113 protein-coding genes and 1 pseudogene (1 of these 114 running past the window's edge) are annotated in these 114,014 nt (G+C 63.3%); 64 read left to right on the top strand and 50 right to left on the bottom strand.

Translation table 11 applies throughout. The annotated features are described in order from the left end of the window. The 6 genes from ACODSO_RS06555 to ACODSO_RS06530 all read left to right on the top strand — a co-directional run. Positions 1–1,089, top strand: partial view of a flavin monoamine oxidase family protein gene (locus ACODSO_RS06555; protein WP_489035937.1) — the 3' portion only. It extends 315 nt beyond the left edge of the window; only the last 1,089 of its 1,404 coding nucleotides appear in the window; its start codon lies off the left edge, out of view; its stop codon occupies positions 1,087–1,089. A 595-nt stretch (positions 1,090–1,684) separates the two neighbouring features. Next, a complete protein-coding gene (locus tag ACODSO_RS06550) occupies positions 1,685–2,569 on the top strand; it encodes an NAD(P)-dependent oxidoreductase (RefSeq protein WP_489035935.1) in 885 nt (294 codons plus the stop codon). A gap of 4 nt (positions 2,570–2,573) precedes the next feature. Continuing rightward, the gene (locus tag ACODSO_RS06545; protein WP_489035933.1) at positions 2,574–3,620 is read left to right on the top strand and encodes a ketoacyl-ACP synthase III family protein; all 1,047 of its coding nucleotides are present in this window, start codon (positions 2,574–2,576) and stop codon (positions 3,618–3,620) included. After that, positions 3,617–3,886, top strand: coding sequence for a phosphopantetheine-binding protein (locus ACODSO_RS06540; protein ID WP_489035931.1), 270 nt, complete (start codon positions 3,617–3,619; stop codon positions 3,884–3,886). Before ACODSO_RS06545 ends, ACODSO_RS06540 begins: the two co-directional genes overlap by 4 nt. After that, the gene (locus ACODSO_RS06535) at positions 3,883–5,397 is read left to right on the top strand and encodes an MFS transporter (RefSeq protein WP_489035929.1); all 1,515 of its coding nucleotides are present in this window, start codon (positions 3,883–3,885) and stop codon (positions 5,395–5,397) included. The genes ACODSO_RS06540 and ACODSO_RS06535 overlap by 4 nt, the downstream gene beginning before the upstream one ends. Next, a complete protein-coding gene (locus tag ACODSO_RS06530) occupies positions 5,390–6,463 on the top strand; it encodes an HAD-IIIC family phosphatase (protein ID WP_489035928.1) in 1,074 nt (357 codons plus the stop codon). Before ACODSO_RS06535 ends, ACODSO_RS06530 begins: the two co-directional genes overlap by 8 nt. Before the next feature lie 120 nt (positions 6,464–6,583). Here the strand turns inward: ACODSO_RS06530 and ACODSO_RS06525 are convergent, their stop codons facing one another. Then, positions 6,584–7,018 carry a hypothetical protein gene (locus tag ACODSO_RS06525; protein ID WP_489035926.1) on the bottom strand — a complete coding sequence of 145 codons (435 nt, stop codon included), beginning with the start codon at positions 7,016–7,018 and terminating at the stop codon, positions 6,584–6,586. Between the two features lie 293 nt (positions 7,019–7,311). Here ACODSO_RS06525 and istA point away from each other — a divergent pair, with 293 nt between their 5' ends. Both istA and istB read left to right on the top strand, forming a co-directional pair. Beyond that, entirely contained in the window at positions 7,312–8,646 is a 1,335-nt protein-coding gene (istA, locus tag ACODSO_RS06520; protein WP_008720775.1) for an IS21 family transposase, read from the top strand. A gap of 46 nt (positions 8,647–8,692) precedes the next feature. Beyond that, the gene (istB, locus tag ACODSO_RS06515; RefSeq protein WP_032385531.1) at positions 8,693–9,466 is read left to right on the top strand and encodes an IS21-like element helper ATPase IstB; all 774 of its coding nucleotides are present in this window, start codon (positions 8,693–8,695) and stop codon (positions 9,464–9,466) included. Here the strand turns inward: istB and ACODSO_RS06510 are convergent. Continuing rightward, positions 9,461–9,739: a DUF2637 domain-containing protein gene (locus ACODSO_RS06510; RefSeq protein WP_489035924.1), complete on the bottom strand. Its 279-nt coding sequence runs from the start codon at positions 9,737–9,739 to the stop codon at positions 9,461–9,463. The genes istB and ACODSO_RS06510 overlap by 6 nt on opposite strands. A gap of 946 nt (positions 9,740–10,685) precedes the next feature. After that, positions 10,686–11,606 (bottom strand): ParA family protein, encoded by a 921-nt coding sequence (locus ACODSO_RS06505; RefSeq protein WP_489035923.1) that lies wholly within the window; start codon positions 11,604–11,606, stop codon positions 10,686–10,688. A 1,796-nt stretch (positions 11,607–13,402) separates the two neighbouring features. Between ACODSO_RS06505 and ACODSO_RS06500 the strand changes: the two genes are divergently transcribed. The 3 genes from ACODSO_RS06500 to ACODSO_RS06490 all read left to right on the top strand — a co-directional run bounded on the left by ACODSO_RS06500 (position 13,403) and on the right by ACODSO_RS06490 (position 18,527). Next, entirely contained in the window at positions 13,403–14,575 is a 1,173-nt protein-coding gene (locus ACODSO_RS06500) for a tyrosine-type recombinase/integrase (RefSeq protein WP_489035921.1), read from the top strand. Between the two features lie 395 nt (positions 14,576–14,970). Further along, positions 14,971–17,709: a TrlF family AAA-like ATPase gene (locus ACODSO_RS06495; RefSeq protein WP_489035919.1), complete on the top strand. Its 2,739-nt coding sequence runs from the start codon at positions 14,971–14,973 to the stop codon at positions 17,707–17,709. A gap of 125 nt (positions 17,710–17,834) precedes the next feature. Then, complete coding sequence (locus tag ACODSO_RS06490) at positions 17,835–18,527, top strand: hypothetical protein (RefSeq protein ID WP_489035918.1); 693 nt, start codon at positions 17,835–17,837, stop codon at positions 18,525–18,527. Between the two features lie 370 nt (positions 18,528–18,897). On the opposite strand, the gene ACODSO_RS06485 is transcribed toward ACODSO_RS06490, so the two are convergent. From ACODSO_RS06485 to ACODSO_RS06475, 3 genes are all read right to left on the bottom strand, one after another. Continuing rightward, positions 18,898–20,169 carry a 5-methylcytosine restriction system specificity protein McrC gene (locus tag ACODSO_RS06485; RefSeq protein WP_489035917.1) on the bottom strand — a complete coding sequence of 424 codons (1,272 nt, stop codon included), beginning with the start codon at positions 20,167–20,169 and terminating at the stop codon, positions 18,898–18,900. Further along, positions 20,166–21,980 (bottom strand): AAA family ATPase, encoded by a 1,815-nt coding sequence (locus tag ACODSO_RS06480; protein ID WP_489035916.1) that lies wholly within the window; start codon positions 21,978–21,980, stop codon positions 20,166–20,168. The genes ACODSO_RS06485 and ACODSO_RS06480 overlap by 4 nt, the downstream gene beginning before the upstream one ends. A gap of 63 nt (positions 21,981–22,043) precedes the next feature. Further along, entirely contained in the window at positions 22,044–24,170 is a 2,127-nt protein-coding gene (locus ACODSO_RS06475) for an AAA family ATPase (protein WP_489035914.1), read from the bottom strand. On the opposite strand from ACODSO_RS06475, the gene ACODSO_RS06470 reads away from it, so the two are divergent. From ACODSO_RS06470 to ACODSO_RS06460, 3 genes are all read left to right on the top strand, one after another. Further along, a complete protein-coding gene (locus ACODSO_RS06470) occupies positions 24,164–24,772 on the top strand; it encodes a CHAD domain-containing protein (RefSeq protein ID WP_489035912.1) in 609 nt (202 codons plus the stop codon). The two genes, ACODSO_RS06475 and ACODSO_RS06470, sit on opposite strands and share 7 nt — an antisense overlap. Before the next feature lie 338 nt (positions 24,773–25,110). After that, positions 25,111–25,338, top strand: coding sequence for a three-helix bundle dimerization domain-containing protein (locus ACODSO_RS06465; protein ID WP_489035910.1), 228 nt, complete (start codon positions 25,111–25,113; stop codon positions 25,336–25,338). 27 nt (positions 25,339–25,365) lie between these two features. Next, on the top strand, positions 25,366–25,581 hold the full coding sequence (locus tag ACODSO_RS06460; RefSeq protein ID WP_489035909.1) for a hypothetical protein: 216 nt from the start codon (positions 25,366–25,368) through the stop codon (positions 25,579–25,581). Positions 25,582–25,736: 155 nt separating this feature from the next. Here ACODSO_RS06460 and ACODSO_RS06455 read toward each other — a convergent pair whose 3' ends face one another. Beyond that, positions 25,737–26,147 carry a helix-turn-helix transcriptional regulator gene (locus ACODSO_RS06455; RefSeq protein ID WP_489035908.1) on the bottom strand — a complete coding sequence of 137 codons (411 nt, stop codon included), beginning with the start codon at positions 26,145–26,147 and terminating at the stop codon, positions 25,737–25,739. Positions 26,148–26,520: 373 nt separating this feature from the next. Here ACODSO_RS06455 and ACODSO_RS06450 point away from each other — a divergent pair, with 373 nt between their 5' ends. Continuing rightward, positions 26,521–27,783 carry a hypothetical protein gene (locus tag ACODSO_RS06450; RefSeq protein ID WP_489035906.1) on the top strand — a complete coding sequence of 421 codons (1,263 nt, stop codon included), beginning with the start codon at positions 26,521–26,523 and terminating at the stop codon, positions 27,781–27,783. 102 nt (positions 27,784–27,885) lie between these two features. Here the strand turns inward: ACODSO_RS06450 and ACODSO_RS06445 are convergent, their stop codons facing one another. Together ACODSO_RS06445 and ACODSO_RS06440 are read right to left on the bottom strand one after the other, a co-directional pair. Beyond that, complete coding sequence (locus tag ACODSO_RS06445) at positions 27,886–28,071, bottom strand: hypothetical protein (RefSeq protein ID WP_489035904.1); 186 nt, start codon at positions 28,069–28,071, stop codon at positions 27,886–27,888. A 412-nt stretch (positions 28,072–28,483) separates the two neighbouring features. Further along, positions 28,484–28,735: a hypothetical protein gene (locus ACODSO_RS06440; RefSeq protein ID WP_489035903.1), complete on the bottom strand. Its 252-nt coding sequence runs from the start codon at positions 28,733–28,735 to the stop codon at positions 28,484–28,486. A gap of 273 nt (positions 28,736–29,008) precedes the next feature. On the opposite strand from ACODSO_RS06440, the gene ACODSO_RS06435 reads away from it, so the two are divergent. Both ACODSO_RS06435 and ACODSO_RS06430 read left to right on the top strand, forming a co-directional pair. After that, on the top strand, positions 29,009–29,458 hold the full coding sequence (locus ACODSO_RS06435) for a hypothetical protein (protein ID WP_489035901.1): 450 nt from the start codon (positions 29,009–29,011) through the stop codon (positions 29,456–29,458). Further along, on the top strand, positions 29,448–30,332 hold the full coding sequence (locus ACODSO_RS06430; RefSeq protein ID WP_489035899.1) for a zeta toxin family protein: 885 nt from the start codon (positions 29,448–29,450) through the stop codon (positions 30,330–30,332). Before ACODSO_RS06435 ends, ACODSO_RS06430 begins: the two co-directional genes overlap by 11 nt. Positions 30,333–30,413: 81 nt before the next feature. Here the strand turns inward: ACODSO_RS06430 and ACODSO_RS06425 are convergent, their stop codons facing one another. Further along, positions 30,414–31,229 carry a DNA/RNA non-specific endonuclease gene (locus ACODSO_RS06425; RefSeq protein WP_489035897.1) on the bottom strand — a complete coding sequence of 272 codons (816 nt, stop codon included), beginning with the start codon at positions 31,227–31,229 and terminating at the stop codon, positions 30,414–30,416. Between the two features lie 126 nt (positions 31,230–31,355). Here ACODSO_RS06425 and ACODSO_RS06420 point away from each other — a divergent pair, with 126 nt between their 5' ends. Then, positions 31,356–31,562: a hypothetical protein gene (locus ACODSO_RS06420; RefSeq protein ID WP_008720325.1), complete on the top strand. Its 207-nt coding sequence runs from the start codon at positions 31,356–31,358 to the stop codon at positions 31,560–31,562. Between the two features lie 197 nt (positions 31,563–31,759). After that, complete coding sequence (locus ACODSO_RS06415) at positions 31,760–32,749, top strand: hypothetical protein (protein WP_489035895.1); 990 nt, start codon at positions 31,760–31,762, stop codon at positions 32,747–32,749. 712 nt (positions 32,750–33,461) lie between these two features. On the opposite strand, the gene ACODSO_RS06410 is transcribed toward ACODSO_RS06415, so the two are convergent. The 7 genes from ACODSO_RS06410 to ACODSO_RS06380 form a co-directional block, all read right to left on the bottom strand. Beyond that, positions 33,462–33,749: a hypothetical protein gene (locus ACODSO_RS06410; RefSeq protein WP_489035893.1), complete on the bottom strand. Its 288-nt coding sequence runs from the start codon at positions 33,747–33,749 to the stop codon at positions 33,462–33,464. A gap of 22 nt (positions 33,750–33,771) precedes the next feature. After that, positions 33,772–36,978, bottom strand: a complete 3,207-nt coding sequence (locus ACODSO_RS06405; RefSeq protein ID WP_489035891.1) for a type I restriction endonuclease subunit R — start codon at positions 36,976–36,978, stop codon at positions 33,772–33,774. A 3-nt stretch (positions 36,979–36,981) separates the two neighbouring features. Next, complete coding sequence (locus ACODSO_RS06400; protein ID WP_489035890.1) at positions 36,982–38,253, bottom strand: restriction endonuclease subunit S; 1,272 nt, start codon at positions 38,251–38,253, stop codon at positions 36,982–36,984. A gap of 34 nt (positions 38,254–38,287) precedes the next feature. Next, positions 38,288–40,258: a type I restriction-modification system subunit M gene (locus tag ACODSO_RS06395; RefSeq protein WP_489035888.1), complete on the bottom strand. Its 1,971-nt coding sequence runs from the start codon at positions 40,256–40,258 to the stop codon at positions 38,288–38,290. A gap of 53 nt (positions 40,259–40,311) precedes the next feature. Continuing rightward, positions 40,312–42,387, bottom strand: a complete 2,076-nt coding sequence (locus tag ACODSO_RS06390; protein ID WP_489035886.1) for an N-6 DNA methylase — start codon at positions 42,385–42,387, stop codon at positions 40,312–40,314. Further along, complete coding sequence (locus ACODSO_RS06385) at positions 42,384–42,821, bottom strand: hypothetical protein (protein WP_489035885.1); 438 nt, start codon at positions 42,819–42,821, stop codon at positions 42,384–42,386. Before ACODSO_RS06385 ends, ACODSO_RS06390 begins: the two co-directional genes overlap by 4 nt. A 470-nt stretch (positions 42,822–43,291) precedes the next feature. Then, entirely contained in the window at positions 43,292–44,239 is a 948-nt protein-coding gene (locus tag ACODSO_RS06380; RefSeq protein WP_489035883.1) for a GIY-YIG nuclease family protein, read from the bottom strand. 184 nt (positions 44,240–44,423) lie between these two features. Here ACODSO_RS06380 and ACODSO_RS06375 point away from each other — a divergent pair, with 184 nt between their 5' ends. Next, positions 44,424–44,558, top strand: a complete 135-nt coding sequence (locus ACODSO_RS06375; protein WP_489035882.1) for a hypothetical protein — start codon at positions 44,424–44,426, stop codon at positions 44,556–44,558. Between the two features lie 183 nt (positions 44,559–44,741). Here the strand turns inward: ACODSO_RS06375 and ACODSO_RS06370 are convergent, their stop codons facing one another. The 3 genes from ACODSO_RS06370 to ACODSO_RS06360 form a co-directional block, all read right to left on the bottom strand. After that, complete coding sequence (locus tag ACODSO_RS06370) at positions 44,742–45,098, bottom strand: type II toxin-antitoxin system RelE family toxin (RefSeq protein WP_489035880.1); 357 nt, start codon at positions 45,096–45,098, stop codon at positions 44,742–44,744. Positions 45,099–45,127: 29 nt separating this feature from the next. After that, positions 45,128–45,433, bottom strand: coding sequence for a type II toxin-antitoxin system prevent-host-death family antitoxin (locus ACODSO_RS06365; protein ID WP_489035878.1), 306 nt, complete (start codon positions 45,431–45,433; stop codon positions 45,128–45,130). Between the two features lie 541 nt (positions 45,434–45,974). Then, positions 45,975–46,724, bottom strand: a complete 750-nt coding sequence (locus tag ACODSO_RS06360; RefSeq protein ID WP_489035877.1) for a DUF4839 domain-containing protein — start codon at positions 46,722–46,724, stop codon at positions 45,975–45,977. 325 nt (positions 46,725–47,049) lie between these two features. Between ACODSO_RS06360 and ACODSO_RS06355 the strand changes: the two genes are divergently transcribed. The 6 genes from ACODSO_RS06355 (at position 47,050) to ACODSO_RS06330 (ending at position 56,406) form a co-directional block, all read left to right on the top strand. Then, complete coding sequence (locus tag ACODSO_RS06355) at positions 47,050–47,661, top strand: NYN domain-containing protein (protein WP_489035875.1); 612 nt, start codon at positions 47,050–47,052, stop codon at positions 47,659–47,661. Further along, positions 47,658–48,821, top strand: coding sequence for a DUF4407 domain-containing protein (locus ACODSO_RS06350; protein ID WP_489035874.1), 1,164 nt, complete (start codon positions 47,658–47,660; stop codon positions 48,819–48,821). Before ACODSO_RS06355 ends, ACODSO_RS06350 begins: the two co-directional genes overlap by 4 nt. A gap of 79 nt (positions 48,822–48,900) precedes the next feature. Continuing rightward, positions 48,901–51,315, top strand: a complete 2,415-nt coding sequence (locus ACODSO_RS06345) for a DUF4407 domain-containing protein (protein WP_489035872.1) — start codon at positions 48,901–48,903, stop codon at positions 51,313–51,315. 602 nt (positions 51,316–51,917) lie between these two features. Continuing rightward, positions 51,918–52,742, top strand: a complete 825-nt coding sequence (locus ACODSO_RS06340) for a PP2C family protein-serine/threonine phosphatase (RefSeq protein WP_489035870.1) — start codon at positions 51,918–51,920, stop codon at positions 52,740–52,742. Between the two features lie 74 nt (positions 52,743–52,816). Then, entirely contained in the window at positions 52,817–53,665 is an 849-nt protein-coding gene (locus tag ACODSO_RS06335) for an FHA domain-containing protein (protein WP_489035868.1), read from the top strand. Next, the gene (locus ACODSO_RS06330; RefSeq protein ID WP_489035866.1) at positions 53,662–56,406 is read left to right on the top strand and encodes an FtsW/RodA/SpoVE family cell cycle protein; all 2,745 of its coding nucleotides are present in this window, start codon (positions 53,662–53,664) and stop codon (positions 56,404–56,406) included. Before ACODSO_RS06335 ends, ACODSO_RS06330 begins: the two co-directional genes overlap by 4 nt. 1,884 nt (positions 56,407–58,290) lie before the next feature. Here the strand turns inward: ACODSO_RS06330 and ACODSO_RS06325 are convergent. The 4 genes from ACODSO_RS06325 to ACODSO_RS06310 all read right to left on the bottom strand — a co-directional run bounded on the left by ACODSO_RS06325 (position 58,291) and on the right by ACODSO_RS06310 (position 60,274). Beyond that, the gene (locus tag ACODSO_RS06325) at positions 58,291–58,554 is read right to left on the bottom strand and encodes a hypothetical protein (RefSeq protein WP_489035864.1); all 264 of its coding nucleotides are present in this window, start codon (positions 58,552–58,554) and stop codon (positions 58,291–58,293) included. Between the two features lie 12 nt (positions 58,555–58,566). Continuing rightward, positions 58,567–58,719, bottom strand: coding sequence for a hypothetical protein (locus ACODSO_RS06320; RefSeq protein WP_489035862.1), 153 nt, complete (start codon positions 58,717–58,719; stop codon positions 58,567–58,569). A gap of 1,045 nt (positions 58,720–59,764) precedes the next feature. Beyond that, complete coding sequence (locus ACODSO_RS06315) at positions 59,765–59,938, bottom strand: hypothetical protein (protein ID WP_489035861.1); 174 nt, start codon at positions 59,936–59,938, stop codon at positions 59,765–59,767. A 6-nt stretch (positions 59,939–59,944) separates the two neighbouring features. Further along, positions 59,945–60,274 (bottom strand): hypothetical protein, encoded by a 330-nt coding sequence (locus tag ACODSO_RS06310; RefSeq protein ID WP_489035859.1) that lies wholly within the window; start codon positions 60,272–60,274, stop codon positions 59,945–59,947. Between the two features lie 218 nt (positions 60,275–60,492). Here ACODSO_RS06310 and ACODSO_RS06305 point away from each other — a divergent pair, with 218 nt between their 5' ends. From ACODSO_RS06305 to ACODSO_RS06285, 5 genes and pseudogenes are all read left to right on the top strand, one after another. After that, a complete protein-coding gene (locus ACODSO_RS06305; RefSeq protein WP_489035858.1) occupies positions 60,493–60,939 on the top strand; it encodes an Hsp20/alpha crystallin family protein in 447 nt (148 codons plus the stop codon). Between the two features lie 111 nt (positions 60,940–61,050). Beyond that, a complete protein-coding gene (locus tag ACODSO_RS06300; RefSeq protein WP_489035856.1) occupies positions 61,051–61,257 on the top strand; it encodes a hypothetical protein in 207 nt (68 codons plus the stop codon). 223 nt (positions 61,258–61,480) lie between these two features. Beyond that, on the top strand, positions 61,481–61,783 hold the full coding sequence (locus ACODSO_RS06295; RefSeq protein ID WP_489035855.1) for a DUF3263 domain-containing protein: 303 nt from the start codon (positions 61,481–61,483) through the stop codon (positions 61,781–61,783). Between the two features lie 248 nt (positions 61,784–62,031). Further along, positions 62,032–62,835: an ANTAR domain-containing response regulator gene (locus tag ACODSO_RS06290; protein ID WP_489035853.1), complete on the top strand. Its 804-nt coding sequence runs from the start codon at positions 62,032–62,034 to the stop codon at positions 62,833–62,835. A 161-nt stretch (positions 62,836–62,996) separates the two neighbouring features. Next, positions 62,997–63,370 (top strand): annotated as a pseudogene (locus ACODSO_RS06285) (histone-like nucleoid-structuring protein Lsr2). A gap of 428 nt (positions 63,371–63,798) precedes the next feature. Here ACODSO_RS06285 and ACODSO_RS06280 read toward each other — a convergent pair. The 3 genes from ACODSO_RS06280 to ACODSO_RS06270 all read right to left on the bottom strand — a co-directional run bounded on the left by ACODSO_RS06280 (position 63,799) and on the right by ACODSO_RS06270 (position 67,328). Then, positions 63,799–64,158, bottom strand: a complete 360-nt coding sequence (locus ACODSO_RS06280; protein WP_489035851.1) for a hypothetical protein — start codon at positions 64,156–64,158, stop codon at positions 63,799–63,801. An 894-nt stretch (positions 64,159–65,052) separates the two neighbouring features. Then, positions 65,053–66,942, bottom strand: a complete 1,890-nt coding sequence (locus ACODSO_RS06275; protein ID WP_489035850.1) for a hypothetical protein — start codon at positions 66,940–66,942, stop codon at positions 65,053–65,055. Between the two features lie 173 nt (positions 66,943–67,115). Continuing rightward, a complete protein-coding gene (locus tag ACODSO_RS06270) occupies positions 67,116–67,328 on the bottom strand; it encodes a hypothetical protein (RefSeq protein WP_094723248.1) in 213 nt (70 codons plus the stop codon). A gap of 208 nt (positions 67,329–67,536) precedes the next feature. On the opposite strand from ACODSO_RS06270, the gene ACODSO_RS06265 reads away from it, so the two are divergent. Beyond that, positions 67,537–68,472, top strand: a complete 936-nt coding sequence (locus tag ACODSO_RS06265; RefSeq protein WP_489035848.1) for an SDR family NAD(P)-dependent oxidoreductase — start codon at positions 67,537–67,539, stop codon at positions 68,470–68,472. A gap of 51 nt (positions 68,473–68,523) precedes the next feature. Then, complete coding sequence (locus ACODSO_RS06260) at positions 68,524–69,537, top strand: GAF domain-containing protein (RefSeq protein ID WP_489035846.1); 1,014 nt, start codon at positions 68,524–68,526, stop codon at positions 69,535–69,537. Positions 69,538–69,716: 179 nt separating this feature from the next. On the opposite strand, the gene ACODSO_RS06255 is transcribed toward ACODSO_RS06260, so the two are convergent. Next, entirely contained in the window at positions 69,717–70,160 is a 444-nt protein-coding gene (locus ACODSO_RS06255; RefSeq protein WP_489035844.1) for a helix-turn-helix domain-containing protein, read from the bottom strand. 1,140 nt (positions 70,161–71,300) lie between these two features. On the opposite strand from ACODSO_RS06255, the gene ACODSO_RS06250 reads away from it, so the two are divergent. The 24 genes from ACODSO_RS06250 (at position 71,301) to ACODSO_RS06135 (ending at position 94,563) form a co-directional block, all read left to right on the top strand. Further along, positions 71,301–72,581: a hypothetical protein gene (locus tag ACODSO_RS06250; protein ID WP_489035843.1), complete on the top strand. Its 1,281-nt coding sequence runs from the start codon at positions 71,301–71,303 to the stop codon at positions 72,579–72,581. Between the two features lie 112 nt (positions 72,582–72,693). Further along, positions 72,694–73,515: a DUF8176 domain-containing protein gene (locus tag ACODSO_RS06245; protein ID WP_489035841.1), complete on the top strand. Its 822-nt coding sequence runs from the start codon at positions 72,694–72,696 to the stop codon at positions 73,513–73,515. Then, positions 73,512–74,393, top strand: a complete 882-nt coding sequence (locus ACODSO_RS06240; protein WP_489035839.1) for a hypothetical protein — start codon at positions 73,512–73,514, stop codon at positions 74,391–74,393. The genes ACODSO_RS06245 and ACODSO_RS06240 overlap by 4 nt, the downstream gene beginning before the upstream one ends. Continuing rightward, positions 74,390–74,605 (top strand): hypothetical protein, encoded by a 216-nt coding sequence (locus ACODSO_RS06235; protein ID WP_489035837.1) that lies wholly within the window; start codon positions 74,390–74,392, stop codon positions 74,603–74,605. The genes ACODSO_RS06240 and ACODSO_RS06235 overlap by 4 nt, the downstream gene beginning before the upstream one ends. Beyond that, complete coding sequence (locus ACODSO_RS06230; protein ID WP_489035836.1) at positions 74,602–76,329, top strand: cutinase family protein; 1,728 nt, start codon at positions 74,602–74,604, stop codon at positions 76,327–76,329. The genes ACODSO_RS06235 and ACODSO_RS06230 overlap by 4 nt, the downstream gene beginning before the upstream one ends. A gap of 89 nt (positions 76,330–76,418) precedes the next feature. Further along, the gene (locus ACODSO_RS06225; protein ID WP_489035834.1) at positions 76,419–77,642 is read left to right on the top strand and encodes a C40 family peptidase; all 1,224 of its coding nucleotides are present in this window, start codon (positions 76,419–76,421) and stop codon (positions 77,640–77,642) included. Next, a complete protein-coding gene (locus ACODSO_RS06220; protein ID WP_489035832.1) occupies positions 77,639–78,220 on the top strand; it encodes a hypothetical protein in 582 nt (193 codons plus the stop codon). The genes ACODSO_RS06225 and ACODSO_RS06220 overlap by 4 nt, the downstream gene beginning before the upstream one ends. After that, positions 78,217–78,852 carry a hypothetical protein gene (locus tag ACODSO_RS06215; RefSeq protein ID WP_489035830.1) on the top strand — a complete coding sequence of 212 codons (636 nt, stop codon included), beginning with the start codon at positions 78,217–78,219 and terminating at the stop codon, positions 78,850–78,852. The genes ACODSO_RS06220 and ACODSO_RS06215 overlap by 4 nt, the downstream gene beginning before the upstream one ends. Before the next feature lie 77 nt (positions 78,853–78,929). Beyond that, positions 78,930–79,253, top strand: coding sequence for a hypothetical protein (locus ACODSO_RS06210; protein WP_489035829.1), 324 nt, complete (start codon positions 78,930–78,932; stop codon positions 79,251–79,253). A gap of 51 nt (positions 79,254–79,304) precedes the next feature. Beyond that, positions 79,305–79,598: a hypothetical protein gene (locus ACODSO_RS06205; RefSeq protein ID WP_489035827.1), complete on the top strand. Its 294-nt coding sequence runs from the start codon at positions 79,305–79,307 to the stop codon at positions 79,596–79,598. A 65-nt stretch (positions 79,599–79,663) separates the two neighbouring features. Next, positions 79,664–80,377, top strand: a complete 714-nt coding sequence (locus ACODSO_RS06200) for a DUF8175 domain-containg protein (RefSeq protein WP_489035825.1) — start codon at positions 79,664–79,666, stop codon at positions 80,375–80,377. Positions 80,378–80,438: 61 nt separating this feature from the next. Next, positions 80,439–81,299, top strand: coding sequence for a DUF8175 domain-containg protein (locus tag ACODSO_RS06195; RefSeq protein WP_489035824.1), 861 nt, complete (start codon positions 80,439–80,441; stop codon positions 81,297–81,299). After that, complete coding sequence (locus ACODSO_RS06190; RefSeq protein WP_489035822.1) at positions 81,224–82,804, top strand: hypothetical protein; 1,581 nt, start codon at positions 81,224–81,226, stop codon at positions 82,802–82,804. Before ACODSO_RS06195 ends, ACODSO_RS06190 begins: the two co-directional genes overlap by 76 nt. Before the next feature lie 61 nt (positions 82,805–82,865). Next, positions 82,866–84,359, top strand: a complete 1,494-nt coding sequence (locus ACODSO_RS06185; protein ID WP_489035820.1) for an SCO6880 family protein — start codon at positions 82,866–82,868, stop codon at positions 84,357–84,359. Positions 84,360–84,397: 38 nt separating this feature from the next. Further along, on the top strand, positions 84,398–84,643 hold the full coding sequence (locus ACODSO_RS06180; protein ID WP_489035818.1) for a hypothetical protein: 246 nt from the start codon (positions 84,398–84,400) through the stop codon (positions 84,641–84,643). Then, positions 84,643–86,370, top strand: coding sequence for a hypothetical protein (locus tag ACODSO_RS06175; RefSeq protein WP_489035816.1), 1,728 nt, complete (start codon positions 84,643–84,645; stop codon positions 86,368–86,370). The genes ACODSO_RS06180 and ACODSO_RS06175 overlap by 1 nt, the downstream gene beginning before the upstream one ends. Continuing rightward, positions 86,367–86,675 (top strand): hypothetical protein, encoded by a 309-nt coding sequence (locus tag ACODSO_RS06170; RefSeq protein WP_489035815.1) that lies wholly within the window; start codon positions 86,367–86,369, stop codon positions 86,673–86,675. Before ACODSO_RS06175 ends, ACODSO_RS06170 begins: the two co-directional genes overlap by 4 nt. Before the next feature lie 79 nt (positions 86,676–86,754). After that, positions 86,755–86,907: a hypothetical protein gene (locus ACODSO_RS06165; protein WP_489035813.1), complete on the top strand. Its 153-nt coding sequence runs from the start codon at positions 86,755–86,757 to the stop codon at positions 86,905–86,907. Then, positions 86,904–87,218, top strand: a complete 315-nt coding sequence (locus ACODSO_RS06160; protein WP_489035811.1) for a transposase — start codon at positions 86,904–86,906, stop codon at positions 87,216–87,218. Before ACODSO_RS06165 ends, ACODSO_RS06160 begins: the two co-directional genes overlap by 4 nt. Continuing rightward, positions 87,215–89,224 (top strand): type IV secretory system conjugative DNA transfer family protein, encoded by a 2,010-nt coding sequence (locus ACODSO_RS06155; protein ID WP_489035809.1) that lies wholly within the window; start codon positions 87,215–87,217, stop codon positions 89,222–89,224. The genes ACODSO_RS06160 and ACODSO_RS06155 overlap by 4 nt, the downstream gene beginning before the upstream one ends. Continuing rightward, the gene (locus ACODSO_RS06150; RefSeq protein WP_489035808.1) at positions 89,221–90,000 is read left to right on the top strand and encodes a DUF4913 domain-containing protein; all 780 of its coding nucleotides are present in this window, start codon (positions 89,221–89,223) and stop codon (positions 89,998–90,000) included. The genes ACODSO_RS06155 and ACODSO_RS06150 overlap by 4 nt, the downstream gene beginning before the upstream one ends. 3 nt (positions 90,001–90,003) lie before the next feature. Continuing rightward, the gene (locus tag ACODSO_RS06145; RefSeq protein WP_489035806.1) at positions 90,004–91,428 is read left to right on the top strand and encodes a hypothetical protein; all 1,425 of its coding nucleotides are present in this window, start codon (positions 90,004–90,006) and stop codon (positions 91,426–91,428) included. A 75-nt stretch (positions 91,429–91,503) separates the two neighbouring features. After that, positions 91,504–92,436 (top strand): hypothetical protein, encoded by a 933-nt coding sequence (locus ACODSO_RS06140; RefSeq protein ID WP_489035804.1) that lies wholly within the window; start codon positions 91,504–91,506, stop codon positions 92,434–92,436. A 132-nt stretch (positions 92,437–92,568) separates the two neighbouring features. Then, a complete protein-coding gene (locus ACODSO_RS06135) occupies positions 92,569–94,563 on the top strand; it encodes an SIR2 family protein (RefSeq protein WP_489035802.1) in 1,995 nt (664 codons plus the stop codon). Positions 94,564–94,707: 144 nt separating this feature from the next. Here ACODSO_RS06135 and ACODSO_RS06130 read toward each other — a convergent pair whose 3' ends face one another. The 4 genes from ACODSO_RS06130 to ACODSO_RS06115 all read right to left on the bottom strand — a co-directional run bounded on the left by ACODSO_RS06130 (position 94,708) and on the right by ACODSO_RS06115 (position 98,849). Then, positions 94,708–96,066, bottom strand: coding sequence for a hypothetical protein (locus ACODSO_RS06130; RefSeq protein ID WP_489035801.1), 1,359 nt, complete (start codon positions 96,064–96,066; stop codon positions 94,708–94,710). A 59-nt stretch (positions 96,067–96,125) separates the two neighbouring features. Continuing rightward, entirely contained in the window at positions 96,126–96,611 is a 486-nt protein-coding gene (locus ACODSO_RS06125) for a hypothetical protein (protein ID WP_489035800.1), read from the bottom strand. Positions 96,612–96,684: 73 nt separating this feature from the next. Next, complete coding sequence (locus tag ACODSO_RS06120; RefSeq protein ID WP_489035799.1) at positions 96,685–98,442, bottom strand: relaxase/mobilization nuclease domain-containing protein; 1,758 nt, start codon at positions 98,440–98,442, stop codon at positions 96,685–96,687. A gap of 26 nt (positions 98,443–98,468) precedes the next feature. After that, positions 98,469–98,849 carry a plasmid mobilization protein gene (locus ACODSO_RS06115; RefSeq protein ID WP_489035798.1) on the bottom strand — a complete coding sequence of 127 codons (381 nt, stop codon included), beginning with the start codon at positions 98,847–98,849 and terminating at the stop codon, positions 98,469–98,471. Between the two features lie 414 nt (positions 98,850–99,263). Here ACODSO_RS06115 and ACODSO_RS06110 point away from each other — a divergent pair, with 414 nt between their 5' ends. The 4 genes from ACODSO_RS06110 (at position 99,264) to ACODSO_RS06095 (ending at position 102,253) form a co-directional block, all read left to right on the top strand. Further along, complete coding sequence (locus ACODSO_RS06110) at positions 99,264–100,367, top strand: DUF2510 domain-containing protein (protein ID WP_489035796.1); 1,104 nt, start codon at positions 99,264–99,266, stop codon at positions 100,365–100,367. A gap of 226 nt (positions 100,368–100,593) precedes the next feature. Further along, positions 100,594–101,052, top strand: coding sequence for a hypothetical protein (locus tag ACODSO_RS06105; RefSeq protein ID WP_489035794.1), 459 nt, complete (start codon positions 100,594–100,596; stop codon positions 101,050–101,052). 5 nt (positions 101,053–101,057) lie between these two features. After that, positions 101,058–101,882, top strand: coding sequence for a hypothetical protein (locus tag ACODSO_RS06100; protein ID WP_489035793.1), 825 nt, complete (start codon positions 101,058–101,060; stop codon positions 101,880–101,882). Beyond that, positions 101,879–102,253, top strand: coding sequence for a hypothetical protein (locus ACODSO_RS06095; RefSeq protein ID WP_489035792.1), 375 nt, complete (start codon positions 101,879–101,881; stop codon positions 102,251–102,253). Before ACODSO_RS06100 ends, ACODSO_RS06095 begins: the two co-directional genes overlap by 4 nt. A gap of 446 nt (positions 102,254–102,699) precedes the next feature. Here ACODSO_RS06095 and ACODSO_RS06090 read toward each other — a convergent pair whose 3' ends face one another. From ACODSO_RS06090 to nrdH, 5 genes are read right to left on the bottom strand one after another with little or no spacing between them, the layout of a single operon-like run. Further along, complete coding sequence (locus ACODSO_RS06090; protein WP_489035790.1) at positions 102,700–102,951, bottom strand: hypothetical protein; 252 nt, start codon at positions 102,949–102,951, stop codon at positions 102,700–102,702. Positions 102,952–102,992: 41 nt separating this feature from the next. After that, positions 102,993–103,793 (bottom strand): hypothetical protein, encoded by an 801-nt coding sequence (locus tag ACODSO_RS06085; RefSeq protein WP_489035789.1) that lies wholly within the window; start codon positions 103,791–103,793, stop codon positions 102,993–102,995. Positions 103,794–103,807: 14 nt separating this feature from the next. Beyond that, positions 103,808–104,425, bottom strand: coding sequence for a DnaB-like helicase N-terminal domain-containing protein (locus tag ACODSO_RS06080; protein ID WP_489035788.1), 618 nt, complete (start codon positions 104,423–104,425; stop codon positions 103,808–103,810). 34 nt (positions 104,426–104,459) lie between these two features. Beyond that, positions 104,460–104,615, bottom strand: a complete 156-nt coding sequence (locus ACODSO_RS06075) for a hypothetical protein (RefSeq protein WP_489035786.1) — start codon at positions 104,613–104,615, stop codon at positions 104,460–104,462. Positions 104,616–104,645: 30 nt separating this feature from the next. Beyond that, positions 104,646–104,876 (bottom strand): glutaredoxin-like protein NrdH, encoded by a 231-nt coding sequence (gene nrdH / locus ACODSO_RS06070; protein WP_489035785.1) that lies wholly within the window; start codon positions 104,874–104,876, stop codon positions 104,646–104,648. A 497-nt stretch (positions 104,877–105,373) separates the two neighbouring features. Here nrdH and ACODSO_RS06065 point away from each other — a divergent pair, with 497 nt between their 5' ends. After that, on the top strand, positions 105,374–105,547 hold the full coding sequence (locus ACODSO_RS06065; RefSeq protein ID WP_489035783.1) for a hypothetical protein: 174 nt from the start codon (positions 105,374–105,376) through the stop codon (positions 105,545–105,547). A gap of 185 nt (positions 105,548–105,732) precedes the next feature. Here ACODSO_RS06065 and ACODSO_RS06060 read toward each other — a convergent pair whose 3' ends face one another. The 6 genes from ACODSO_RS06060 to ACODSO_RS06035 all read right to left on the bottom strand — a co-directional run bounded on the left by ACODSO_RS06060 (position 105,733) and on the right by ACODSO_RS06035 (position 109,480). Then, positions 105,733–106,755 carry a DUF4192 domain-containing protein gene (locus tag ACODSO_RS06060; protein WP_489035781.1) on the bottom strand — a complete coding sequence of 341 codons (1,023 nt, stop codon included), beginning with the start codon at positions 106,753–106,755 and terminating at the stop codon, positions 105,733–105,735. A 55-nt stretch (positions 106,756–106,810) separates the two neighbouring features. Beyond that, positions 106,811–106,951: a hypothetical protein gene (locus tag ACODSO_RS06055; RefSeq protein ID WP_489035780.1), complete on the bottom strand. Its 141-nt coding sequence runs from the start codon at positions 106,949–106,951 to the stop codon at positions 106,811–106,813. A gap of 478 nt (positions 106,952–107,429) precedes the next feature. Then, positions 107,430–107,618, bottom strand: a complete 189-nt coding sequence (locus ACODSO_RS06050) for a hypothetical protein (protein ID WP_489035779.1) — start codon at positions 107,616–107,618, stop codon at positions 107,430–107,432. Between the two features lie 33 nt (positions 107,619–107,651). After that, positions 107,652–108,023 carry a hypothetical protein gene (locus ACODSO_RS06045; protein ID WP_489035777.1) on the bottom strand — a complete coding sequence of 124 codons (372 nt, stop codon included), beginning with the start codon at positions 108,021–108,023 and terminating at the stop codon, positions 107,652–107,654. Beyond that, positions 108,023–108,424 carry a hypothetical protein gene (locus ACODSO_RS06040; RefSeq protein ID WP_489035775.1) on the bottom strand — a complete coding sequence of 134 codons (402 nt, stop codon included), beginning with the start codon at positions 108,422–108,424 and terminating at the stop codon, positions 108,023–108,025. Before ACODSO_RS06040 ends, ACODSO_RS06045 begins: the two co-directional genes overlap by 1 nt. A gap of 99 nt (positions 108,425–108,523) precedes the next feature. Next, a complete protein-coding gene (locus ACODSO_RS06035; protein ID WP_489035774.1) occupies positions 108,524–109,480 on the bottom strand; it encodes a hypothetical protein in 957 nt (318 codons plus the stop codon). A gap of 115 nt (positions 109,481–109,595) precedes the next feature. Here ACODSO_RS06035 and ACODSO_RS06030 point away from each other — a divergent pair, with 115 nt between their 5' ends. Further along, on the top strand, positions 109,596–109,799 hold the full coding sequence (locus ACODSO_RS06030; RefSeq protein ID WP_489035772.1) for a plasmid mobilization protein: 204 nt from the start codon (positions 109,596–109,598) through the stop codon (positions 109,797–109,799). 125 nt (positions 109,800–109,924) lie between these two features. Beyond that, positions 109,925–110,194 (top strand): DUF732 domain-containing protein, encoded by a 270-nt coding sequence (locus ACODSO_RS06025; RefSeq protein WP_489035771.1) that lies wholly within the window; start codon positions 109,925–109,927, stop codon positions 110,192–110,194. Positions 110,195–110,201: 7 nt separating this feature from the next. Here the strand turns inward: ACODSO_RS06025 and ACODSO_RS06020 are convergent, their stop codons facing one another. The 7 genes from ACODSO_RS06020 to ACODSO_RS05990 form a co-directional block, all read right to left on the bottom strand. Next, a complete protein-coding gene (locus ACODSO_RS06020; RefSeq protein WP_489035770.1) occupies positions 110,202–110,465 on the bottom strand; it encodes a hypothetical protein in 264 nt (87 codons plus the stop codon). A gap of 60 nt (positions 110,466–110,525) precedes the next feature. Continuing rightward, positions 110,526–110,885: a hypothetical protein gene (locus ACODSO_RS06015; protein WP_489035769.1), complete on the bottom strand. Its 360-nt coding sequence runs from the start codon at positions 110,883–110,885 to the stop codon at positions 110,526–110,528. Next, a complete protein-coding gene (locus ACODSO_RS06010; protein WP_489035767.1) occupies positions 110,882–111,781 on the bottom strand; it encodes a hypothetical protein in 900 nt (299 codons plus the stop codon). The genes ACODSO_RS06015 and ACODSO_RS06010 overlap by 4 nt, the downstream gene beginning before the upstream one ends. 41 nt (positions 111,782–111,822) lie before the next feature. Further along, positions 111,823–112,053 (bottom strand): hypothetical protein, encoded by a 231-nt coding sequence (locus ACODSO_RS06005; RefSeq protein ID WP_489035766.1) that lies wholly within the window; start codon positions 112,051–112,053, stop codon positions 111,823–111,825. Positions 112,054–112,364: 311 nt separating this feature from the next. Next, on the bottom strand, positions 112,365–112,574 hold the full coding sequence (locus ACODSO_RS06000) for a hypothetical protein (protein WP_489035764.1): 210 nt from the start codon (positions 112,572–112,574) through the stop codon (positions 112,365–112,367). A 333-nt stretch (positions 112,575–112,907) separates the two neighbouring features. Then, a complete protein-coding gene (locus ACODSO_RS05995) occupies positions 112,908–113,150 on the bottom strand; it encodes a hypothetical protein (protein ID WP_489035763.1) in 243 nt (80 codons plus the stop codon). A gap of 296 nt (positions 113,151–113,446) precedes the next feature. Continuing rightward, complete coding sequence (locus ACODSO_RS05990) at positions 113,447–113,662, bottom strand: hypothetical protein (RefSeq protein WP_489035762.1); 216 nt, start codon at positions 113,660–113,662, stop codon at positions 113,447–113,449. Between the last annotated feature and the right edge of the window lie 352 nt (positions 113,663–114,014).

The following is a 114,014-nucleotide window of genomic DNA, read 5'->3' as shown; positions in this document are numbered from 1 at the left end:
GAACTAAACCGCTACGGCATCGGGCTTAATCCAATACCCGACGCTCTTCCTGAACGGGCGTTCTACCCATCGAATTCGGGCGCACAACCGGTGGACTTTATCGAGGCAAGTGGACATATGGGTGCGCTCTACTCGAACGTGTTCGCAGACACGAGGAAGTGGTTCCCGAACCCGTACGACCCGCTTGCAGGCGGCACCAGCGTTTTAGCCGCAGATAAGCTATCGCTAGGCCAGAAAGTTCTACAAGTCGCAAATAATCCGAAGGATCGGCTGTGGCTGGAGAGCTCGTTCTACGGGTACTGCGGTGAGAGCATATTCCGACGCGGGTTGACCAGCATGGGGCAATGGTGGGCACTTGGCGGACACACTATTGCCGGATGGGACCAGCAAACCTCCTTGACACCAGTTGGTGGAATGACCTCTCTTCTCGATAAGATATTCCAAGAATCGTCCTCCGAATTGATACTCAACAACCCGGTGAGCGCGGTCACGAAGCGGGACGGATACGTCGAAATCGTGGGACAAAAAGTCACGATCAGAGCAAAACGGGTTGTCATCGCCACTCCCGCCAACATCTGGAAATCGATCCGGTTTGCTCCAGCGCTCCCCCCGGCATTCTCTCTGGCATCGAACTACGGCCTTGGCATCCCCAGCTTGTCCAAAGTGTTTTTCAGGACACCCGGCGATCAAGGACGAGTCTTCGCGCAAGGTTCGGCTTCGGATCCCCTGGGACTGGTTCTACCTCTGACCACGTTCGAGAACGGCGATATCCTGTCGGTTGGTTTCGCCACGGATCCCCAGTACCCGACGTACGGTCTGGCCCGCTCCCAGGAGGCCTTGAACAGAATTGCGCCGGGCGTAAAACTCCTCGACCAGGCCGTAGGCGCATGGGCCGCTGACCCTTTCTCGCAGGGGGCGTGGGGCATGCGCGGCCCGAACATGATCGGACTCGTCGCACGGGAGTTGCAGACTTCGTTCGGACCTATCACTTTCGCGACTGGCGACATCGCGCCGGGTTGGAACGGTGCATATATTGACGGAGCCATCGAATCTGGGTTCGCAGCAGCACGCAAAGTGGTCAACGGTTGACTGTTAGCTTAGGCCAGTTTTTCAGGGAAGATCTCCACGCCAAGGAGCGTGACCTCGCCCCCTGAAGGCCGCGGCACAATGGACCTCTGGCCTCCGAACTCCCGCTGATGTGTACGACAGACATTTCAGCGGCGATGAGGAGTCGACTCACGCGGCGCGTACAGGATATCGACTGCTCTGTACGAGTGTCTTATCGAGGAAACGTGCAGGCCCGGCGACTCGTCTGAACGGACGGTCAACGTACCTCACCCCGTATCCGAGTGCCCGGTCGGAAATCACTGAAGATGTCCCTGCATGCATGCTCGAGTCGAGTATCTATCTCATTAGAATGAGTTGAATTTTGCATGGCGGGACCGACCAGGAAACTATTCATTACCCGCAGATGAGAAAATTGCAGACCATTTCCCTCCACTATGCCGTAGGCCCACGAACTGGCGTTTTGCAAACCCGTCATACTTCACACCGAGGTACACCGCATCCGACGATTGGTATTCAGCATCCTATCGTCCCCGACATGGACACTTACCTATAAGTGCGTTTCTGATGGAAAAGTACGTACTTGCCTGCTCGGCCGATACCAGAAAGTATTAAATCCATGAGCATCCAAAATGTATCAGTAATCGGTTCAGGTCCAATGGGTAGCGCGATCGCACGCAAGCTCAGTGCGACCGGTATCAAGGTCGGTGTTTGGAATCGCACCGAAACCAAGTCCAAGCAGCTTCAGTCCGACGATCCGAATATCGACGTCCATCCAACGGTGTCCGAGGCCATCAAGGCGTCCCAGCTCACAATTATTTCGCTGGTAGACAACACGGCCGCACTCGAAGCTATCAAGAGTGCCCACGAGGCACTCGATGGCAAAATCATCGTCAATCTGAGCTCGGATGCACCCCCCGCAGCGAAATTGACCAGCGAATTCGCACGCAGCAAGGGGGCGCGCTACATCGGCGGCGCGATGCTGACGCCGTCCGTCATCGTCGGCACGCCTGACTCTGCATCTATCGTCGCCGGCCCGGCCGACGTCGTCGGCGACGTAAAAGACGTGCTCTCGATTGTCGCACCGAACTTCACTCACCTCGGTGAGGACATCGGAGCGGCGGCGGCGATCGACACCGCGTTGCTGGATGCTTTTTGGACCGCGTTCGCCGGCATCTGCCATGCTGCCTCGCTCGCGAAGGCGAACGGTGTTCAAGCGTCGCAGATTGGCGACCAGCTCAACGCCATTGTTGGACTCGTTGCCACTATGGGCAACGATGTCGCCCGCGATGCCGACAATCTCGAGTTCCCGGCAACAATCTCGACTGCGTCCTCGGCACGCACTACTTTTGCTCACATCGCCGAAGCATCCAAGGCCAGTGGAGTCGACCCGTCGCTCCCACTGGCGCTCCTGTCGTCGATGGAGCGGGTAGTCGCAGCTGGTGGCGGGGAGGACTCACCGAGCCGAATCATCGCAGACCTCCTCCGCGTCAAACAGGGTTAATCGCATGTCAGTCCACCCGGGTCGGATACCACTGTTCATCGCCGCAACCGCTACTGAACTCGGAACTCCGACCCTGGTCAGCGACGCTGTCGAAGCGGGCCGTTACGATCCAGATGCCGCCGCAGACGATGAGATGATCTCGATCTGCGAAGCGCATCCTGACGTGCAAGCCCTCGATATGGCAGTACGCTGCGCGACTGAAGTCACCGAGCATGCAGGGCTGAGAGAGGCTGATTTGGCCGTGCTCCTGCATGCTTCGGTGGCGTACCAAGGGCTCGATCTCGCGAGCCCTGCGTCTTTCATCCAAAGACGGGTTGTACCGAACTCCCGCGGAACGGCCATAAATATCTCTCAGGCTTCCAATGGCGCGATGGCCGCGATCGACATAGCGGCAAATTTCTTGAGGAACTCGGAGAACGAAGACGCGTGGGCGCTCGTGACAACGAGTGACACATTCCGAGGCCCGGAATACGACCGCTTCGCCACTGACGCAGGGATCATCTTAGCGGACGGCGCAACAGCGATTATCATCTGCCGGACCAGAACTAACCTGGAGCTCAAGTCGATCGTTGTACAAAGCGATCCGTCACACGAAGCATTCTGGACAGGGAATCGGCCCTTGGCCTACTACCCCGGCCACAGCGCTTGGCCGATAAACATAACTGAGCGAAAAAACGACTACTTGCAGCAAGGAAATGACCTCTTTGCCGTTATACGAGACGTGGACGCTGCAGGGCAGACAGTTGTCGAACAGTCACTGAGTAAAGCTGCTCTCCGCACTGAAGATATCCGATGGTTCTTGTACCCAAATGTTGGTGCGACACTCTTCGATTGGGAGGCCATGGCCTCCGACGGGATTCTTAAAGAAAAGACCACATGGGAGTGGGGAAGGCGGGTCGGACATCTGGGTGCCGGAGACCAGATTGCCAGCATCGATTACCTCCTGCGGGCCGGGAAACTTCGATCGGGCGACAGAGTGATCGTTTCTGGAACAGGCGGCGGTTGGAGCTTCAGTGCAGGAGTAATAGAATACACCGAGGTCCCCCTATGAACGTCAGCAATTTACGCGACAGAATAGCTACATACATTAACTCAAAGTCCAAGCGCGGAGAAATTAGTTCCTACGATCAGGATATATTCTCGGCTGGATTAGTTAATTCCATGTTCGCTCTACAGTTGATTCGATTTCTTGAAACTGAATTTGGCGTGGAGGTACGGAATGACCAGCTAATTCTCAAGAACTTGAAGTCTGTCGACGCACTCGCGGAACTGGTGAAGGGACTCCTCTTGGAGAAAGGGACAGACACACTCAAATGACCACTCTCAAGTCCAACCTGGCCCTTATTGTACTAACCCTTGCGACGCTGGCCACGGCGATGGATGTGACGATTGTTTTTCAAGCAATCCCCTCGATCGTCAGAACGCTCGATGCGACTCCGAGCGAGGCGCTTTGGGTTTCAGACGTTTACGGCTACGTGCTCGCTGGCTTGCTGGTTACCGCGGGTGTCGCCGGCGACAGATTTGGTCATCGCAGAATGCTAATCATAGGTGGTTGTGCATTTACGGTGATGTCCGTGGCGGCCGCGATGGCCCCGAGCCCACTCTGGTTGATAATTTTTCGGGCCGGGATGGGTGCCGCCGGAGCGGCTTTGATGCCGTGTTCCTTCGCCCTTGTGTTCAGAATGTTCGAGGGAGCCAGAAGGTCACGATCCATCGGAGTTCTTGTCAGCGCCTTCACTTTTGGTACCGCCCTGGGCCCTGTCGTTGCGGGCCTGATACTGGAGAATTATTATTGGGGCGTCGTCTTTCTTCCAGCAGCAATCGCATGCCTGATACTTGTCGCCGCGGCCCCGTTCACACTTCCGGCTGCAGAGAATCTGGGCGATAACGCCGCCTCCTCCCCTATCGACTTAACAAGCTCCCTTTTTCTGCTGATCGGTTTCGTGGCGGGAGCCTGGACAATCAAGGGCATCGCCATCGAGGGCACGATAGTCCACATTGCAGTTGGCGCAAGCGTCACGGTGTTGTTCTTCGCGATCTTCACACGTAGGCAATCGCGCAGCGAAACGCCATTTCTCGACATAAAGTTGTTCTCAAATCCAAAATTCTCAGCCACATTGCTATTGCTAGCAGCCCTGCTGGCTGCTGACGGTGGGGTATATTTTCTTATCGCCCAGAACTTCCAAGAGTCTTTTCGACTGACCCCTCTCACCAGTGGCTTACTGCTAATAATTCCCGCTCTAATTCTTTGCTTTTCTGCCGCTTTGATACCAACACTTTTTCGACGATTCGGATCGGTTGCGATCGCCACGGGGTCAATCATCATTGCAATTTTTGGTCTAGCTTTCCTTGCCTTTTCCGGCGCAAACACCTTACTAGTATGCATCCTGGGACTGTCTATCTTCTATTTGGCTCTCGGACCAGTGATGACCCTTGGCAACGAAATGGTGATTTCAGCCGCACCGCCCGACCAGCGTGGTGCGGCCTCGGGCGTGTGCGAGACTGTCATGCAGTTATCATTGTCAATCGGTGTTACCCTGTTCGGATCTTTAGGGCTCGTGATCTACCGGAATAGTATTTCAAACAGCGATACGGCCGATGGATTGACCGACGGTATCAAATCGTCACCATCTGGCTCCTCGGATCAATTGGCCTCCGATCATTCCGCCGCCGGCACCGTGTTCGACGCCTCATCTTTATCCTTGGCCGTAACCTCCGCCGTTGCCGCAGCTTTGATTCTGACGTCCTTTGTTGTGGCAGCCTATCTATGGAATAGGACAAATTCCTCAAGTAGAACAGAATCGTTGATAGGAGAAGCCAATGGTTGATATCGCGAAGTGCGTAGTTTGGGACTTAGACGGCACACTCTGGGACGGCGTTCTCCTGGAAGATGGCTTCGAAAATATTACACCAAATTTGGAGATTATAGAACTAATTCGTGATCTAGACAAAAAAGGCGTAATAAATTCGATTGCTAGCAAAAATGAACCCGAGACTGCCATAGTCGCGTTGACACGCCTGAATATTAGCCACTTGTTCGTCGCACCACAGATCGGATGGGGGGCGAAATCAAAGTCAATCGAGAGAGTTATTTCGCGACTTAATATCGGCGCAAATTCGGTGACGTTTGTTGATGACCAACCTTACGAGCTTGCTGAGGTCGCTGATTCACTTCCTGACGTCGAGTGCGTGTCAGTGGATGACATATTACTTCACGCGGATTCACCCCGATTCCGTCCCCGGTTCATAACTGAAGAATCGGCCCAGCGGCGGAGCATGTACCAGAGCCAGCTTGAACGCGATCAGGCTGAGGAGTCCTTCGAGGGGCCCAGTGAGTCATTTCTTGCCTCCCTAGATATGCAACTTCAAGTGCGCCGGGCAACTGAAGATGACCTGCGCCGCGCCGAAGAACTTACGATCAGAACCAATCAACTGAACTCCACTGGAGTCACATACAGTCATGAACAGCTTGCTGAAATGCTCGAGGATGATCGATTTCTCGTTCTGATCAGCAGTTTGACAGATCGATTCGGCCCATACGGAACAATCGGCCTAACCCTGATAGAAAAGCTCGCAGACCGCTGGGAGCTCCACCAGCATCTGATGTCGTGCCGTGTGATGTCTCGCGGCGTAGGTGGGATTCTGCTCGGCGAAATAGTGCGGAGTGCTGTGGGCAACGACGCCTATGTTGCGGCCAAGTTCGTAGACACAGGCCGAAACAGAATGATGCGTGTCCTGTACGGGATGGCGGGCTTCGTGCCCGGGCAGGATGAGAACCTTCTCGGTCCCGGAACCCTAGTTCATAAGGGTGCTGATCTCGCGGCACCCGTCGAGTTCATGCGTCTTGACATTGCAGACCTGGAACGATGGGCGTCAATCCCCGCCCAGTCGTGAGGACCCGTCCAGGGCGATCGCCTTGCGACCCGTTCTAGCTGAGTCCGTGCTCTTCATGCGGGACCGGCGGCGGCCGTGGATTCGCTGAGCCGGGTGTGGCGCCCAGTCGTTCGTACCGGGCTAGGCAAGCACAGAGAGACTCGGCCTCTTCGCGAGCGAAGCGGCCTGGCCAATCGCGTCTTTGGGCCTTCCTGTTCCACAGAGCTGGGCTATCTTCTTTTGCAGATCAAACCATTGCGCGAGGTGGTTGGACACTACCGACGGGTCCACACCACGCTCTTTAGCGACATCGGCGTATGCCCACGTCGGGTTCTCAAGATAGACAAGGACGGTCGTCCATACGGCCGGTGCAAGTTCGCTGGTTTCTTCCATGAAGGAACCAGCCGGGGAAATACCGGCTGCGTCGACGTCGCGGTGCCCATGTGCGACATCGGCTTGCGCTTCGAAATCCCTTTGCTTGCGTGGCGCACGCAGTATGACAGCGAGCACTTCCGTCATCGCAAGGAGGAAAAGCGGGGCTACGGTGGCGATTCCGGCAGCAACGATCGCAGGCACCGAGTTCTGCGTCAGAGTTGCATGATAGCCGTTTCCGAGAATGGAGGCGCCGGCTGCGACTATGAGGACAGCGAAGACGAACCTCCGCCCACGGATTGTTCTGGCGTCGGTGTGATGGGATAGCTATCGGTGTACACCCTCACGTGATGGTCCCCGTACAACCTCATATGTAGGTGCTCGGCGAGTCCTGTCGTAACTCGCCCACGACAAGGGCCACCCTTCGAATCGTCTACCGCCAAAGTTGACGAACCCGAAGGGTGGCCCTTGCCATGATCCTAGATGGAGAGTCTTGGATGAACATCCGACGTTTCAAAGCCCTGCACGAGGCCGGCGCGACCTATGCCGACATCGCCCGCGAATGCGGCTGCGATTGGCGCACTGTCCGCCGATACCTCGCCGACGATGCACCCACGCATCCACCGCAGGGAACCTCGAGAGCAGGAACACAACCCCGAGCGATCACCGACGACATCGCCGCACTGATCGAAGAGATGCTCCGCGCCGACATCACCATCGCAGCCTCGGTCATCCACGAACGCCTCACCAACGAAAAGTCCGTGACCGTGAACTACCAACGAGTCAAAATCTATTGCAGCACAGCCAGACCCATCATCCGAGACGAACTCGGCGCAGAAGAATCCGGGCTCGGCAATCTACACCGCCGATTCGAAACCATCCCCGGCGCCCAAGCACAAGTCGACTGGGGCGATGAAGGCGATCTCTTCGGCACCGGACGCAAGGTCTACTCCTTCCACATGGTCCTCTCGTTCTCCCGTGACCCATTCTGCTGCTACACCCACTCGATGGACGCCGCCGCGTTCTGGGGCAGCCACATCCGAGCCTTCGCGCACTTCGGTGGCGTCCCGGGTTCGATCGTCTACGACCGCACCAAAACCATTGTCCGCAAACATGTCCGTCCCGGACATGCTGTCCCGTTGCATCCAGCAGCCGTCGCATTCTCCGGGCACTACGGCTTCGACATCGACGTCCTCGCCGCGTACCGGCCCACCGGCAAAGGCCGTGTAGAACGGCAAGTGAAGATCGTTCGGGATCACGTCCTGGCCGGTCGCACGTTCACCGATCTCGCTAGCACCGACCGCACCTTCATGGACTGGGTTCCGATCCGCCGGACTCAGGTGCACCGTACTCACCGTGAGGTCATCGGGACCCGCGCCGTCGTCGATCACGCGGCGCTACGTCCTGCCCCGGCCGAGCCGTATCTTGTCGCCGAAGCCCACCTACGGCGCATCGGAAACGACGCGCTGATCTCGTTCGAGGCATCGCTCTACTCCGTACCCGCCGACCGCGTCCGGGCAGGTCAACGAGTACAGGTACGCGCCGGTGCCGACAACATCGCCATCGCCACCCTCGACAGTGCCGGCGGTACCGTCCTGGCCGTCCACGCTCGCTCGCAGGTCCGCGGCGCCTGGGTCGTCGACCAGGCGCACTGGGCGTCACTGCCCGACGGTCACACCCGTGCCACCACCGACGGACGCGTCGATACAAACCCCGCGGAGGGCACACCGTCACCTTCGGTCGACGCAGGCGACCCGTTGACCGCCAAAGTCATCTCACTCGTCGGACACGTCCACGTCGAACATCGACCACTGTCCGCCTACGCCGTCTGACCGTGAACCACTATCCCACAGCATCTTCCACGACAGGACACCGTTCATGAGTTCACTGACCACCCAACGGATCATCGACAACGCCCTCCGGCTCGGCCTCGGTCACACCGCCGAATCGGTCACCGAATCCGCCGCCCGCGCAGATTCCGCGCAGATGGGATACCTCGACTTCGTCGACCACCTCCTCGCCGAAGAAGTCGCAGTCCGAGAATCCCGGCGGTTCCGCAACGCCCTCAAACTCTCCGGGCTTCCCCATCACAAAACCCTCGACGACTTCGACTACACCTTCCAACCCGGACTCGAACCGCGCCGCATCCGAGACCTTGCCACCCTCGAATTCCTCACCGGCGCAGGGAACATCGCGATACTTGGACCACCGGGAGTAGGGAAAACGCATATCGCGATCGGGCTGGCGGTCGCTGCCTGCCAAGCCGGAAAGTCGATCTACTTCACCACCCTCGACGACCTCGTTCGAAAGCTCAAAGCCGCCGACGCAGCAAACCGGCTCCCCCGGCAACTCGCGAACCTCATGCGCCCATCTCTGCTGGTCATAGACGAGGTCGGATACCTCGCCCTCGACCGCGACGAAGCCAACATGTTCTTCCAGCTGATCAGCCGCAGATACGAGAAGGGCTCCACGATCATCACAAGCAACAAGCATTTCACCGAATGGGGAACCGTCCTCGGCGACGACGTCCTCGCCACCGCGATCCTCGACCGACTCCTTCATCACTGCGACGTCCTGGCCATCAACGGCCCCAGCTACCGGCTCAAAGACCGGCAAGGGCTTGTCACACCAGTGGAGGCACCGGCATCATGAACCTGCCGGACACCGACACGTCAGGTCGTACACAGACCGACACGTGAGGTCGTCCACCGATAATAGCGCGAGCCCGATTACAGTGGTCGCGATTATTGCGCCATCGAGTACAACAGGCAGAACCCAGGCTCGGCCCGCATCGGTTCCAGCCATCACCGCCAGTTCCCTGAGCGCAGCGAAGGACAACCAGAAGGATGATCCGGCGATTCCAACAGTCAGGGCAATGCCAACAATCAAGGCAGCCGTGAAGGTCCTCGAATCAAGGTCTCGCATGGCAGGGGAATGATCGATTTGAGTGTTGCTGCGCGGGTTCATCGGCTCCCGTATGGTTTTTAAGTCACGCGTGGGGGTCAATAATCTGCCCGATCTTGGTCGGCGGGTTCAGCAGGGGCCGGGCCGTACCGCCGTCGCCTCGTACCGAGGCCAGCAAAGTACGCCGACAGATTTGATCTCTTTGATGGGGTACGGACTTGGAGCATTTAGTCAACGCGTAGGTACAGACGTAGCGCTTGCTCGACGAGAGCGCTTCTGCTCCCTGCTCCCCAATCACTGGCCAGCTGGTCGAGTACCGCCGCGTCAGCGTTGATGACGCCGGCGAGTGGTACGCGTGCGCGCGGTGCGTTGTGACGGCGGCGCGTTGGTCGTCCAGCCTCGGCCCTCTTGAAAAGTCCTCCGCCTGAACTACTAGCTGTAGAACTAGCCCAGTGGGTCTGAAGCTCAGCCGCGTGACGTTCGACGGCGTCGAGCACAACGTGTCCGTAAGAGCGGGCAGTCGTTGGATCCACGCTGCGCTCCTCAAGAGTGAGTGAGCGAAGGGCGCTGTAAATTTCTTCCGGCAGCGCAACTTCTGGTGGCGCAACTCGATTGGTAACTGTCGACGCATCTCGTCGAGCGGACTTCCGACGCGCATCCGCTCGGCGAGTTGGACTCTGCTTATCGTCGGCCTCAATTGGTGCCGTCTCGATCTGTCCCGCTCGCTGCAGCGCGGGTTCGTCATCCGTCACGATAGCTTGAGACTGTGGCGGTGTTTCAGAGCCGGACTGCGAGCTTCTGGGCTGATCCTGGACGACGTCAGCTGCCTCCGGCACTGTGAGTTCTGCAGAGTCCTCGCCTGCCGAGCCTGCCGCAGCAGCATCGCGGACCAAATTCAGAGGTGGCAGGACGTCGTCTAGATCATTCAGTGCGTTCGGATCGAAGGCTGCGCGCCGTTTTCTGGCGCTCATGCGACACCCCCCTTAGTTCGGCTGCGCTCCGCGCTGGACACGCGGCTCAGGATCTCTCGGGTCAAAGCTTGGTAGTCAGACGCCAAGCCCGAGGGATCCCTGGACCACAACCGTTCCGCCGCTTTACCTTTGACGCGGAGGCGCTGTAGACGGTTCTTTTGATCAGATTCGGCCACCTCAACTAGCTCTAGCGGCGTGAGGTGACGTGTTCGCAGATCGACCGCGGCGGCCCGGTCGGATCGAATGAATGTCTCGAACGGGTCCGCCCCGCTGCCCTCCAGAAGGTCGTGAACCTGGTCGAAGACTTCACGATTTCGAGCCGTCGCACGGGGGTTTGCGTCAAACAGCACCACCCCCAGCAGCTGTATCTGCGACCCAGCATTACGGGCTCGTAGATACCTAGCCGCGAGCAGCTCAACCCCAGAAAGGCTGGCGTCGTCATCCTTCGTAGGGACGAGTAGATAACGAGCCGTGCCAAGCAGAGCTTCAAGCAGAGGTGCGTCGCCTGGGCCGGAGTCGATGAGCACCAAGTCGTAGCTCTCGGCTTCACATAAGTCGTTTAGCGTCTGAGTTAGGTTTCCCCGCAGGTCAATTCCGGTTTGCTGAGCCGTTGCAGCAACCGACGCAACGACTGCAAGCGCCGGCCCGCCTGGTATCACGTCCAAGTTTGGGCGAGCATTGCGGATTGGCGTAAGCGGCTGAGCGAACTGCAAGGCCATGCTCAGGCCGCGACCTTTGTCGCCATCCACGCCAAGGTCGGAAGAAGTCACATTGGCTTGCTGGTCGGCGTCAACCACGAGCACACGACGTCCGGCGGCTGCAACCATGCCCGCCACGGCCGAGACAATCGAACTCTTGCCGACGCCACCTTTTTGGTTAGCGACCAACACTGATCGCGCAGTTCCCGTTGTCGTCACCCATACAACGTACTGGAACCAGGCCGCAGATAGCGCCCCCGACACGCCCGTTGCGCGGACAAGTCGATCGGCTCGTGGACATGCTTAGCCTCAAGCCCAACGAGCGGCTGTAGTTCTAGCCTTGTAACAGTCCTGTTAGTACGGCATAAGAACGGCGGTTACGACAGCTCTATAGATGGCGTTACATATGTCAACCGTAATGTACATACGGTAGCCCTTTTGCAAGGTAATAGCATCAGCGTTCATAAAAGCGCCGCGTATAGCTATATGATAAGCCATCTGGCTGCCTTGGCATACCGCCATGTCTAAGCTCATTGACGCAACCGCTTAACGGTACACACACCAGTCCGCACGCATGGCCGTATAAACGGGCTTGACTACGATCTGCTGAACGGTCAGTTAGCGGTACATATTTAAGTCCACTGACACCGCGTGCTAGCCGCACCTCACTCATGCCTTAATTGCGGACGGACATACTGCCATATGTATGGTCTTACGTATGGGCTTACGTAAGGCCATAATTGAGGTCACAGGCATACCCACTGGTCAGCACGATATGAGGACCAAATAGACGCCTTAGAAAACGAGCCTACCAAGACGGTAGCGGCACCACACTCATACCGGCCCGAATCGACACGACAGCGAACATCTCAAGCCTCTAGCATGTGGTAGTCCCGTCAACGCCATCACAGCGAACCCGTGATCTGCGAGCAGCAAATCGGAGTCTGACGACCTTTGGCTGGAGTTCAGCGCCCTAGCACCGGTACGACACGAGGCACCAAACGTGCCGCGATTAGGAGTCACCGCCTATGGTGACGAAAAGGAAGAGGCAATGCACGACGATCCACCGATAGCCACCCGGACAGCGTGGTCATGGGAACCAATCGATTCAATAGTCGATCGGGCTCCGGATATCGACCGATAGGGGCCCCGTAACGTCGGCAGCAGCCCCCGTAGCCGCTAACAAGCGCCCTTCCACACAAACAGTCCTCAGCCAACACGCCTAGATGGCGCACCAGAAAATGCACTGAACGGCTCCTACGTACGCATCTCCAGCGGGGGAGCGCCTCCGACCATCCGCCATCTGCAGTAAGCCGACGCGCAATTCTATTGACATGAACCGGGCCACTCGTATGACATTTCATATGCCCATACGTATGGGCCTACGTATGGGCATACGTCCATGTAGCGGCGGCACACACCGTAGCTATCCGATCAAAGATCAACGGATGCGGACCGCCCTAGGCGCAATCGCCCTGTCACGCTCATCAGGACACATTTCGTCACGTGACTTTCCTTGCAGGTATAACAGACTACCCAGCTCGTTGCAGATGGGAACCATCCAGACAGAAAACTCCCGCATCGGCGGCAGCCTCGACGAGGCCACATAGCAACGACTGGAGCCTGGTCGAACAGGATCCAGACCACGGGCCGTTGCACAGCCCTCCGTGCTCGTTCCAGTAATGAACGGCTACCGCGGTACGGGCCACGCGAACGTCCGGAGATCGCCCACTACGACCCTGCTGACGTGCCTGGGTGTGCAAATAGAGGTTCAATCGTAGGCTTCTCACCAGGGGATTTACTACCAGAGCGAATTGAAGGATCCCCTCTGGGAGGTCATTCCGTCCGGTCTCACCTGCGCTAAACGGACGGCGATCCCAGTGATCGCACAGTCACCCAGTTTTTTTGCGATTTCGCCCTTGTAAATTGCATTTTCCGCACCAGCTACCCCGAAACGCCAGTTCAGCACAGTTTTACTCCGCAAAACTGTCGGTGACCTGCGCTAAGCTGCCCATATGGACTTCCGACCAGGCCGATCGCCCGCGATGAGCCCTCTTCAGGGCGCTTTGGGGCTGGTGCCCACGGCCGTGGAGCCCGAGATCCCGCCCGCCGTCGCCAAGCGAATCGCGAAAGCAGTCGAGTCGTCCCGGTCCGAAGGCACGCGGCGAACGTATGCCGCCGGGTGGCGACGGTTCGCCGGCTGGTGCGAGCGGGAAGGGCATGTCGCCTTGCCGGCGCACCCGGTCACCGTCGCCGCGTATCTCGTCGACGCCGCCGACACGCGGACCGAAGCAGGGGAGCGGGCCTATGCCGCCGCCACGCTCGGTACCTGGATCGCGGCGATCAACCATCAGCACCGCACCACCGGCCACCTGTCCCCGACGGCGCACGAACTGGTGACCGCGACCTTGTCCGGGATCCGCCGGGACTACGCGACGTCGGGGGACCGGCCCCAGAATCGACGAGCACCGCTGCTGGTCGACGACATCAAGGTCCTCGTCACGACCGCGCGGGACCGGTGCAGGGGTTGGGCCGGCGACGTGCTCGAGCGCCGGGATTCGGCGATCCTGCTGCTCGGGTTCGCCGGCGCCTTCCGCCGCAGTGAACTTGCCGAGCTGCTGTGTGGAGATGTGACTGTGCATCGCCTCGACGGCCTGCACATCCGGCAGCGGAAGTCGAAGACCGACCAAGAAGGTAGGGGAGCGGTGAAAGCCCTGCCGTACACCGAGTCTCACGAGACCTGCCCACCCTGCGCCTACATTCGCTGGGTCCAGGTCGTCGCCGCCTACGATGCTGGCGGAAGAGCGTCGGTGATCCGTCTCCTCCGCACACGGGAACCGTTCACCGGACACGTCTGCCGCGGGGGAGTACCCCGCACCGCAGCAAGGTCGCCACTGCTGCGTGCCATCGCCCAGAACGGCAACCTCGGCTCGACTCCGCTGTCCGGAGCCGCGATCCACAAGGCGATTCGTCGCCGCGCCGAACACGCCGGCTACGACCCCACCGCGCTCACCAAGCTCGGCGGGCATTCGCTGCGCGCCGGTTTCGTCACCCAGAGCACCCGCAACGGCGCCGACAGCACCGCGATCGCCCGCCAGACCGGCCACACCCGCCTCGATTCCGTCGAGGTGTACCGCCGCGAGCACGCCCCGCTTGTGGGTAACGCCGTCACCGACATTGGCCTATAGCTAGTCGCGATCCCAGTTGTCAAGGAACGAATTACAACTTCTGTTGCGGTTGTATACCCACCCGCGTTCGCACGCGAGCCTTGCTGACTTTCTGAGCGAGCATGGCACGTGGCCGACACGGGCCGGCCTCGTGCCATGCTCGGATCTGTATCGGGACTTGACAGTCGAGGAGATCCTTCGTATCAACCGCGACGAGGCGCGGTCGAGGGTCCTCCTTGGATCGCCGGAACGGCGTACCGCAGACACTTGGCCCATCGCTTCGTCGGTTGAAGGCTCGGGCGATGGCCACACGAGCCAGGTGCCGAGTTGTGACATCCAACTTGGACAATGAGTGTTTGCTCGGGCCTGCGGTGCGTTCGCAAGGAGCAGGCCTCGCCGCATGACAGCATGGTCGTATGGTGCCAAGACCCGCCCCCGAACAGCCTGATGAGATGCCGTCCAGCGGGTGTGAACACCCAGGAGCGCGTTGGTGGAGTCTCGACATCCACGCGCACTCGCCGGCGTCGTTCGACTACGGCGGGCTGGACGGCAAGCTGTACGAGGGGGAGAAGCCTTCATACAAGGAGTGGATTCAGGCTTACATCGACGCAGGTGTCGACGGAATCGTCATCACTGATCACAACTCGCACGACGGCATCGAACCTGCGCGCGAGGCTTTGGATGAGCTTCGCAGCCACAATCCGGATCTCCGTCCGTTTGTAATCTTCCCGGGAGTTGAGATCACTGCGTCGGGCGGCTTTCATGTGCTTGCCATCTTCGATCCCTCTAGTGAAGCTTCCGCCATCGACCACGTCCTGGTGCTCTGCAGATATGAGGGCACGCGAGGCCGGAGTGATGACACGGCGAACATGACGGTCCGCGACATTGCAGAGGTGATCTCAGGTCAGAACGGAATTTGCATCCCGGCTCATGCAGACCACAGGCGAGGCGTCTTCCAAATGGATGCTCGAGACCTCGTTGCGCTCCAGGAATCGGGTCTTGTCCAGGCTGTTGAAGTCTTAGACGACGCGAAGGTTGCGTGCGCAGTACGACGTGGATGGGTGCCGACCTTGGGATCTGACGCGCATCACCTGACAACCGACACGTGTCCGCAGGGGGAAACTGCGAAGGCACCGGGCACTCACCTCACGCTAGTGAAGGCAGAGTCGCTCGATCTCGAAGGTCTCCGACTCGCGCTGACCGACTCGGCCGAGTCCGTGCGTCGGGTCCGAGCCGGCTACGACGACCCCAATGTAACTCAGCATGGGCATGTCGATCAGATTGAGCTTGTGCACCGCGGTGCCTCCGAGATATACCGCTTTGGCCCGTGGATGAACTGTCTGATCGGCGGTCGAGGCGTTGGGAAATCCACGGTTCTGGAACTGCTCCGCCTTGCCCTCGGACGCTCGGACGAGCTGGAGGGCACTGTCGCTAGCGACTTACGGCGGTTCAGTCCTGCTGCGGCCTTGGATGAGCGCTGGTGGACGGAGGACACGCGAATCACCGTCCGTTACACGAAAGACCGAAGGCAACTCCGCGTTCTCTGGAGCGGGGCGGAGCCCGACAAGTCGCATATCGAAGTTTGGACGGATGATTCGTGGGAGCCGCAGTCAGGGCAATCGAGTGACCGAGCCCCGATTCGCATATTCAGCCAGAAGCAGATCTACGAACTCGCCACCTCGCCACAGAGTTTCTTGAGAATCCTCGACGACATGCCACCGATCCGGCGCAATGAGTGGACCGAGGACTACGACGCCTTGCAGCTCCGGTTCAAGAATGAGCGCATCAAGCTCGCGAAAGAGCTTGCCGAATCGAAAAAGGCCGACCGGATCCGTGGACAGTTGGAGGAGGTCCGTGGGCGATTGAGCCACCTCGAAAGACTTCGCGCGAGCGACGAGTTTCAGGAGCTGGAGGCCGTCGAGTCATCAATCAGGCGTTCCGCCAGCACAGAAGAACGAGCCCAAAGCGTTGCGGACACGATCATTGAAGCAGCTCGCTCCTTGCGGGAACTTGCGAACTCGGACCCGACGATAGACGAGTATGCAGACAGGACGGCGTCGTTCACCACCGCGGCCGATCTCCTCGACCAGGCCTCGTCCGGCTTGCAGGCCGCACGCACAAAGTGGCAGACGCACGGCTCTGGCGACAAGTGGCGTCAACGAGCATCAGCCCTCAACGACTGGTTGAACGAGCAAGGTGGCCAGTCAAGGATCTCGCCCGAACAGACTCAAGCCGACCGCAAACTTGAGAAGGACCTTGACGCCGAGCTTCGCGGCTTTGAAGGCTTGGATGACCGGTGTGCGGAACAGCAGCAAACCATCGACGAGGTCCTCAAGCGTCTCGAAGACGCACGGCAGGAGCTACACGAGCGGCGGCGAACCTACACCTCACAGCTCAATAGCTCCGTGGACGCGCTCACCAAGGTTGAAGTGTTTCATCAAGGAGACATCGAGAGCCTTGGCGACCAGCTCCGCCGGGTCTTGAACTGCCCGGAGTCGTTCGATTCGGCGTTTGCCGAGGACGGCATACCGTCGTTCTTAAACATGCACCACCGCAAGGACCCCAGATTCCCGCGCAAGGTCCGCGATTTCAAGACCGACCTGATCGATCTGGTTGAGCACGGCCCCGAGTCCAAGATTGGGCAGGTCATCAAGGTCGATGCTCGTTTCTACAATCGACTCGCGAACGCAGACGCCTTCGAGCTTGTCACCGACATCATGCTGTGGTTCCCAGAGGATCTCGTCGCCGTGAGCTACCGCCCTGCGCCGAAGTCCAATTTCGTCGCAGTAGACCAGGGATCACCAGGGCAAAAGACAGCGGCGTTGCTGACGGTCGTCCTGCAGATGGGGACTTACCCTCTACTTCTCGACCAGCCTGAGGATGACCTCGAGAACAAGCTTATTCGGCACCTGGCGGTTGAGACGTTGAAGAGCATCAAGAATCGCAGGCAGCTCATCGTCTCCACACACAATGCGAACGTTGTTGTGACATCCGGTGCCGAAAACGTTCTCGTGATCGGGCATGACGAGTTCACGCCCGCACTCGAAGTCGAAGGAACGCTGCAGACAGCCGCCGTCAAGAAGGAGGTTTGCGAGATCCTCGAAGGTGGTGAGGATGCAATCAAGACCCGGTACCGTCGCTTGGTCAATAAATAAAGTCAGACCGCCAGAGTGCGTCGTCCGAGGTACGGAATTCTCGCCCGATGCACACGTCCAGCTCCTTTGTTTGTCGGACCCCCTCACTAGCTTGGACCCAGATCGTCCAGTGAGGGAGTGTCCGCATGACTGGTGTACCTACTGCGGTGTCGCGTCTGGGTGACGGGGACTCGCGAGAAGCGCAGAACGCTCGCGCGGTGAGATGGCTGCTCGACCAACCCGGAGGCGCGATAGTCGTGGTTACCCCCAGGCGCGCTGTCGAGAGTGCGATCCTGAAGCGCCTGATCGCGCAGCCAGGCGTGACCCATCACGCGTGGCGCGGGTACCACGGTGGATATTTCGACCGGCAACGAGTGGTCTACGCGTGGCCGGACCATGGACGCTTAAACCACCTGTGGAACGTGGAAGCGGATGCCATCGCCGTCATCGAGTGGGGAACAGAGGACACAGCGGAGTGGATCGAGGACGTAAACCCGATCCAGCTACTTCCCAAGCAAACGATCATGCCCACGCCCCGTGGTCCAGAGAAACTGGAACCGCTGCCGAACGGCGTAGACGCGATCCTAGAGAGCGTCGCAGCTTGGGCGGCAGGGTACGACTCCGGGCTCAAATGGAACGAGGAAGACAAGCTGAAGGCCGACATGATGAACCGCCCCGATCGCTGGCTGCCCATCACCGTCGAACAAGTCCGTGCCAAGTGTCGCGCTCTCGGCATGCGCGCAGACGATGTCGATACGATCGCAGGCTTCCTCCGGCGCCGCAAGGAAGGAGGTCGCTTCAACGTGCGGACCTCCTATCGCACGTTTCAGTTCAACTAGTCCACTCGCTCGGTCAGCTGCCATGTGGGTGCAGGCATTAGTGCAACTTCGTCAGTTCGCAACCGGCGGGGCGAGACCCAACCGAGAAACCCGCCAACTGTACGGGAGCCCGCAGCCGGATTGGCGACCACCGGATGCATAGGAGGCTGGCTTCGACGCCGAGGTGATGCTTCGACGTCGGTCCCGAGCGTGGATGTCCGTCAATCGATATTGACGGTGCGAAAACTAAGTCGTTCGAATGGTACGACGTTGCTTGCGCTCGAACTACGCATGTTTGCAGGCGCGGTTCGGGGTCTTTCCACGATCCACACGTAGCGGTTGCAAATACGGGATGTCCTCGTCACATCTTGGCCGACACCTGGCTGCGACGTCATACCGTCAGGTTGCGTAGTGCTGCTACGCACTCAGTTTCCGTGACTGGGAATCGTTCGAAGAGCACGGTGTGCCCGAACGAGGTCTGCCACGGGCCGTTGCGTTCTGCATACGCCGAGCTGTGTTGGTCAGGGAACCGAACGTAGGCGAGCGTGCCAGTCGGTTTCGGGTCCGCGGTGTGGGCTGCGAGGTATGCACTCAGTTGGTACAAATCCGCACGGTCGACACCCCGGGGCTCGGCGAGCGGCTTGTATTTCGCGTCGATGATCGCGCTGGGTCGCTCGACCGGACCGACGATCAGGTCTGGATACAGTCGGCCGAGCGTCGCGGTGTCGTGCTCGATGCTGCGCAGCAGCGGGCGGGCCTTAATCAAGTGTGTGCCGTGTGTGACGTTGTTGCTGCCGAATGCTTTTCTGGCGCAATGGAGTAGGAACAATTCCCATAGTTCGGCGACGTCGATCAACAGGCCTTCGGTGGATTCACCGGTTGCGCGGGACCGGAGGCCACGGTGGCGCGCGATCTGGTAAGAGAGTTCTACGACTCGCTTGTAGGACAACGTGATCGGTGTGTACCGGATGCTCAAGAGCTCTCCCGGGGTCGGTAGCGCCGGCCGTGACCCGACGGCGGCGCGTAGGCGCGGGAGAACTTCCTCTATTCGATCGCCTCGCCAGTCCCGGCGTGTGAGGCGACGGTCGAGGATCCGGTCGGCGAGGACGATCACCCGCGCGATCGGATTGTCGATGTTCTTCGGCCTGCTGATCGAAGCGATCTGGGGTCGTTGTGCGACGCGTAGTTTCAGGGTGCGGGCGACGTCGATTCGCCCTTTGACGTGCTCGGAGATGTGAAGCCGCGGAGCTCGTAATCCCGGAGGGCCGTGGCGGGAGGCTTCGACGAGCGCCGACCGCCAGGTGGCGGCGAGCAACTCGGCGATGAACGCGGGACTGCCGGTGTGTTCGCCGCTGCGTGGCACGATCCGGACGTTCAGCGCGGCGCCGGCCCAGTGGGCGATCGTGTCGATGCCCAGTCGGGGCCGGATCTCGAGGATCCGGCCGCCCCTGCTCAGTTCACCGATGTAGCGGCCGGCTCGCCATGCCCCGGTGGCGTCGCACGTCAGTACCGGTTCGATGTCGTCGGCAGCAAGTGAACGGCCGATTCGTGTGGTGAACTCAGCCGGGTCGGTGTCTTGTGCGAGGTCGCGTAGCCAGCGGTGTTCCTCCTGGGTGGGCTCCCGGTCTGGATTGCTCAGGTCGGCGAACGACAGGGTGGTCATCGTCCGAGGAAGATGTTCTTGAAGCGGGTGAGCTCGCTGTCGCGGACGTCGGAGCCGGCCAGGTATTGCTCGATGAGGGGCTCCAAGGATCGACGCCATAGGTCGTGCAATGGCGGCTGCGGATTGTTGGCCGAAGTCCATAAGTACGTGCCGTTGGGTGGGCGGCTTCGGCGGCTTTGTACCCACGGGCCGAGGAAGAATGCGATGTCGGCGAAGTACGTGTGGCCAACTTGGAACTGGCGGCCTAGTTCCTCGGACTGGGCGATGGCCTCGTTGAGTGCCTGTGCGCGTTCGGCGAATCGCTCCAGTTGGGGTGCTGCGTCGTCGTAGGAGAACCGCGCGACGTCCCGTGGCCATCGGTCGGCCACGATGGCTAGCAGAGTGTCTGCCTCGAAGGGGCATTCGCGCCACAGAAACCGTCGCCGGAGCGCGAAGTCGAGTGTCTCCACAGATTGGTCGATTTCGTTCATCGTGCCGATGACGTAGAGGTCCTTCGGGATGACCAGGACGTCTGGATCATCATCGTGATCGAATCCGGGGAGTTCTCGTTCGGTGCCTCGTTGATCGTTTTCGAGCAGGCTGAAGGCTTCGCCGAGCATCTCGGAAAGGTTGGTGCGGTTGATCTCGTCGAGGACGAGAACTCCCGGCAGTGCTGGGAGTCCGTTGGCCGGTTGCTGGGCTTTGAGTTTCTCGACCATCCAGGGCAGAAAGCCCGGGCGGTAGCGGGTGACGTCACCTTCGAGACGCAACCCTCGAATGAACTGCTCGTACCCGTACCCCGGATGCAGCTGAAGCCAGAACACATTCTCCCGCACTGCTGTATCGACTGCATCGGCGTTCGTGAAGTACGCCTCGGGGCCCCACGTCTCAAGTGCGGTGCGTCGGATCAGAGTTTGCGCCAGCTGCGCGGCCTGCCAGGTCTTACTCGTTCCCGGCGGCCCGTAGAGCACGATCTGTTTTTTCCACCGCAACGCTTCGAGGTCCCCGACACCTTCTCCGTCATCGGCGGCGGCAGCCGAGCTCCAAACTCCTCTCAACTCGTTTGTGTAGAAGTCGATCTCGCCTGGTAGATAGCGAGCAAGCTCGCCGCGAATCAGCAGTAGCCGTTCGTCGAGGTCGGAGGGAGCGTCTTTCGGTAGAAAATCGGCGAACGCGGACGCGATTTCTCGTTTGTGGGTGCCGCTGGAGATGCGTTCGAAGTCCTCCGGCCGTAGGAGGTGTAGCAGGATGTGTCGCATTTCCCGGATGGGCTGCTGCGTGTTGTCAGCGAAATCGCGTAGCTTCCAGGGGTCGTCGAGGATGGCGCGGCGTTGTTCGACCGTGTGCAAGGGTTCGAGTTTGAAGCGGCGAACGAAGTCCACGAGGTAGCCGACTTGGAGGTCGCGGCGGGTGTTAAACCCGATTCCGGGATGGCCGATGTCCTGGCCGAGGGCGCGCACTGGAACACCGTCGGTGGGCAGCTCGATGTCGGTGCCGGTGAGGGATTCCCGTATGACGCTGATTTTGCCTTGTTTGGTGACCGATCCGGCGAACAGGAAGTGGATCAGCAGCAACTCCGCACCGAGTAGTCGACATGCGTCCGATGCGCCGTTCATTTGATCTACCCATTTGGAAGCGAATCGGCCACCGCTGACGCGCCCTACCAGTGGGTTGCCATTGAACCGGCTATGGAGTTCCTCGATCGTGGTCGCGGCCCAGGGAGTCTGCTCATCGTCGAAGAGCAATGACCTGTCATCGAGCAAGCAACGAGTCTTCCATCGTTCGATGGTGGCGTCGATCAGGTCTCGGTGGTGTTCGGTATAGGTACCCATTGCTCCTACTACTCGTGCGGTGCTCTGCGGCCAGCTGCTGCCGGCTAGAGGGGAGTCGAGCTGTCACCCGATGCGGGCGAGCGAGACGATGTGGTCGCCGAGCCCGATCAGGTCCGGGTCCACCAGTGCAGGGGTGTTAGCTGCGGCATTGGCAGCGTTGGCGATCAACATGTTCAAATCCGCAGTATTGGGCGCAGGCAGCAGCTTTCGATTGTGAAGATACTTCTTAATGTTGCTGGGACTCTGGGACGCTGTTGACCAGCTTTCTTTCAGCTCCTCCCAGGTGGGAGAAGGCTGGGGGAGTAGCTCGGATTCCGGTAAGTAGCAGACAATGTCGGGTTGCGAGAGGCCGTGGACGTGTATCCGAGATACATCGCCTGTCTCTAAAGCTGCGCTGGCCAACTCGGCCAGGTACTTCGCTTCGCCGGCCTTCAAGCCTGCGATGGTGGCGACGCTCTCCTGCGCCGCGTCCAGGTCTCCGATTGCGGCGGCTGCCTGGAGTTTCGCCCACGGTTTCGATACCTCGCGGTTGCGCAGATTGTCGAGAACTACGAGTATTTGCGCTTCGGTTGCCATGAACAGTAGCCGCGCTTCCACCAGGGACTTGGCGTGAATGGCGCCCCGCATCGGCATGATGTGAGCCGTTGCGGCGTCGAGCTGACGCCGGAGGAACTTCTTCAGAACGATCTCATCGTGCAGGCCCTCGACTATGACGGCTACGTTCATCATTTGCACGAGGTCCGAGAATTCCAGACCGAGTTGAGAACTACTGACACCACGATCCAAGTCCTCCAGAAGACTCAGCGATAGTGGCCGGATCTTCGTTTCACGATTCTTCCCGCGGAAGGTTAGGACACGTTGGGTGTGCGCTGAGTTCAGTACTCGCGGGGAGTGCGTGGCCACGATCGCTGACATCGCTTCGTGTGCTGCGAGGTCGAGGAGCCCGTCTGCGACCCGGCGTTCCGCGAGGCGGTGCAGTCCCTGCTCGGGCTCGTCGCAGATGAATACGACCGGTGCGTCGCTCCGTTGTGCAATGCCGAGTTCGATGCTGAATTCGGTCCATCGAAGTTGAGCGGTGGAGAGCCGTCCGATCTCGATCCATGTGTCGTTTCCGCGGACGTGAAACTCCCATTGGGGTCGTAACCCGGCGAGCAGGTCATCTGCGGTGCGCAGATTGAATCGAAGAGTGGGTGCGTCGATCAGCACCTTTTCGAGGTGTGAGTTGCAGATGGTTTCGAGTTGGTGTCGACGAGAAGCGATTGCCGCAGATGTCTCAACGGCGCCGTTGTCGATGCCGATGACGAAGCGTTCTTTCTTTCTTCGGTCCCGTTCCGGTTGGATCAACGCTTCCAGTGTGTTTGCGTTGACTTGGCTGGTCTCGCCAGTCACATCTATTGCGCTTATCGGCATGAGAGATAATCCGTCCGCGATGAGGAAGACCGGTATCTGGAGCCAGTCAGGCCAGTTGACCGATACACCGATGGTCTGGCCCGGTCTCTTTGTGGAGAACTCTGTCGCGTAGGACATCGCAATGTGCAGGGGCACCAATTCGTGCTGGTAGAACGTGTTTTCCGAAGTGCTCTCGTACAGTGCGCGATACCACGACCGGAGTGATTCGGGGGCTGTGTCGAGCAATTCTTGTGCTGGGGTAGCGTCGGAGATTCCTGCGCTCAGCCATAGGGACCATGTGCCGTCCTTCTGGGGGTGCAGTGTGTAGCGGCCGTATTTCACCATCGACTTAAGCGCTGCGGTTCTTTCGTCCGAGTACGAGTGATGAGCGACCCGCAATTCGATGAGTTTGTGGCACTTTTCTTCGATCGATAGCTCGTCGTCGCTTGATTCGCGGTACTCCTCATCGAGGATGTCGTGTTCGTCGAAGGAGTACGAAGCGTACATGTCTCCGCGTTCTTTATTGACGGCAAAGGTCAATGCCGCATCGATCTGTGTGACCAGACTCCCGACTTCGTTCGAGTTGTCGCGCAGGCGCACGTGCAGGTCCAAGTACTCGTCTGATCCGCGGCCCATAAAGGTGTGGCTCAGCGCACGCAGCAGGTAGCTTTTCCCGGCGCCGTTGAGGCCGTACAAAACTGTGAGCCCGTCGTTCAACTCGACGTGTGTGATATCCGTGATAGGACCCGCACCCGCCACAGACGCGCCGAGAAGTTCATAGCCACGAGCTTTCAATGCCATGCCACCAACTTAGTGCCCTTCTATCCTGGCGCTGCCGGCCTCGCAATGTCGCCCCGTGTGACGTTCTGGTTGAGACAGCCCGTGACCATACAGAATGTTCGGTGCGTCGGACACGGAAGGATCATCCGTGCAGGGCGCGCCGTTATCGTGGACTCATTACGCTCTGGCGGCGTGTCGCGCAATTGAACGACCCCCAGGTCCAGGCCGGTCATCGCAGCGTGAAGAAGCGAGACGTGATCTTGTTGGCGGACAAAGCGGCCAAGAAAGCGCGCCGTCGCCTCCGTGAGGCGTCCACCAGTACCGACGACGAAGCATTGCATCGCGCCCGCAAGGCGTTCAAGCGGGCCCGTTACGCAGCCGAGCTGACCACTGCGCTGGTCGGACGGAAGAAGGCGAAGCGGGCAGTCGGACGCTACAAGCACGTGCAGGAGGTGCTCGGTGAACACCAGGACAGTCTCGTCGCCGCCTCGTTCCTGCGCCGTCTCGGAGCTGCCACGGGAACCAGGAACGGCGAAAACGGGTTCACCTACGGGCTGCTCTTCGCCAACGAGCAGAACGCCGCGGCCGCCGCCCAACACGCAGCCCGCTCGATACGCATCTGACATCGAGGACGCCTACACAGAACCCATCACCCGACCGGAGCCGAAGTTTGAAGGAAGCGCTACCGCCCGTCCGCATCAGCGCGGCGACGGTGTGCGATCGCTGTCGCTGCGATTCATCGAGGTCACGCACCGACCGCGCGTGGTGTCGACTCGACCGGCAGCGGTGAACCGTCGAGCGCGTGGTGTGATGTTCGCTGCACACCGGTCGGCTGGAGGCGAGGGAGGCGAAGGCTGCCATCGGCAGATGCGCGTTGGACTCGTCGCGGTCACTGAATGCCAGTCAAGAAACCACGATCGTTCAGTTGTAAAACACATTCGAGACGTTCATTCTGCAACGCATGACAAGGACAGACACCATCGCTTCGGCCGATGAGCGTCGCGCACTCGACGACGTTCGGAACCGACTGATCACTCAGTTTCCTGACGCCGGCCACGACGTCGTGGATACAGCGATCGGCGACGCGCACCGCCGGTTCGACGGTGGCCGGATCCGCGACTTCGTTCCACTCTTCGTCGAACGCGCAGCACGCGAACAGCTCGCGGCGAATCCCGTTCATATCCAGTAGCGACATCACTGACGGCGTCAGGGATCCTTGACGGACACTCGCGGCCGCGATCCGGATCGGTCGCCCAAGCCCGATACCGTCGCCGCCGACACCTCGCCACTACCCACCTCACCGATCATATCGGCGCAGTTCTTCGACGAGAACCCCCGCTGGCGACACGGTGCAGCTGCGGCCGGTGTCGGCGATCACCACGCGCACCTCCCCGCCGGGCACCCCGCGCCAGGACAGGTGACGTCGCTATAGCTCGCGCGGGACTCTGCGCGCAGCGATGAAACAAGTTATTCACGGGCGGTCAAACTCGTCCATCTTGCTGACGCTACGGTAACTGTCGTCAACGACGCCTTCCCCTATGTGCGCCGGCGGGTTGACGGGTGTTCTCTCTCTCCCCCCGGGGCTCGTCAGAGATCGTCGAGCGCGACGATCCCATCTTGTAGCGCTCGTGCGACGAGAGCGGCTTTGGTGGGGGCGGGTCGCCCGACGGCGCTGTATTTCAGTCTGATTCGGGTCAGGTGTGTGTTGACCGTTCCGAGCGCGATGTGCAGTGTCGTAGCGACGCCGATCTTCGAGTCGCAGTACAGCCATGCTCGAAGGACGTCTATCTCCCTGCTGCTCAGTCCCGCGTGCGCGTACACGGGGCGTCCGGGCGCGACGGCGCGACTGGCAGCGGAGGGAAGTGGCGCCTGCACAACAGGGCCGGTCGGTGCGGCGGCGGGAACGATCCGCGTCCGCACCGGCGACCGAAGCGAGTGGGCGCGGAAGGGCGCGACCGGCCGAATGCCCGACGGCGGCGGGGGAGCGGCGAGAACCATGATCGTTACCTCTCGAGACTGATCCGAGTCGACGTCGCCAACGGGCAGACCGCTCGACAGCGGGCCGATTCGCGCACGGGGACCGGGGACTGCGATGACGAGGAGCGCACCCGGGTCCGATGGTCAGCGGGCCGTCCGAGAGCGCCATGTGGCTGCATGCACCCGTTGTACGGGCCGCGAGGCAGGTAATGGTTGAAGCTTGTCGCAATCTGAACACGTCTCCAGATCCGCTGCAACACAAACAGTCTCGATGCGAAAGACCACAATTGGGTTACATCTACACGTGTATGTAGCTGTAACTACAATCTGCGGCTGGAGCGGCCTGGTGGTTATAGTTCGATGCCCATGTTCGCTCGATCGAGGTGGTTACCAGATGAGTTCGAAGCCGACCCCTCGGGAGCAACTCCTGCACGCGGGTTCGCGTCTTCTCGACCGGCTCGACATGACCGACATGGTGCGTGCTCTGTCGATTTCGGCGGTCGTCGACGAGGCCGGACTGTCGCAGCAAACCTTCCACAACACCTACCCCGGTAGCTCGCGCGCCGGCGGCACAGGCGGCAAGGAAGCGTTCGTCGAAGACCTGCTCGACAACATCACCATCGAATACTCCGGATTCCCCTCCGCCACGAAGTCCGCGGACGGGCACCGGTCGGCATCTGCGCGCGCGGAACAGGTGAGCGGAGTGTTCGACGACATGACCTCCGGCCTGCTCCGACGGCGGATGCTCGCGGTACTTCTCGCCGCCGACCACGACGGCGCCCGCAAGGCAGTCGTGCCGGACTTCGAACGTATTGACACCGACTTCCGAGCGTTGGTCGGCGATGCCGTGCAAGCACGCGGCGGTTCGATCCGGCAGCCACTGTCGCTGACGATGCTTTCGACCGTTCTGGGATCGCTCCTCGACGGACTGGCCCTACGAGAGATGCTCACACCTGGCACCATCGACCCTCATGATGTCGGCGCCGCTACCGAATCGATCCTGCGATGGGCGATCGACCCGGTGCATTCGGACCGGTCGATCCCCGACCCCTCAGCCGCAGACAGCGCCCTCGACCCGATGCTCGACGACGTCGAAGCCGAGGTCATCTCCGCTACCGAAACCCTCTTCGTCGACCACGGATACTTCCTGGTCACCCTCGCCGACATTGCCCGCGCTGCCCGGATCCGGCTCGATGATCTGATTCGACTGTTTCCCAGCAAGATCGACATCATCGTCGCCGCGCTCAAGCCCGAGTTCGACCGAGTGCTCCGGCTCAGGCGAGCCGACGAGAAACTAGCGGTGCAACCTCTCGCTGCGTTGCGCCGCACCTTGACCGCGATCGGGGAGTTCGTGATCGGAAACCGTGCCATGAGTTCGGGAATGCTCTTGGCGCTCAGTTTCGAACGGTTCCAGCAGCCCAGCACCGTCACCACAGTCCTGGAGAACCTCTATCTCCCCTCGGCCGTCGTGCCGATTCTCGAACGCGGACGAGAGGCAGCGGTATTCACCGGCGATGCCCCCGTGATGGAAGTGGCGATCATGCTCACCAACAATGTTCTTTTCCGGTGCCTGACCCGCCCGAACGAGTCCGCCGCCGATGTCGTCGATGGAGTGTTGCGGGTGCTGCTGCCAGGCGTCGCAGCACCGAACCAGTGAGCGCCATCGTCCCGCGTCCGCCGGGTCCGGTGGGCGTGTTACATCCACCACGGCGTCCTTCGGTCCGATCATTGGGATCGACTTGACCGTCTGTCGGATCGGCTAATCGAGAGCATCGGTGCCCAACCGCTCGACAGCCATGCCGATCAGCGTTGGTACGTCCCGCGCGGCATCGAACCCGCACTGCTCGAATGGCTCGTCGTCCATCATCAACGGGGCCACGCCGCCGAACCGATAGTGCGTCTGAAACCGTTCCGCTCCGACGGCTTCGTCACCGATGGAAAGCAACGCACTACCCGCTGATCGCAGCGGAGACTGCGGCGAGCAGCACTGCACCGTTCATTCGAGCAACCGACACTTGTGTATATCGTTCGAATGACATGCGTATCGGTCGTTTGAATGATTGAACGAACACAATGGGCACTTCGGTTCGAACAGGTGACCGAATGTCGTGTACGGACCGCGGTTCTGACAATTCCCTATGCGCCCGATCACAGGACGGAGGGTCACGCGTCGGCATTATGGGTGATCTCGGCGCCGCCGGAACGCACGAACTGCATCGATAGTCCACATGACCAGCAGAACTGGCATCGAGACAGCCAGCACGGCTGCAGCCACGATCACCACGGGGATAAGAATCGAGTACATGCTCACCTGTTCGGCGCTTCGCTAGTACAACCGGTGCGGCGCTGCCCGATGTTCACGGCGTGGACGAACTGCCGGGGTGTTCGGTGATGTCGGCGTCGTCGACGAAGATCAGCCTGCCGTCGTGCAGGGCGACGGCCCAGCGGTGCGGCATGGCCCAATCCCGGCCCAATGCATCAGCGGCGAGCAGGGAGTCGGCGAAGTCCTCTACCAGGGTGCCCGTCGCGGTCTTGCCACGCGGCCGGCGAACCTGGACAGTGTCACCAACGCCGAGCTGTGATGTTGTGACATTTCCCGGTTCGCTCATGGCGGTATTGAAGCAGACTGGGCTGGCTACGCGTCGAGGCGACCCGCCCGACCGCCGGGCGCGCCACTGGCGCGGCTGGCCACCATGGGCGCGGATGGTTCTCGAGTCCACGGGCTTCGCGGTCGGATACGAACACGGTGCCGGGCGCGCGTGTGCCGCATTGTGGACGGCCGCGCGAACCTTCGCTCGTCGAGCAAACCCGGCCATCCGCGGTCATACTCGCGCAGGCGCCGGAGTGATACAATTTGGTATAACTGCTGTTGAGGAGGCCTGATGTCACTGGCGCACGACATGGAACGCGATCTGCGAGCCATTCCCGCCGAGCGTGAACTCCTGCAGCTCAAACTCCTGCGGGCGGTTGCCCACGCCACCGATAGTGGCATTCCGCAGCGGGTCATCGCCAAGAGCCTCGCCGTCACCCAACCGGAGGTGAGCCGGATCGTGAAGAAGCTGCGGCTGAACCCGTCCGCGCGGGAGCGTAGTCCCCGCGAGGTGCTGCTCGAACACGCCGCGAAGATTCTGTCTCATGACGCAATGATGGCCGAACTGACCGCGTGGCCGTACACGTTCGGGCACGTCGCGGCCGACGACCCGTCGGGGGAGAGCTGGGTGCGGGGTTCGTGGGATCAGATCGAACGCGCCGGGGACCTCCTCGACGACGAAGACTACCGAACCCTTCTCGCGGCCACGGCCGACCGGCGTACGCGGACGAATGCACTCTGACCCTGCCACTGCTGTTGCGTCCGAGCTCGAAGCCTGGTGCCTACCTGGGGGCTTGCTCGACAAGAACGGGCCACGGGCGTCGATTCATTCGTTCGATCCGGTGTCGCGGCGCCGCACCCGCGACGGCATCGTCGAGGCCTTCCTGGCCGAGCACACCGACGTCGCTGTAGGACGTCAGTTGCTGGCGTTGGCGACCGCCGGGCCTCCCGGAGTCGGTAAGTCGTCGAGCATCGACCGTCGCCATCTCGCCGGACAGGGCTGGCGGGTACTCGATGCCGACGTCGTCAAGGACCATCTGCTGCGGGACGCGGTCGCCTGCGGTGTCTACGACGACATCCTGGAACGCACGTTGTCCGACGGACACCCGGTTATGCCGCGTGAACTTGCGACACTGGTGCACTCGGAGTCGACGATGCTCCTCGACCAGGTCACCGAAATCTGCATGGCTCGCAGGGAGAACATCGTCCTGGAGGGCACGTTCAGCTGGCCGGGCCTGGGTCCGCGGCTGCTGACCGACCTCGCTTACGCCGGCTACGAGAAGTTCACCATCCTCGACGTCGAAGCATCCGCGGACATCACTCGGGCGCGGGCGTTGACCCGGTGGTGGCGTGGCCGCCTCGACGGGGTCAACGGCGGCGATCCGTTCGGTGGCCGCTTCACCCCCGGTTTCGTCATCGACGCCCTCTACCCCGACGACACCGAGGTGACGATCTGCGCCCGCAACGCCCGCGCGGCGTTCGATCATCCACTCACTGCCGAGCTTCCGACGGTCGAGCTGCTCGTCGAACATGTCGGCGGCGACGACGAGACGTGGGTGAAGGAGAACGGGGTCGTGGTGTACTCCCAGAGCGCGGCCGATCGACCCACCCCCTGATCCGACCCAGCGGCCGATGAACGGGTAGCGAGCGGCCCGCGCCAGGTCGAGCAGACGCCCTGGCCCGGCCGAATCAGACTGTCAGAGAACGATGTCGGTGTATGCGGCCAACTCCGACCATCGGTGTGGCACTAACCGTGCGGCAGGTTGAAGTGCGTATCGGTCCGCGGCGACGAGTTGGTCCATCGACAGGTCGGTTGCGGCTGCAATGTCGTCGATCGGGACCTGGAAGGTGCGGTACGGGCCGAGTGGGGGAGTAGCAGTATCGGCGCGGGCGGGTCGTTCGAGGATCGGGCCCAGCGAGGGTGTTTGATCAAGGACGTACCCCGTCGCCGCTAGAACCCTATCCTGTTGCCACGCAGCGATCTTGAAGAACCGGCGCGGTATCGCCACATCTCGGTACACCGGATCGTCGGCGGCGAAGATGCATCCGGAGAACACCGACAACCGATCCCCGTACTGCCGGGCGTGGTCGAGCACGTAGTCCTCCAGGCCGAGCCACAATGTTTTCGATTGGTTCAGGGTCGCGGTCTGCGGCGCACAGACGGTGTAGTGGAACGTGTCGGCGTTGGCCTGCTCGGCGATCGCGGCGGTACCCCAGACGGGGTCGCGGCGGCGCACCAGATGTCCGCGGTCGAGATCGTTGCTGGCGTACAGCTCGGGGCCTGCCTGCTGGGCGGAGGGGAGGCGTGGATCGAGTTGCCATTCGTCACCGCGCTCTACCTCGCGGAGCTGGGAACCGTCGATGTTCACTGCCGTACTCGCGGCGAGACGCCGATCGGGGTCGATCGCCACCGTGAAATGCGTGTACGGCAGCACGACCAGCCCGGTGCGCGTGGGCGCACCGAGTTCGGTCGTAGGGAGGAACGCGGGGTCGTAGCCGGAAGGGGAGGTCACCCTGCCAGTGAACCGGTCGATCGTGACAGGCACGTGAACACACCCTGTTCTCAGGTTCGGTTCCGTACCCTCGGATGGCGGCGCCCGAAACCGAGCGCCTGCACACGAGATCCAGGAGGCATATCCATGGCTGGAATCGCTGACAAGCTCGACAAGGCATACGAAGACAAGCCGCTCACCGAACTCGTCGACGCACCCGTCGAAGCCCTGCAGGGCGTCAGCCCCGGGGACGCCGAGCACCTCAAAGCCGCGTTCAACATCAAGACCATCGGCGACCTCGGACGCAACAAATACTTCCTCTGGGCGCAGTCGATCGCCAAACTCGCCGAGTAGTTCCTCCTCACAACGTCGACAAGCCACAGGACCACATGGGTCCTGTGGCTCTTGTCGATCAGCACGGTGACTGTCATCTGGCCACCAGGTTTCACCGTGAAGGCAAGAGACGTACCCAGATAGGGCCGTGAAGATCCTGGTGGAACGCCTGCGCCGCTGACCCTGATCTGTCGGTTCAGGCCGGTACCGTCGCACAGGTGGCACCGAGACAGCGCAGCGCAGTGAGCGGATACCGCTACCAGTGGGCGCTGTTCGTCGACTGGTGCGCCGCCGCCGACACCTCGTCCCTACCCGCCTCGCCGATCACGGTGGCGCAGTTCCTCGACGAGAACCCCGCGGGCGATGCTGTGCAGCTGCGCCGGGTGTCCGCGATCAACCGCGCCCACCTCGACGCCGGGCACCCCGCCCCCGGACGGGTCACCTCGATACGTCTCGCGCTGGACTCTGCGCGCGCCGACCGAACCATCCGACGTGCCGCGCACTACCAGACCATTGCTGCCGAACTGCCGACCGAAGGGTCGACGGCAGCCCTCTTCGGGCGCCGCGACGCCGTACTCCTTCTCTTAGCGGGAGCGGGCCTGTCCTACACCGCTATTGCAGAACTCGACCGCGGCGACGTCAGCGTCGACGGCGCGAGTATCTGGATCGGCGGACGCCGCCGCGTCCGGATCGACCCCCACGAGATGACCGGCTTTCGACCGGTCGAGGTGTGGGAGCGCTGGAACAGCGTCCTGCATTTCTCCGACCGGTACCCGTCGACGGCGTTGCTTGCAGAGCATCTGCAGCGCAACACGTTTCCCGACATGACCGCGTTGCCGCACCGCGGCGGTCCGGTCGCGGTCCCGATCGACCGGTGGGGTCACCTACCGCTGCCCGCCGCGCCGATGACCGCTGCCGAGATCGGATCGGTGATCGCCGCGCACCGCACCGGGATCTCACCGCTGCACACCCCACGACGACGCATCAGCAGACCACGCGCGGACGCCGAACAGGCCGACATAGTTCGCCCCGAGCCCACGCCAGCTGAACTCGATTCTGGGTACTACCGCGCGGGTATCGACGCGCGTCGGCGTGCCCACACCGCTCTGGCCGATGTCCCGGACATGGTTGACGACGTCGAGGACCGCATCGAGGCGCTCCTGCAGCGCACCCTCGATCTGTTGGGCGACGCTGCCGCTCCCTCGTGATTCGCGTTGTCACCGGCGCCCACAGGGGCGTCACGAGATCCTGGCGGTTCTACCTGACATAAAACCGGCTTTTCGGTGCAGCACCGTCAGGATGTCTTGACGGCGCGCAAACTGCGCTTAGGCGGAGTCCTGTCGATTCACCACCAGTCCCTTTGCGCAGAGGTGATGCCAGCCCGAGGCCCTCCAGATCGCAGGACCGCCGCTGCCGGGGCGGTCACCGGACTACTTGGGTAGCGCGACGGGTCCGAGTGAACCGCAATCGCCAGTTCGCTCGGGAAGTCTGGGTGCGCACGGGGGCGGACAGTTCCATCATGCGGCGTCTGACAGATTTGCCCGCTTATATGCGTGACCGACTATCGACAACGCACATCACGCATAGGAATACCGCACATCCGATTACTGCACGTTCACCAGTCAAGTGAGCGGGTTGCCTTCGATGTAATTGTGCGACAAGGGGTCTGAACGCACTGATCGATTAACATGGCCGCCAACGCCTCGGCGCTCGTCGAAAGCATCACGGTAATGCTGCCGCCGCACGTCAGTGGCCGCGGTCGGACCCCGCCGATGTCGTCGAAACCTATGACGCCGCCAACCGACCCTCCGTTCGGCGACCGCCTAGGAACGTGCGCGAAATAGCCTATGCAGCGTTCGGTAGCGATACGGGCTAAGACTCGGGGCGAACAGGGCGGCGCAGATTCGCTACACGAACAAGTCAGAAGCTAGCGGGGTCGATGTCTGTTCCCGACTGTAAACCGTCATCATCGAGCGCGGAAGCCAACTGCCTCTTTGCGGCTTCTGCTTCTTGCTGGGCGGCCCTTCGTTGGTCCCAGAACTTTCTGCCCGCAATCGTCAGTGCGATACCCGCGCCGACGCCCGTCGTGAGCATCACGGGCATTTTCTTTAATACAGCCGCGCGCTCAATCGATGCGACGTAGTTCGGAACTCCCCCTGCAGCCTTGGCTGCAACCGCGAAAAGCTGATAGTCACCCAAGTTGCTCATTTCTTCTCCTTCGTCCGCCCCACTAATCCTCGACCGAATGGTCAAGATCTGTCGCATCCACCATCCGCATTCTGCGCGACTGATACAGGTACTGCCCAATCAGGCGGATGAACTCGTCGGCCCGCTCGTTCTCGCCGGTCAGCGCCCCTGTGAGCTTGCCGAACGCGCCCTCGTTCAGTACCGCGGCGTCGGTCAATGCCTCGCGCAGATCCCGCGAGGCCAGGAACTGATCGACGGCGTTGTGGTCGATTTGCTCGGCGATGCGTTGATCCTCCTCGGCCATGCCCGCGGCAGCGATGACGAAGCCCGCGATCTGCGGGTCGGCGAACTCCGCGCCGAACAGTGAGTTGATCCTGGCAACAACCTCCGATAGCAATTCTTGCTGCGGGTCGGGCCGCGAGACCCCAGATCCGACGCCGGTGATGCCGGACAACCCCGGCGTGTCCTGGTCGCCGGAGAGGCCGATGTCGGACTTGCCCTGGTCGATCTGGCGGACGCGACGCAGTTCAAGGCTGGACACGTCGACGTCCGCTCCCAGGTCGTCGGAGGGGAGCAACCGCACGAGCTGCCGGAGGAACTCCGCCAGCTTCTCCAGATCGCTGGTGGAGTAGTCAACGACCTGCGACATGAAGTCATGCAGGCGCACGTAGGATCCGCAGTCTTTGCGGAAGGTCCGCAGCTCGTCGAGACCTTGGCTGTCCTGCTGGTTCTTCGCTTTGGCCCAGCGTAGGGTGAACTCGTCGCGCGCTGGAGTCACGGCAGCCGCCAGCGCGGCGTGCGACTGCGTCGACGTCCACCACGCCTTCGCATAGCGCTCGACGTCCCCGGGCGTGTATACCCGCGCCTGAGCCAGTTTGGTCGCGAGCTGATGTACCAGGTTCGGGTCGGTAGCGGTCTCGACGTGGGCCTCGCGGTAGTACGTCAGGAAAGCCTCGCGAATCTCAGCCGGGTCGTTGACGAAGTCGAGCACGAAGGTGCGGTCCTTCACCTCCCCGGACGAGGCTCGGTAGGTGCGATTAAGCCGCGATAGCGTCTGGACGGCGTGCACGTCCGGGAGCTTCTTGTCGACATACATGGCGCACAACAGCGGCTGGTCAAAGCCGGTCTGGAACTTGTCGGCGACAAGCATCAGGCGGTATTCCGAACGGCGAAACTCCCGCGCGAGGTCCGAGCCTAGGCCTGGGTTCATCGACGCCTCGGTGACGTCCGTCAGTCCGTACTCGTCGTCGCTGATCTTGTCGGAGAACGCGACGATCGACTGGTACCCGTAGTCCTTCTGCGCCAGGTATTTGTCGACCTCGACCTTGTACCGCACCGCCGCCTGCCGGGAGTTCGTGACGACCATCGCCTTGGCGCGGCCGTCGAGCAGTTGGGCAACGTTTGCGCGAAAGTGCTCGACGATGATCTCGACCTTTTGGCCGATGTTCGTCGGGTGCAGATTCGCGAACCGCATAATCTTTCGGGACGCGACCTTCGGATCGACGAGGCGTTGATCGCCGCCCTCGGCGATGTCCGTGACGACGCCGTCCTCGCCGCGCTGCTCGATCTCGAACGCGGTTCTGTAGGTCTGGTAGCCGCGTAGCACGTCGAGGATGAAACCTTCCTCGATCGCCTGCCGCATCGGGTAAACGTCGAAAGACACCGGCTTCCCGTCGTCGTCCTCGCGTCCGAAGAGCACCTTCGTCTTGGTCTTTGGCGTGGCAGTGAAGGCGAGCAGCGACACGTTCCGAGCGCCGGCCCGAGCTGCGGTCTCCGCGGCGATCTGCGCCTCGCGCTTGTCGTCAGCCTCGACGATCTCGTTCACGACGTCCTGGGAGTCGACTTCCTCGTCGGTCGCGACCTGGCCGCCATCGGTGAGAACCTTCTTCAGGTCCGCGGCCGTCTTGCCGGACTGCGAGGTGTGCGCCTCGTCGATAATCACCCCGAAGTTCTTGTCGCCAAGCGTCGTCTCCAGTAGACCCTTGACGTACGGGAACGTTTGGATCGTGACGACGATGATCAGGGCCGAGCCGGTCAGCGCGTTTAACAGCGCGCGTGACTTCGAGCCGCCGGAGCGGCGCACGGCGGCCGAGTCGATGACAGCGACTGTGCCGACCGTGTCGTCGACTTGCTCCACCGCCTGCTGCAGCTGTGCGTCGAGCACACGGCGGTCGGAGACGATGAGGACCTTGTCGAAGACCTTCTCGTTAGTAGCGTCGTGGAGCCGTGCGAGCCGGTGCGCCGTCCAGGCGATGGTGTTGGTCTTACCCGACCCGGCTGAGTGCTCGATCAGGTAGCGGCGGCCGGGGCCCTCGTCCGCGATGGAATCCACGAGCTTTTTCACCGCTCGCCACTGGTGATAGCGCGGGAACATCAGCGTCGTAGACCGCTTGATCTTCCCGGTCGCGGGGTCTTCGTCCGCCTCGGTCCTGAGGAACATCTGCGAGCCGAGAATGGCCAGCCAGTTGTCCCGCTGGAGGACCCACTCCCACAAATAAGAGGTAGCGACTCCGCCGGGGTTCTGTGGGTTGCCCGCAGCGCCGGTGTCTTCGCGGCCTCGGTTGAAGGGCAGGAAGTAGGTCCTTTCCCCCGCGAGCTTCGTAGTCATATGGACCTGGTCGTCGTCAACGGCGAAGTGCACGAGGGCACGAGTGCCGAATCCGAGCAGCGGCTGCCCCGCCGGGTTCCGATCGTTGCGGTACTGGCTGACGGCGGTGCGCCACTCCTGCTTGAAGAACGACTTCAACTCGATGGTCGCCACCGGCAGACCGTTGACGAATAGCACCAGGTCGATCGAGCGCGAGTCTCCACGCTTCGGTGAGAAGTGCACCTGACGAGCGACACGCAGCCGCACCTTCCGGTAATGCTCGGTGGTCGTCGAGTTCTGCGTGGTGGCAGGCCTGAACTGGCACATCCGCAGATGCGCGGTCGCGCCGCGGGTGTGAGAGAACTTACGACGCAGCACATTCAAAGTGCCGCCGCCCGAGCTCATCGGCGTATCCAGCCTGGCCACGAGCGAACCCAGCAACGCCTCTCGGTCCGCGGCTTCGGCTCCGGTGCCAACGCGGACGACCTTTGCGTACTCGGAAGGTTGCGTCTCGCTCAGCCACCAGTGCACGTCCTCGGGCCAAATCGCTCGCTCGGCGTCGTAACCGTCGTCGGTCGCGCTATATTCCCAGCCGTTCGCGGCGAGTTGGTCGGCGATCTCGCGCTCGAACGCCTCCTCGCGGGTACCGTCGGGTGCCGCCATGGTTTAACTCGCTTTCCGTGCAGTGCGTACGTCGATCTGCCCTGTCACCGTCGCCGCGATCAGCGCCGAGCGACGCTCCTTCGCGAGGGCGATATGCTCCTCGGCCTTGGCGATCAGGGCATCGATGCGGGACGTCTGCTCGTGGTACTCGATGACGAATGATTTCTGGTCTTCTACTGGCGGGAGCATCAGCGGGACGCGCGCGAAGGTATTCCAATTCCGAAAGTCGACGCTCCGCTGTCTCGTGCTCGGGGCTTGCGTGCTGAGGAAGCCCGACGTACCCATGTATCGAATAAGGAGCGCGAGGTATTCGGTATCGTCGTCATAGCGGGACGAGCACACGTGGTAGACCGGCGAACATTGGCCCTCGCTGTCAGAGATTCCGACTGCACCGGCGAACCCGTCGAGGGCATGAAACACGACGTCTCCAGGCATGACCCCCTGGTAGCCCGCCTCGGCCTCCGACATCGTGTACCCATCGGCTCGGCGGTTGGCGCGCAGCGTGACTACGCCGTCTCGGTAGGCCGTCACTACGCCTAAGCCCGGCTGGGGCCTGCGTTCGAGGCGGATCAATGTCTGCTTGATAGTCGCGATTCGTTTGCCGTCGGCTCGTTGGAATTCAGCGTCGGCAATGATATCCCGCCGCTCACGAAGGAGTCCGATGAACTCCTCCTGCTTGGCTACGAGCGTGTCGATTTGGGCCGTCTCGTGGTCCAGGTAGTCGACGATGGCGCTCTGCTCATCGGGTGGCGGCAGCGGGATCGTGACCTTGTTGAGGTCAGCGCTGCGGATGCCAACGCGGGTGACACCGGCCGCTGTGACGCCCCACTGACGCGCAATGGGCTCGGAATTGAGGGCCCAATAGAGGAACTTCGGGACGACCTTGTGCGTGTGAGGCCGAACGATGGCGAGGTGGTATCCGCAGATGAGGTCGGCGGCCTCGTACTCAACGAAAGCCGGGACGCCGATGTCATCGGCGGTCTCGGAGTCCTTGGTGATGAGGGTGTCGTCTCGACGAATTCGGAAGTTCCTGATTTGGTCATACGTCGCAGAGGCGACCATGAAGTCAAGCGATTCGACGATTGAGTCGTTCTTGTAGACGTCCACGTAGTTGCAGAGACGAACCATTGGCTGACCGTCGACCGTGTGCTTGTCGACGTTGCTTGTCCGCGCGTCGGCGACCTCGAAGAGTCGAGCACCCGTCCATCCTGACGGGATGCTGCCTAACCACTTCCGGGCTCGCTCGGCGACCGGGCCACCGGAAAATGCACTCACGCTTCCACCTCGCGCAGCAGCGTCATGATCTCACTCACGACACTCTCGAGGTCAGCATCGATCTCTTCGAGAGATCTGGGCGGTTCGTAGGTGTAGAAGTGCCGCGTGACGGGATCTCATAGCCGGTCTTGATTTTCGACCAGTCGATCCAGGCGCCCGCAACGTGTGGCTTCACCTCAGCGTCGAAATACGCTTGGACGGTCTCCTCACACGCTTCGTGCGTCTTCGGATGCCCGCCCCAGCCGAACGGCACATTCTCTGTGTCGCGCATGGCCGCATTCGGCTCAGGCTCGCCCTTGTTCGTTCCCGAGGCGTACACGCAGATGTCGGCGGCGGCGTCGTAGACGCCGATGGTCTGCCACAACGTCTTGCGCTGAGCTGCGGTTAGTCGAAGTCCCCGCTTGCCTAGGTGCTTGCCGAGCTCTTCGTTAAACTTCTCACGGTTCAGGTATGGCTCGTCGCCAAAAGATTCCAGTGCATCGGAAAGCCCGGCGACCTTACCGAGTGTCTTGTGTTGGGCCACTGCGCTGATTGTTTCCGATGTGCACTGGAACCGGTGCTGGAGCGGACGCTCGACGGTGACTGTCCAGTAGGCGAAGTCGAGGTTGTCGAACACCTTGACCGGCACCGTAATATCGGCGTCCTCGCTCTCGGTGCCGGTGAAGGCGCGAACAACCGCCTCGCGGCCCGCCTCAGCGACCTCGACGCGCTTGGAGCCGATTGACTTGCGCAGCTTCGTGCCGAGACCGGTGGCGTCGATAAGTTGTATCTTGCGCTTGCGTTCCTGCGGCTTTGCGTTCGACAGGATCCACAGGTACGTGGCGATGCCGGTGTTATAGAACATGTCGGTCGGGAGCGCGACAATTGCCTCGACCAGGTCGTTTTCAAGCATGTGACCGCGGATGTCTGATGGCCCGGAGCCCGCGCCACCGTTGAACAACGGCGAGCCGTTGAGAACAATGCCGGCTTTGCCGCCGCGGCCAGTCTCGTCGACGTCGCGCATTTTCGACGCGACGTGGAGGAGGAACAGCATCGCGGCGTCGCCGACAGCCGGGATCCCAGGCGCAAACCGCCCCTGCCCCCCACGGGCGTGCTCGTTCTTCACCTCGGACTCGATTGCCTTCCAGTCCGTCCCGAATGGCGGATTGGACAGCACATAGTCGAAGCGACGGTCCTCGAAGCGGTCGACCACAAGTGTGTCGCCCTGGCGCACGTTGGATGGGTCCTGCCCCTTGATCAGCAGGTCCGCCTTGCAGATCGCGTAGGTGCGTGGATTGATCTCCTGCCCGAACAACGCCGTCGACGCATCCGGGTTGAGTCCGTACAGATGCTCGTCGGCGACGGTGAGCATGCCGCCGGTTCCGACGGTCGGGTCGTAGATCGACCGGACGGTGCCGCGGTCGCGCAGCGCCTCAGTGTCCTCGGCGTAGACCAGGTCGACCAGCAGTCGCACGACGTCGCGGGGCGTGTAGAACTGGCCGGCGCCGTCGTTGGCGGACTCGGCGAATCGGTAGATCAGATTCTCGAACAGGTCGCCCATGTCGGCGTTCGAGACAGCGTCGGGCGACAGGTCGATCTTGTCAAAATGACGCGCGACCTGCGCGAGCCTGTCACGCTCGTCGAGTGTGCGAATCACGTTCTCGAAGCCAAAAGACCTGAATACGTCGAGGTTCGAGGAGAACCCGCCAACGTAGTCGATGAGGTTTTCGGCCAGGTTGTCAGGATCCTGCAACGCCTTCTCCAGCGTGTAGGCACTAGTGGTCCAGAACGACAGCCCGGCGCTGTCCTCGCTTCGGGTAGCGATCTTCAGGTGCGTTCGCCGCTGCTGCTCGCCGGCGTACTTCGCAACGATCTCGGCCATTGCGTTGCGGTGCGGGCTCATAACGCACTCCAGGCGACGCAGCACCGTGAACGGCAGGATTACCGAGCCGTACTCAGCTTCGCCGTAAGGACCGCGCAAGGTGTCGGCGACACTCCAGACGAAGCTGGACAAAACAATTCGCATCGAAGAGCCGTTCTTATTGGTTGGTTGGTGGTTCAGGCCGTGGGGGTTGTGCCTCATTCGGATGAGACCGCTATCCCGTCGGCGACGGCGTCAGCGAGGGCTCGACGGAGCACTTCACTTTCGCTGGTCAGACGCTCGCCGAATGCGGAGAGTTCTGCTACCCGAGAGGCAAAGGCAGCGACGGCCTCTTGGTCGGCAAGAGACATGAGCGGAATAGAGACGTTCTTGATCTGGGCGCGAGGAATGACGCTCCCGACCGTGACCGGGTCGGTGACCAATCGAGAGGACAGGCATAGAGCGAGGTACTCGGGATTGAAAGCGGCGTCATCGACAACTCGGAGCAGCTCGGTGTGCGAGCTCACGAGCCAGCCCGGTTCGTCCCACACCACAGCGATGATGCCAGTCGGGGTCGGGTGGACGATGACGTCCCCCCGTTGGGTTAGCGGGGTTGCTCCCCGAACCGTCGTTGGATCGACGTGACGGATGTCTTCGTGTGCACGGGACCCGCCCTTGATGATTCCCAGCGTAAGAACGGGGACTCCGTCTTCAGGCTGTGTGTCGCGGACACGACGGTCCAGGCTCGCGCCGCGGTGTACGACGAGGCCGGTCAGGGTGCCGATTGTCGCCACCCGCGACGCACGGTCGACGCGGGTGGTGACCGCCGGCAACTTTGGCGCCGGGCTCGCCGTGGTGGTCGCCAACTTTTGCTGCGTCTCGGTCAACGCGGTGAGGATCGCGTCGGAGTCGGGGCGATGCGCAGCTTCACGCCACTTGGCCGGATCGAGTGTGCCCTGAGGTGCGAGGATATCCGCGATAGGTGCACGGAAAGCGTGATCGGAGTCGACCGTCCTGGTGGATGTCCATTGGCGGTAGATCTGCACGGCATCAGCGAAATCCGGCCGACTTCCTCTTCCACGAGGCTTCTCGATGTCGATCAAGAGGACATCGTCGCCAGCGGTGTCGGACTGACGGAGCACGAGGACACTGAAGCCCAGCGATGTGTTATTAAGCGCCCCGCGCGGAGCCGAGACGACAGCTTCGATGCAGCCCGCACGCAGGAGTCCGTCGCGAATACCGCGATCGGCACCACCTTTGATGAGCAGGGAGCTGGGGCACAGCGCCAAGGCGCGCCCGCCGGGATTTAGCCGATGGACCGCATCCTGAATTACTGCCCATTGGACGTCGCGTGGTGTCCCGTAGGTCCATCGCGGGTCGGTGTCCAGGACCCGCCACCGGTCCTGCAAGCGGAACCCCCAAGGGGCGTTGCTGACCACTGCGTCAGCGCGCATACCGGTGAGAACGTCCTGAAATACGAGGTCACCGTGGACCGTGACTAGGGGATGGTCCGCGATGATGGCCGCACGGAGCATTGCTTCGAGGGCGTGTGAATTCGGCGAGGCGGCAACGAGATTGACCCCCGGGCGGTGGGTCGCGCAGGCCATCAGCAACGGTGCGCCCATGCAGTACGAATCAATCACGCGATCGACCTTGGCAGGCAGAAGCTGCGCAACGAAGGCTGCGACATCGGGTGGCAAGGTCTCCTCACCGCGACCGCCTACCGATCGGGTGAGGTCGAGAAGTGCGTCGTGGACAGCCCGAAGATCCTGGACCTTGTCGAGGCGATAGACCACCTGTTCCAGTATCCGCAGCCCGTCACGGGAGGAGTCGACGAGATTGGTCAATGGCGCAAAGATCGGAACGCCGTTGGTCGAGGCGCTGGTCTGCGTCCAGGATGCGGCAGCACGCACAGCGTCGGCAAGTTCTACGCCCGCTTGACCATCTATGCGAGCGGGCGTGGGAAGCGTCTCGTTGCGCGAGGTGTGCACCCAACAAAGGGCAGCGCTGATGACGGGGGTGTCGACTCCGAGATTGCGAGTGATGTCCATCAGCTGGAAGGCAAGGTCCTTCGCCCCGGCGTTCTGAAGCTGTTCGGGTGTTGCTTTGTCGTTGGCGATGAGCCAGTCGAGGACCTGGCGGCGGTCATAAAGGGGGCTGCGGGTGTTGCCGGCGACGGGCTCAGGGAAGTCGGACTTTCTGCTCTTCCAGTTGGTGATGGTGGCCGGCGTGATGCCCAGCAATTTGGCGATGGCCACGGTCGAGATCGTGTCGCCGGCATTCGGGGCGGTCATGCGTGCTCCTGTGTCGAATGGGTTGTGAAGGTGAGTGGAACGAGTTGTTGGGCTGCCACGCGGAGTCGGCGTGAGATGCCACCGAGTCCGCCCACTGTGACGACGTCAAGGTCAGCGCTGATGGCGGCAGTGGCGGCAGCAAATATCCCGTCACCCGATCCGATGCAGACGGTTGAGAAGCGACCGACTGTCACCTCGTTTGCGAGTACGTCGAGCAGAGCGAGGTCGGCGCCGTCCGATCCGGATCGGATGCATAGGCGGGCTGTGGGAAGAGCGATTCCTGCGGTGAGCAGATTGTGGTGCGATACGCCGACGACGACGAGATCTGAGTCCCCGATACTGACGGCGGCTCGGTAGGCGTCCATCACGTAGTTGACGATGCTCGCGGTCAGATGGCTTGTTCCACAGAGGTTTTCGAGGTCCAGCACATGCATTCGACGGCGTGTACGCAAATGCTGGGTGGGTATGAGTCGGTGCGTTGGGCTGGTGTCGAGGGTTCGGTCAGTGGGCGGGCTGGATGGGACGAGGTACATGGGGGGCTCCTGGCGGGGTCTGAACTTGAGCGAGGCGGGAATCTGAAAAGGACTCTACACACCAAAATATCTGTGTGCAAGCAAACAGTTGTTCTATCCGCCAGATGAATACACAAAAGCTGACGATAGCCACTCCAGAAGGGCTTCCAGTGATTGTCGGACTTCCTCGCCAGCAGCGGTGACGCGTAGCAAAGGTTTTGCGGCCGGGCGGGATTGCCCGCTCAGAAAGGGACACAAATTGCAGTGACGGCCGCGGCCGAGACGACGTCCGTCTCCGGCTTGGCCTGCAGCTGGCCCGGTGGTTCCGCCCGCGCGGCGGCAAGCTCGGTCCTCGCGCGGCGGACAGGCGAGCTATCGAGGGTTGATGAGCTTTACTGCGCTCCGAGTCGAGCGGCATCCTCGACGCCCTGGCTCTGCCAGTCCCCGTAGCTCAGACCGGTCTGCGGCACTTTCCAGTCGTTGCGACCGTTCGCGCCGCGTCCCACGATGACCGCTGCTGCAGCGCTCGGGCTCGAGAAAACCTGGTCGTGGGTGAATCGCGCGACACCGTCGTCCCCGACGACGATCGCTCCCTCCAGAATCAATTTGTCGCGCAGCACTTTGTAACCGTCGTGACTGCTCCCCACCCACTCGCTTCGAGCCTGCGACCCCTCCAGAACGGAGAACTCGGCGTCGATCTCACGGGCCTTCGCCGTGATGCCGTCTTTCTTGAGCCGCAGTTCGAACACCGGGGAGTCGGCTGTTGCAACCTCCGTATCGGCCGTCACAGCGATGGAACTGCTTCGTTCAGCCGTCACGGCCGAACGAAGCAAATTGACACCGAGAACAGGAAGCACAATCTTCGCTTGGCTGATGAAGTACTCCATATCCGAGACGTCTGCTTCGGGCAGGACGATCGGGGGCGGCGCCGTGCCGTTGGTCAGGCGAGCACGCTTCGACAGCTGCGCCAGGGTGATGAAGCGACTTTCCAGATAACGCGCGTGCGCCTTGGTCAGGTTGGCGTCTTTGCTCGTCAGAACAATTGCGCGGTCCCAGAAGTCCTTTCCTCCCTGGGCTTCTGGACGTGCGTGCTGATAGAGCCGTTTGCTGATGTCGTCACCCTCACCGATGTAGGCCGTCTGGCCGCCGAGGCTGTTCGGATCGTCGCCGAACAAAAAGTAGACGCCTGTGCGACTCGATTCGGGGCGCTTGAGCAGAGCCGGAAGGTCCGACCTCGGGGCAGCCACCACGTGTCCAGTCCAGTTCATGATCTCGGCGGTGAGTAGACCCCCTGGTGATCCATCAGCGAGAAACAACCGAACCGATCTACCGACACTCACTCCAAGCCTCCAACGTCCACGGGCCGACCCCCACCAATTGTGCTGCTCCCTTGCTTACGCCCGCCTCCGGGAACTAAGTCTGTGGCGATCGGAACGGAGGAGCCGATTGCCGTTGTCCTCCAGGCGAAACCCATGTACTTGGTCCGTCAGCGAGGTAGGAAACCGCAGCCCATACTTCGTAGGGTTGTCCGTACCCCAGGCCGTTCCAGTTGTCCTTCTCGCCGAACCACGTTTGAAGTTCGAACTCGACGCGATGGGTCCGTTCACCATCGACGGTCTCCAAAGTCCAGCCCGCGAGATCTACGTCCTGAGGGTCTAGGAGCACGTGTCTGACCCCATCGACATCTGACGCGAAATGCAATGAACCCACCCTCTCGTAGAACGATTGGTCGTGTTGATCTGGTGATCACGACTCGAAAGAGCACACTCGCGGCAACTTCGATCGGAGCGAGATCAGATGACGTTTTGCGCTTGAGTTATCGACGCAGGTTTCGGAGTAGCTTCAGTTTGCATCCGAATCGGTCCATGCGGTCGTCAACACAGATTCGAGATGTGCGGCCAATTCTCGGTCTGGAAAGGTGTCGACCCGCGCTTTTGCGAGCGTGTAGCACTTGCTGTCAGCTCGCGCTGCGATCACCCACACGACAACGATGGCGGCTTTTTCCACGCGGTACACAATGCGTATGGTCTTGTTTCCTATGACCAGCTTGTAGAAGCCTGTCAAGTTTCCGGTATTTCGAGAGCCCAAGGGCAAACCACGCTTGTCCGGCTCGGTCTGCAGCTTCTTGAGTCCGCTCAACACTTTGCGCTGCTGATCGCGGTCAAGATCCCTTAGATCGTCGGCCGCGTCCGGCAGCAACGTGACTTTGTACCCCACAAGAGACGAGACTAGTCGTCCTGATCTTCCAAGTCGCTCGAATCGAAACCAAGCTCGCTGACCAGGTCGCCAAGATCAACGCGGGCACCGGTGTCGGTCGCCATACGCACGACAGCAAGAGCAAGGAGTCGGAGATCTTCCTCGCGTTCGTCGAGTTGCTGAAGGCGTTCCATTTCGGCTGGGCCAACCAAGGCAGCTGCTGGCTGATTGTTCTTGAGTACGACGACAGTTCGACCATCGCTGGCATCGCTGATGCGGCGGGACAGGTCGCGACCCAGTTCGGTCACGCTCACCATGTCACGAGTATCGATACGCATCAGACCACCACCTCATTCATGTCAGAAAGTTCTGTACGTAATACTACATATAATTCTACGTATAGCAAGGTTCGTTGTCGCAGCTTCGGCTACCCAAGGATCGACAGCGCTTCCAACTGTTCCCTGGGACGCGGTCTGAGTGGCCCCGACACCCGGTGGGCCCGCCGATGGCGTCAGACCAACCGGTCGTTCACCGTAACCTGAGCACCGGCTCACTTCGAAGGGCACGTCGAGGCGCGCCTCGCAGTGGGGCCGCACGGTGGATCGTCACAGTCCTCGCGATCGTGCTGTTGCTTGCACTTGTGGCGTTGGGTGGGCTCTCATACACCTGGAGACCATGGGAGGACTTACTGTTGGTCGCCTCGGTCGCAGTAGCCATTCCGGTGCGGTGGATTTCTGGGGCTGATCCTCGGCATCGCCGGATCCGAGTCCGAAAGCAGAGCGTTGCGTCTGCAGCGGAGAACGTCCACAGCCACGGGAAGGTCAGGCGTCGACATCACGAACTCCAGATCGTGGCGATCGTGGCGACGGCGCAGCAGAGCTAACGAACAGCAGTGGCTATCGGCTCAAGGAGGAACAAGCACGAACGCTCCTCGAACCGATCAACTTCCGCTGTGACGTCCAGGTTTGTTCCGACGGTGATCGTGTCCGGCACGGAGCCGACCCAATTCAGATCGCCCACGGTGTTCTCGTCACGAAATTGAAAGGCCGGCCCGCGCGCGGAGGCTTCGCTGAAGTCGCCCACACCGATGAGGATGTCGTATCTGGTTGTCGCGCCCTCGTGGGGTGCCATCGTGACGATGCTGCCAGCGAACGAGATCGTCCGACCACGATAAGCCTCAGCGAATGTTGCGATGTCAGGTGAACAATAATCAGTCGATGCGAGCATGGCCGCGAGCTCCGGATTGTTCTCCGCGGTGAGAACACTGTCGTCCGGCCCCGGTGATGGCGCCGGCGCTGCGACTTCTGGGGACGATTGCGCGTCCGGTGTAGCGACCGCGGTCGATGAGGGAATCGCCGGTTCTGCTGGCGATGAGTCTTTTTCGCCGAGCACACCGATGACGATGACGGTGGCGAGCGCAATCGTCAGCACGCCGCCGCAGGCAATCCAAAGGAGTGGGCGGGACTTGGGCACCGGGCGCCGGAACATGATTTCCGTCCGGATCTTCGCGGGTACCTGAGAGACGACCTGCCAGCCTTCACCTTCCCACTTTTCTATGGTGCGCGACTCCATGCCGCGAACCGCGCGAACCGTTTTGGTCTCATACTTGATGTCAGTATCCGTTGTCACGCCCAGATCCTCGATTCATGCCGGAACGTTCGACCGGACTCGCGAAGAGCTTACCGACCGACATCGCCTGTGCCCGATGACGTGTCAGGACCCGCACCGGCGGCTCTCCGCACTGCTCCGACGAGGACTGTATAGACTAGGTACGGCAGCCCAACCCCGCTGCCCCGCACGGGAGCGCCACGCTGCAGTCGCCGCGCGGCATTTCATGAATGCTTGCACGACCTCCCCCGGGAGGGGACGCACTGATCCTGTTTTGGTCCCTTGTTCTCCAGTTTGATCATTGCCAGACCCGCATGTACGGGTCCTGACGGAGATCGGAGAAGTCATGAGCGTGGCCCGGGCTAGCCGAATCAATTCATCCAGATTGCACTTACTCGACATCGAGAACATGGTCGCCGGCGACGTTTCCGCCGACCGATGCGCTGCTTGGTGGGAGGACTACGTCACCACCATGGGTGGTGTCTGGGACCGTGACCAGATCACGATCGCCGCAGCCTGGCGGCACGCCGCTGCGGCATTCTTCGCAGTACCGGCAACCGCGCGGCGCATTGGTGTCACGTCTGCAGCGGACGCTGCAGACCTTGCATTGCTGGATTCGGTGGATGTGGAGAGGGTGGCTCAACATCACGATGAGGTGATCATCGCGTCCGGAGACCACATTTTCGCACCGCTCGCCCGCGCACTCAGAGCTGCCGACGTTCGTGTCGTTCAGGTTGTGGCACCCGGCGTCGGGGTGAGCGCTGAACTTTACAGCAGCTGTGATGATCTGATCCAACTTCGCGGAGTGCGCCGAGCGATCCATGTCCGGTGTGAACAGCCAAACTTTGCGGCACGACGTGTTCGACGCGAGTCCGATCCCAGCTCGGGTGTTGCCGTGCTCGCAGCGCGGATGTCCGACAGCCGGCAGCGGCGATCAACCGACCAGGAATCTCGATGAGGGGGAAAGACAGCGCGATGCTCCACGACGAGGATCCGACGGTTCATCCGGATGAACCTGCCGGCGGCGGAGCCGAGCGCGAAGGTGAGGAGTCGCTCGAACGGTATAGCACGAGCTGGCTCTCCCGGGCACTCGTTTGGTGTGCCGGCGGCGCAACGCACGGCGAGACCGCGCCGGTTGTCACGAAAACTGTGTTGCAGAGCGTTGGAGTAGCGGGATTGTTCTCCACGATGATCGTGGCGCTGTGTGCCGCGATTGTCGCTGAACTTGCCGACGTGAAGGCTGTGTGGGCAGCCGTCGTCGGTGTCGTCGTCGGTGTCCTGTACTTTTCGTATCGTCGCCTCGTGGTGGCGACCGTAGCGTCTACCGTGTTCACACGCTCACGCCGCACCGGAGCGCATCTCCTTGGGGTAGCTGTCATGGTGCTTGTTAGCCTGCTCACTGCCGCGACCGCTTCTTGGGTGCTGGGGATGGTGGTCTTCGGGCAGGAGATTCGCTCACAGGTGTCGATGGACGTTGTGTCGCACCAACAAGATGACCTGGCCGAGTGGAACCGCATCCGAGCAGCCAATCGCGACGTAGCGGCGAGCATACACGCCGAGCAACTGGCGCAACCCGATGCTACGCGAAAACAGCTGCAGGACAGAATTTCTGACCTTGAATCCCAAGAGGACACAGTGCTGCAAAAGATGACGTGCGAGATGAGGCCGACCGAATACTGCAGCGAGACAGGCATATCGGGAATAGGACCCAGAGCGGTGAACCTCAATGAGGAGCTGTCTGCCATCAATGCTGAGCGCATCTCGTCGCAGCAACGGCTTGCCGAGTACATAAGCTCTCCGGTGCCTGAAGCGTTCGACGCAGTCCAGCTCGCGACGTGCGGATACTCGAGACAGACGACCGAGTTGACGAAGTACGACTCGGACCGCTGTCAGGGACAGCTGCTGATCGAATCAGCAGCTGATCAACTCACCCCAGAACCCCCTTCCGCTCGCTCTGGCGACGGGCTCCTTCCGAAACTCGAAGCATTCGGCTACCTGTCCGGCAGCTCGGGGACCGCGGGCCCGGTCTGGGTTGTCATCGGCAGCCTGCTCTTCATTCTGGTCGGCGTCGACCTCTTACCCTTGCTGTTCCTCATGCAAAGCGGGCGTCGCCCATGACTTCTCGTGGCTCCACCACATTCGATCCTCGCGATGCCGACCTTGACGGCGTCACGCACTTCTCGGAAAGGCTACGGCCATGACAACCCCCACTGGACCGGTCACCATCACCCGGCCTGGCCCAATAGCGCGCTTTCTGCTGGGATGCTGCGGAGCCAACTGGACGCACATCAAAGAAAGGGCCGAGCTCAACTGGTACTGCAGCCTCGGCATGTCGGTCATCGTGACCTCGGTGATTTCCGGCATTTCTGCGGTTCTCCTCGCCACCACCGGTTACTCGAACTTGCCGCTGGCGCTGGTGATCGCAATCGGAGTGGTCTGGACGATTGTCGTATTCAACGTCGACCGCTTGATTGTCTCCCGGCCCCTGACCTCCTCGCGCTGGCGCAGCAAATTCAGCCTGTTCTTCGTGCGCTTCCTGCTCGCCGCAGGTATTGCGGTGTTGATGGCAGAAGGCGTCGAGTTGACACTGTTCAATGACGAGATCTCAGCACAAGTCGAGCGAGACAACCACGCTGCAGCAGTCCGTCAGCAGAACGAGTACAACCAAGCTCGGCTGGAGGCCAAGGCATCGGCCGAGCAGAGGTACGCAGAACAGATCGCGTATCCAGACACAGCTGCCAAACGGCTCACTGACTCTGTCGATGCCGCGACCACGGAAGTCGCAACCGCGACTCGCGTGCTCAGGTGCGAAACGAACCCGGCGCCGGACTGCATCACGGGAACCGGCGTCCCGGGAATCGGCGAGGAAGGGCGCCAGGCCTCCGCTGCCGTCACGAGAGCGAACGAAGCGCTCCAGCGAGCTGTCGCCGCGCGCGACGAATACACAGTGGTCCTCAAACCGGCAGGCTTCACCGCGGAGCAGTTGCAATCGTGCGGCCAGGGACCGACGAGCACCGTGCTGACGCAGCAGGCCATCGACACATGCCAGGCACAGATCCTGGTCAGTGAACAGGTCAACGCGGTCCCGCTGCCCACCGAGGCCGACTCGAGTCAAGACGGGCTTCTGCGCCGGATCGTCGCGCTGTCCTCACTTGCTTCCGGAGAACACGGCACCACCATCTGGGCGGTACGTATCTTGTTGTTCATTGTGCTCGCCAGCATCGATCTGGTGCCGTTGACCGCAAAGTTCGTCGGAGGCACAACCGGCCACGACGCGCGTGTCCGCAAGGACAGCATCGATGCGAACGACGAACTGGCTCGAAAGATCAACGCATCTGTGCACGCCGTTCCGCACTTCTTGGAAGACCAGAGGGGATGGAAGAAGCCTGCAGCAGATCAACGCCGCGCATTCTTCACCGACGTCTTCGGCAAGCAGGCCGACGACATCCGAGGAAGCTGGCAACGCGCAACCCATGCGCGTAACGACGTTCCCGATGAGACGGAGACGCTTGTCGACCCGGACTCGGAATCGAACAACGGAATCGGCCCCGGGTACATCCTTCGAACGACCGACGGCGACGAATTCGGACTCATCGAGCCGCTCCCGGACGCCCAAACGCGGTGGTACGACCTGTGGCTGTGCACGCGCAAAGATCGCGAGGAGGACGACGAAACCACTCGCGACGAACTCTTCGTAGCAAAAATCGGAAAGATCGATCCTGCGTTCGCTCCAGCCGCGCAGCCAGCGCTCAAAGGACTCGAACGCGACGTTCTCGCCCGGCTCATTCCCCTGGGACGCCTCCATGTCGTCGACATCGTCAGCGGCCAAGACGTGCAATCAGACGACGACTCCGAGAGGCCCTTCATCGTCATGAGGCACTACCCATTAGGCGATCTGAAAAAGTACGTGCAGGATCGCTGGGGCGACCAGGTGCCGATACTTCCGTTGCTGGAGTTGATCCACCAGACGTTGGAGGCGCTGCTCGTGACACATCGTGCCGGATTCCTGCACCTGGACATCAAGCCGGCCAACGTGCTGGTCGACTTCATCAACGGAAAACCGCATGCGGCGCTCACAGACTTCGGAATCGCCGTTGCAACCCGCACATTCGACCAAGCAGGGTTCACCGACATGGACTCCACCTTCACCGGCACATACAACTACGCTGCCATCGAACAAATCCTGCCGGGCCGCGGACTCGGACATCGAACAGCACTGTCCGACCTGTGGTCGGTAGGCGCAATGGTCTACCGACTCATTTCGGGGAGGTACCCGCGCGACTTCGCCGAGTCCAGCTGGACTGACATACCCCGGTTCGACGATGGCAGCATCGACCGTCGATCGGACGAGTACCGACGGTGGCTGGAAAAGGTACGGCCAGTCGCTCCACGGCTCGACGTCGTCACCCCCGGTGTGCCGACGCCGCTCGCCGATCTTGTCGAACGCTGGCTCTCCAACGAACCACTTGACCGGGTCGACTCCACTGCTCTGACGCTGGCCGAGGGCGAAAGTTTGTCCGACCCGGCCGCGCTGCTCGAGAATCGCGGTGACGAGGCGGTGATGTCGGACGCTCTGGCGCGTCTAGATTCGACGGTGAGGAGCATACGATGAAAGAGCATCTACCACCGAGAGAGGCACGTGCGATGGCCCACAACTCTTCGCCAGTCCCGCCTGCGAAGAACGAAGCCCGGGATACGTTGCCTGTCCGAATGGTCGGCGCTGCACTGTGGGTCGTCATCGTCGCTGTGCTGGTCTTCGGCGTGGGGAGAATCGACTTCATTCGTAACAACGCCGCGGTGACAGTTTTTGTCGTTGGAAGTGTTGTACCACTTCTGTTTTGGCGACTCGCTGGTACTCGCCTTCGACAACTGACCCTCCGCCGCAGAGGCGGACGGTCCGAATCCGGTGGTTCGTGGGCCGACCGCCAGGAACAAACAGAGCATGATCCGCTCGGTCCTCCCGTGACACGGCCACGAATAGCCCCCGACACCCGCGATGATCGGAACGACATGTCTCACAAACCGTTCGCTTTCGATGATGCCCAACGTCGCGTGCGCAAGTTTCCGCTATCGCGGCCGTCCGATTCCGACCGTGTGCCGACTCCTTCACGTGTGGACGACTTCAATGCGCCTCGTACAACGGTCGACCCAGCCAGCTTGACCGTCACTCGTCACGTTTCGCTCGGCAGTGAAATGAACTCTGTGCAAAGCGAAATGACCGACATCGGAGTGCCCTCTGCGCCTGCCGCAGCCGATCACAAAGCAGCGACTGGGAGTGGGGGCGGCAAAGCCCTCGACCGGCTGTTCGGCCGATCGGCAAGCCGGATCGATACCGAAGAATCGACAGTCGGGCGAATATTGTCGTTCCCAGGCGGCGGTGGCGCACTCTTCTTCGACGCAGACAGCGCGACGGATACCGGACCGCGCAGAGAAAATCAGGATTGGGCCATTCTCAGCGGGTCTCTGTTGGGTATAGCCGATGGAGTTGGCGGGCGGTCTGCGGGCGGTCAAGCATCTCGCGCTGCGCTGCGGTCGGTTCGCGATGCGATCGAGGAGGACGGTCTGAGTCTGGTCTCGGCGGTTACGCGTGCCAACACCGAGGTCCGGGCACGTCAGGACGACGACCCCGCGGATCGGGGACGGGCAACGACTCTGGACATCGTTCACCTCGACGACACCGGTTATCTGTACGGTGCACATGTCGGTGACAGCCGTGTCTACCTTCTCCCTGCGCGAGGTAGACGGCTGAGAAAGCTGACAGCAGACCATTCGACAGGGAACACACTCACACGCAGCATCGGTGGTGCGCAATCGGTTACACCCGATGTATGGGCTCATGAGGCAGAAGCCGGCGACATCGTGCTCGTAGCTACTGACGGCCTCTGGAAAGGCTCACTGCACGAGCGTGACATCGAAGCAGTCATGGTGGAGGCGCGCCAGCGCCCGACGGTACACATTGCGGAACGACTCGTCGATTCGGCCAGATCCGGTGCAACCGACAACATCACAGTGATCGTTGGCCGTATCCAGCGCGCCTGACCGACAGAATCCATTGGTCCTGTTTGTGAAGACCGGATCGCGTCATGCTTTCCTCCTCGACCGAGGAGGAAAGCATGACCGCTTTGATCATCATCGCCGCACTGGTCGCTGCAGCTGTTGTCACAGTGAACGTGGTCCGATCTCACCGCAAGCGTGGCGCGTTCAGGGAAAACGCTCCTCGCGCAGTCTCCAAGACGGTGCAGGAGCGTTTTCGGGTACCTCTGCCTACCCCTGAAAACGTCAGTGTCCGGGCTCTGGACAAGATCGCGAATCGAGCGATCGGTACCGCCCGAACAAAGTTCATGCCGACCCGCGTGCGTCTAGAACTTGCCCCGGAGATGTATGAACGTATCGCACCGATCTGGGTGCAGTTCTCCCGCGAACTGGGCGAAGATCTCGCTGCCCGAGCTGCAGCGGAATCATGGGACTACTCCGGCGTGGCGTTCTCCCTCAAAGCGAACCCGACCCTTGGCCGGCGAGATGTCGAGGTGGCACTCCAATATCCCGATGGCGACGACGCACCGACCGATCAGGTGGGCGACGTCCGTCGGCGCTCGCGCGGAGGGGATGACATCACCGATGTCGCACCAGGTAACGCCTCTCAGCTGTGGTTCGCAGACCTGCCCGATGGCCGACGCATTGCACTTCGCAAGGGGCAGCGATACGTAGTCGGCTCAGCGGCCACCTGCGACGTCATCATCTCCTCGCGGACCGTCTCGCGTGTACACGCTGCCCTACGTTGGCATCCCGCCGCTCAGGTGGTCGAAGTCGAGGATCTCGACAGCACGAACGGTACGTGGCTCGACAACAGTCGGATAGCGTCCCGCCAACCGAGGGCGGCGACGTTCGACTGCGTGATCCGGCTGGGGAATCACGATCGGATACGTCTGGTGAAGCGAAGTGCCACGGGAGCAGCGGGATGATCGCAGACATGATGGCCACTCTGGCCCTGCTGACGCTCGCAGCTCTTGCCCTTGTTCGGGTACACGCAGAATCGGTCGCTACTCAAGTACCAGGCGACGGTGCCCCCAGTTTCAGCGGCGGACGGAGCTCGAGCGAACTCGCGGCACTGGCAGGTGGTCCTCCCGCGCTCTTGGTGCTGACCGCGACGGCGCAGCTGGGTTGGTCCGTGCACGAGTCGTTGCCCTACGTCGTGGCGGCTGCGGTAGTTCCGATCGTGTTGTGTGTCTTCGTTCGTCGCGTCGTCGGCGAAGCAGCCTCTCTCGTGGTACCACTGGCCGCCTGGACCCTTACGTGCCTCGGTGCGGTGACGGGGGAAAGACTGTATCCGGTCAGCGGCATCGACCAGGCGCGATGGGCATTAGTGGGAGTGGCCGCCTTCCTCGCCGCTGCTTGGATCGGCAGTACCTGGAAAAGCACAGCTCGCACAATTGCCGGGACCGGTGTTGCGATCGCCGGGTGTGTGGTGCTCACCCTTCCCCTCGTACCCGGGATCGGCGTCCTCGTCAACGGAGCCCCAGGTTGGATAGCGCTGGGGCCCTTCGTCGGTCAAACCGGCGATCTGGCCAGAATCTTGATCATCATCGGATTGGGATCGATGCTGTACGCCGCAGGTCCAGCACTACGGTCCGGACGAGTAGCGCCTGCGTTGCTTGCGTGCTGGCCGGTCGCGTTCGCCGGGGCGCTCGGGGGCTACGCATCCGACCTCGGGCCGGTTCTAGTTCTCACGGGCGCGGTAGCGGTCATGATGATCGTGTGCGGACCACCACCGCGCGTCTGGATAGGTTTCACGGCAGTCGGCACAATCCTCGTCGTCGCGATGTTCTTCGGCGTCGGCAAGCTCCGCGCTCGCATCGACCAGATGCTGAACCCTGTCACGCCCGACGGGCAGCTTCAGAACACAGGTGCAGCGCTACGGTCGTTCGCGACAGGTGGCTGGCTCGGCACCGGCTTCAACAACGGATCCCCACTCGACGTCGCCAACGTCGAGAACGACTTCGTCCTCGCCGGCATCGGCGAGGAGCGGGGGGCGATAGTGGTGATCGCAGTCTGCTGCCTGTTTGTCGCCCTGGTCACCGCCTGCTGGCTGTCGGCAACCCGTGCCACCAGCGCAGGCCCACGCCTGATTTCGACCGGATTGGCGGCCATGGTGTCAGTGCAAGCTATATACGTCACGCTCGCCACCATCAACAAGGCGCCTGTCACCGGAATGGTCGTTCCCTTCCTCTCCAACGGAGGAAGTTCCCTGACATGCATGTGGATCACAGTGGGCCTGATCGTCGGTATCGGCGCGCACCGGTGGCGACCAGTTCCAAGTGCCACGGACCTCAATATCGTTGCCCGCGTCGACCGAACGAAGTGGGCGACACTCGGTCTCTGGCTGACCGTCATCGCAGTGGTTGCCTGGCAAACCGTCGAACCTGAAGTCCCAGCCCGATCCGAAGCCCAAGAAGCCGCATCCCGAGTCCCCGGACCTGTAGTCTTCCGCGACGGAACGCCATTTCTTTCCGCGTCGACGGTGAGTGATCCGACCACAGGTTCGGACGTGCACACCCGCACCCTCGACTCATCGATGCCGCAGCTCAACGGCGACATCGATGCCGCATACTTCGTCAACATGAACACCGGCGTCGGCACCTGTTCACGACCGTGGCTGGAACACCTCGTAGTCAAGAAGGAATGTGAATCGCCGACGATGGTCACCTCCCTCGATTCGGCGGTCCAGACTGCTGCCCGCGACAGCCTCGATTCCCGTGGATACACGGGGGACGTCGTAGCCTTGGATCTCGATGACGGCAGCGTCCTAGGCCTTTACTCGCAGCGCTCGAACCAACACTCGTACGACGCTGGCTATCCGGCCGTGTATTCGCAAAGCGCACCAGGGTCGACGTTCAAAACCGTCGTCGCGGCCAGCGCTCTGAGCGCTGGACTGAACACCACGACACCCGTCCGCGACGAATACACGCCCCCGGGCGGGGTCGGCATCGTCCATAACGCCGGCAACTTCGAAGGCGGCGGCGATCTGACCCGTGCACTTGCGGAGTCCAGTAATACCGCGTTTGCCGAGATCGCCACCCGAACCGGCCTTCAGTCGATCACCCAAATGGCCGCGACGCTCTCCGCCGACTCCGCTGACTTCTCGACTCGACCCGGCATTGCCGTCGGAGGCACCGAAGGCGACCCAGACGCACTCGCTCGCACAGGATTCGGTCAACAGGACGTTCGGGCATCACCGTACGAGATGGCCGTGGCCGTGGGCAGAATCGCAACGAATGGCGCTCTACCCCGAGCGCGCGTAGAGCTCGGGCAATGCATCAGCGACGAACTCGACATCAATCCGAGTACACCTCCACCCCACACCGCACTCGACGATTTCGTAACAGGACCTGTGCTCGACGGTATGCGGGCGGTTGTGCAAGAAGGCCGCGCAGGTGAGCTCGGGGATCTCGACATCGCAGTCGCTGCGAAGACTGGCACCGCGGACGACGACCACGGTTCGTACGACGGATGGATCGTCGCACTTGCACCGGCAGAGAGCCCCGAAGTTGTCGTCGCTGTCCGAATCTTCGGCGGTGATCAGTCACCTCGATCAGGCGCGGCGGATGCTGCTCCCGTCGCAGCCGAGGTAACGATCGCGGCGATCGAAGCGGTACGAAAAGATACTGATCCGTGTAGCGAATCACATGGAAGGCTGGGGAATTAGGTAATGACACAATCAAGAAATACGACGGTCGAAGTGTGGACCTCGCAGGTGGTCAAGTACCGACATGGAGGTATGAACAATCGCCAGGTTCCAGTCGTACGGTTCAGCCCGCCGAAGCAGGTCGGACCTACGATCCAGATGGCAGAAGGGGACCACCTCGAAATTGGTAGGTCCACCAAGGACGTTACCGACGGGCATAGGCGCCTGGACGTGCCAGACGCACACGGCGGGCTCTCGCGTCACAGTGTCTCGATTGCTGAGACCGTGGACGCAACGATAGTGCAAACGAAACAGCGCGGAGGTTGCCACATCCAGTGGTGGGGACACGCAACGGGCAGAGCGCTGCGAATGAACGAACGTTACTCCGTGACTAGGGATGTTACGGGATTCCGAATCGACTGCGCGGGTCCCTTGGAACGCGGCCAGACGGTCTCGCACGAGCAGGCAGTCTGGATCCTCGTGCATCCAGGTAGGACACACCGGCTGTCGCCGACTTCCACGACCCATCTTGCGCGCGAAAAATCCGGCTACACAATCGAAGACACGACAGATGACGGATACGGGCTACCGAACCTCATGCCGGGAACCAAGTCGCATGAAGAGTCGCAGGTTGCAATACCGATAATCGCTCGATATTTCAGTGACCTTCTGGAGTGGCCACCGCGTTTTGAGCCTTTGACAGTTCGACCTGGTCTCAAGGTCGCAAGAGAACGCCGTGCCGTTCTGCTTTTCCGTCAGGGGCTCTCTCAAGACGGTCATCACGTCGATGCAGACGCTATGGGTACGATACCGGTTTCGTTCCTTCAGTGGATCGTTGCAAACGACATGTTGCCGTTCCGTACCTACCGGCGAGATTCAAGCCTAGGGTTGCTCAACTAAAGCATTTCAACCCCACTGTTGTCCGCCCGCAGTGCGGTCTTCCATCGAAGATTGCTAACCGAAAACACGGACCCGGCACGGCTGCACAACCGCAGCGATCAAGGCGTCCGCCAAGGTGGGGTCGCTCGTAGGAAGCGACCCCACCGCGAACACGAGTCTGGCATTTCGAGATTCGGTCGACGGTATCCCAGATTCCGGGAGTGGTACCAGGCCGTCTCGTGGGCCGATGATTTCGGATGCTCGATCGGGCTCCAGCACCACGCTGTCGAACGCTGGCCGTATTACACATCCGGATGCAAGCATGACAGTCAAACACACCTTGGCAACAACCTCTGCGCGCCCGGACTGCGTGACGAGGTGCTGAGACAAGCTCTCTATGAGGTCAATGAATTCCCGATTTTCATGATCGATCGACGTCAGATACTCGTGCCATGGTTGCGCATAGGGGCGTTCTGTAAGTGCAACCCTCCGAGCGCGTGCGAGCTGCTGGCCAAAGACGAGGTCGATAATGTCACGACTCAATTCGATCGGACCCCGAACATCAGCGGCATGAACCCGCAGGTCCTTGCCTTTGAAGAGTTTGCGTGGTGTCGGCGAGACGTGTGAGCGGGAGCGCATGTCGCCAGTTCCGGTGTGGATCACACCCCGATCTTCGCCTGGCCGGATCCATATGCAACAGAACCGACGAGTCCTGTTCGTCAGTTCTCCATGGGTTGTGATTGCTCGTGGTTCCGCGCTCGTTTCCACGGCAATTGGGTGGCGGCGTTAACAGTGGGGCCATAGCTGTGGCACGCGAACGTTGCCACGACCCGACATGACGACAGCAGCATCCGTCACCACCACCAGCACCAATGCCTGCCACGAAAACCCTGAATGACAGACGAGCGTAATCATTCAGTCCGGTAGCCGCGCGAGGGTGCGGCGTGCTTGTGTGCGGACTTCACTGTCGGGGTCGTCGAGGTAGTGCTCGATGGCGGGTCGTAGGCCCGGGGGCAGTGGGCGGTATTAGCGGATGGCTTTGATGCCGAGGGCACGAACGCTGGGGTCTTCGATCTCGCGGACGACGATGTCGAGGGCATCGGGGCGGCCTTGGTCGATCAGCCAGTCCAGGATCGCACTGCGGCCCTCTGCCTGTGAACGGTCGGTGACGAGCGCGACCATGCGGTCGTAATCGGACGGCACCGCGAGGAAGCTCAGCGCATTCGCTGCTGCGTGGCTGTTGATCGGGTGCAGCGGTGGATCGAGGTAGAACTGGTCGAGCGAACGCAACCGCGTCGGTACCTACCGCGTGATGGTCGTCAGTGCCCGAGCGAGAGCGTCTCGAAGGTTCCCGAGGACACGCAGATCGGTTGCCTGACTGCGCTGCTCGACATTCCTCAACCAATCGAGAAGCAACGAAATCAGCTGCGGATACCGCTCATTGGTGTTGATCACGTCGCTGATCGTCCGAAAGCGGAGTCTCGCGCGTCTGCTGGCTGTGGTGGTGTCCGCGGTCAGGAGTTGATGGGCGCGGACATGTTGCTGCGGCAGCACTGCGACACCGGGTACCGGCTGACCAGGTGAGGGAGAGGTGCTCGCGGGCAGTATTCGTCGTAGCCATGTACTGATCCGACTGTTCGACTTGATCCATCCCCCCGAATGTTTATCCCCCACCCGTATGCCCGTCGGGGGCTATCCGTGGTCCGGACCAAGTGTGCTCCGCTTGTCCTCTTCGGCGGGCCGACCCGGAAGGGTGCCGACGCGAAAGGTACGGCTGATGTTCGGGCGAGGTACGAGAACCTCGGCATCGGCACCCACCACGGCCTGAGTCGCTCAACCCGATGGTGTTTCGCCTGGTGTCAGCGCCGGAATCCGCGGCCCGGGTCGCGGGCATCGCTGCATATTTTGCAGTCAGAGAGCAGAAACCGCAACAGATACCGACGTAAACCCAGGTCACGGACGTACCCGTGCAGTAGGGCCGTCGCGTGCTTGCACTCGCCGAAAGCGTCCGCAGCCGTACGGATCGAGCGTGTTTATGCAGGTAGGAGTCGATTTTGGAGACACGATGGCTTGTTACATACAGGGGAGCTATTCGCAGAACATGCGAATGGCGGAACTACTACTTGTCATAAGGTAGCTTATCGGCAATGACTGTCATTGCGATTAACGCGTAGTCTAGCAGCCCATTAGACACTGATCCCGATCGGGATCAGCGCGGTCAGCATGTCTTTCTTCCTCTCGAGATACCCGGCCCGTCCACTGCGGCAGCACGGGCGGACGCATTGGTGACCGAGCGTGGCGTAGACGTGCGAATCCAACAAGCGTTCGGTTCGTCGGCGGAATGGGAACCCAAGCCACAAGGCACGCAGCCCATTGCATTTCGTCACGTGTGACGAAATGCAATAGGCTGCTGACCGCAACGCCGGGTGTTCCGACTTCGAAACGCTCGGACCTGTGTTCAGGTTTGGCCGAAACATCTGGTAGTGGATGCGGTTGGCCCTCAGAGCCCGCGGCGACGGAACTCGTTCAGCAGTCGGCGCCTGGCTGATTCGAGTGCCGCGATATCTGCCGCTTCGGCACCCTCCCCGCGCGCACTGCGCAGTTGTTCGTCGGTGTCGGTGAGCGCGGCGTCCAGTTCGGCGACGCTCAGCTCGCGCACAATGTTCGCACTCATGGCAGGTCACCAGTTCGGCAAGACCATGGCCACGAAGGCGGCCCCCAGGATCACCCCGAGAAGGCCGGCGCCGTAGGCGAGCGCCGCATCGCCGCGCGGCGCACGCGGCCCCGCCAGCATCGGGCTTCGGTCAGCCCACAACGCCGCGAGAACCGCGAGGATCCCGAGCGCGACCCCGAGGCCGGGGGCCCAGAAACTCACGATCGACAGGGCGCCGATCATCAACGCCGAGTCGGTGTTCTCGGCCCGGCTGAATGCTCGCCGATTCCACCACCGCCGCACACCCGGTCCACCGCCGATATCGTCGGACCTGTTCCTGTTTGTCGTCATTGTCATCGCGATACTCCTCGCCTTGTCGCACACTGCCCGATGTGGTGCTCGCGCAGCATCATCGACCGTCCTCGTGGAACGATCTCTGCCCCGAAAATCTGTCGAAAAAAGTTGTACAACCATCTTGGCACTCACAGCGGGTGAGTGCTAATTTTTGTATCGCACAGTCAAGAGCAGCCCGCTATAGGGGCGGGCGCATCTGGGAATTGACGGAGGTGGTTGCTGTGCTTCGCTTCGATCCGTTCCGTGACCTCGATTCGATCACCTCGGCGATGCTCGGGACCTCGAGCGGTTCCGATCGTGCGCCCCGGTTCATGCCGATGGACCTGTACAAACTCGACGATCACTACGTCCTCAGTGCCGACCTGCCCGGCGTCGACCCGGGCTCGATCGACGTCGATGTCGACCGCGGCACGCTGACCCTCACCGCGCACCGCACCGCGCCCGATAGCGATGGGGTGCAGTGGATTTCCTCCGAACGGTTCGCCGGGACGTACCGCCGCCAGATCACTCTCGGGGACGGCGTCGACACCGAGCGGATCGCCGCGTCGTACGACAACGGCGTCTTGTCGGTGACCATTCCGCTCGCCGAACGCGCCAAGCCGCGCAAGATCGAGATCAGCGCCGGGAGCGCCGGCGGACAACGCTCGATCGAGACGCAGCAGACCTGATCTGCCCTTGTGCAGTCGCTCCCGGCTCGTCTGTGGGTGCAGGCCGGGAACGACTGCGTCGTCGATGCCTTGTCCAAAAACGACATCTGCGATGAAAGGTCAGGTGAGGTGGTGATGCAGATCGATGTGACGGATCCAGTGGTGTGGCCCGACGACCCGCACAGGCAACAGTGGTGGGCATCGGTTCTCGGGATCGACTCCAGCACAGCCGAATGCGCTGCAGCAGATCTGATCGAACAACACCGTGAAGTAGTGTTCGACGACGACGGTTATCCGCCGACCCCGCACCCTGCGGTCACCGCCGCGGCAGCGGCGTAGTCCTGGGCATCCCGGTCGGACTGCGGGGGCGTCCGCCGGGACCGGTGGGCGGTGGCAGGTGCCCGAATTCCCCTGCCGCCGCCCCATGCCGCTCGGCCGCGGCGATGTACACAGAGACTGGCGATGTACACGAAGAGTTCAGCGCGCGGGGCGAGACGGTGCGTCCGGTGATCACCCGAATGGCCGCGTGAACAGCATGTACTGACGACAGGGTGAGCAACAGGTGATGATGGTGGCGCAGCGTCTCGAACATGGACCAGCGGACATGGGCGGCAGCTCCGATGAGGTCTTTTCCGCATACGATCACGCGATGATCGACTACGCGCTGCGGTGGGTGAATCACGGTGGAGGCCCGGAGGACGACATCGCCACTCGGTTCGAGATGGCCGCCCGCGAGTTCTATCGCGCCGTCCTGAATGTTCTCGACCGAGATCCGGGACGAGTGTTCGGGGAGTTCGGGCTCAGTCCGGTGATGGTCACGCGCATCAAAGCCGTTGCACGCCGCCGTATCTGGATCGCCAGCTGACACGGTCGGTGTAGCGGCCCAGGGGAAGATGCGGTTGGTCGGTGAGCCGGACGCTGCAGGCGGCCGGGGAGGCGCGAGGGCCCTGCCGGTTGCTGGACAGCGCCCCCCGCGCCGCGGCACCGTGTAGCGGTGTACCGGTGTTCGGATGCCACTGCCCTCGCTGATCGAAACCTGGTCCCCCGTACAATCACGATGTCCGCAGGCACCGAATACCGGGCTCCAGTGCGGCCGTGTGGTCGAATCTGTACGTGAACGACTCCGCTCCCCACGATGACATCACCACAGAACAATCCGGCTCGCTGGCCGAGGCTGGCGACCGGACACGCTCCGCCGCAGCCCACTTCGGCGCTGTGGTGGCCACGATCGGTGACTCGATCCGCGACGACGACCATCTGCTCGAGACACTCAAGCGGCTCATCGCCGCGGCGTGCGAGAACATCGGCGACGTCGATTACGCCAGTGTCACCATCGATATCGACGGACGAACCTTCACCGCCTGCTCCACCGAGGAATCGACCCTGCTGATCGACACCGAGCAGTACGACCTCGATTCCGGGCCGTGCCTGACTGCCGCACGGACACCCGGAACGGTGGTCGCGGATTGCGACGTCGTCGATCAGCGGTGGCCGTCGTTCGGACCCACCGCCCGGGCAGCGGGAGTGCACTCCATCCTCGCCGAACCCATCGCCTCGGCTGACACAACCTTCGGCGCCGTCAACCTCTACAGCCGCACCGCGCGTGCGTTCGACGACATCGACCGATCTCTGCTCACAGCCTTGACGACCGTCATCGGCGCCGCACTCGGCGACTTCGCCCGCTACAGCACCGCCCGCGGCACCGCAGACGGACTGCGCACCGCGATGAACAACCGCGCCCCCATCGAACAGGCGAAAGGAATTCTGATGGCGCTGCACCGGATCGGGCCCGATCAGGCGTTCGCCATCTTGTCCACACAGTCGCAGAACGCCAACCGCCGACTTCGCGAGATCGCCGCCGAGTTCGTCGCCACCGTCACCTCGGCTGCAGCGTCGATGCCCGACCCGAGGCGGTGAGTGTGACCGACGTGGCCGAAGCAGGCGTTTGCTGCAGCGGCAAGTCCGAGCCACCGAGACATTCGCACCGAAATGATGCGCACCGAGCCCCGTGCACGGCGGGATACGCTCGAAACAAATTCTCCCGCTGAAAATATTTGCGTGAAAGGTATCGATACATCGTGGCCAAGGAGGTCTCCGTCGAGTTGGTCGACGATCTCGACGGGTCCGTCATCGCAGACGGATCCGGAGAAACCATCGAATTCTCCGTCGCCGGCGTGAACTACGCCATCGACCTGAAAGCGAAGAACGCCACCGAGTTTCACCGCAAAATTGACTACTACATCGACCGGGCCACCCGAGTCGGCTGCCGGCGGCATCGCCCCAAACCCGCCGGCAGCGCACCCGCCTCGACAAGCGCCGCCGCGCCCACCTCTGCCCGTATCCCGCCGACGTTCGCGCGATCCGGCAGTGGGCCGCGGACGAAGGGTACGAGATCGCCGAACGCGGCCGCATACCCGCCTCGAGCGTCGAGGCCTACGACGCTGCACACTGACCCGGCCACGTTCGCCGCGTACCGCAGACCTCACACGGCGGACCCCGCAATCGAACCACCGGTGGGGGTACGCCACCGCCGTCCGGATGACGACGACCGGACTCGACTCGGATCCCCCGCAGTGACTCCGGCATCGGAGCACAGGTCTCGCTCCGACGTACGGTTTACTGTCTGCCGAGCGGTGCGTGCACTCCACACCGTCATGCTGCCCCAGCCAGGGGCCGACAGTCAGGCAGTTACCGTGTACTCGGTAGCACTCGGCACGCAGCCTGAGCAGCGGTGTAGTCGTAGATGTGGACTGTCGGGAGTGTGGATGCCCGCGACGGACACGTCGAGGATGGCCCACTTCCCCCTCAGACGACGGACCATACCTCCCCGAATGGTGCATGCATCTCAATACCGAATGTTCTCGCCGATCGAAGGAACTGTCAGAAGATAGCGAGCTGATCGGAGTCGACGCTGCGGCGCCGGGCAGTGCGGGCGCGCGGGAGCGGCGCGGCCGCGGGTTGAGGCCGGACCGGTGCAGCCGTGTCCTGCAGTCCGATCCCGGCGCGGTTGGCGAGGACCGCACGGATGTAGAGGCGCCGTGCGTGCTGCTGACGTCCGGAGTCGCTGTCGCGGCCCAGCCACTGCTGCTGCCACGCCGGCGTGCCCGCGTCGGGGACGTCGAGAGCACGGTCGGTCAGACGGTCGAGCAGGATGTCGAGTCTGTCGGTGAGAGTCTGCGCGAGCTCGTCCAGGACGTGCTCGGGGACGCCGGCCACCTCCGCAGTCTCCCTCTCGCGCATATCCGCAGACTAGACCGCACCACCGACACGACCCGGCGATCGCGGACACCGGTGATGCCCGGAGCACATCAGTCACCGCACACAGTCTCGACCCACACAATGCCTACGAGCAGGTTCCTCGGGTGTCGAGTACTTCGGCACCCGAGCCTGCCGCACTGTCGCCTTCGACAGTGCCAGCGCGGTATTGACGTCGCGGACGATCTCCTAAGTCCGGGCGGGCCGAGCGGTGTCCGGATCCTCGTAGCGCCGAGTAACGAACCGGCCACTGACGGGTTCTTCTGGCCCGTCCCGCATCCGGCCACGTCAACACCTGCTGTGAACGCCGTCGCAAGTCATACAACGCGCGCACTTCATCCTCGACGAACTCGACCGTCTCGCCGTACCCGGCGCGCGATCGGCTGCCGTTCGAGGACACCGCCGACATTCATCCGCTGTTGCACACCCGGCCAGAACTCGAACAGATCCGCACCATCGCCGACCGGCGTTCGCTCACCCCCCCCCTGCGCTGAACACCGTGGTGTTGTTCGGACACCTCGAAGCGACGCTCGGCGCCGACCCAGACTTCCCGACCGCCGCGGAACTACGGCGTCGGGTCTAACAGCCGACACCGGCGGGCAATCTCGGCCTCCCTCCCCCTTACCGCCGGTCTCGATCAGTCCGTGCTGCGGCACACAAAAGGCCGCCCTGGGCCCACACCCGAGCGTTGTGCACCTTCATCGCCGACGACGATGCCGCACTCGTCGCGCTCGTCCACACGCACGGACTTCTGCGCCACTGACGCACCCAGCTGTGCCTTGATCCGGGCACTACTGCCATCCGGCCTGGACCGGTCGCTGTCTCTACTACCAGTCCAGCAGGCGACGGCAATCGGAGGTGTTCTGCGTGTCTGGGGTTCTACAGCGGTTCGGGTGGTCCGGTGTCCATCACCGCTGCGATGTATTCCGGCTCGAGCTCCCCACCGACACCGCTGTCGGGAACCGTGAACAACGTCGGCTCCGGCTCCGGCGGGACGCGGGCTTCCTCACGCGCGGCGAGCCACTCGCGCCAGACGATGCGTTCGGCGCGGTGACGCACGATGCGGGCCCGTACCGCGGCGGTCAGCCCGTGGCGGTGTCCGATGTCATCAAGATCGACCGGACCGATCCGCACCCTGCCGGACTCGACAACGAGGAGCCCGGCGATCCGCAGATCAAGGAGTGCGTCGTACCCACTGGTGCGACCGATGCCGACGGCCGTGAACAACGCTTCCGGCGTGAGTGCATCGGCATCCTTGTCGGATTGCGCGGCGATCGTGTCGTAGAGGATTCGCTGGCGCCATCCAAGAACGCTCCACGCCGGATGCACCGACTCGACCTCCATGGGCTCCGCAGCGACGTGATTTGCCGAAGGCTTGGCCACGCGTCCTGCTGGGGTGTGGACAAGTGCGTAGCGGTCGGGGTTCTGTCCGACACCGCGCTCGATCAACAACAGAGGCGAGCCCTCCATCTCCCGCACACGCTCAAGAGTCGACCACACTGTCGATTCCGGAAGCATTCCAGCCGCGATAGAGAGCGATCGTCCCCCCACCCCCACCGTGGGGACACCTTCGACGATTTGCCCGGACACTGCAGCCGCCCACGCCAGTCCTTGAATGACCGCGTGTGTCGTCCAGCGATCTCGTCGGTGAGAGAACTCTGTGGCGACCCAGGTTTGTGCGTGAGTAAGCCAGGAACGAAAGAGCGGATCGTAGGTGCCCCCTGTGTGCTTTTGCTTGTGCCCGGAATCCCGGACTGGATCGGGGATGTTCGATGCGGCCCAGTGAAGGGCGGCGGCGGTGTCGCGGCGGATGGCGCGCGCGGGTTCGGCGTAGCGGGCGTAGGCCGCGCGCAGGCCGGCCCAGTGCGGAGCGGCGGCGCGGGCGAGAATGTCGGAGGTGCTGGCGCCGGCGAGGACGGCGTGGGTGATCACGGATTGCCGGGCTTCGGAGCGGGAGGGCCACCGGCTGGTGTCGAGGCGGCCGGTGGCGGCAAAGTCCGCGACGGCGCGCGGCGGCGTGGTCGAGCGGCACAGGCGTGGGTGCAGGCGCGCGTCGTCGCCGGACCCGAGGATCCGTTCGTCAGCGGATTGCGTGCGGATGTGTGCCTGGACTGCGGTGGTGGGTGCGTGGCCGGTGCCGCCGAGGAGAGCTTCGAGCCGTGCCAAGGTTCCTGCGTCCGAGCCGACGGTCAGAATGTCGAGGGCTTCGGCGGGGTCGAGGTCGACGAGTTCGCGGTGGCCTCCTTCTTTGCAGGCAGAGCCGGGGACGGTGATGCAGCCGGCTTTGGCGTTGGTCATCGGTGTGATGTCGAGTGTTGGCAGGCGCACAGTCAGTTGTCGCAGCAGTGGGCGGAGTTCCTCGACGGATACCGTTTTTCCTGGGGCGAGCGGGATCAGGACGTGGTGTCCGCCGCTGGTCGAGCGGTCGACGACAGCGCGGCCGCCGCACTCGTTCAGCCATTCCAGGACACGCGAGACGTCCGAGACTACGGCGGCGTGGCCATGGGTTTTGGTGTCGAAGTCCAGCGCCACGATCCGCGCACGCCCGCGCACGAACAGTGGCACCGCCGATGGCAGTGCCGGTCGTTTGACCGTCAACGGTCCGGCTGAGCTGTATTTGCGCAGGGTCGGGTCGTAGAGGCGCATCGAGTTGCGTGCCGCGACTGCGGTCGCGAAACGTCGCCACAACCGCTCCGGAGTCGCTTCCGGATCGACGACACGAGCGTCAAATCTTGTATCTACTTCAGGGCGCGATGTACCCTGAGACATGTCAGGCAAGACAAGTCCCTTCGGGGAGTAGCAACACAGGTGAGATACGAGCTAGTCACTCGGCTCTCTGACTTCGAGAACCCTCGGCCCGCCCGCCGGGGGTTTTTCGTTGTCGGTGCTGCATAGATTCAATTTGGACGTATGGCCTGAATGTCGGTTCAAGGCCAAAACGGCTACGCAGTCAGGGGCAGCACCCCTTGGTCTTGCCGTCTGTTGAGTTCTAGCGCGAGGTCCTCGCGGTCATTCACGATCGCGATGAGGTCGGCCAAGTACTGGCCCAGAGACGTCACGCCGGCTGAACTCTGTTGTTCCTCGAGCGTCTTGATCAGCTCTAGCGGGATTCGGACAGTCAACGGCTTCCGCTCACCCTTACTGGGCATCGGCATGGCGTGGCCTCCTTCATCTGCATCATCGGTCCCAACCACTGTTCATCCTGATGCAGCATCACGTTCGGACGGGTCAGACACGCCGACGAAGTCCGGAGAAAATTACATTGGTGTCAGTTGTTTGATTACGACAGTCGTCATGCGAAGCATCCACGTCCACGAACATCAACGACTTGCTTGAACGGCCAGTCCTGCAAGGATCGAACGAGTGAGTAGCAATTCCGTGACCTCGGCCTATCCGCTCTCGTCAACTGCAGTTGAAAGAACCGCACGTCAGAGGGCTAGGGACCATTTACCACGGTTTCCGAGATGGGCCCGACGAGCTTCCGTAATTAATTCGTACTTCGAGGCAAAAACAGCCCTAGTTACCGGCGCAGCGTCAGGTTTGGGACGCTCGCTGGCACTGGAGCTTGCCGCCGCCGGAGCCACACTAGTGGCTGTAGACATCGATGCAGACAACCTGTCTGCCACAGTTAATGAGTGTAGGAAACTAGCGTCTGAACGCGGCGCCGTTCACGCTTTCACCTTCGACGTCGCTGACCCTGCCAAGGTTTCAGATTGTGCCGACAGGATTCGGGATACCCTCGGTCAACTTGACATCTTGATCAACAACGCTGGAGTACTTGCTGCCGGTCACGTAACTAGTTTCGATTTAAATGATTATCGCAAAGTCATGGAAACCAACTTCTTTGGCACGTTGACCACTACAAAGTCGTTCCTACCACTGTTAGAGGAAAGCCCAGCAGGCCACTTAGTTAACGTGTCTTCAGCGTTCGGAATGATCACTGCACCTGGTTATTCGGCATACTCAGCCAGTAAATTTGCGGTTCGCGCCCTGACGGAAGCTATGGCGGGCGAGTTCGCAGACACAAACCTAACGATTACCAGCGTTATCCCAGGCGGGCTGCACACAGCTATCGCGCGCAAGGCTCTATACGGCTTCGAAGCTGACAGAGACGGTATTGTCCGAAGCTTTGAGGAGAGCGTCGCACGCACCACACCCGGCGAAGCTGCAATACAAACCCTCGCCGGCGTCGCATCTGGGAAACGTCAGATACTGGTGGGGCAAGACGCAGCAGTTGCCAGCGCGCTCGCGCGGCTCTTGGGCTCGCGGTACATGGACGTCATTCGCCGTTACATGTAGCTATATACTCTGCGCCCGCGCCGCTAAAGAACTGCTACACCCGGGGGACTTATGCAAACAGACTGGTTGTTGATCTCGCTCTACGGAGGATTCTCTACTCGCGCCGTAGTAGCCATAGGTGAGCGCCCGCGGCCTTTCCTCCGGTTAGAGCAACACTTCTCATCCAAACGTCAGGGAGTGAACACCAGGGCGATCAACCACATTGACGACGCCCTGCGCGCGTTGGAGCAAACCACCGGCCTGGATATTTATGACCAACATGAGAATGGGCGGCGGACCGTCGCGGTCCCGATACGTCACGACGACGGAACCTTGCATGCCGCCTACCTTTGGCGCGGGCCAGACGATGAGACACCACGTTCCCGGAACCCAGCTGGTGCCTGGGAATTCAATCTCACCGTAGGATCTGCACACGGTTCCTCCGAGCTTTTCGACCTTTATGGGGTATCACCGGAAGATCGACGGAGCGGCGTGGCGCAAGCCGGTGCGTTTGAACGACTCAAGACGAACGCTGACGAAGGCGCCGCACTAGCAAAGATCGTGACTGCAGCCCCTGGTACCCAGCATCAGGCGGTGTGGACAGTCGTCCGAGACGACGGCGAGGAACGCGCAGCACACTTCTCATGCCGGATGATCGAGGAGCCCGGTTCCGGCGAAATACTACTTCGCGGCGTCACACAAGACATCGGCGCAGCAACGTGCGTTGAAGCTGCCCCTCCGCCGCGCATTCTTGAGCACCGTGTTCTTGAGGCGATCCGGCGCCCGGGGGAATACCACGCAATCCTAGACTTGAAGCGGCTTCGCTTAATTAGGTGGCATGGCGAACCAATGCCAAAGATTGCGTGGGAATCGGTTCCAGGGCAACCTTTGCCAGCGATGCATCCCGACGACACAGCGGTAGCGGCAGCCATGTCGAACCAGCTAGCCAGCACCAGTCCTGTCCAAGGTGTGCTCCGCTTTCGGCACCTGAACGGCGAATGGGAGCCGGTTCACATCGAGATATCCTTGATGGCGCTCGATCAATCCACAACAGCAGGTTTCGCGGTCCTACGATCGTTGGCCTGACCAAGTTCGATCAACCGACCTCTTGTGCGAGCAGCGCTAATCGGTACACTGCTTCCCAGCGCGCCCTGAAGGGGCTTCCTGCGGATCGTGTAGCTGTCCGGTACCGCCTGTAGCGCCTCGATTGGTCTGCCGTTGGCGACCGATAGATTCGAGGAGGGTTCGGGTTGAACAGCGCTCATTTAGGGCAGAACATCGGCCGCGCGATTACGCACGCGGACATAGGCTTCCACAACACGGTCGAGTTCTATCCCCAGCTCATCCGCCATTCGCCGCGCGAGCGTGTCAGACAGCGCAACATGACCACGTTCAAGCGCTCCCACGTGCTGCGGACTGACGCCGACCAGCTTTGCCAACTCACCTTGAGTGAGTCCACGCATGACTCGCAGATCCCCCAGATGCTCCTTCCCGCGTTTGACGATCACTACATCGCTGATGCTGATATTCAGCACCTTGGTGCATCGCGCGAGCGCACTAATGCTGGGATCGGCCCCACCGAGCTCCCATTGCGAGTATGTCGACGCGCCAATACCGCACCTCCGCGCAACTTCGGCACCACTGAGACCGGCGGCTGTTCTCGCTGCCCGCAAACGGAGTGGCTCGAATCCGCGAAGCCTTCTCTTCATAGTAGGTAGCACTCCACAAGGCAAACTTTGCCACCCGCATATTCGAGGTAGCACATAATGGACGTATAAGCTAAGTTGTTTGAAACAAGTTGTTTAAACAGAATGGAGAGAATCGAAGGAGCCACCCCATCGCAGACCGAGTGCCGGAGACATCACCGCCCTGATGTTCACCTAGCCGTCGAACTGCGATCGAAACTCAAGTACCAGCCTTGCTCAACACACAGAAAAGACCCCGGGTGCGTCACGACGCCAATCACGCCACACCCAGGGCCTTTCATCACCACCCACACCACCAGCAAGCCGTAGCTCCTGTATGGATGCGGGGCTCTTCCAGCCTAGCCGCGTCCGTCAGTTGGTGCGTCTAGATATGGAGGACACTCATGCAATCTTCAATCGACAAGATTGCGTTACACCCCAGCCACCTTTCGGTTTCTGCTGAACCATGTCCTGCACTCAACGACAGAGTGCCCGGCCTCGCGACCTGTTCACTTCGCGCATCCGAACCGCATGTGAGGCATCAGATGCGATGTGAGGACACCGGCGCGCTTCTTGGCGAATGGACCGACTCGGACATGACTTTCCGCGAACCTGTGGACGAGCCCCATCGCGACGGCGTATTCAGTCGCGCGGCCTGATCCCGCGAGGCGTTGGCCAGGCAGACCCGCAGCGAAGACCCCGCAGTGACGGTCGTTCTTCGTACGCCGATCTGTTTGCCACCACCGTCCGGCGATACGAGTCCATCCCCCGGCTCGTATAGCCGCCGCAGTCCGCGCAACACGTTGTCCCCCAACGAATCGCGCGGCAGTGGCCGAGTGGAGTCCACGCTGCCTGGCGTTCCGTCATTTCGCCACCGTAAGTGCGGACCCACTCGGCCACCCCGAAATAGCCCTCCCTCAACAACAGAAAGGAAACGGAGTGCCGTTCTTCTTGCAGTGGATCATCTTTTTGAGCCAATTCATCCGCTAGCAAAGCGGGGTTGACCGTGTCGGCCGGATCGGGGCCTGCATGTCCCGATCCGACCGTTACGGCAGACCCGAATACTTCCCTCTACTAATCACTTTCAGCGCCCAGCGATGTAAGCGACTTGTTCCGGATCCGCCGCTCGACGGGTCTGTCACCAGGTATCGAAAGGATAGTTTGTTGAACAGCAACAACTCTCAGGGGAGGCACCGCGCTGTAGCGGTCGCTGCCCGGTCGACAGTAGTGGCCACCGCTGCCATGTCGGTCGCGGTGGCATTCGCGGGCACCGCGTTCGCCGATGACGTCCAGCCGGGTCTGTCGACCACGACACCCCAGCAGCCGGGACTGTCGACTACATCTCCTACGCCTGCCCCGGCCGCCGAACCCGACTATCTCCCCGGCTACACCCCGCTGTACGACTACTCCGGCCAGACTCGCTCTGTCGAGGACTACAACGCCGGCCGTCAGACCTCCTCCTATGACAGCGCCCCGGTGGTCTACGACTCCCCTCCGGCGACGGCGCAAGGCCCCGCAGCCACCTCCGACCCCGAGATCGCTACCCCGGCACCCCCACCAGCACCGGCACCAGCTCCGACGGTGAAGAAGCCGAGGATCGTCCCAGTCGAGACCCCCGAGAACACAGTCCTTGTCGGCGCGAACCCCGTCCCGTACGATCCGGCGATCGTCGACCCGACGCTGGCTCGACAGGTCTCCAACACCTTCCAGGCGATCCAGGCCGACGGCGGAAACCTCCTCGTCGACAACGGCTTCGCCGACGCACCACGCGCGGACCGAATCGCCGCTGGCACCGCGGGCGGAGCCGCTACAGGAGCGCTCGCTGGCCTCGGCGTCGGTCTCGTTCCCGGGACCGCCATCACCCTGGGCGGCGCAGCGATCGGTGCAGGCCTGGGCGTCGCGGCGACCCCGGTACTGACTCCGGCGATCATCTGGGCCGGGCCCCTCGGCTACGTCTTCGTCCCCGGCGCCGCAGGGTTGGCCGGTGCAGGTGTCGGAGCAGCGATTTCAGCTCCCATCGTCGCCGCCACCACCGTCGTCGGCGCGGTCACCGGCGGCCTGATCGGCGGCGCCGCCGCCGGCGGTGAAGCGATCACCGTCGAAGAACCCGCACCTGCTCCCGCACCCGCGATCGAGACTCCGCCGGTCGGTCCGTCGGCCGATCAGCTCCCGATCATCCCGGCACCGCTGACCACCGAACCTGCACCGGATCTGCTCGCGCAGGCGAACACCGCCGCCGCTAATGCGGCGCCAGTGGTGCGGCAGGCCGTCAGCGATGCCAGCACGTGGGTCGAACCGGCCCGCACCGCGGCGGAGGGCTTCACCTCCACGGTGCTCGAGCAGCCCGCGGTCGCGGACGCCGCAGTCGCCGCCGGACCTGCACTCGCGCAGGCCGCAGATGCCATCAATGGCGCCCTGGCCGGTCTCGGAGTGGCCCGAGTCTGATCGCCGGGTGCGGCCGCACACCATCGCCCCCGTGCGGCCGTATCCGAAGGTTCGACTCCCGCCATCTGCCAGCCAGTTTCATCACCGTCTCGACGTGAAAGGAGAACCGCCCGTGGCATTCTCGACCATCGACGACGAACAGTGGTTCACCGCCCTGCCTGCCGACCTGACCAGCACACCCAGCGTCGACGACCACCACACCGACACCGACACCGACACCGCCGAGCGGGTGGTAGCGCTACCTCCACCTTCCCCAGAACCTGCGTGGGCAGGTGCACTGGCCAACTACACACCTCAGACCACCGAGCGAGCGCAGCCGCGCCCCGCGTCGAGCACCTCCGCCGTCGCGCCCGAGCGGTCATGGATCCACCGACACCGTTCAGCCATCGCCGTCACCGGTTCGGTCGCTGCGTTGGCCGCTCTGGTGGGCGGCGGTGCGCTGCTGCTGACCGGCGCGAGTGAGGACAACGACGTCATTGCAGCAGAGCCGATCGTTCCCTCGCCCGCGGCGGCCACGGAGCTTTCCACTACCGAGCCTGCCGCCAGCTCTGCTGTGGTGGTGTCTGCGGAGCAGTGGTGCGAGGTGCAGAGCGGCGGCACCCGGGCGCTCGCGTCGTCGAGCGAGCCGGATCTCGCCGCTATTGCACGGATCGAGGACGCCTACTACGTCAGCCGCGACATATCCGCAGCCCGGGCGCAGCTCAGTGCCGGTATCGACCTCGACTCCGCCGCATTCGAAGCTGCTGTCGCCGCGATCCCCGTCGGTACCGATCACTGCGTGCTGACCTCACCACTGGGTTCGTCGCAGTACCGGGTGACGGTCATCGAACGACGGCCGGACGGTGAGGAGAAACGCTTCTCCTCCGCGATGACCGTCCAACGCGGCCCCAACAACGCGGCCTCCATCAGCGGCATCGGCCAGGCGCCTCAATGACAAGCCCGAACGCTGCCGTCGGTGGCCCGTCGCCGTCGTACCTGGACTGGCTCGCCACCGACACTTCCGCAGGTACAGCGGCAACGACGCACGCTCCCACTGCCGCACCCGGCGATTCGGTCGCGCAGTACCCCAGCCGCGGCAACACCGCCCGCGGCTCGGTGACCGTGGTCGCGGGGGCTCACGGAGGTTCCGGCGCCACGGTCACGACCCTGCTGCTCGCGATGGTCGCCGCGTCCGCGTCGTCGGCCGCGGTGATCGCCCTCGACGGGACCCCGGTCGGCGGGGACCTGACCACCAGAGCACCCGCGGAGCATTGCCATCCCTCGTGGTGGCAGCAGTGGCTGAGCGGTGTCCACGATCCCGCTGCCGACCCGTCCACACTCCCAGCCTCCGGGTGGACCGTTCTCGGCCGCGATCGCACGCTCGCCGAAACCGCGTCCCCACTCACCGACGTTGTCGCAGCTCTGCTCGCGGAGGAGCGTTCGGTGATCGTCGATGCCGGCGCAAGTGTCGGCTCACCGTGGTTCGACTCCGCCGCCGAGCGGGCCGATCACATCGTCGTCACCATCGACGATCGTCCCGGCGCGGCGAATGCCTCCCGTCCGGTCCTGTCGATGCTGCGGCGCCGCCTCGGTAGCGAAGAGATGGGCCGCACAGTGCATCTGGTGGTGACCTCGCAACGTCCCGGGGTCGATCACGTCACCGGCCCCCTCGCCGACGCCCTGTCGGGCCGAGTCGCCGGGGTGCACCACCTGCCCTACGACTCCGAGATCGCTGCCGGTGTCGGCATCGATCCCTCCCTGTTGTCGCCGCGTTCGTTCACCATCGCCCAGCACATCCACACATGCACCCGCAGGGAGGCCACCACACCATGACCGCGCCGAAACCCTGGCTGAGCCGGTACCGACCACCGAACTACCCGCCTCCGCAGCAGATGTACGCCGCATCCGTCGACGACGCTGTCCGGCGACTACAGCACCACGCCGAATCCTCGGCCACCGAAACCGAACGCATCCACCGGTTGCTGCTGCGCCACTACGCCACACCGCATTCGAACTCACTACGCGACCACGGGAGCAACCGATGACCACCACCGCAGCCCCACCTCAGCGCCGAGCGCTGGCGCTACGCGCGCTCACCGCGACAGCACTCACGACGGTGCTCGTTACCGGCGGCGTCGGCACCGCAGCAGCGGCGCCGCTCGCCCCCGCTCAGGGCCCCGCCGCCGGATGCGATGTCCTGCACGTCTTCGGCTGGCAGGGCACCGGTGAATCCGGCGACGCGGACGCCACCGACGTCGATACCGGATTCCTCGGCACCGCGATCACCATTCCGCTGCGCCTGGCCGCCGACGACATCGGCCGCACGCTCGTGCCCTACGCAGCGAGCTTCGGCGGCAAGGCCGGTGACAGCAGCGACCTGCCCTACGCCCAGTCCATCGCCGACGGCGTGAGCGCAGGCCTGGACTTTCTCTCCGACTACGCCTCCCGCTGCCCCGGCTCCCCGGTCGCGTTGACCGGATACTCCCAAGGCGCGCAGGTCGCCTCGGAGATCGCCCGCGCCATCGGCGCCGGCAAAGGACCGATCCCAGCGAAAGACGTTGCGGCAGTCGCACTCTTCTCCGACCCCACCCGTCCCGCGTCGTCGCCGGTGTTCCCCGGCTCGGCGACCCCCACCGCCCCTGCCGCCCCTCCCGGGGTGCCCTCGACAGACCTCGCCGGGTTGAACGTCACCGCGACCGCAGCGGACGGCGGCGGCATCGCACCCGCCGACACCACTACCTCGGCGTCGGTGCGCATCGGCAGCGGAGGCAGCTCGACTGCTCCCGGCTCGTCGCCGTCCGGATCGTCGAGTTCCACATCGTCGAGCTCGTCGGCGGCCTTCGGACAGCTCTCGGGCCGGGTCGCGCAATTCTGCACTCCCGGTGACCTCGCCTGCTCACTGCCCGCCAAATCGACTCTCGCGCAGGTCGTGACCAACATCTCCGGTCAACTGCACCTGCAGGAACAGGACCCACAGCGCACGTTGATCGACCTCGCCGGTGCAGTCGGCGGCGCATCACTGCGTACCGCCGCCGATGTGGTCAACGAGGACGTCGACTTCAAAAACGGCCGCTTCCAGGTCACCTCGGGAGGAGAGACGGTGCTCGGCCGGTTGGCGGAGAACTCCGCGCCATCCTCCGACACCCCGGAAGCGGACGCGAAGATCGTCCGCGCCGTCGTCAAAGCCGGGGTCATGGGCCTCGGCGCCGCGGTGACCGTAGCGAAAAAGGTCCTCACCCCCGCCACCATCACCGAGCTCGCCACCGTCGGACTGGCGAACCCGCCGGCCGCGTTGGCCTCGCTCGGCGCGAAAGTCGGAGCCGCGGTGGTGTCACTGTTCCCGCCGGCCACGATCTCCTCGGTTCAACGCAAGATCTACCACGAGATCACCCAGGGCATCGAGGACAACAAAGGCCTGCTGACCCTGGCAACCGACGTCCGCTACTGGGACACCGTGCGCCTGCACGGCACCTACGACCAGGTCCCGGTCACCGATACCGGGCAAACCCCCGCGAAGTTCACCGTCGAATGGTTCACCCGCCTCGCCAGCGCCCTCACCGACGAAGGCGCTACGGCCACCGGCACCACACGGCCGACGACGACACGACCCACCACTACCGGATCGCTGCCCTCCGGTTCGTCGTCGACGAGCCAGTCCGCGACCCCAGGTGCACCGACATCACAGACGCTGCCCACCGCCGCGCCCCTGACCTCGACATCACGCCCGTCCACCACCACACCGCAGGCCGTCCCCGACCCGCAGGAATGAGCGCAGCCATCGAGCTCGTCCTGCACTGACCCCTTCACACCACCGAAACCACCACAGCAGCGACCACCACACCGAGAGGAGGACCGTAGATGTCCGGCAGCAGCGGCACCACGACCGGCGCGGCGACGAAGATCGTCGCCGTCGTCGCTGCGCTGCTCATCGGGTTGGTGGTCTCGGTGGTGGTGCTGTTCGTCTCCTCCGGCCCCGACTGCACCGTGCCGGGCACCGCGGAGGCCTCCGGGGAGATCGGGGGCGCGGGCGGCGGGACGGCGGGCCTCAACGAACGCCAGCTCGCGATCGCAAAGCAGACAGTGGCGATCGGTGAAGCGATGGGTGTTCCGGAACAGGGCATCGTCGTCGCCCTGGCCACGCAGTCGCAGGAATCGACGTTCCGGCTGCTCGCGAACTCCAACGTCCCCGATTCGCTGAACTACCCGCACGACGGCGTCGGTTCGGATCATCTGTCGGTCAACAGCTTTCAGCAACAGGTCACGATCTGGGGCGACACCGCAACGCTGATGAATCAGACCACCGCGAACCGCCTGTTCTTCGAGCACCTCCTTGCGGTTCCGGGCTGGGAGACGATGCCGGTCACCGTCGCAGCCCAAACCGTCCAAGGCTCGGCCACCCCCGATGCCTACGCCGACGACGAAACCCTCGCCCGCACCCTCTACGAGCAGTTCCAAGGTGCAGGCGCGGAACTATCGGCCGCAGACAAGCAGATATTGGCCGACGCCGGCACCGCGGCGACCGCCGACGCCACCGCGGTTGCCCTTGGCGGGTCCGGGACCGGGTGCGCCGAGGGTGTGTCGAACCCGAACGGCCCGACGTTCACCCCCGGTGGCCCGTTCGGGGCGAACGTCATCGCGGCCGCGATGCGCTGGCTCGGCACCCCCTACGCCTGGGGCGGCGGGAACACCGACGGTCCCACCAATGGAATCAGTGACGGCGGCGGCGCAGCGGACGCGAACGGAGATACCGGCAAAGTCGGCTTCGACTGCTCCGGGCTGACCCTGTACGCGGTCTTCCAAGCTTCCGGTGGGGCGATCAGTCTCGATCACTACACCGGCGACACCTCCACTCCCGGCCAGCTCTACGACCCACGCGGGCAGGACACTCCGCTCGATCAGAAGCAGCCCGGGGATCTGATCTATTTCGGATCCGGCGGCGACACCCACCACGTCGGCATCTACTACGGCCTCGATGGCGGAACCGAAATGTTGCTCAACGCCCCGCAGTCCGGGGACGTCGTGAAAGTCCAACCACTGTCCGACTTTTCAGGAGAAACCATGTACGTCAGGAGATTCGGATGAACACCAGAACCCACCGATCGCTGCGCCGAGCGGCTCTGCCGGCAACCGCCCTTGCCGCGCTCGCTGTTTTTACCGGTTGTGGAACATCCACCGACCCCGCGCCGTCCACCACCACCGAGGCCCCGCCGCCGGTGTGCAGCGCCGGGATCGACCAGTTCAGCCGGGCGGACCTGTGCGATCCGGAAGCGGTGATGACTGCCGCGCTGTCGGCCATGTACTCCTACCACCCGGCTACACAAACCCAGAAGGGCGTCGACATCGACTCCGCCGCAACGTTGCTCGATCCCGGTTACCTGGACCGGCTCGGTGTCTCGTACTCCGCTCTCGCCCCCGTCACCGGCAACACCTGGGAGCGCTGGAAGAGCGAGAACGCCGCCGTCACTGCGACCGCAGTCGTCGCGAGCGATGATCATCCCGCCGACACTTTTGCCACGGTCGCCCGGGTGGTCGCGGTGCACCAGAGTGTCACCGACGCCGACGGCGACGACACCGAACAATTGCCCCCGCTCGCGATTTACACCACCGTCACCCGTACCGCCTCGGGTGGTTGGGCTGTGAGCGGGGTGAACGTGCGATGAGCATCCCCCACCTGCGCTCACGCGGTGATGAACCGGACCCGGTGCACTCGCCGGCCGAAACCCCGGCGGGCGGCGCCCAAGTATGGCCTGGCCCGATCCCGCGCACAGCTCAGTGCGCTCAGCATCCGCTGGTGTGGTTGCTCGGGGCCCACGGCGGCTCCGCCGTTTCCACCCTGACCGCCTCGCTGGACTGGGCCGGGGATTCCCAGCGCCGGTGGCCGTCCGGTGGTCACGGAGATTCCCCGCTGGTGGCGATCGTCGCCCGCGCCGACACCGCAGGTCTGGCGGCCGCCCACCGAGTGTTGATGCAGCACCACACCGAGCAGGTCCCCGAACAGATTCGGCTACTGGGTCTGATCACCGTCCCCTACACCGACAGGCCCCGCAGCCGCGACATCACCCGCGAGCTCGACCGCGTCGAATCCCTCGCCCCGCGTTCGTGGCGTCTGGGCTGGATAGAACCCTGGCGGCATCTATTGCCCACCGCCCTGCCGTCGTGGGGGCCGCAGTCGGTCATGCCGACCGACAAGCGCACCCGAGGCGATCTCCGCGTCGTGCCGGTCGCCCCGGTCCGCGACCACCTGCACCCCGGATTGCTTGCCGCCGCCGCTGAAGCCCTCGAACCGCCGTGAACCGACCAGCACCCGCCCGGCCTCACTCTCCTGATCCACACGTTCGATCCACTCCCCAACGAAAGGCTATGTCCCTCATGATGATCCACACTCTCACCACCTTGACCGACACCGCATTCGCCGCGCACACCGCCGCCGCCCCTGATGTCCTCGCGCAGGTCGGCCCGTCCGGTGTCGAAGCCCCGCCCGGACAGGAGAAGTACCAGTCACTGATGAATATCGGACTGTGGGTCGGAACTGCCATCCTGTCCGTCGTCGGCGTCTTCGCCGGAGTGAAATTCGCGATCGCTCACCAGGACGGCACCAACACCCGCGGCCAGCAGTTCGGTCTCGCTGCTATCGCAGTGGGCGCGGTATTTGCCGGTACCGCAACGGGACTGGTCAACCAGCTGATGTTCTGACCGGCCCGCGACCCTCGCCCCTGCTTTTCGTCGACCACCTGAGAGACCACGATGCTCACCCTCCCCGCCGCCGCCCAGGCCGTGCTGCTTGCGCAGATCCCCACCGGTGACGACCGCAGAGACCCACCTGCAGAAGTGACTGCACAGTTCGAGCAGCTCGGCCGCTGGTTCTACTGGGGCGTCACCGGTGCCCTCGCTATGGCCGGAGTGCTCGCCGGGATCTACCTCGCCGTCGCCTACCACCGGCACGGCCAGCTCGGCGAGGGCGAGAAACGAGCCGCACTCGTCGCCGTCTGCGCCGTCATCGTCGGGACCAGCGGCGGCTGGGCCCCGATCCTCCTCTGACGCTCGTGCGTGCACGCCGCCGACCGACGCAACAACCACGCCCCCTCTTTCACTGGAGCACACAGATGATGCAGCAGCGCAACAGATTGCACTCACACAGGCAGCGCGCCGTCGTCGCTGTCACAGCTGTCGCGGCCATCGCCGCGATTGCCGGATGCGGCAGTGCCGACAACGACAAGGGCACCGGTACGGACTACACCCGGCCGCTCGACACGGCCGCGGCACCGGCACAGGTGACCTGGCGGCCGTATCAGGGCGTGCAGGTGCCCTACTCGGGCGTCGACGGGCCCAGCGACAACATCGCCTCGGCCGCCCCCACCGGCTACTCCCACACCCCGCAAGGCGCGGTCCTCGCCGCGATTCAAGGGCAGACCAGGTTGGCTTTGGCCCCGGACTCGACGTGGGCGCAGACCACCGGGGCACTCGTTGCGGCCGGTGCGGGGCGTGACAGCTACGCGGTCGCCCGCGCCGCTGCGTCGATCACCGCACCGGCCGATCCCGCGTCGACGGCGGCGTTCAGCGGGTTCCGGGTCACCGACTACCGCGACGAGGCCGCCGCGATCGATCTGGCGACGACGATGCCCGGCGGGCAGCTCACCGCGGTACCGGTGACCGTGCTCTGGCGCGGCGAGGACTGGAAGATCGCCCTGCCCGCACCCGACGACGGCTCCAGCGGCGACACGGCGGCCGATTCCGGGTGGGATGCCCCCGCGGCCTCCGATCCGGTGGCGTTGACCTCCCTCGACGGGTTCACCACGTTCTCTGCCGACACCGACTGACCACCCCGCACAGACGGTCCTCCACAGGTTCTCGCACTCTTCGAAAGGTCACCGACCCGCGATGAAGGAATCCCCCGCCCCACCCGATACCGAGAACTCCGGGTGGCTCGACACGCACCCGAAAGCCAAGTGGCTCGCCACCTCTCGTACCACCGGCTACTTCTCCGCTGCGGTGGTGGCGTTGGTGGTGCTGCTGGTGATCATCGTCCTGGTCCGCGGCCGCAGCGAGAACACCCCCACCGCGACCCCGCCGCCGATTGCGGCGACAACGACTGCTGCGCCGCCGAATCCGAGCGGTACGGGTGGATTCGGGCCGTCGATCGCGGACCCGTTCGGGCGTGAGATCTCCGTACCGCTCAACGAACAAGGACAAGTACTGCCGCAGTCCGATCCCGGTGAGCGTCCCGCGTTCACTGCCGGAACACCGGTCCCGGCGCCGGAGGGCATCAAATGGGAACGTATCGGCGCGACGGTCGCCCCGTTCTCGACCTCCGACGGTCCCACCCGCATCGAAGGACGCCTGGCCTATGGCTTCTCCCGCACTCCGCAGGGCGCAGCGCTGGCGGGATGGCAGATCAATGCCCGCACACTGCGCAGCGGCGACGACGTGCGCGAGGCGTACGCCAAGCAGGTGATAGCCGATCCTGGTTTCGCGGAATCACAGTTGGCGCGCTTGGATGCCAGCGGGGAGGGCGATTTCGAAACAGGCCGGGCGCTGATCTTTCCCGAAGCATTCAAGATCACCTCCTACAGCGGCGATTTCGCGGTCGTGCAGTACGCCTTTCCCATCAGCGGAGGTGGACGGTGGAACATCGGTCAGACCTCGCTGGTGTGGACCGACGACGGATGGAAGATCCGGCTCAGCGATGTACCGACCCCGCAGCCGCAGATCTCGACGCTCAACGGGTGGACGAAATGGTGACCACCAGCACCAACACCGTTCGGGCCGTGCTGATCGCGCTGCTCATCGGCCTGTCCACGCTGCTGATCGCGCCGGTTGCCTCCGCACAACCGACCGAGCCGGGGACCGAAGAACAGGCACCCGCCTCCGACGAATCCGACGACGGCGGTCTGTTCGATGCGTGCGACTCACTCCCGGATGCGGTGGCGAGCGTTCAGATTCCGATGATCAACATCGGTGTGGGCACGGTCTGCAACGGTGTGGCCGCGGTTGCTGATCCGGGCGCCGCGGTCGGCAAGGTGACCGAGTGGGCGGCCTCCGGGGCGGTCGGGGAAGCCGCTCAGGCGTTCCTCGAGGGTTTCGGTGAAGCGATCAATCTGATGTTCACCTGGTGGCTGAACATTCCTCTGCCGGATCTGGCCGACCCGGCCTCGGTGGGTGCGTTCCACGGGTACCTGTACTGGATCACCGCGTCGGTGTTGGCGGTTTCGATCGCGACCTCGATGGTGCGCCTGGCGTTCGCGCACGCCGCTGCCCGCAACGAACGCGCCTACGAATCCGCCCGGCTGCTGGTGCGCACGGTGTTCGCCGCGTCGACGTTCGCCCCGGTCCTGGTCGCCGCGCACGCAGGGTCGGTGGCGATGGGACGCTGGCTCGTCGACGACGCCGCCCGCGGCAACATCGGCGACGTCCTGAAAAACCTGCTTGATGTCTCCCAGATCTCCGGGCAGCTCTCGGCCGGACTGATGTTCATCTTCGGGATCCTCGGCATCGTCGGCGCACTGGTGCAAGCAGTGTTCGTGGTCATCCAGTACGCACTGATCATCGCCGTCGCCGGGTTCCTGCCGTTCGCGGCCGCCGGATCGGGCACCACTGCTGGTGAGCAGGCCTACAAGAAGATGCTCGGCTTCGCCCTGGCGACGGTGCTGTTTCCGCTGCTCTCCGGCGGCGTCTACGCCCTCGCACTGTGGACCGCAGGCGGCGACGACGCGATGTCGAGGCTGTGCGGAATGGCGCTGCTGGCGCTGTCGTGCTTGTGCCTGCCGGTACTGCTGCGGCTGATCATGCCCGCCGTCGCCGCCTCCGGGGGCGGGTCCGGTGCAGCCGCCCTCGCCGGGATCGGCGTCGGCACCGGGGCCGCGACGGGCGCGGTGATGCAGATGACGTCCTCCCAAGGTGGCGGACACTCTTCGACCACGACCGCCGCGCAGTCCGGGGGCCGCAGCCCCGATTCCCCGACCGGCGCAGCACCCACCCCGCCGTCGGGTGGCGGCGGTGGCGCCGCTGGATCAGCTGGTGCCGCAGGAGCGCCCGGAGCCGCCGGTTCCGGGGCAGCGGGAGCCGGTGCAGCGGGGGCGAGCTCGGGTGCCGCTGCAGCCGCCGGGCCGGTCGGAGCGGCTGCAGCCGGTGCCAAACAGGCCACCGCCGCAGTCGGCTCCGCAGTCCAATCGGTCGAACGCGCCACCGGCGCCGCGGCAGGAGACGGACACCGCGACGGACAGGGAACCGGAGGCCGATCGGCGTGAGCACCCCGACCGCCCGCACACATGACAGCACCTCGACCGTCACCGAACAGGAGCACACCAGATGAGTCCGCAGACCGAAGAACGGGTGGTCCGCACCTACGCGGGATGGTTCAACGAACGCCGCGTGTTCGCCTTCAATCTCACACCGGTGGCGTTCGTGTCGTTGGCGGCGATCGTGGTCGTCACCTTGGGCATCATGTTCACCGCCGGTGTGCCTGCCGCTCTCATGATCGGTGTCCCGTTGCTGGTGTTGTGGCTACCGCTCATCATCAGCATGGGCGACAAATCCGCCTACGAAGCTCTGCTGCTCGGACGCCAGTGGCGCCGTCAGCGCCGCACCGGCCAGCACATCTACCGGGCCGGTCCGCTGTCCAATCAGGCAGGCGGGCGTTCCCGGCTGCCCGGTATCGGCGCAGACACCGAATTGTGGTGGGCACTCGACAAGTTCGGGAACCGCTTCGGGTTCGTACGCATGCCCTCCACGCACCAGTACACCGTGACCTTGCGCTGCCGGGTCGGCGGCGCCGCCGGCAACGATCAGGAGTTGATCGATTCGTTCGTCGGGTCGTGGGCGAACTTCCTCGCCGGCCTCGGCCAGGTCGGCAACATCGCCGCCATGGCCGTGACGGTCGAAACTCTGCCCGAGACCGGGGAACGCGCACAGGCGAACCTCGCGGCCATCACCGACCCCGGCGCACCCGCCGAAGCTCTGGCGATCATGGCCGAACGCATCGCCGCGGCCGACAACACCGGCTACCGCGTCACCTCGCGGATCTCGATCACCTTCGATGCCACCACCCCCGCTCAACGCAAAGACCCCATGCTCGCCGCCGCCACGATCGGCAACCAGCTTCCCGTCTTCTACGGCCAGCTCGCGCACTGCAACGTCACCGCCCTGCCGATGAGCGATACCGAGATCTCCGCGACGGTGCGCCGCGCCTACGACCCGGCCGCCGAAGCAGACATCGAAGCCGCACTCGCGCGCGGCGGCTATGTCAGCGACTGGGCCGACGCCGGTCCGATCACCGCCGAAGAAACCAAAGACACCTACCTCCACGACTCGGGATGCTCGCGGGTGTGGGTGATGCGCACTCCCCCCTCGGGTTTCCCGACCGAACGAGTCCTTCTCGGACTGTTGGCGCCGAACTCGTCGGTGCCGCGTAAGCGCATCACCCAGATCTTTCGCCCCTACAGCCCGGGCGATGCCGCGAAAACCGTCGAAGGCGACTTCAAGTCCGCGGTCGGCAAGGTCAACACCGCCCGCGGAATCGCCTCCGCACAAGCCGGTCTCGAACTCGAAGCCAGCTCCGCAGCGCGTGTGGCCGAAGCCCGCGGACACGGGCTGGTGCGGATGTCGATGATCGTCACCGCCACCTGCCTCGACGAGAACGACCTCGACGCCCTGGAACCGGAAATGAAAGCCCTCGCCTCCGGAGCACGGCTGAACCTCCGCCCGGCGTACCGGCACCAAGCCGCAGCGTTCCTCTCCGGCCTCGGTATGCCCGGTGTGCTGCTGCCCGACCACGCCACCATCCCCAAATCGCTACACGCATAACCCAACCCGATCCCTCCACCTCCATGAAGGAGCTACCCATGAACTCCGCCTCATCGCACCGCCGTTCGACGTCCGGAGACGACCAGGCCGCGACAGGCGGTATGCCCCTCGTTCTCGGACCAGTGAGGACAGACACGGCGCGCCCGCTCGATCCCCTCGCTGTCCACGCCGCGCTGCACACCGGCGGACGCACGCACCACTGGGACATCGGACGTCCCGACACCGCCGCCGATCCCGGTTTCCTCGGCCGCGCCTTCCGGCACCTCGACGACCGGACGCTCTGATGGCCGCGCTATCGGGAAAACTGCTGGTGCGCCGCCGGATCGCGGATCTGACCGGGGCGAGCGAACCCCGCCAGGTCCGCTCCCACCGTCAGGTCACCGATCCGATGAGACGCGCCCGCGAGCGCCGCGTCGCCGAAGCGAAAGCACGCAAGAAGCAAGAACGCGCCGACGCGATCGCAGCGCGCCTGGCCCGCGACCCATCCCGGACCGACCGTGTCGAAACACCCTGGCGCAGCGCGTACCGCCTCAAAGCTCGCGGCTTCGCCGGCCGGGGCGGCGGACGGATGGGTGTCGTGGAACACCCACCGACCTTCCGTGCCACCACCGATCAAGCGTGCGGGATGTGGCCGCACTACGTCGGGACCGGGCACCCGCAAATCGGCACACCCCTCGGTGTGGATCCCGACAGCGGGCAAACCGTCTGCTACGACCCGATTTCCGCGGTCTACCGGGCACACCTGCAGAACACCCCGAGCGTGTTTCTGCTGGGTCTGCCCTCACTCGGCAAATCCACCGTCGCCCGCATCATGGTCGCCGGAGCGATCGCACAAGGCCAGATCCCGATCATCCCCGCCGACCTCAAACCCGACGAAGCCAAGCTCGTCGAATCTTTCGGTGTCGACGTCACCCGCCTCGGTCACGGCGAGGGCTACCTCAACCCCCTCGCTGTCGGGGCGCTCGGTTCGATCATCTCCCTGCTCGACGACTTCCCCGACGTCCAACGCAAGGTCCGCGCGCAGGTCTTCCAGCGCCGCCGTCGTCTCGTACTCGGACTGTGCGAGCTCGAACGCGGCGGTGAGCTCAACCAGAGCGAAACCAACGTCATCTCCGCAGCCCTCCGCGAGCTCGACGCCGACCCCCGATTCACCGCCGACCAGCCCCCGCTGCTGGGGGACCTGTACGCACTGATCGAACACGGATCGAGCGAGCTGCACCGCAAAACCCTCACCACCGGCAACCCCGAGCGGTACCGGCAAAAGGTCGAACCGCTCCTGGAAACGCTCATGGCGCTCTTCGACGGAGAGCTGGGAGAGGTGTTCTCCCGGCAGACCACCTCTCCCATCGATGTCTCCGGAGACCGGCCACCGGTCGCGGTGTGTGTCGATATTTCCGGGATCGGTGTCGACGACCCGAAACTGGAAGCAGCGATCATGCTGGCCTGCTGGTCCGATGCGTTCGGGGCCATCGAGGCCGCGCACGTGCTCGCCGACGTCGGGTTGCGCCCGCAACGCAATTTCCTCGTCGTCCTCGACGAACTGTGGCGAGTGCTCGCCGGTGGGTCGCGGATGGTGCTGCGCGTCGATCAGCTCACCCGCCTGACCCGCACCATGGGTACCGCTCTGCTGATGATCACCCACACCGTCAAGGACCTCGAGGCGCTCGATTCCGACGTCGATATTTCCCGGGCGAAAGGGTTCATCGAACGCGCCGGGGCGGTGATCGTCGGCGGGCTACCGGATGCGGAGATGGACAAGCTCGACTCCATCGTTCCTTTCACCCGCCAGGACCGAGAACTGGTCTCGTCCTGGTCCACCCCGGCCGGGTTCGACGACAACGGTATCGAGCAAGCCCCACCCGGGCGCGGAAAGTTCCTGCTGCGCATCGGTACCGCCCGCAGGCCAGGGGTGCCGTTCAACACCATCATCACCGAAACCGAAGCCGCACTGGGCTACCACGACACCAACACCCGCTTCGCCGGTGTCGCCGCACAGAAGGCCGCGGCATGAGCACCGCAGCGGCCCTGCCGGCCGGAATGCACGCAGTGGCTGCGCTGACCGCGCAGGCTGAGGTGAAGCCGCCGCCAGTTGGTTTCCCCTATCTGCCCGTATTTCGGGTGGTGTTCATCGCGATCGCGGTCGTGGCCGCCGTGGTGCTGCTGGTCTCCGCGGTCCGCACAGTCACCTTCCGCGGGACCTGGAAGCAGAACCTGGATCGGGGCCCGGCGAAAGCGCTGATCGGCTCGATAGCCATCCTCATCGTCGCCGCCGCGGCCGTCACCTTCCTGGACTGGATGGCAGGTCCGGGCTTGTGACCACCCCCGCTCATCGAGCGTATTCGACATCGCCCCTACCACCTGCCCTGATGCCGTCACTTCGACCGAGAGGCCCGCTATGAGTGAACCCGCCGCCGATCCGCTGCCGTTGGCAGCGTGGACGGTTTTGATCGCCAAAGCCGCTGCCCTGGGACTGATTACCCCCGAACAGGACGGTCCGGGTCCGTTCGGGTACCGCACCGCCGACCCCGCTGCTGGAGGTCACGCATGAGGGGCCGCACCTTCCCTGCCGAGATCCGTAACCGCGCCGTCGAACTCGTCACCGAGAACATTCCCACGTCCCGCTCGACGTGGGCGGCGATCGAAACCGCAGCCGCGCACATGGGCTTGCATCCGAACACCGTCCGGTTCTGGTACCGGAGAGCGCAGGGAACCGCCGACGAGCGGCCCCTGCTCCCCTCTGAGCAAGCCGACGAAATTGCCCGTCTGCGCGCCGAACTCGCACGTGCGCAACAACTCAATGCCGAGCTGGTCGACGACTACCACCGCAACACCGCATGGAACGAAAGGACTGCCCTGTGAGCACCGGCCGCGGAGCCCGCAACCCTCAATCCGGCCTCGACCCGACATTGGCGATGTGCGGGGCGGCCGCTGTCCTGGCGATCGGCGCGTACGGCGGGATCGAAGCCGCCCTGCACCTGGGCAGCCCCCTGTCCGGGATCGACCAGCCGATTCCCGGGAGCCCGATCGAGCTGGTGAAAGGTCTCGCCGAAGGTTCGGTGGTGTGGTCGCCCGGCGCGAGCATGATCATGGTGTTCTTCGGCATCCTCGCCCTCGTCGCGGTCATAGTGGGCACAGCGTGGCTGATCCGTCGGCGGCGACGCATCTCGCGGGTCGACGACGCCGGGCTGTACCTCGCTCGTCCCCGAGAAGTGCAACGTCTGTCCGGCAAAGCCGTCGCCGCCGATACCGCTCGTCTGGGCACCGCGTTGGCCGAGGGTGAGCTGGCGGGTGCGGCTCTCGGAGATCTCGTGCTTGGTCCGAATCGACGCGGTATCCGCCTGTATGCAGGCCCCGAGGACATCGCCGTCGACATCTGGGGACCGCGCATGGGGAAGACGACCTGCCGGATCATTCCCGAGATCCTCGCCGCCCGTGGTGTGGTCCTGACGACCTCGAACAAACGTGACGTCGTCGACGAAACCCGCGCCTACCGAGCCGAGAAAGGCACAGTCTGGGTGTTCGACCCGCAAGGGGTAGCTCAAGAACTGCCCCGCTGGTACTTCGACCCGCTGTCCTGGGTCCGTTCTGCCGAGCCGTCGGTCACGCGCGCTCTCGCCGACGCCGACCGAGATGCGCGCACCGCCCGCGTTGCCGAGCTGACAGCACTGCTGGGCGCGGAGTTCGTCAGCCGTATGGCTCAGTCCGCGCAGGAAAGCAAGGCCGCACAGTTGGCGTCGGTGTTCGCGAACTCGATCGCCGGTGAAAACGCCCGCCGTGACCCGTTCTTCGACCCCACCGGTGAGCGCCTGGTCACCGGGTTCATTCTGGCGGCCGCCGCCGAGCGTTTACCACTACCTATCGTCTACACCTGGGCGAGCAAACCACGGGACGAAACACCGGTGTCGTTGTTGCGCAAGCACGGTTTCGACCGGTGGGCTGACGCCGTACTTGCCCAGTACACCGCACCGGACAAGCAGAAGGGCGGTGTGTTCGCCACCGCCGCGAACATGCTCGGCTGCCTCGCCTACGCCGAGGTCCACCCGTGGATCAGCCGCGTCAGCAGCCACGACACCCGACCGGAGTTCGACCCCGCCGAGTTCGCTGCCGCCGGCAGTCCGACCCTCTACAGCCTGTCGATGGAAGGCGACGGGGAATGCGGCGCACTGGTCACCGCTCTGACGATCGCCGTCAGCGATGCACTGGTCGACCTTGCCACCGCGACCCCGAAAACCGAGCAGCTACCCGGTGGGCGCCTGCGGATCCCGGCGACCATCGCTCTCGACGAGGCCGCCAACGTCGTGCGATGGAAAGACCTCCCCAGTCTCTACAGCCACTTCGGATCACGCGGGCTACGGGTGACGACCATCTTGCAGTCCTGGTCGCAGGGCGAGGAATGCTGGGGCGAGAAGGGCATGAAGAAGCTGTGGTCGGCATCGACGATCCGCCTCTACGGCGGCGGTGTCGCAGTCGAAGACGGTCAATTCCTGGACAAGACGTCCCTCGCTCTCGGGGATCACTGGGAAATGTCGGGCACCGTTTCCTCAGGACCGAGTGGACGCTCGACATCGCAGCAGCGCCAACAGATTCGCACCCTCACCCCATCCGCTCTCGAAGCACTACCCGCCGGCCGGGCGATCCTGCGGTCGAGCAAGAATGTCGCAGCCTTGATCGCGACCCTCCCCTGGTACGCCGACTCCATCGCCGAAGAGGTCGCCGCCGCAAAAATCCGTGCGGGACAGGACCCCACCGTCACCGCACTCGACGACGACCCGGACCCCGACGATCCGACGTCGTTGCTCCCGGCTCCACACACGAGACTGCCTCGTGCCGCAGCCCGAGAAATCAGTCTGGACAAGACCACGTGAGCGCAGACCACTACGACGACGTCCCACCGCCCGAGCACCCCTTCGCCGCAGAGACACACCCCGAGTTCGAGCCAGTAGACTTCGACGTCACCGACGACTACGACGTTGCCCAAAACGGCAGCGCAGCAGACAAACCCGTCTATATGGCGTCGGACACGGCGTCGCCGTATCCGATCGGTGCGGCGCTGGACGACTTGGTCGACAAGGCCGTCCGCAAACGCCTGTCCGCAGAAGCCGACACCATCGCCGCAGCGAAATTCGAGGAAGTACTGACCCCCGAGCTGCACACCGCCCTCGCAGAGGCCGCCGAGAAGAAAATCGCCACCGCGATAGCCAGAGAAGTCGCCGAAGCCGAACAGGCCGAACGCGCCGCCCAGGGCCCGTACTACCGCAACTGCTACCGATTCTTCAGCGAGTTCCTCGCCCCCACCTACCGCCGCCGGGTGATCGACAGCCAAACCAACAGGTGGTGCCCGGAATGGACCAAACATCCCGAAGCCCGCAACCGCATAGAAGCACTGTGGCGAACATGGGAATACCTACGCCTGGACCCCACCACAGGCTTGAGCGTGTGGTGGAAAGACCACGCCGACCACCACATGGCGTACTTGTTCTCCCCCGAAGGCACCTTCCGCGACTGCTCACCAACCGACGGCCACCAACCCCTCCCTGCCCTCCCCAGCGCCGAGATCCCGCCGATCCTGCTCGACTTCGTACCCGGCGATCCACCTGTAGGCACCGGACCTGCCAGCTCCGCACCGACACCGAAGGACTGATCGATGACCAGCGTCGAACACTCAGACATCTCCCGCCAGACCGGCATGGCTCTGCGCACCAGCCTGCAGGTCGCACTGCAAGTGGCCGAACAACTCACCAGACGCCGCGAACAACGACTTCGCGCCGCGGCCGCCGACAACGAACAGCGCGCCCGCACCCTGAGCGCACGCCTGGACGCCGAACGCCGATCCGTCGACGCAAGACTTCACTCCGCTCGACGAGAGAGTTGGTGGTCCACTGCCACCGACGCCCAGATCACCGCAACCGCTCGGCTCGCGCACACCTGGAAACAGCAGTCCCAGGTCGCCGACGACGTCGCTCGCGCCCTCCCCGACCGGCTACAGCGGCATCGCCGGATCGACCTACGCCTTCCCGACACTGCCGAAGCTGCACTGATCGCAGCCATCGTCGAGCGCGACCTCGCAACCCGTGCAGAGTACGAGCGCATCAGCGAGTCCTACACAGAACGCGGCTTCGACGTACGCACCGAAACACCCCACGGCACCGACTACATCCCCGCACGCCACCTCGCCACCGAATTCGGGGCCGAATTCGGGGCCGCCACCGTCGATTCCGCCGTCATCGACGCGCACCCGCAGGCATGGGTAGTGCATATGCGCACCGGCCCGGACGGCGGACCGGACCCACAGTTCTACTGCACCGACCCCGACGCCGCAGGGGTGCACCGCCGCGGCCCGGAACGAGCCGACCTATGGGACGAGCAATGGCTCGACAGTGCCACCGAACCACAGCTACGCAGCCTCCGTGAGACCCTGACCGCCAGCGCGAGCGCCGCCGGAATCGAACGCCTCGACCGCGAAGTCGCCGACCGCCGCGGCATCGATCTCACCCGCGCACCGGACGACATCGGCAGAGACATCGACACAGCACTGCCGTGGGCGGAGAAAAACATCCCCGCCGACCACGCGCGCTACAAGGACGGCACACACAAAACCCGGGCAGCCGCCGCGGAACACATCCACACCGCGTTCGACACCCACCACGCTCAGCAGTGGGCCAACGACCGCGCGCCCGCTCTCGCCGTCGAGTACGGCGCCGCCGCGAAAGCTTCCGACCGAAATACCTACCTGAGCGTCCGGGGCAAGATGATCGACGCATGGAACGACGCTGGACGCCCCGACGTTCGCGATGTCGTCGACCCAGCAGCCAGTACCACGGACGTAGCCGGTGCTGTGCCCCTACAAAAACTCGGTTACGACACCCCACAACGTCGGCAACGAGACGTCGACGCACTCACCGCCGCCGGCGTCGACGCCGAAACCATCACCGCCCACGTCCTCGCCGACACCGCCACCGCCACACCACTCGACGCGAATGCCACCCGAACAGCACCCACCGCACCCACAGCGAGCAAAGGCGTACACAGCCCACACACCGAACAATCCACAGACCGCGGAAGCCGTTGAGACCCCAGCTGGCCGGACGGTGCGGGCCCGATTTTACGTTGCCGGGACCGAGCATGACCCTCTACCGTATGCCCGATGAGCAGGCAAAAACGTCCCACTCCGTTCGGTCTCAACAGAGCGAAGGGCGGCAGATACCCGTGCGGTGTGTGCGGCGTGGCCCAGAAGATGACGGCCGCGCATGTTCCCCCGCAATGCGCTGGCAATGGCCCCCAGGTCTTGTCGACGACGGCGACAGTCACGCCCGACGGGCAAATTCGCCGACTGCCCGCGAGACAGGGCGGAATGTCCGTGTACGGGTTATGCGACCCTTGCAACAACACCGCAGGGGTCCTGTATGACAAGCAGTACAAGGAGTTCGCCGATCTGCTGAGACCCCACTGGGTCCGAGAGTGGACTCTGGAACTTCCTCGAACAATTGGCTTACCCGCAGGCTCGATTCGGCCCGGAGCCGTTGCGCGATCGATCCTGCTCGGTATGGCCGCACTCACGCCGACCTGGATGTTCGAGAACTGGCCCACCTTCATGCCTTCGCTACTGAAGCCAGAAACATCGCCGGTACTCCCCGACGACGCTCACTTGATGATGGCCTACTCCCGTGGTCAAACAGGCCGGCTAGAAGGCTTCTCGACAACGATCACCAACCCACGCCACGTACCGCTCATTTCCTATGCAAGTGTCTACTTCGCGCCGCTAGCGTGGCAGCTCGTTGCGTCGGACAACGTCCGTTCCATGAAGCGGCTCGGGTGGGCTGAAGTCTCGAACTGGGTGAAAATTCCAGTCGACGAGACGCACGACGTCTCCGAACTCGTACGAAACATGACCGCCACCACACATCCATTGCACGACCCGAGACAACGTCATGGCGTGTACGCACACATGGCATCGGACCAAACCTCGGTCCTGTCGAAACATTCGACGTACTCGGTGGCAACGACAAAGGCACAGTTGAGCTCCAGAGGCACCTCCAGGAACAAGTGTTCTTACCGCTCCCCGAAGACGGTAACCTGACTCCAGAATGGGTCTTAGCCAACACCACCTCAAAGCGTCCCGAGCATTAGAGCACCGCAGTGCGCCGAGCCGAACACTCTCCGGACAGCGATCTGGCGCTGTACGCGAGGCCGACGACGCTAAAGTCTTGCCATGTCACCGACCCCGACTGCTGACGCCGATTCACTGTTGACGCTGGCATTCTCCCTGCACTCGAACCCCGGCGCATACGCCATGCTTTTGGGCGCGGGTATCAGCGCCTCGGCACAGGTTCCGACGGCATGGGGTGTGCTGACCGATCTCATTGCCAAAAGTGCCAGCGCGATGGGCGAGGAATTAGCACCGGAGGACGCCGAACAGTGGTACCGCGACCGTAACGCCGGCGAAGAACCCCGGTACGAAACTCTGCTGGAGGCACTTGCTCCCACCCAGATAGAACGTCAACGACTCCTCAGTCGGTACTTCGAACGCAGTCCCACTATGCAAGACGACGACCTCGATACGCCGAGCGGCCCCGCACCGTCCCTCGCGCACAAATCAATTGCACGTCTGGTCAAGGGCGGCATCGTCAAGGTAGTGGTCACAATGAACTTCGACAGACTGATGGAGACAGCGATCCGTAACGAGGGCATCGAGCCCACCGTCGTCTCATCGGAGGCGGATGTCATGGGCCTGGCGCCGCTGCACACGTTGGGGTGCTGCGTAATCCACCTGCACGGTGACTACTTGAACCCCGAGACAATGTTGAACACGGCGGCGGAGCTGGGAAGCTACCGCCCGAACATGCGGGGCTTGCTGGAACGAGTTCTTGCTGACTACGGACTCGTTATTGCTGGCTGGTCGGCAACGTACGATCCCGCCTTACGTGGCGCTATCGCCGAACACTACTCATCAAGATTGACAATGACTTGGATCGAACCCTTCGGCCACTCGGAGGTGGCGGCTGACCTGGCTGTCCTCAAGAAAGCTCATGTACTGAAGATGAACGCAGATACAGCGTTCGGCACCCTCGTAGATTCGGTCGAGTCGATTGCCACGGGCCAATCACGTCATCCCAGAACCGTCGCCGTCGCGGCCGCGACCGCCAAACGGTCGCTGTCGGGGAGGTGGACCGCCATCGATCTGCACGACACCTTCGGTGCGGAAATGGAGCGATTGCACTCACACGCAATTTTCAACCTCTCCACATACGACGGCTACAGCCAAGCGCAGTATCACGACAGTGTTCGCCAGGTCTGGGAAGCCACCCGCATTCCCTCAGCTCTGGTAGCCGTCATGGCTTACTGGGGCAACAGCACCACCGACAGTTGGTGGTTCGATGAAGTCGATCGATTTGCGGCAAGGCCTAGGGTTGGCGGACTTGTGGCGATGATCAAGCTGAGAACAATTACCGGTTCGCTCTTGTTCTATTCAGCCGGTGTGACCGCGGTGGCGGCAAAGCGCTACGACTTGCTCGCAAAGCTGTTGCATAAGAGCGTGGTCGAAGCATGGACGCAAAGGCGCACTTCACTGATCGACGCCCTTGACCCGGGCACTGTCTACGAGAGCCGCGAGCAACCTGACCGCGATCACTACAACCAAGTTCGAGGCGTTCTTTCAGAAGTGCTCGGCCTATCTACCTCTGGACTCGAGGACGCGTGGCAGCAGTTCGAAGTCTTGCGTCACGCTGCGCGCCTCGCAGGTCACGCCTCGTTCGACAGCAAGGCGGAGGCTTATCGGACGGCGTATCGAAGGTATGCCGAGCTGCAGTCCCTCCAACGATCCAACGGCCAACAACAACTCGTGTCGCAACAGGACATCCGCGACGCCTTTATCGCCCAGGACAGAATCATTGGCGAGGTCGCAGATCTTGTTTCGATGCGTCGACCCCACATCTTCGCGAATGAGGTCGAGCGGGATGGGCAATCTGCATGGGGTAGCCCCGTCGCGGACAGGATCGCTTTTGACCTTGTCGACGAAGGCGACACACACCCCCTCATATCGAATCGTGTCATCGATCTGGATAGCGGCGCGCTCAGTCTTGCTGTGAGAGCAGTTGGCGTTCAGGTGGCGCGCATCGCCCGTGGTTTAGAGAGCGGACTGTTCCTTCACGGTCAGGCGATCGCCATCCCCGACGAAATGTGGATTGATGAAGGGCTCTCCGGTTAAGAGGGTCGCTCTACGCAGCCTCCCCCACGCGGAGACCTGCGGCGAGCCCGTTCCGTAACCACTGATCAGCCTTGGTCGAGCCCCTTTAGGGTTGAGGCAGCTGAGGTAGGCAGGTCCGCCGTCCTACAGCACGCTCGAAGCTAATCAAGGCGCCAGCCAAGCCCTCATAGCAGTCTTCATGGTCACCTTGTCGACCGCCTGAAGCTGGCCAATTCCGTTCCACTCTTCGTCTGTTCCAGCCGCGCTCGCGCGCCAGGTATAGGTGTAGCCGGTTTGGTCATCGCTCAAGTCCGGTCCTCTCACCCAAAGAATCACGGCGTCATCGAACTCGGTTGGTACTAGTCGATTGCGAAGCTCACCGAGGTTGAGCCTCAGCACCACATCACTGCCAACCTGAGACCATCGCGACTGGAGTGCTCCTAGGCGGCGTGCATCAGGAATATATGTCAGCGAATCGGTGGAAGCACCGAATGAGTTCCTGGGTAGTGTGTGAAGAGGCGTCCAGATTTCAGACCACGTCTGCTTTGAAGGATCTGCTCCGCGAACATTTTCGAACGCGATCTCTACCTCGACCCGTTCGAGAAATTTGTTGCTGTTCAATCTGATGAGCAACGGTGTGCCGACGGCCCCAGCGACGTTTTCGTGAAAGTGATCCGCTCGCGCCCGTACCGAATCGGCCCATTGCTTGATTTCCGCGTCGGTTTTTGGACTTCTGGGCTCCGCACCTGTAGTCATCTTGGACCTTGCTATCGCGACCGTCACGGCATTTTTCGATTCACCTTGTTTCGCGGCCCATTCGCGTTCTTTGCCGATGTCACGCTCGATTGCCGCATCAATCATCTTGTTTACCTCAGGGCAGGACCAAACCGCGCCCGTCACATCGATCGTGACCTGCACATCGGATCTCACCGTTGCAGATGGAACGTTCGAGGGCTTTTGCTCGTCCGCGCCCTCCACGGATGCCGCGCCCGCAGAGGCTAACGCTGCTATCGAGCGCGCGTCCTCCCAGAGAGCGCGCTCGACTTGTTGTCGAAGATCGGCGGGTGAGTTGTAAGAGGCGTAGAGACCCCGGGTGTTGGCGTGAAACTCATCGCGAAACTCTCCGAGTCGCTTCCACTCATCGCCGCGGGCTACCTCTTGCGGAACGTCGCCTCCCCAGAAGTAGACATGCACAGTCCCGTCGGCCTCTTTGAGGTCCGCTTCCTCGACGGTTCCGGACTGCGAGTTGCGAGGTGTAGGTGTGCCGAGCCTGTGCTTGAATAATGCGATAACGATGTCGCTGTCGCTGGTGACCTGTTCGTTGATCACTGCTTGTCCATCGCCACCTTTACGGTAGATCGGAACCGTGTTCGTCGAAAAGTGCTTGGGAACGAACACCACACCTTCCGTGACGGAATGCTCGCCGTTCCAGGTACCGATCACCTCCCGAACGGCCGCGACTTCTTCGGAAGTGTCACCAGGTCCAGAGATCATCACGACTACACCGATGGGATGAAACGTCATACCGGAAGTCTGTCATCAGTGACCGGACAGGCAATGCCCAAACCCGCCACGTCCAGGGGTCAGAGTGGATCGCTTGGGCCGCCGTGGGCATCGATCGTCTCACGCACGGCGTCAGGTTCGAACGAAAGAATTGCTACACGTGACCGTTTGCGCAGCATCCGGTTGTCATGATGGCGCGGCCGCGCGTCCGGATGCGCAAGATCCCGCACACGTACGTCGACCAATCGTGCGAGAGCAACCGTCTGCCCCCAACTCGGATACAGCGCCCCGGCTTCCCACAGATCGACCGCCGGTTCCTCCGCGTGGCACGCAATATCGACCTCGGGTCCGACGTGTCGACCTTCATTGAGCAAATGGGTGATGAACCACGGCACCAGCGCGCCGCTCTCCCATAACGTTAGGTCTGCGCTGTCCGGCTCTGTGAATGGTTGCCGCGCATTGAAGTGGGCAGCGAACTGTTCGAGACGCTCACGCTCTGTTGCCGAGATGGCCTGCGTCGGCGAGGCTCGGGTCGTATCTTGTACGCGTCGCCAGTTCTTCCACACGGCGGCGCCTCCTGTCTGTACGCGCCTCAGAACGTTCCCCGTCTGCACGACGCAAAATTGGTGTTGTACTTGCTCATCGTTCGTTCTCGTCGCGGTCCTTCTGAGAACCGGGGCCGACAGGCCTTGTGGCCGTCGACGGCGAAGCCGCCGCCGGTGGACGCGCTCGTGCACCCTCAGCGACACTGAGATCACCCAGGCGTGCAGCCTCGGCGATTTCAGGATCGAGCTCGGCCCACGCCGTCGCGGATTCCTCACGCGTCCACACCCGCTCCGCGGTAGATGACACCACAGTTGCATCGTCGACACCGGCTGATGCCGGGCGCATCAATGCACGGGCAGCCGGCGGTGCTACATCGGACGCGACGACGGTCTGCGTCATGCGGGCGTGCAGCGTCGTCAACTCCTTCTGTCGGACATCGAGCAACTGCTGCGATTGATGCAGTCGGCCCGCTGCACGCTCGGCGTCGGCGAACACCTCCATCGTGCGCATCATCTGACGAAGCAGCAACGCATTCGCAGCCGATCCTTCACGAACCTGTGTCTGCAACACCAGCAACGCGACACCGCCGCCATGCAGCCGCTTCGGGTGCGGGCTCGATCGCTGATGCGAGGGGATCTGAGCCGAATGCGCAAGAGCTTTCGACGCAGCCGCCAACGGTCCAGGGGTCGTCTCGATCGTGCGAGACCACGCAGCGAACACACCTGAGGTTCGTCCCGCCGCACGTGCCCACTGCGCGTGATCGTCCACCGGTATCGACGACAGATATTTGTTCCACGCTTCGACATCGGTTGCGGCGCGCCCGAACAAGGCCGGGTCGATCCGTGTCCGCTCGCGGCCGTTGGCCACCGTGACCGCGGCGCCCGATCGAGCAGCAGACCACTCCGATTGCGCGGCCGCCACCGCCTCCGCAGACCGATCCCACTCCTCCCGCAATCGCGGCAACGTCAGATCTTTCGCGAGGCGGCCGCCACCGAACCACACCGGTTTCGCACCGGCCGCGCGCTCGGCCTTGTTCGGTGTCGACGCCACCGAATATCCCACGACTGCGCGAGTGGATCCGGTGTCGTAACGCGGGCGAAGAAGCACCCCGTCGGCGCGCAGTCGGCGCACGAACTCCGCTTCGGTTTTCGACGCCGTGGCAGCGGCTCGAACTTTCCGTTCGAGTGTGAACCGAGCAGGCTCGACCAGACCTAACCTCTTCGCCGTCTCGAGCTCGCCGGGACGCGCACCCCGGCTGCCGCGGCTTTCTTCACGCGAAGCCAATACCACCAACTGGTGCCGGTGTTCGAGGGTGTTGCACGCCTGCTGTGCACGCTTGAAGTCGTTGAACGTGTTGACCTTCGTACCGTCCTCGCGGACAGCGGAGGCGGCGATGTGAATGTGGTCGCCGCCGGCCTTGGTCTTACCGTGCCGGATCGCTACCCAGCGTGCCGGGGCACGCGGTGAGTCCGGGTCGTCGAAGTCCATCTCTTTCATGAAGTCCGCTGCGATCGCCGCCCACTTCTCGTCCGAGAGTTCACCCTCGTCTGGGTTCAGCGACAGCGAGCAATGCCACACGTTCTGATCCGAGGTTGCATCAGCCAACGCGACAGACCGTGTTACGCCGTCGTCGAGTGCGGCCGCCATCGCGCGCTTGTTCGTTACCGACACTTCGGTGCCGAACACCACCCGAGCTGCATCGAGCTTGCCCGCCAATTCGATTGCGTCCTCGTGTGACAACTCCCCAGACGGTGCTGCGAACATGACCGCTTCGTGACCGGCGACAACGTGTGGGTTCTCGTGCTCGTTCGACTTGCCGGGACCGGCGAGATACACCACCAGACCGGTCATCTTCGCGCCCCGAGTGATGTTCGGAATCAACGCCCCACCAGATCCCGTGGCAGCCGCTCGATGCGATCGAACACCCGGCGCACCGCGTCCACTGCCGCAGCCGTTTCCGGTGGCACTTCACCGGTCGCGTTCGCAACCTTTGCGAGCTGGTTCAGGTTGCGGCCGACCGCAGCGATGAGCTTGGCGACTGCGAACAATTCCGTCAGATCCTCACGCGAGACCGACGCACGCGGAGCCTTGAGCGCCGAGTCCGCGAGCAGCCGCGCCACCGTCACACCCTGCACCCGAGCAGCGGCCTGCACCGCGAGCTCCTGCTCGTCGGTCAGCTTCACCACGTGGCGGTGCATCCGGCCGCCGACGACGTTCGACTGACGGGTGCGCAGCCACCCTGCTTTGGTCTCCCCCATCACCCGCTCCTCACGTTGTCCGCATTTCACCTGGCCCAGCGCAGCGACCCCACACCTGGGGACCCACACGAGCCAGTGTGGCAGGTGCCCGCCGAAATCTCCAGATTTAGGGCACCCAAGTTATAGCTTGCTCCGCCCGGGGCACGGAGGGTGGCACACGGAGCCTGCGGAGTGGGTCGCCCCAAAAGACGCCAGGATGAGCGCAGCGAGTTCCGCAACCGCTCGCCACCAGCGCGCGGCCGCCGGTTGTCCCCGGTTGTGGATCCGGACCCGATTGTGGATGCCTGAGACCGAGCGGAGCGGCCTGGGAACTCTCGGACATCCACATGAGGACAAGTCCGATCCACAGTTGGGGGCAACCGGCCTCCGAGACGAAGAAGCTCCGGCTACGGAACCATCTGGTATGTATTGCGAATGACAACACCGCCCCCACCTGGCTGGCACCGAGACCCCGAGGGCAACAATCAACTGCGGTGGTGGGACGGACGTCAATGGACGTCGGCAACGTCCCCGCTTTCACAGCCCGCGTCGCCGCCGGAAGCGACCCGGCCGAGAGCAGATGCACCCACCTCCAGCGAACCCGAAAAGAACGTCGCCGCCGCACGTTCCGATGAGGCTCTGGGCGGCGAGCCAGCGACAACCGGTCTCACTGAGCACCCGTCGCAATCCCTCTCCGCGAAGAAGAAGGCCTCCATAGCCGTAGTTGCGGCGGCTGTCGTTGTCGTTGCCGTCATCTCGATCGTGGCCACGCGCCCCGACGACGAGTTCTCCGAAGCCGCAGCCTCGCCCACGGCCACTGTGGCCGCTGACTCCCCCGAACAAATCGAAGCCGCGGAGATTGCGTGCGTCGACGTCCTCGGGAAACGGTTCAGCACCGCAATACAACCCGTCACGATCCAGGACTACTCGACCGCAGTCGAGGGCGAGAAGTATCGCACCGTAGGTACGACCGACGTCTTCTTCGGATCGAACGGCCCACCCCGCAGATACTCCGTCGAGTGCACTGGAACCCGTGTCGGCGATGCAATCAAGTCGGAGGTGACCGGGGCGGTAGAAATCGCGTCACCGTATGCGCCGACGTCCACGACACCGGCCGCCGCACCGAGAACGCCGTCTGCATCAGCGACGGTGCCGGCGCCCCCGCCCAGCCAACAGGCACCTCGTCCGCTACCGGCTTCCTGCAATACCCCGGCCCCGTCCGTCGTCGCGGCAATCGATGCCGCCTTCATCGAGGCCGACCAACACTTGGAGGACGCGTTCTTGGTGTACGGCGCCGACGACGTGGCATACATCGGAGCCAACATCATGGACAGCACCGGAACCCGGCTCTCGAGCGCAGACGTATGGGCGCAAAGCAACGGAATCATCTATTCCCTGTCCGGTGATGCACGCCGCCGAACATCGTTCCCCGATGGCCGACGCGCACTGGACATCAGCGCCGGTGACGAATTCGGCACCGCAGTCTCGGACTGCATTCAGATCAGCATCATCAACCGCAACGCAAACGGCGGCAACTGAGTACACGGAAGGTCATCACACTTCGCTGTACATACGTCGCGGCGACGACGTGCGGCAGCATCGACCACCCCGTTGGCGTGCATCTGGCGGCCGGATTCGATAGCGTTGGTTGCGGATTCGGACGTCATGCAGGACGCCCGAGGCCACGACAGATACAGCGCACACCGCACCGCGAACATCAGCGGTGCGTGGCGCTTCCTTCGTTGCCTCGAAAGGCCCTGCCACCATGAGCACCCCTGCACTCGATCCGACCTCTGTTCGCGCCGCCGCCCAAGCCGCATTGGCGAACCGTCTGGACTACATCGACCGCATCGTCGATGCACAGAACACCCGCGCCGACGCCGCCGAGAAACTCGCCGCCGCAGCCGAAACGGAAAAGAACGCGGCCGCCGCCGAGGCCGCTGCAATCAAAGCAGCTCTCGACAGCGGATGGACCGCCGCCGAACTCCGCACCGCCGGTTTGAAAGTGCCCACCAGCTTCCTCAAGAAGGCAGCGACCCCCGCCGGCAGCAAGACGGCCGCGACACGCAAGTCTCGTGCGCCGCGCCGCGCCTCCGACACCCCCGAAGGTGGCGACACCACCACCGAGCCCTCCGATCACGCCGGCGACACATCACACACTGCCGGCAGTGACCAGGACAGCGCCGAAGTATCGGGTGCGCGCGAATTCGCGCAGGCCCGGTGACCGACATGACCACACCCGCAGACGCCACCCCTGACACCGACACCGCCGCAGAGTCGTTCACTCCGCCGCCGCATCCGCACCACCCGGCGGTGTTGATCGGTGTCGAGATCGCCATGCTCGACCAGTACGGTGACCCCGGATTCGTCTACGCCCGCGGCGACTTCCACACCGGCACCGCCGCCGCCGGGTTCGCGATCACGCAAGCGCACAACGTCATCACCGTCCGCGAGCTCGTCCGCATCGCAGTCACCCTCACCGACCACAACCGAACCCACCCCGGCTCCGCATACGACAACTCGGTGACAGTGATCGGCAGCGTCGGCGAGATCGCGTGCGCACTCGCGGCGGATCCGGACTACGCAGCCGGTGTACGCCGCGTCGAACTCCCCGCATCCGCCGACGTACTCGAGATCGTCGCGGCCACCGCCGACGATCTCGGCGCCATCGACGCCACCGCCGCAGCCGGGTACCCCGCCGACGACATCGACGGGTGGTTCGTGCACCTACACACCGTGCGTCCGGGGCCGATCCCGAACTCGAAAACGGTGATCGGGCCACTGGTGCGCAGCAGAGCCGAATCGTCGGCCGGGCTGCTCGCACACCGGCTCGGCGGCGACATCACCGCCCATACCGACCGCGGCGTCATCGCGGTCCGCCACCACTCGGCAGTCACCGACGAAGACCAGCAGGCGGTACAACGCTACGAACGGATCACCGCAGCAGTTGCCACCGAAAGAACTCTGTCGTGCGGCTCGGAGGAACATCGGCGGATGGTCGCCGAGATCTCCGACCTCGTAGCCGCGGCACATCACCCAGGAGACCGACGATGAGTGCACCCGACAACACATCCCGCACACCCGATCAGTGGTCCGAGCTGATCGAGGCAGAACTCGACATTCTTGGGCAGCTGTGTTCACCGGAAGCGGTGGCGGCGTTCGAGCTGATGCATGCCTCGGTGCGTCTGGAGACCGCGCCGCGGTTCGTCGACCTGCTCCGCACTATCAACGCTCTGTCCGGCCCTGGGTTCGCCGAACGCGCCTCGGCGCAGCTCCTGGACGTGGTCGCTGAGACGGGTGAGGTCGAGTTGATGGCACACCACAGTGCCGGTCTCGATGACCCGATCGGGGCGTTGGCGTTGGCGCAGCTGATCCGCACCATCGCAGACAACCGGGCCACGTTGGGGGAAGCGTTCGGGCTGTGATCGCAGCTGCCGGCCGCCGGCACCGTTAGCTTGTCGGTGGCGGCGGCTACGCTCGCTGTGGTTGCGTCCAGCCCTACTCCCCCATATGGCGACGCGGCCACGGTCGCGGGGACCTCGTTTCTTCCCACTACCCCCGGGAATATGAGACGTCCCCCCGGTTCCCCGCGCCCCCTCTTTCCACCGTTGCTCTCGCGGAGCGTTTGCTCGATATCGACCGGCCGGCGCTGTGTGTAGTGTCGGCGGTCGCCGCGCAGACAGTGACCGCCACCCCTCGGGGTCGGTGTGGGAGCTGGTGTGCGGCATCGAAAAGGGGGCGGCGCGTGCTGCCCGACGAACTGAGGGGGTCGGCGGGCGGTCTACCGCCCGCACCCGCTTTCGCAGCCCCGACGATCTGCAGACGCTCGGTACCCGCCCGACCTTGACCGAAGACCCACTACTGCCGCGAATCAGTGCACTGGAACGGGCGCGGACTGCTGGTGCCGGCGGCGGAGTGTGCGGCGTTCAGTGACCGAGATGCACACCAGTGTGACGTTGGAGCCGACCAATGCGCCCATCGTGACGCCGGCGCCGAGTGTCGCTGTGTAGGTGGTAAATGCGCCGGCCGCCAGTAGAACAGCGAGTCCGATCGAGGTGATCGCGAGCGCGATCATGGTCAGGCTCAGCGCCCAGCGCAATACCGGTGTGAGTGTGATGGTCATGGTGTCCCCCCTGGACGTGACGGTTGTGTGCGGTGCTGGTGTTACTGCGGCCATCCTCGTACGAGCATGGCGGTGCCGCGGTGCAGGTCGTTGAGTCCGTCGACGATGAAGTTCAGCCACCCGGCTGCGGTGGGCGGGTTCGGGACGAGAGTCGACGGGACGGCGTCCTGGGCGGCATCGTCGAGCTCGTTGAAGTCGTCGGGGTAGTCGGTGGCGGCGCCGTCGACGACGTTCGGGGCGCCGGCGATGTCGTAGGTGATCTGGAAGACGATCTCGTGCTGGTTCGTTTCGGTGAACGTCGCGGCGAGCGCGAGATCTCCCCACCGCTGCCGGTCGTAGGTGATCACGCCACTGTCGAGGGCGGCGTGCAGCAGCCAGTGTTGCTGCAGCCGCAGCAGCGACTCGTTCCCGGTGGGGTCTTGCACTGCGTCGTCGAGCTCGTGGATGCGGTCAGCGTGCAGGGTCAGCAGCGGCGTTTCGGCGATGGGGTCGCTGGCGGTCATGAACGTGTCCTCCGCTGTGTCGGTTCCGCTGTGGGTGTCGGTGTAGGTGTGGGTGACGACGAGGACACCGGTATCGGTGTGCAGGTTCGCGCTCTCTCCGAGTGCGTCGATGAGACGGTCAGCAAGCACGGCGGCGTCGGCGCCACCGTAGGTGCCGATGGTGGTCCATGTGGCGGGGTCGTAGGCCAGCTCGGATGCGGAACAGACCTGCACGGTCAGTGCGTCCGGCCCGGGCTGTGCATGCTCGAGGTCGCCCGCAGCGTCGTGGACGGCGGTGATCGCGGCGCGGACGTTCGCGGGGAGGGTGTCGTCGGTGTCGGTGGCGTGTTGCTCGGTCATCGCTGTCGAGCTTGTCATGCCGGGCCCGCGCCGCTGCCGGACTGTCCGCTGCGGAACTGGCTCAGTCGTTCGTAGGCGGCGCGTTGGCGGCGGCCGTGCTCGACCATGTGAGCGAACAGGTCTTCTTCGGGGAGTTGTTCGGCGGCGTCGGAGATGGCGGCTCCGACGGTTCGGAAGCTTCGGCGGTATGCCTGGGAGAGCACCATGTCGGCGTAGTGGGTGGCGGACAGTTCGTCGGCGCCGGCGGTGGCGGCGTTCATCAGTCGCATCCGCAGGATGCCGCTGCCGTCTGTGCCCGCGCCACTGGAGATGAGTGCGTTGGTCACTCCCGCGACGTCGTGGGGTGCACCGTCACGGACCAAGGCCGCGAGGAGCCCGAAGATCGTGCCGTAGGAGCTGGTGACGAAGTCGCGAGTGGTCAGCGTGGTGGTGATGCGGGCGATCTCCGGTGAAGTGTTCTGCCCTTTGTAGCTCCACATCAGTGCGCACAGCAGCAGTGCCTCGGCGTCGGTCGCCGGGTTGTCGTACACGGCGGCGCTGTAGTCGGCCTCCACCGGTGCGAGGTCGGCGCGGGCGGGGTCTGTCGATCCTGCGCCCTCGTCCGGTTCGGGGACTGCGCGTAGTGCGTTCATGGCGGATGCTTTCCGGTGGGTCGGTGACGGAAGATCAGGCGGCCGGTGTCGGACCGGGGCCGGGACTGCGCACGTCGACGCGGTGACGGTCGGTGCGCGGCTGCGTGTCGGCGGTGAGAGCAGCGATCTCGGCGTCGAGCTGGCGGTCGATGTAGTCCGGATCCGGGGTGTAGGTCGGTACCAGTCGCATGGCGGGTGTCTCCTTCGGGAAAATGAATGGTCAAGCTGCGGCGAGGGCCTGCAGTCGGTCTTTGCGGAATCCGGACCAGTGGGTGTTCTCGTCGACGACCACGACCGGGGCCTGCTGGTAGCCCAGCCCGAGGACGTAGGTGCGCGCGTCGTCGTCTTCGGTGATGTCGACGGTTCGGTACTCGACACCGCGCGAGTCGAGTACCAGTTTCGTGGCCACGCACTGCGAGCATCTCGGCTTCGTGTAGATCGTGATCGGCATGACGTGTTCTCCGTTTCGGATGTGCGCGATTGGTCTTCATTCTATCGGATCTTCGGCCATATTTCTAGAGTTATTCGACTACGATAAATAGTTCAATTCATTTGTTGTCGAATTGTTTTCGTCATTCATGGCGAACCACCTGTGCGGCACTTGGACACCTACGGAACGGGTCGAATCGGCCTGTCTGTGTGTTGCTGTGCCACGTTCTTTTCGCGTCATCTGGTTCGGGGAGAAGTCAGCGGTGCACGGGTGTCCGCCTGTCAATGCGTGGGCCGGGCAGTTTTCCTGCGAGCAGGGCGAGTGTGGGTTGTGAAAAGTGTTCGGAGCCTTGGCCGGAGCGGTAGCGGAGCCAGGGGTTGACCGGCGGCGGCTGGGTGGCCGCATTCTCGCTCGAAGCCAGATGCCGAGAAGAACGTTCTTTCCCTTCTCGTACGCACGAAGCGGAGCGGAGTTCGGTTGTCGGTGCCGGCCGCAGGGCGGTCGGTAGTGTGCGAGGCATGGACCGTCCCGAGCACGAGCGTGAGCTGGCCAAGAGTGTTGTCAATGTCGAGGCTGCGCCGTCGGATCTGGCGTTGGACGCGATCGTCGCCGGGGTTCCGGTCGAGCAGACCACCGCGAAACCGGCGGCCACGGTCGACTACGCGTGGCCCTCTCGCCCCAGGTCTGTCTGAGCGCCCTTTTCTGTTGCAGGTGTGGGGCTCCGTTCACAGTCCCTGCCGCCGACGCGGGCCGGTGCTGCTGCCTGGCTGGCGCGCAGTCGGTGTGAGGGCTCGATGCCCGAAGCACCGACCCCCGCCCGGTGACCTGGACTGACGGGCGCGGCCACCTCGAACGGCGAGGGGCCGCGCCCTGGTGTCTAGGTGTAGCTCTGGACTCGGCCGATGTGGGCGGCGACGTATTCGGGGGTGATTGCGTCGCCGATGCTGGCGAGCATCTTCGGGGGCATCCCTGCGTCGAGTGCTCGTCGCATCAGGGCGGCGAAGCTGGGCACGGTGCGGCCCTCTCGTGCGGCGTCGGTTTCGACGGCGTCGATCGCCATCGAGGCTGTGGCTCCGTCGCCGGTGAGGTAGTAGAAGAACCCTGCGAGGGTGAGGGCGTGCGCGCGGCCGGTTCCGCGTAGGCGGGCGGCGATGCGGTGGAAGGTGTCGGCGGCGTCGATGTCGCCGTGCACGGTCATGGCCAGAAAAGCATCTCGCACCTCGACACGGTCGGCGGCGAGAGCGAGACCGACTCGGGCGGTGAGGTCTGCGCTGGGGATCTCGCGGGCACCGATGACGGCGGCGAGCTCGTCGAACGTGACGGGCAGGAAGTCCTCTCCCATCGTCGCCGCGGCGGCGAGGGCGAGGGATTCGGGGATGGCGTCGCCGGGGGTGAATCGTGCGGTCAGCTCGGCGCGGTTGGCGGCGATCGGTGCGCCGAGTTCGATGGCGCGGTGCATGGCCACGTCGGTGGTGCTGGTGTCGGGGACGATTCCGTCGGTGTTGCGGTCGAGGTCGGTGTAGATGGTTCCGGCGGTGAGGCTGTAGGCGTGCAGGGCGCGGATGGTGTCGATGTCGGCGACGGCCATTGCGCTGCGGATCGTCTCGAGTCCGATGAGCGCGGCGCCTGCGTAGGCAGGGTCTGCGATCGCGGCGAGGATGACGGCGGTGACGGGTGCACCGTCGACGTCCTGACGCCGGGCTGCGGCGGCGAGCTGCTCGGCGGCGGCTTCGGCGTGCACTGCGTCGATGCGCATGGCGGCGACGACGATGTAGCTGCCGGGTTCGGCCTGAGCGAGTGCGAGGGCTACGACGGAGTTTTCGGGGGTGAAGCCGAGCAGTGCCGGGATCGCGCCGAGGATGTCAGCTGCGGAGGCGAAGGAGAAGCGGTCTTGCGTCATGGGTTGAGCCTTTCGGTGTGCTGAATAGGGTTGTGGGACTGCCGGTGCGGCGGGTTTAGTTGCGGAGTTCGCGGCGTGCGGTGCGGCGGTCGCGTCGGGCGCTGGCGCGTTTGACGGTGCGGCGCATGGCGGGTTTGCCCTGGCGGAGGACGAGGATGTCGATTTCGTCGGCGGTGCTTCGGTGTTGTGCTCGCATGGTGACCCTCCTTGGTGACTGGTGGCCGGACCTTCGCCCTGCCAATTTCTTTTGCCGTGGTGGCTGGGGAGAGATAGCAGCGCACGGGAACGGCGTCCGGCCCCTGGGACGCAAAAGTTTTCAGCCGGAGGCGTTTTGAAAAGTTTTCGGAGCCCGCAGGGCCGGAGCGCAGCGGAGTCAGGGGTTGGTAAGCCGGGCCCGGGTGATGCAAGCTCGCCAGAAGCCACCTACGTCAAAAGAAATTGATGCTTTTCGATGCTTTTGAGAGCGGAGCGCAGCGGAGTTCGATTCGGGGCGGCCCGCAGGGGCGCGTGTGGCCCGTCAGGGCCTGCTTGTGAGCTGGGTGTGCTGGTGGTGGGACGCGAAGCGCCGCCGGAGCAAAGTGCTCGACGGCGGCGCGGTGCGGGGGTACGGCTGGTAGGTAATTGTGCGGGAGCGACGGGGCGGGATCACGCTGGGTGTCGCGGTAGCGCTGGGGTTATGCGGTGTTGGTGTGGGCGGCTGCGAGGTCGGTGGTGGTTGCGCCGAGTTGGCGGCCTTCGTTTTCCCATTGCCGCTGGGTGTGTTGCAGTGTTTCCGTTTTGGCGTTGTTGCCGGTGCGGGTGGCGAGGTCGATGCGTGAGCATGTGCGGGCGTAGTGGGTCAGTGCGCGATGGAGTCGTGTCATCGGGTGGTCCCTGGATTGTCGGGTTGTTGCCGGTCAGTCCTGGTCGCGGGTGTTGTGGGCACGAGCGTCGCGGTCGTGGTCGGTGGTGTCGTCGGCGGCGATGCGGTCGAGGAAGGTTGTGTTGGACCGCGTGCGGGTTTTGCGGAGGTAACCGATCGCGACGGCGGGTGCGATGAGTGCGCCGAGGACGATGACGATCGTTGTGATTGTCGAGAGGGTGTTGTCGGTGAGGGCTGCGATGGCGACAAAGACTCCGCTGAGGATCCAGTGGAGTTGGGCGCTGTGGAAGTTCTTGGTGGAGGACGGTCCGACGGTGTAGCGGTAGTGGAAGTACATCGCGGCGATGATGTTGATCGCTGCGAATATCCGGGCGATGATGCTGCAGGTGTCCATGATGCTGTTCATCAGCGGTTCTCCCCTGTTTCGGGCCGAAGCTGTTGGGGCAGTGCGTCGGTGGGTGCGTTTTCGTGTTTGGCGGCCTGGACGGTGGCGGTGATGTCGTCGGGGGTGTTGTAGGTGCGTTTGCGGTTGTATCTGTGCACTAGGACGGAGACGAGGAGAAGTGCGAGGGTGACGCCGATGAGCGGGTAGTTGGCGTTGTCGTGGAACCCTTGGATCATGTTGTAGACCGCGAGACCGGCGGCTGCGAGGACGACCAGTTGCCCGGTGACCCACAGCGCGCGGTGACGGTGCTTGCTGTAGATGAGGGCGATTGTGGTGTAGTCGGTGACGTTCTGGTCGGTGTAGTCGGCGAACAGTGTGTCGCGGGCCTGTCGTTGGGCTTTGTGTGCGGTGATGATGTTCATCGGTGGTGGTTCTCCCCCTGCGATTGGCGTCGTAGTTGTGGTGATGCTGCCAGGTGGGTGCGACAGGTTCCACCTGTTGCATCGACCTGAGGCCTGGATTCAGCTGGTGAGCTGTTTGCGTGTGGCGCTTTCTATGGCGGTCTTGGCTCGGGCGTAGATGCGTTCGGGGACGGTGATCAGACCGTTCGAGAGCCGCTGCACTGTTTTCATGGCGGATGCGCGTTCTCCTGCGGCGGCGGAGTCGTCGAGGGCGAGCTCGAGTGCGCTGCGGATGCGGCGCACCGTGCGTTTGCTGTCGTCGGTCTGCACGCCCATTCCGATGGCGCGCGCGTAGGTGTCTGCGGTGGTCCAGGCGGTGAGTGCGCTGCGGGAGGCGTCGGCGAAGGCTTTCACGCGTTCGGTGCTGGCGGGGCAGGTCTCGGTGTTCAGTGCGCCTGCGTCGGTGAAGGCGGTGATGAACGCGGCCGTGCGGGGCTGGTCGAGGTCGTCGAGCAGTGGCCGGGTGAAGATGGCGTACGGGTCGGCGAGGTATTCGGCGTAGGCGTTCGCTACCTGGGAGTAGAGCGCTTTCGCGTCCGTGAAGTCGGCGGCCAGTGTTTCGGCGGCGGCGCGGCGGTCGAGGATGCGGTGTCGGGTGTGTACGACGAGGTAAACGGCGAGCATCAATACTGCTATTACTGCTAATCCGCCACCGATCCAGATCACCGTTGTCCAGTCGAAAGGTTCGGTCGGTGGGGTGTTGACCTGCGAGGGTGAGGCTAGGCCTGGAGCAGGTGGGGCGTCGACGGACGCGCTGTCATTGTCGGTGTCGGTATCTTCTGCGGGGAACAGCACGATCGGCAGGATGCTGGCCGAGGCTCCGATGATGAGTCCACCGAATATCAGTGGACCTCCTTTTCCTGCGTGTTCCGGCCGCCCGGTTGCGTGCGCCCTGGACAGTTGCCAACCGCCGGCGAGGATTGCGCCGACCCCGAGGAGTACGCAGCCCCACATGATCGTTCGCAGGATGTCCAGCAGGCTGGATGCCCCGTCTGGCAATTGAGCTTGGTAGTTCATGCGATTCCCCCGAATTACGTTGCACTGCAGCGTTTGTTATCCGCTCATTCAGCTTTTATCGTATTCGAATAAATCGATGCCCGCAAGTATTTTATGTAGTTGCTAATATCGGCGTATGGCGCAGCGTGGTAGGCCGAAGTCGGAGGGGCCGACGCTTGATTTTGTGGTGTCGGTGCGCTTTACGGAGTCCGAGCATGACGAGGTGACCCGGGCGGCTGATGCTGCGGGGGTGTCGTTAAGTGCGTACTTGCGTGCTCGGGGTGTGACTGCGGCGAAGCGTTCTCTCAGTCGCGCGGACCGCGCAGCGGAGTCAGAATAGAGAACCCAGGTTGGGTTTGGTCCGGGACTGGGTACGGTCCGCTTATGCGTATTCGGTATGCGGTGTCGCTGGCGGCATGTTCGTTGATGGCTGTGTCATGCGGCAGCGGTGACGATAATGAGCCATTGAGCACTCCGACGACGAGTGCTGCATCGACGACGTCTTCGTCTACAGACGCGGCTTTCGTCGCGGAAGCCGAGCGGTTGGGTGTCGACCCAACGACGGCAGCTGCGTTGATACCGGCGGGTGAGGCAAGTTGTTCCTACGCGGCCGCTGGTTACAGCTACACGGACACTCAGGCCGAGGTTGCGGGGGAGTTCGGGCTGAACAGTCGTCAGGCCGCTGTTGTCTTTCGGGCGGCTACTACGACGATGTGTCCGGTGAGCGGGGGATGAAGCTCGTTCAGGGTGCGTTGAGTTCGTCGAGGTAGCTGTCGTCGCTAGCGCTGGCCTGGTGTTGCTCAGCCGGGCCGGTTTCGTCGCCTGCGGCCGGTGCTGGCGGTGGTGTGGTGGCGGGGATGAAGTGGGCGGGTGTGGTGAGGTAGGGGTAGACGCCGGTTCCGGGGGTCTCGTTTTCGATCATGACCAGGCCGTTATCTTGGATGTCGCGGATGATGACGACATTGGATGCGCCGGGCGCGATGTGGACGCGGTCACCGATGTTCATGTCTCTCCTGATTCTGGCCGATCGTGGCGTGTGTCCATTGTTCCGTGTGACCGGTGGTGGTCAGTGCATGGGTGTGATGGCGTTGCTGGGTACCCACTGGCCTTGTAAATCCAAGTGGCCCTTTCCGTTTCCAGTGGGTACAGAGAAGTTCACGCACGCGAGCCAGGCTCCGTTGGCGAGTCTCGCCCAGCCGAACAATTCTCCCTGGACCTTGATGTCGACGCTGAGCCCTTCAGCTCTCACACGAAGAGGTGTGCCGTCGCGCAGCGAGGTGCTCGAGGATCCGGGTAGCGCCGCCGATACGGAGACGATGACGGGTTGGGGTGGGTCGACGGTGCGGCGAGTGGGTGGGTCGAAGGTGACGGGCCAGCGCGCGAACAGCTCCCCGGCACGCCCGACGCTCTCGTGGCGGGTGGTCATTGCGCGGCTGCCAGTGGCCGGCGGGCGGTGCGTGCGTCGTGGTCACCGGCGGGTGTCCACGTCATGTGTTGGTTGCCGCCGTAGGTGGGTGCGGTGAGGGTGTAGCGGCCGGTGCGCATGGGCGTTCCGCGTCCGTGGACGCTGGTGTCGATGGTGATCGAGCGGAGGCGTCCCCTCCCCTGCTGTTCGATGCCGGCGACGGCGACGGTGCGGGATGCGATGGTTACGTCGATGCCGGGCATCCGTCCGTCTGTTGTCACCAAAACCGCTGCGTGCGAGCGGCATCGGGCTAGTAAAGCTCTGGCGCGGGTCGGTGGGATATCGCGGCCACCGAGGGTGGTGACGACCAAATCGACCCCGTCGAGACAAATGCTGGCGGCGTCGAGAGCGGTATTGGGGTCCCCGGGGTCGATGAGTGCGATCTTGCTGAGGTCTCCGCCGTGTTCGTGGACGGCGAGGAGCCCGAATTTGGGTTGCCCGATGATCGCGACGTGGTGGCCGGCGGCGCTGGCGGCGGCGACGAGCCCGACGAGGACCGATCCGGCTCCTGTCACCGATGCGGCTGTTCCGCGGGCCAGCGCGCCGTGAGGAAGCAGTTCGGCCATCGGTAGGGGTACTGGGATGGTGCGCAGCGTTCGTGCCCGCACGGACGGCGTCAGGGCGTCGCTACCGACTGCGGGTTCGACGCCGGGCCCCCTGTCACCGTTGTCGGTCGTGGCAGTTGGCACCTTCGGTGTCGATGCCGGTATCGGCGTGAGTGTCGCGGGTTCGGCGGGGAGGTCGGTGGGTGCGTGGTCGCGGCGGCCGGGTATGGCGGCCATCCGTTTGCGGAGGGCGTCGAGCTGCGCGGTTTTGTCGAGCCCGGTCAGGTTCGGGATCGGGTCGGCTGCGGCCATGGAGAAAGACCTTTCGCCGTGCCGGTGGGACACCCCTGAATCTAGTCGAACGCGTGTTCGATGTCGAATGTGGGGATCGGCGGTGGTGGTACGTCCGGTTCCGGTGCGGAGTGCCACCAGGGGTAGCCGTCGAGGAGGTGCCGATGCGCACGAAGTGTGGCTGTGACCTGCTGCAATGCCGCGATGATGTGCGGGTCGTCGGGGTCGAGACCTTCCTCGCGCAGTGCGTGGCATTCGTCGTCGTCCATGCCTGGTTGGACGCGGCCGGGCATGTGTTGGTTCCGGCAACGGTCATTCATGCGAATGACTGGGGCTGTACGTACGACGGGGTCTGGATGAACGCGGGAGCCGCGCACTCGTGAGGGGGTGCGCGGCTCGGGTCTGTGGTGTGGGTGACGGTGTTCGCCAGTGCGCCTCTCGGCAGGTGGCCGCTCGTAGCGGCTGATGGGGTGGTACCCGGGGCATTGGAATCGAACGCCGTCGAGGTGGTCAACGTGGCATGCCGGGTTTCTATTCCGACCGCACTGCCGGTGTGGATCCGCAGGTGGTGCCCCCGCCCCGTGTGGGCGGGGACCCACCCTATTCAGGCGGTGCGGTGTGTGGCGAGAAAGTGATCCCAGAGGTGATCGGGGATGTTGGCGGGTGCGGTGTAGTGGCCGGTGGCGCTGAGTCCGGAGCTGGGTAGTCCGGCGTGGTGGATGTCGGCGTGGAGGCCTCCAAGGTTGTGGCTGGTAAAGGTTGCGCCGCGGTTGCGGGCTTCGGAGGCGATGGCGGTGAGTCGGTCGGGGTACATGAGCAAGTTCCTTTCGAGGTTCGGATGAGACGCAGCAGTCGGACGCGGCGAGGGTGGGCGGTCAACCCCGAAGAGCGGAGCGTGGGTTGACCGGTCGGGGTCCCCGGCGTGTCAGGCTGAGGCGGCTCGTACGACCCTTTGGTGACCACTGGAAGCGGCCCCGCCAGGGGACGGTCCGACCGTCCGCGGTCGGCGGAAACATGGTGAACACGATTTCGGCTGCAGCGTAGCGACGGAGGCCTTGTTCGGCTCGACGAGTGATCTGATGCGGTGAAGACCGGCCAGCCGGCGGCCTGCCCAACCCTTTCGGGCTGGGCAGGTGCGCTCTGGCTGTCAGTTGGTGCACCAGAACGATCCGATCGGGATGCCCGCACCCGGCTGCCCGGTGCACCAGGTGCAGGTGGTGTCGTGTTCGATGCGCCCGAGTACTCCTTCGGCTTCCTCGATGAGCAGTGGCAGCTCTGCTGCGCTGGCGAGCGCGAGCGCTTGCAGTGCCCAGCGCTTGGCGCGGGGATCTTCGGCGGGCAGCTGCGCGGCGTGGCCGATGTAGTTGGTGATGATCTGGTGATCGTTCATGACGGGGACCTTCCGGAAGGTTCGGATGAGACGTCCCGGTCGGACAGGGCGAGGGTGGACTGTCAACCCCGAAGAGGGAGCGAAGCGAGCGTGGGTTGATGGGACGGGCCCCCGGCCTGTCAGGCTGAGACGGCTCGTACGACCTCCTTGGTGACCACTGGAAGCGACCCCGCAGGGGGCGATCGGGCGCGGCCACGCGCCTATTCCTGTTGCGCCATACGCAGTGCGTAACAACGGGTTCGGGGTGTCGTCCACCGTTGGTGGCCCCGCCCGGTGTGGGCGGGGCCTGGTCTCGGTCAGTCGAGCCGGAGCGAGACCGTGTCGGCGGCGTCGATGGTGTGTTTGGCGAGCAGCCCGTCCCACATCCGCTCGTCGAGGCGGGCGGGGGCCTTGTTCTCCTCGTGAGCGAAGTAGGCGACGTCGGCGTGGAGTGCGGCGAGGTCGTGGCCGGCGGCGGTGGCGCCGTGCTGCGCGGCGGCGGCGATGGCGGCGTCGTAGCGATCGGGAAGCATGCGAGATCCTTTCGAGTTCGGATGAGACGCAGCAGTCGGACGTGGCGAGGGTGGCCTGTCAACCCCGAAGAGCGGAGCGTGGGTTGACTGGTCGGGGTCCCCGGCATGTCAGGCTGAGGCGGCTTGTACGAACCCTGTGGTGACCACTCGATGCGGCCCCGAAGGGGACGGTCCGGCCGTTCACGGCCGGTATGGTTGACCTGCGGTGGGTTCGGGAATGCGGTAGAGGTGCCGCCGAATCCGTTGTCTCCGATGCTCGCCAGTCCCGGCGTGCCGCCGTCCGGCGTGCAGTGGGTCTTCGAGTGGAAGTGGGACGTAACTGCGCGGGTTCGCAGAAACTCGCGAACGATAG

The sequence above is a fragment of the Rhodococcus sp. FG69 genome, assembly GCF_057808915.1.
The sequence above is the reverse complement of the archived record's forward strand: the minus strand, read 5'-3'. Positions and strand labels throughout refer to the sequence as shown.

Coding starts and splice junctions, on each gene's coding strand:
- ACODSO_RS06490 (WP_489035918.1), top strand. CDS start 17,835: ATGACTGGTGTACCTACTGCGGTGTCGCGTCTGGGTGACGGGGACTCG.
- ACODSO_RS06410 (WP_489035893.1), bottom strand. CDS start 33,749: ATGAGCAACTTGGGTGACTATCAGCTTTTCGCGGTTGCAGCCAAGGCT.
- ACODSO_RS06190 (WP_489035822.1), top strand. CDS start 81,224: ATGGAAGATCCGGCTCAGCGATGTACCGACCCCGCAGCCGCAGATCTC.
- ACODSO_RS06015 (WP_489035769.1), bottom strand. CDS start 110,885: ATGACCACCCGCCACGAGAGCGTCGGGCGTGCCGGGGAGCTGTTCGCG.
- ACODSO_RS06535 (WP_489035929.1), top strand. CDS start 3,883: ATGACCACTCTCAAGTCCAACCTGGCCCTTATTGTACTAACCCTTGCG.
- ACODSO_RS06280 (WP_489035851.1), bottom strand. CDS start 64,158: ATGCGCGAGAGGGAGACTGCGGAGGTGGCCGGCGTCCCCGAGCACGTC.
- ACODSO_RS06395 (WP_489035888.1), bottom strand. CDS start 40,258: ATGCGAATTGTTTTGTCCAGCTTCGTCTGGAGTGTCGCCGACACCTTG.
- ACODSO_RS06450 (WP_489035906.1), top strand. CDS start 26,521: ATGAGTTCGAAGCCGACCCCTCGGGAGCAACTCCTGCACGCGGGTTCG.
- ACODSO_RS06530 (WP_489035928.1), top strand. CDS start 5,390: ATGGTTGATATCGCGAAGTGCGTAGTTTGGGACTTAGACGGCACACTC.
- ACODSO_RS06050 (WP_489035779.1), bottom strand. CDS start 107,618: ATGACACGACTCCATCGCGCACTGACCCACTACGCCCGCACATGCTCA.
- ACODSO_RS06455 (WP_489035908.1), bottom strand. CDS start 26,147: ATGGTTCTCGCCGCTCCCCCGCCGCCGTCGGGCATTCGGCCGGTCGCG.
- ACODSO_RS06240 (WP_489035839.1), top strand. CDS start 73,512: ATGACAAGCCCGAACGCTGCCGTCGGTGGCCCGTCGCCGTCGTACCTG.
- ACODSO_RS06110 (WP_489035796.1), top strand. CDS start 99,264: ATGACAACACCGCCCCCACCTGGCTGGCACCGAGACCCCGAGGGCAAC.
- ACODSO_RS06115 (WP_489035798.1), bottom strand. CDS start 98,849: ATGGGGGAGACCAAAGCAGGGTGGCTGCGCACCCGTCAGTCGAACGTC.
- ACODSO_RS06405 (WP_489035891.1), bottom strand. CDS start 36,978: ATGGCGGCACCCGACGGTACCCGCGAGGAGGCGTTCGAGCGCGAGATC.
- nrdH (WP_489035785.1), bottom strand. CDS start 104,876: ATGCCGATCACGATCTACACGAAGCCGAGATGCTCGCAGTGCGTGGCC.
- ACODSO_RS06060 (WP_489035781.1), bottom strand. CDS start 106,755: ATGACGCAAGACCGCTTCTCCTTCGCCTCCGCAGCTGACATCCTCGGC.
- ACODSO_RS06140 (WP_489035804.1), top strand. CDS start 91,504: ATGAGCAGGCAAAAACGTCCCACTCCGTTCGGTCTCAACAGAGCGAAG.
- ACODSO_RS06220 (WP_489035832.1), top strand. CDS start 77,639: ATGAACACCAGAACCCACCGATCGCTGCGCCGAGCGGCTCTGCCGGCA.
- ACODSO_RS06095 (WP_489035792.1), top strand. CDS start 101,879: ATGAGTGCACCCGACAACACATCCCGCACACCCGATCAGTGGTCCGAG.
- ACODSO_RS06185 (WP_489035820.1), top strand. CDS start 82,866: ATGAGTCCGCAGACCGAAGAACGGGTGGTCCGCACCTACGCGGGATGG.
- ACODSO_RS06090 (WP_489035790.1), bottom strand. CDS start 102,951: ATGACCATCACACTCACACCGGTATTGCGCTGGGCGCTGAGCCTGACC.
- ACODSO_RS06235 (WP_489035837.1), top strand. CDS start 74,390: ATGACCGCGCCGAAACCCTGGCTGAGCCGGTACCGACCACCGAACTAC.
- ACODSO_RS05990 (WP_489035762.1), bottom strand. CDS start 113,662: ATGCTTCCCGATCGCTACGACGCCGCCATCGCCGCCGCCGCGCAGCAC.
- ACODSO_RS06390 (WP_489035886.1), bottom strand. CDS start 42,387: ATGACCGCCCCGAATGCCGGCGACACGATCTCGACCGTGGCCATCGCC.
- ACODSO_RS06135 (WP_489035802.1), top strand. CDS start 92,569: ATGTCACCGACCCCGACTGCTGACGCCGATTCACTGTTGACGCTGGCA.
- ACODSO_RS06165 (WP_489035813.1), top strand. CDS start 86,755: ATGAGTGAACCCGCCGCCGATCCGCTGCCGTTGGCAGCGTGGACGGTT.
- istB (WP_032385531.1), top strand. CDS start 8,693: ATGAGTTCACTGACCACCCAACGGATCATCGACAACGCCCTCCGGCTC.
- ACODSO_RS06085 (WP_489035789.1), bottom strand. CDS start 103,793: ATGACCGAGCAACACGCCACCGACACCGACGACACCCTCCCCGCGAAC.
- ACODSO_RS06310 (WP_489035859.1), bottom strand. CDS start 60,274: ATGACAATGACGACAAACAGGAACAGGTCCGACGATATCGGCGGTGGA.
- ACODSO_RS06035 (WP_489035774.1), bottom strand. CDS start 109,480: ATGAACTACCAAGCTCAATTGCCAGACGGGGCATCCAGCCTGCTGGAC.
- ACODSO_RS06350 (WP_489035874.1), top strand. CDS start 47,658: ATGAGGGGGAAAGACAGCGCGATGCTCCACGACGAGGATCCGACGGTT.
- ACODSO_RS06355 (WP_489035875.1), top strand. CDS start 47,050: ATGAGCGTGGCCCGGGCTAGCCGAATCAATTCATCCAGATTGCACTTA.
- ACODSO_RS06055 (WP_489035780.1), bottom strand. CDS start 106,951: ATGCGAGCACAACACCGAAGCACCGCCGACGAAATCGACATCCTCGTC.
- ACODSO_RS06180 (WP_489035818.1), top strand. CDS start 84,398: ATGAACTCCGCCTCATCGCACCGCCGTTCGACGTCCGGAGACGACCAG.
- istA (WP_008720775.1), top strand. CDS start 7,312: ATGAACATCCGACGTTTCAAAGCCCTGCACGAGGCCGGCGCGACCTAT.
- ACODSO_RS06170 (WP_489035815.1), top strand. CDS start 86,367: ATGAGCACCGCAGCGGCCCTGCCGGCCGGAATGCACGCAGTGGCTGCG.
- ACODSO_RS06210 (WP_489035829.1), top strand. CDS start 78,930: ATGATGATCCACACTCTCACCACCTTGACCGACACCGCATTCGCCGCG.
- ACODSO_RS06315 (WP_489035861.1), bottom strand. CDS start 59,938: ATGAGTGCGAACATTGTGCGCGAGCTGAGCGTCGCCGAACTGGACGCC.
- ACODSO_RS06440 (WP_489035903.1), bottom strand. CDS start 28,735: ATGAGCGAACCGGGAAATGTCACAACATCACAGCTCGGCGTTGGTGAC.
- ACODSO_RS06010 (WP_489035767.1), bottom strand. CDS start 111,781: ATGGCCGCAGCCGACCCGATCCCGAACCTGACCGGGCTCGACAAAACC.
- ACODSO_RS06500 (WP_489035921.1), top strand. CDS start 13,403: ATGGACTTCCGACCAGGCCGATCGCCCGCGATGAGCCCTCTTCAGGGC.
- ACODSO_RS06105 (WP_489035794.1), top strand. CDS start 100,594: ATGAGCACCCCTGCACTCGATCCGACCTCTGTTCGCGCCGCCGCCCAA.
- ACODSO_RS06420 (WP_008720325.1), top strand. CDS start 31,356: ATGGCTGGAATCGCTGACAAGCTCGACAAGGCATACGAAGACAAGCCG.
- ACODSO_RS06540 (WP_489035931.1), top strand. CDS start 3,617: ATGAACGTCAGCAATTTACGCGACAGAATAGCTACATACATTAACTCA.
- ACODSO_RS06200 (WP_489035825.1), top strand. CDS start 79,664: ATGATGCAGCAGCGCAACAGATTGCACTCACACAGGCAGCGCGCCGTC.
- ACODSO_RS06230 (WP_489035836.1), top strand. CDS start 74,602: ATGACCACCACCGCAGCCCCACCTCAGCGCCGAGCGCTGGCGCTACGC.
- ACODSO_RS06225 (WP_489035834.1), top strand. CDS start 76,419: ATGTCCGGCAGCAGCGGCACCACGACCGGCGCGGCGACGAAGATCGTC.
- ACODSO_RS06215 (WP_489035830.1), top strand. CDS start 78,217: ATGAGCATCCCCCACCTGCGCTCACGCGGTGATGAACCGGACCCGGTG.
- ACODSO_RS06475 (WP_489035914.1), bottom strand. CDS start 24,170: ATGGCATTGAAAGCTCGTGGCTATGAACTTCTCGGCGCGTCTGTGGCG.
- ACODSO_RS06255 (WP_489035844.1), bottom strand. CDS start 70,160: ATGAAGAGAAGGCTTCGCGGATTCGAGCCACTCCGTTTGCGGGCAGCG.
- ACODSO_RS06175 (WP_489035816.1), top strand. CDS start 84,643: ATGGCCGCGCTATCGGGAAAACTGCTGGTGCGCCGCCGGATCGCGGAT.
- ACODSO_RS06160 (WP_489035811.1), top strand. CDS start 86,904: ATGAGGGGCCGCACCTTCCCTGCCGAGATCCGTAACCGCGCCGTCGAA.
- ACODSO_RS06075 (WP_489035786.1), bottom strand. CDS start 104,615: ATGCGACTGGTACCGACCTACACCCCGGATCCGGACTACATCGACCGC.
- ACODSO_RS06470 (WP_489035912.1), top strand. CDS start 24,164: ATGCCATGCCACCAACTTAGTGCCCTTCTATCCTGGCGCTGCCGGCCT.
- ACODSO_RS06435 (WP_489035901.1), top strand. CDS start 29,009: ATGTCACTGGCGCACGACATGGAACGCGATCTGCGAGCCATTCCCGCC.
- ACODSO_RS06205 (WP_489035827.1), top strand. CDS start 79,305: ATGCTCACCCTCCCCGCCGCCGCCCAGGCCGTGCTGCTTGCGCAGATC.
- ACODSO_RS06275 (WP_489035850.1), bottom strand. CDS start 66,942: ATGTCTCAGGGTACATCGCGCCCTGAAGTAGATACAAGATTTGACGCT.
- ACODSO_RS06550 (WP_489035935.1), top strand. CDS start 1,685: ATGAGCATCCAAAATGTATCAGTAATCGGTTCAGGTCCAATGGGTAGC.
- ACODSO_RS06485 (WP_489035917.1), bottom strand. CDS start 20,169: ATGACCACCCTGTCGTTCGCCGACCTGAGCAATCCAGACCGGGAGCCC.
- ACODSO_RS06120 (WP_489035799.1), bottom strand. CDS start 98,442: ATGACCGGTCTGGTGGTGTATCTCGCCGGTCCCGGCAAGTCGAACGAG.
- ACODSO_RS06130 (WP_489035801.1), bottom strand. CDS start 96,066: ATGACGTTTCATCCCATCGGTGTAGTCGTGATGATCTCTGGACCTGGT.
- ACODSO_RS05995 (WP_489035763.1), bottom strand. CDS start 113,150: ATGAACGATCACCAGATCATCACCAACTACATCGGCCACGCCGCGCAG.
- ACODSO_RS06065 (WP_489035783.1), top strand. CDS start 105,374: ATGGACCGTCCCGAGCACGAGCGTGAGCTGGCCAAGAGTGTTGTCAAT.
- ACODSO_RS06020 (WP_489035770.1), bottom strand. CDS start 110,465: ATGAACATCGGTGACCGCGTCCACATCGCGCCCGGCGCATCCAATGTC.
- ACODSO_RS06545 (WP_489035933.1), top strand. CDS start 2,574: ATGTCAGTCCACCCGGGTCGGATACCACTGTTCATCGCCGCAACCGCT.
- ACODSO_RS06465 (WP_489035910.1), top strand. CDS start 25,111: ATGACAAGGACAGACACCATCGCTTCGGCCGATGAGCGTCGCGCACTC.
- ACODSO_RS06045 (WP_489035777.1), bottom strand. CDS start 108,023: ATGAACAGCATCATGGACACCTGCAGCATCATCGCCCGGATATTCGCA.
- ACODSO_RS06030 (WP_489035772.1), top strand. CDS start 109,596: ATGGCGCAGCGTGGTAGGCCGAAGTCGGAGGGGCCGACGCTTGATTTT.
- ACODSO_RS06330 (WP_489035866.1), top strand. CDS start 53,662: ATGATCGCAGACATGATGGCCACTCTGGCCCTGCTGACGCTCGCAGCT.
- ACODSO_RS06080 (WP_489035788.1), bottom strand. CDS start 104,425: ATGAACGCACTACGCGCAGTCCCCGAACCGGACGAGGGCGCAGGATCG.
- ACODSO_RS06195 (WP_489035824.1), top strand. CDS start 80,439: ATGAAGGAATCCCCCGCCCCACCCGATACCGAGAACTCCGGGTGGCTC.
- ACODSO_RS06430 (WP_489035899.1), top strand. CDS start 29,448: ATGCACTCTGACCCTGCCACTGCTGTTGCGTCCGAGCTCGAAGCCTGG.
- ACODSO_RS06335 (WP_489035868.1), top strand. CDS start 52,817: ATGACCGCTTTGATCATCATCGCCGCACTGGTCGCTGCAGCTGTTGTC.
- ACODSO_RS06345 (WP_489035872.1), top strand. CDS start 48,901: ATGACAACCCCCACTGGACCGGTCACCATCACCCGGCCTGGCCCAATA.
- ACODSO_RS06000 (WP_489035764.1), bottom strand. CDS start 112,574: ATGTACCCCGACCGACTCACCGCCATCGCCTCCGAAGCCCGCAACCGC.
- ACODSO_RS06260 (WP_489035846.1), top strand. CDS start 68,524: ATGCAAACAGACTGGTTGTTGATCTCGCTCTACGGAGGATTCTCTACT.
- ACODSO_RS06510 (WP_489035924.1), bottom strand. CDS start 9,739: ATGCGAGACCTTGATTCGAGGACCTTCACGGCTGCCTTGATTGTTGGC.
- ACODSO_RS06040 (WP_489035775.1), bottom strand. CDS start 108,424: ATGAACATCATCACCGCACACAAAGCCCAACGACAGGCCCGCGACACA.
- ACODSO_RS06480 (WP_489035916.1), bottom strand. CDS start 21,980: ATGGGTACCTATACCGAACACCACCGAGACCTGATCGACGCCACCATC.
- ACODSO_RS06340 (WP_489035870.1), top strand. CDS start 51,918: ATGACCGACATCGGAGTGCCCTCTGCGCCTGCCGCAGCCGATCACAAA.
- ACODSO_RS06365 (WP_489035878.1), bottom strand. CDS start 45,433: ATGCGTATCGATACTCGTGACATGGTGAGCGTGACCGAACTGGGTCGC.
- ACODSO_RS06145 (WP_489035806.1), top strand. CDS start 90,004: ATGACCAGCGTCGAACACTCAGACATCTCCCGCCAGACCGGCATGGCT.
- ACODSO_RS06495 (WP_489035919.1), top strand. CDS start 14,971: ATGGTGCCAAGACCCGCCCCCGAACAGCCTGATGAGATGCCGTCCAGC.
- ACODSO_RS06100 (WP_489035793.1), top strand. CDS start 101,058: ATGACCACACCCGCAGACGCCACCCCTGACACCGACACCGCCGCAGAG.
- ACODSO_RS06385 (WP_489035885.1), bottom strand. CDS start 42,821: ATGCATGTGCTGGACCTCGAAAACCTCTGTGGAACAAGCCATCTGACC.
- ACODSO_RS06005 (WP_489035766.1), bottom strand. CDS start 112,053: ATGCCCGGCCGCGTCCAACCAGGCATGGACGACGACGAATGCCACGCA.
- ACODSO_RS06270 (WP_094723248.1), bottom strand. CDS start 67,328: ATGCCGATGCCCAGTAAGGGTGAGCGGAAGCCGTTGACTGTCCGAATC.